The following is a 112,267-nucleotide window of genomic DNA, read 5'->3' as shown; positions in this document are numbered from 1 at the left end:
GCCGTCGGCGTGCACCGCGACACTGTGCTCCCAGTGCGCGGCGGCCGAGCCGTCCTCGGTGGCGACGGTCCAGCCGTCGTCCTTCACGTAGGTGTCCTGGTCCCCCAGCACCACCATGGGCTCGATCGCGACCACGAGCCCCGGACGCACCTCCGGGCCTTTGGCGCGCACCCGGTAGTTGAACACCGGAGGCTCCTCGTGCATGCGCCGGCCGATCCCGTGCCCGATGTAGTCGGTGAGGATGCCGTAGTCGCCCTGCGACATGATGTGGTCCTCGACCGCCTCGCCCACCTCGTTGAGATGACGGGCGCTCGCGAGCCGGGCGATGCCGTGCCAGAGCGACTGCTCCGTCACGTCGGAGAGCTTCTGCCGCTCGGCGACGCGCTCCGGGTGCGCCGGATCGGGCAGCACGAACGTGCGTGCCGCGTCGCCGTTCCAGCCCTCCTGGATGGCGCCGCTGTCGACCGAGAGGATGTCGCCCGGCTGCAGGATCCGCGAGCCGGGGATGCCGTGCACGACCTCGTCGTTGACCGACGCGCAGATCGTGTGGTGGTAGCCCGCCTCCAGCTTGAAGTTGGACTTCCCGCCCGAGGCCTCGATCGCGGCCTCGGCGATGGCGTCCAGCTCGAGGGTCGACACACCGGCCGCGACCGCCGCTGCGACGGCGTCCAGCGACGCGGCAGTCGCCCGTCCCGGCGCGACCATCAGTCGGAGCTGGGCGGGCGACTTGTAGAACGACCGTCGGAAAGCCATGGAGAGGTTCAGGCGACCGGCTCGCCGGCGCCCTCGCGCGGGTGGATGCCTCGCTCGGCGAGAGCCGTGCGGATGCGCGCCGCGACATCCTCCATGTCGCCCAGGCCGTCCACCTCGACCAGCAGACCGCGCTCGCGGTACACGTCGATCAGCGGGGACGTCTCGCGCAGGTAGACCTCCTGGCGGTGCCGGATGGCATCCTCGGAGTCGTCGGCACGACCCTGCTCCTGCGCGCGCTTGGTGAGGCGCGCGACGATCTCGTCCTGGTCGGCGACGAGCTGGATCACCGCGGCGAGCTCCTGGCCCTTGGAGGCCAGCAGGTCGTCGAGGTACTTCACCTGCTCGAGCGTCCGCGGATACCCGTCGAGGAGGAAGCCGTCCTTCGCGTCGTCCTCCGACAGCCGGTCGGTGACGAGCTCGTTGGTGAGGCTGTCCGGAACGTAGTCGCCCGCGTCGACGATCGCCTTGACCTGCTGGCCGAGCGGGGTCTCGTTCTTGATGTTGGCCCGGAAGATGTCGCCCGTGGAGATGTCGGGGATCCCGTACGCGGTGGTGATGCGGGAGGCCTGAGTGCCCTTTCCCGCTCCGGGAGGTCCGACGATCAGCATACGGGTCAACGCAGAAGCCCTTCGTAGTGCCGTTGCTGGAGCTGGGAGTCGATCTGCTTGACCGTCTCGAGTCCCACACCGACGATGATGAGGATGGACGTGCCGCCGAACATGAAGTTCTGGCTGGCGCCGAGCAATGCGAACGCTATCAGAGGGATCAGCGCGATGATTCCGAGGTAGATCGAGCCGGGCAGCGTCACGCGCGTCAGCACGTAGTCCAGGTACTCGGCCGTGGGGCGGCCCGCGCGGATGCCGGGGATGAAGCCCCCGTACTTCTTCATGTTGTCGGCGACCTCCTCCGGGTTGAAGGTGATCGCGACGTAGAAGTACGTGAAGCCGACGATCAGGAGGAAGTAGAGCAGCATGTAGAGCGGGTGGTCGCCCTTGGTCAGGTAGTTCGTGATCCACGTGACCCATGGCGCAGGGGCCTTGCCGGCGGCGGGCTGGTTGAACTGCGCGATCAGCGCGGGCAGGTACAGCAGCGACGACGCGAAGATGACCGGGACGACACCCGCCATGTTCACCTTGATCGGGATGTACGTGTTGTTGCCGCCGTAGGTGCGGCGGCCGACCATCCGCTTGGCGTACTGCACGGGGATGCGGCGCTGCGACTGCTCGACGAAGACGACCGCGGCGACGATCAGCAGACCGATGGCGATCACCACCAACATCACCTCGATGCTCTGCGACTGGCCGATGGCCCAGAGCGAGCTCGGGAACTGCGCGGCGATCGAGGTGAAGATCAGGAGGGACATGCCGTTGCCGATGCCGCGCTCGGTGACGAGCTCGCCCATCCACATGATGAGGCCGGTGCCGGCGGTCATCGTGATGACCATGAGCATGATGGCGTACCAGGAGTCGTCCGTGATCAGCTGCGTGCACTGCGAGACGGCGGTAGTGCCGAAGAGGGCGCCCGAACGGGCGACGGTGATGAGGGTCGTCGACTGGAGGACGCCCAGCGCGATCGTGAGATAGCGCGTGTACTGCGTGAGCTTGGCCTGGCCGGCCTGGCCCTCCTTGTAGAGGGTCTCGAAGCGCGGGATGACCACGCGCAGCAGCTGCACGATGATCGACGCGGTGATGTACGGCATGATGCCGAGCGCGAAGATCGAGAGTTTGAGGAGAGCGCCACCCGAGAAGAGGTTGACCAGGGAGTAGAGCCCCGAGGTGTCCTGGTTGGCGTTCAGACAGGTCTGGACGTTGGCGAAGTCGACGAACGGCGCAGGGATGAACGAGCCCAGCCGGAACAGAGCGATGATCCCCAGCGTGAAGAAGATCTTCCGGCGGAGGTCCGGGGTGCGGAAGATCCGCGCGACGGCGCTAAACAAAAGTGCGTCCTGCTTTCCTGTAAGAGTCCAGTCGGGTGACCGGGAGTCCCGGCCACCCGACTGCGCTGCTTTACGGGCGGCTACTTGACGGAGCCACCAGCGGCGACGATCTTCTGCTCGGCAGAGCCGGAGACCTTGTCGACCGCAACGTTCAGCTTAACCGCAATGTCCCCGTTACCGAGAACCTTGACCTTCTCGTTCTTGCGAACGGCGCCCTTGGCGACGAGGTCGGAGATGGTCACATCGCCGCCGGCCGGGTACAGCTCGGCCAGCTTCTCGAGGTTGACCACCTGGTACTCGACGCGGAACGGGTTCTTGAACCCGCGCAGCTTCGGCGAACGCATGTGGAACGGGAGCTGACCGCCCTGGAAGCCCGGGCGGACCTGGTAGCGGGCCTTGGTGCCCTTCGTGCCACGGCCCGCGGTCTTGCCCTTGGAACCCTCACCGCGTCCGACGCGGGTCTTGTCCTTCTTGGCGCCAGCGGCGGGACGGAGGTGGTGCACCTTGAGGACCTGCTCGCGGGGCTCCGCGACGTCCTTCTTGGCCGGGGCCTTCTTCGCCGGGGCGGAGACGGTCTCGTCCTTGGTGGAGGCGGCGGCCTTGTCGGCAGCGGCCTTCGCCGGAGCCTTCTTGGCCGGAGCCTTCTTCGCGGTGCTTGCCTTCTCAGCGGCGGGCTTGTCGGCCGCGGCCTTGGTGGTGGTGCTCTTCTTGGCGGCCGGCTTCTCGGCAGCGGCCTCAGTGGTCGGCTTGTCGTCAGCCATTAGTCGATCTCCTCAACCTTCACCAGGTGAGCGACGGTGTTGACGTACCCGCGGTTCTGCGGGGTGTCCTCGCGGACGGTGACGTCACCGATTCGCTTCAGTCCCAGACTGCGCAGCGTGTCGCGCTGGTACTGCTTCTCGCTCACTTTCGACTTGATCTGCGTGATCTTCAGGCGCGCGGCCATCAGGCACCTACCTTCTCTGCCTTCTTGGCGGCAGCAGCGGCCTCGGCCGCCTCGGCCTCGGCACGCAGCAGGCGCGCGGGCGCGACCTGGTCGTAGTCGAGACCACGGCGAGCTGCGACGGCACGGGGCTCCTCGAGCTGCTGCAGCGCCTCGACGGTCGCGTGCACGATGTTGATCGTGTTGGACGAGCCGAGCGACTTGCTCAGCACGTCGTGGATGCCGGCGCACTCCAGGACGGCGCGCACCGGGCCACCGGCGATAACACCGGTACCGGCGGCGGCCGGACGCAGGAGGACGACGCCGGCGGCGGCCTCACCCTGCACCGGGTGCGGGATGGTGTTGCCGACGCGCGGGACGCGGAAGAAGTTCTTCTTCGCCTCCTCGACGCCCTTCGAGATCGCCAGCGGCACCTCGCGGGCCTTGCCGTAGCCGACGCCCACCAGGCCGTTGCCGTCTCCGACGACCACGAGAGCGGTGAAGCTGAAGCGACGACCACCCTTCACGACCTTGGAGACGCGGTTGATGGTGACGACGCGCTCCAGGAACTGGCTCTTGTCGGCGTCCCGGCTGCCGCGATCGCGGTTGGGGTTGCGCTCCCGGCCACCGCGGCGCGGCTCGCGCTCGCGGTTGTTGTCGGTCGACGCAGCGGTCTCGACCGGCTGCGCGGTCTCCGTTACCTCAGCGGCCACGGTCTGCTCCTTGTTGTTCTCGTCGCTCACAGGTTCAGCCCACCTTCACGAGCGCCTTCGGCGACGGCCGCAACGCGACCGGCGTACTTGCTGCCGCCACGGTCGAAGACCACGGCCTCGACACCGGCGCTCTTCGCGCGCTCGGCGACGAGCTCGCCCACCTTGCGGGCCTTGGCGGTCTTGTCGCCGTCGAAGCCGCGCAGGTCGGACTCCATGGTCGACGCGGAGGCCAGCGTGTGGCCCTTGGCGTCGTCGACGATCTGCACGAAGACGTGACGGGCAGAGCGGGTGACGACCAGGCGAGGACGGACCTCGGTGCCCACGATCTTCTTGCGCAGGCGGGTGTGACGACGGTCGCGAGCGGCCGCCTTGCTCTTTCCTCTGGTACCCAGAGCCATGATTACTTACCAGCCTTTCCGGCCTTGCGACGAACGACCTCGCCGGCGTAACGCACACCCTTGCCCTTGTACGGCTCGGGCTTGCGGATCTTGCGGATGTTCGCGGCGACCTCGCCCACAGCCTGCTTGTCGATCCCGCTCACGGTGAGCTTGTTGTTGCCCTCGACCGTGAAGGTGATGCCGGCCGGCGGCTCGACGTTGACCGGGTGGGAGAAGCCGAGCGCGAACTCGACGCCCGCACCCTTCTGCGCCACGCGGTAACCGGTGCCGACGATCTCCAGGCCCTTCGAGTAGCCCTGGGTGACGCCGATGATGTTGTTGTTGATGAGCGTGCGGGTGAGGCCGTGGAGCGAACGCGAAGCGCGCTCGTCGTCCGGACGGGTGACCAGGACCTGGCCCTCCTCCAGCTTCGCCTCGATCGGGCTGGCGACGACGAGCGAGAGCTCGCCCTTCGGGCCCTTGACAGTGACGGTCTGGCCGTCGATCTTCACATCGACCCCAGCGGGGACGTCGATGGGCAGTCTTCCAATACGCGACATGGCAGGGTCACCACACGTAGGCGAGGACTTCCCCACCCACGCCCTTCTTCTCAGCCTGGCGGTCCGTGAGGAGCCCCGAGGAGGTGGACAGGATGGCGACACCGAGGCCGCCGAGGACCTTGGGGAGCTCCGTGGACTTCGCGTAGACGCGGAGGCCGGGCTTGGAGACGCGCTTGATGCCGGCGATGGAGCGCTCACGGTTCGGACCGAACTTGAGGTTGAGCGTCAGGGTCTGGCCGACACGGGCGTCGGAGACCTCCCAGCCGGAGATGTAGCCCTCGGTGGTGAGGATCTCGGCGATGTGGGCCTTGAGCTTGGAGTGCGGCATCGACACGGTGTCGTGGTGCGCCGAGTTCGCGTTGCGCAGTCTGGTCAGCATGTCTGCGACCGGATCTGTCATCGTCATTGCGGTTTTCCTTCGTTCACCAGGTTTCGTTCAGCCGTTACACGACTGACGACCTGTGGTGGAAGTGGGCCGGCCGGGTGGCCGGCCCACAAAGAGACAAGACTACTAGAGTCAGTTGCTCGTCTCGTTCGAACGGAACGGGAAGCCGAGCTGCTTGAGCAGCGCGCGGCCCTCGTCGTCGTTCTTCGCGGTGGTCACGACCGTGATGTCCATACCGCGGACGCGGTCGATCCGGTCCTGGTTGATCTCGTGGAACATCGACTGCTCCGTGAGACCGAACGTGTAGTTGCCGTTGCCGTCGAACTGCTTGTCGCTCAAGCCGCGGAAGTCCCGGATACGGGGCAGCGCGAGCGAGAGCAGGCGGTCGAGGAACTCCCACATGCGGTCGCCGCGCAGCGTGACGTGCGCGCCGATCGGCTGGCCCTCGCGCAGCTTGAACTGCGCGATGGACTTGCGGGCCTTGGTGACCTGCGGCTTCTGGCCGGTGATCAGGGTGAGGTCGTTGATCGCACCGTCGATCACCTTGCCGTCACGAGCCGCCTCGCCGACGCCCATGTTGACGACGATCTTCACGAGACCGGGCACCTGGTGCACGTTCGTGAACCCGAAGTCGCCCTTGAGCTGAGCGGAGATCTCGTTCTTGTACTTCTGCTTCAGGCGAGGCTGGATTTTGCCAGCACTCGTTGCAGTGTCCGTCATTACAGGTCCTTACCAGACTTCTTGGCGTAACGAACGCGGACCGTCTTGGTGACGCCGTCCTTCGTAACGGTCTCGGTGCGGAAGCCGACGCGGGTCGGCTTCTTGGTCTCGGGGTCGACGAGCGCCACGTTGGACACGTGGATCGGAGCCTCGTGGGTCTCGATGCCGCCGGTCTTCGTGCCACGCTGCGTCTGGCCGACGCGCACGTGCTTGGTCACGAAGTTGACGCCCTCGACGATCACGCGGTTCTTCTCCACGAGGACCTCGATGACACGACCCTGCTTGCCACGGTCGCCACCGCGGGCCTGCGAACGGCCCGAGATGACCTGGACCAGGTCGCCCTTCTTGATGTTCGCCATGGGTTACAGCACCTCCGGGGCCAGCGAGATGATCTTCATGAACTTCTTGTCGCGAAGCTCACGGCCGACCGGGCCGAAGATGCGGGTGCCACGGGGGTCACCGTCGTTCTTCAGGATCACGGCGGCGTTCTCGTCGAACTTGATGTAGGAGCCGTCCGGGCGGCGGGTGTTCTTCCGCACGCGCACGACGACGGCCTTGACGACATCGCCCTTCTTGACGTTGCCGCCGGGGATCGCGTCCTTGACCGTGGCGACGATGACGTCACCCAGGCCGGCGTAGCGACGGCTGGAGCCGCCGAGGACGCGAATGGCGAGAAGTTCCTTGGCGCCGGTGTTGTCGGCGACCTTGAGTCGGGATTCCTGCTGAATCACTTGGCCTTCTCCAGAATCTCAACCAGGCGCCACCGCTTGGAGGCGCTCAGCGGACGGGTCTCGTTGATGAGAACGAGGTCGCCGATGCCGGCGGTGTTGTTCTCGTCGTGCGCCTTCACCTTGGAGGTGCGGCGGATGACCTTGCCGTACAGCGGGTGCTTCACGCGGTCCTCGACCTCGACGACGATGGTCTTGTCCATCTTGTCGCTGACGACGTACCCGCGACGGGCCTTGCGGTAACCACGGACGATGGCCTCGTCGGCCGCCGACTCCGCGGCCGCAGCCTTGGTGGTCTCAGCCATTACTTGGCCTCCTCAGTCTCGGTCTCGGCGACCTCGGCGGCCTCTGCGGCCTCCTTCTTCGCCTTGCTCTTCTTCTCTGCCTTGGCAGGAGCGGCCTCGACCGGAGCCGGGGTCGCCCGGATCCCGAGCTCGCGCTCGCGGATCACGGTGTAGATACGAGCGATGTCGCGCTTGACCGCACGCAGGCGGCCGTGGCTCTCGAGCTGACCGGTGGCCGACTGGAAGCGCAGGTTGAACAGCTCTTCCTTGGCCTTCTTCAGCTCGTCGATCAGACGCTCGTCTTCAAAGGTGTCGAGCTCGCTGGGAGCGAGCTCCTTGGTGCCGATCGCCATTACGCGTCGCCCTCCTCGCGCTTGATGATGCGTGCCTTGAGGGGCAGCTTGTGGATTGCACGGGTCATGGCCTCACGAGCGAGTTCCTCGGAGACGCCGGAGACCTCGAAGAGGACCCGACCCGGCTTGACGTTCGCGACCCACCACTCGGGGGAACCCTTACCGGAACCCATTCGGGTCTCGGCCGGCTTCTTCGTGAGCGGACGGTCCGGGTAGATGTTGATCCACACCTTGCCGCCACGCTTGATGTGACGCGTCATGGCGATACGAGCGGACTCGATCTGACGGTTGGTCACGTAAGCGGGGGTCAGGGCCTGGATGCCGAACTCGCCGAAGGAGACCTTCGTGCCACCGGTCGCCTGGCCGCTACGGCCGGGGTGGTGCTGCTTGCGGTGCTTGACTCTGCGTGGGATCAACATGGTTATGCCTCAACTCCTGCTGCGGCCGGCGCGGACTCGGCGGCGGGAGCGTTGCCCCGGCCACCGCCGCGACGCGGACGGTCACGGTCGTTGCGCTCGCGCGACGGCTTCTGGTTGGCCTGCTCGCGGGCAAGCTCCTTGTTCGTGATGTCGCCCTTGTAGATCCACACCTTGACACCGATGCGACCGAAGGTGGTCTTGGCCTCGTAGAAGCCGTAGTCGATGTTGGCGCGGAGCGTGTGCAGCGGCACACGGCCCTCGCGGTAGAACTCCGAGCGGCTCATCTCGGCGCCGCCGAGGCGGCCCGACACCTGGATGCGGACACCCTTGGCGCCGGCGCGCTGAGCGCCCTGCAGGCCCTTGCGCATCGCGCGGCGGAAGGCCACGCGGGCGGCGAGCTGCTCGGCGATGCCCTGAGCGACGAGCTGGGCGTCGGCCTCGGGGTTCTTGACCTCGAGGATGTTCAGCTGGATCTGCTTGCCCGAGAGCTTCTCGAGGTCGGCGCGGATGCGCTCGGCCTCGGCGCCACGACGACCGATCACGATGCCCGGACGGGCGGTGTGGATGTCGACGCGGACGCGGTCGCGGGTGCGCTCGATCTCGATGCGGGACACGCCCGCGCGGTCGAGCGACGTCTTCAGCAGGGTGCGGATCTTGACGTCCTCAGCGAGGTAGTCGCTGTAACGCTGACCCTTCTTCGTGCTGTCGGAGAACCAGCGCGACACGTGGTCGGTCGTGATTCCCAGACGGAAGCCGTACGGGTTGACTTTCTGACCCATTAGTTGCTCGCCTTCTTCGTAGCCTTGGCGTCCTGGACCTCATCCGGCGTCGCGAGGACGATCGTGATGTGGCTGGTGCGCTTGTTGATGCGGAAGGCGCGGCCCTGTGCACGCGGCTGGAACCGCTTGAGGGTCGTGCCCTCGTCCACGAAGGCGCGGCTCACGTACAGGTCCTGCTCGTCCAGGTAGGTGTTGCTCTGGTCGGCCTTGACGCGCGCGTTGGCGATCGCCGAGGCGACGAGCTTGTAGACCGGCTCGCTCGCGCTCTGCGGGGCGAACTTCAGGATGGCCAGGGCCTCCTGGGCCTGCTTGCCGCGGATCAGGTTGACGACGCGGCGGGCCTTCATGGGGGTGACGCGGATGTGACGCACGCGTGCGATCGACTCCACCATTTCTCTCCTCCTTTTCACCACCGCGTTAGCGGCGGCGACCCTTCTTGTCGTCCTTCACGTGACCACGGAAGGTGCGGGTCGGCGCGAACTCGCCGAGCTTGTGACCGACCATGGTCTCGGTGACGAACACCGGGATGTGCTTGCGACCGTCGTGCACCGCGATGGTGTGACCCAGCATGGCCGGGACGATCATCGAGCGGCGCGACCAGGTCTTGATCACGTTCTTGCTGTTGGCCTCGTTCGCGGCGACCACCTTGCGAAACAGGTGCTCGTCGACGAAGGGGCCCTTCTTGAGACTGCGTGGCATCTTCTCGAACTCCTACTTACGCTTCTTGCCGGCGTTACGGCGGCGGACGATGAGCTTGTCGCTTTCCTTGTTGGGGTGGCGCGTACGGCCTTCCTTCTGACCCCACGGGCTGACCGGGTGGCGACCACCGGAGGTCTTGCCCTCACCACCACCGTGCGGGTGGTCGATCGGGTTCATTGCGACACCGCGGACGGTCGGGCGGACGCCCTTCCAGCGCATGCGGCCGGCCTTGCCCCAGTTGATGTTCGACTGCTCGGCGTTGCCGACCTCGCCGATCGTGGCGCGGCAGCGCGCGTCGACGTTGCGGACCTCGCCCGAGGGGAGGCGCAGCTGGGCGTAGGGGCCGTCCTTCGCGACGAGGCGAACCGAGGCTCCGGCGGAGCGGGCCATCTTGGCGCCGCCGCCCGGCTTCAGCTCGATCGCGTGCACGACGGTACCGGTCGGGATGTTGCGCAGCGGCAGGTTGTTGCCCGGCTTGATGTCCGAGCCTGCACCCGACTCGACCACGTCGCCCTGCTTCAGCCCGGCCGGAGCCAGGATGTAGCGCTTGGTGCCGTCCACGAAGTGGAGCAGCGCGATGCGCGCGGTGCGGTTGGGGTCGTACTCGATGTGCGCGACCTTGGCGTTGACGCCGTCCTTGTCGTTGCGACGGAAGTCGATCACGCGGTACTGGCGCTTGTGGCCACCACCGATGTGACGGGTCGTGATGCGGCCCTGGTTGTTGCGGCCACCGGTCTTCGACAGCGGACGGAGAAGGGACTTCTCCGGGGTCGAACGGGTGATCTCGGCGAAGTCGGCGACCGAGGAGCCGCGACGACCGGGGGTCGTGGGCTTGTAGTTACGAATAGCCATGTCTGTTTTCCTCTAGTCCTTCGCTCAGCCGACGGCCGTGAAGATGTCGATGGAACCGGACTTCAGCGTGACGATGGCGCGCTTGGTGTCCTTGCGCTTGCCGGTGCCGAAGCGGGTGCGGCGGGTCTTGCCCTGACGGTTCAGGGTGTTCACCGACGCGACCTCGACCTTGAAGATCGACTCGATGGCGAGCTTGATCTCGGTCTTGTTCGAACGCGTGTCGACGAGGAAGGTGTACTTGCCCTCGTCGATCAGGCCGTAGCTCTTCTCGGAGACGACCGGGGCGATGATGATGTCGCGCGGGTCCTTGTTGACGGCGGCCATTACGCGTTCACCTCTTCCTTCTTGGTCTTGGACGCGATGAACGACTCGAGAGCGGCCTGCGAGAAGACGATGTCGTCGCTCACCAGGACGTCGTAGGCGTTCAGCTGGTCGTAGGTCAGCACGTGCACGGACGGGACGTTGCGCACGCTCTTGAAAGCGAGCTCGTCGTCGCGCTCCAGCACCACGAGGACGTGGCGAGAGGTCGCGACGCCGCTGAGCAGGTCCACGACGGCCTTGGTCGAGGGGGCCTCGCCGGCCGTGAACGCCTGCACGGCGTGGATACGGCTGCCGCGGGCGCGGTCCGAGAGGGCGCCGAGCAGAGCAGCGGCGATCATCTTCTTCGGGGTGCGCTGCGAGTAGTCGCGCGGGGTCGGTCCGTGGACGATGCCACCGCCGGTCATCTGAGGAGCGCGGATCGAGCCCTGACGAGCGCGGCCGGTGCCCTTCTGCTTGAACGGCTTGCGGCCGGCGCCGGAGACCTCGCCACGACCCTTGGTCTTGTGCGTGCCCTGGCGCGCGGCGGCGAGCTGGGCGGTGACGACCTGGTGGATCAGCGGGATGTTGGTCTGAACGTCGAACAGGGAGTCCGGAAGCTCGACGGAGCCGGCCTTCTTGCCCTTGAGGTCGACGACGTCAATCGAGGTAGCCATTTACTTAGGCCCCCTTCACTGCGTTGCGGACGAAAACGATGCGGCCACGAGCGCCGGGGACGGCGCCCTTGACGAGCAGCAGGCCCTTCTCGGCGTCGACGGCCTGGACCTTGAGGTTCAGGACGGTCACGCGCTCGCCACCCATGCGACCGGCCATGCGCATGCCCTTGAAGACACGGCTCGGGGTCGAGGAGGCGCCGATGGAGCCCGGCTTGCGGTGGTTGCGGTGCGCACCGTGCGAAGCGGAGACGCCCTGGAAGTTGTGGCGCTTCATGACACCGGCGAAGCCCTTGCCCTTGGAGGTGCCCACGACGTCGACCAGCTGGCCGGCCTCGAAGGTGGCGTCCACGGTGAGCTCCTGGCCGGCCGAGTACTCGGCGGCGTCCGCGGTGCGGACCTCGGTGAGGTGACGACGCGGGGTGACGCCCGCCTTGTCGAAGTGGCCGGCGGCCGGCTTGTTGACCTTGCGCGGGTCGATCTGGCCGTACGCGATCTGGACGGCGTTGTAGCCGTCGACCTCGGGGGTGCGGACCTGGGTCACGATGTTCGGCGTGATCTCGATGACGGTCACCGGGATGAGCTTGTTGTTCTCGTCCCAGACCTGGGTCATACCGAGCTTCTTGCCGAGGAGGCCCTTGGAGGTCTTGGTGTCGATGTTGGACATAGCGGCACTCCCCCTTAGAGCTTGATCTCGATGTTGACGTCGGCGGGCAGGTCGAGACGCATGAGCGAGTCGACGGCCTTCGGCGTCGGGTCGATGATGTCGATCAGCCGCTTGTGCGTGCGCATCTCGAAGTGCTCGCGGCTGTCCTTGTACTTGTGGGGCGAACGGATGACGCACACCACGTTCTTCTCGGTGGGAAGCGGCACCGGGCCGACGACGGTCGCGCCGGCACGGGTCACCGTGTCGACGATCTTGCGCGCCGAGGTGTCGATGACCTCGTGGTCATACGACTTAAGCCGAATGCGGATCTTCTGTCCCGCCATGTCTGACTCTCTCTCTTGTTATGGCGTCGTACGAGACGGCTCTTTCGAACCGTTCTCGCATTGGACGCAGTGCGACGTACGCGTGGGAAACGCCACTATTCTTCTGTCAACTCACCGCACGCCTCGAGGCACAGAGAAATCCCTGCGTTTTCGAGGATGTCGATTGTGAGCATGTCCTGCTGCCTGCGGCCTAACCTCCGACCACGGGCCCGAAGGCGCCTGTGGCGGGCTATGCACTGCCTGGCAGTGATCCGTCCGGAGCGCACGTCAGCGCGCTCGTTCCGAAATGTTGAACCAGACAAGTTTGCCAGATGCGGAGCGATGCTGCAACCCGGGCGTGTCGCGGGCGGTTCAGCGGCGCCGTGCGGCGAGCAAATCCTCGACGCGACGGCCGAATCGGTCGTACTCGGAGGCCACGTACTCCTCGAGTGCGGCGGCCGTCTCCGCCGCGACTCCGGCCGGGCGTCCGGGCGTCTCGACGAGGGCCGCCGCCAGCGCGGCGACCAGCTCATCCTCGCCGTCGCCGTCCACCTGGACCAGCTGCTCGCCGCAGACCTCGGCGATCTCGGCGAGCGCCGGCGAAGACCGGGTGATGACCGTCCTGCCGCACGCGAGCCCCTGCCACACCTTGTTGGCGATGACGCTCCTGGCCTTGTCCGAGTCGCCGAAGATCCCCAGGACGACGTCGGCGTCGGCGATGAACCCGGCCAGCTCCTCTTCGGGAACCGGATCCACGAAGCGGCAGACGCGGTCGATGCCGAGTCGTGCCGCCTGGCGCTCGATGTCCGGGCGCGGGGCGCCGTGGCCGACGAGGGTCACGCCCAGGTCGACCTCCCGCGTCGCCCGCTCGATGGCGGCGAGCACGACCGGGAGACCGTGCAGGGGGATGTAGTTGCCGTAGTACAGCACCTCGACGCGGCCCGTCCACGGTCTGCGCGTTGCCGCCGGCCGCGCCCAGCCTGGCGCTCCGACCGGCAGGGAGAGCACCTCGGCTCCCGGGTGGGACGCCTCCAGCGCCTGCGCGCGCACCCTCGTGTCGATGAGCACGAGATCGGCCAGACGGCACGCGATCCGGTCGACGGTCGCGTACCAGCGGGCGCGGAACGTGCCGGGGCGGGCCTTCTTCCAGTCCTCGACCATCGTCTCGTACTGCCCGACGAAGCCGTCCACCACGAGCACGCCGCGGTTGAGGCGGGCGACCGCCCAGAGCACGACGGCGTACGGCAGAGAGAACTCGGCGAGGATGTAGAGCTGTTTTCCTCCCAGCCCGACGAGCAGGGAGCCGATGTCGTGCGGGATGCGCCGCAGCCGGGAGCCCTCCCAGCGCCGGTTCACGGCGATGTCCGCGCCGAACCGGTCGCGGAGGTACGCCCGGATCCGGGCATTGCGCGGGTACGACGTGTCCCACACCCTGCCGTAGCCGACCTTCACGCGCCCGGCCCCGATCGCCGCACCGCGTTGCGGAGTCCCCGCAGCACGGTCACCCCGAAGTAAGCCCAGGCTCCGAGGCCCGGCCTCCCGTGGCGGACTCCCGCGCCCAGGCAGGCCAGGAGCCCGCGCAGGCTCGCCGCCCGTCCGGCCCGGTCGGCCGGATAGATCAGGAAGAAGTCGCCGCGGATGCGCGCGGGATGCTCGCGCAGGTGACGCTCCCCCCACTGCAGGCTCGAACGCCAGTCGGGCGCCGTGGTCATCGAGTCGGCGTGGCTCACCGGACGCACGACGAGCGGCTCGGGCAGGCACATCATCCGGGTGCCCTGGGCGCGTTCCAGCCGGATCAGCCACTCCCAATCCTGGTGGAGCCGCACCGACGTGTCCCACGGCTCGCGCAGAGCGAGAGTCTTCGGGAACAGCATGGTGGACGACGCGAACTGCGGGGAGACGGAGTAGAGCCCGGGGCGCGCGAGGAGGTAGCGGGAGATGCTGGCCACCTCGGCCACGGGTTCGGTGGGCACGACCCGCGTGGTCCGCGCCACCGTGTCGAACTCCGCGATGGAGCAGGTGAGCACCCAGTTGTCCCCCGTGACACCGCGCGCCCCGATCGCGGCGAGCTGGTCGGCCAGCTTGGGGGGCGTCCAGGTGTCGTCGTCGTCCAGCAGCGCGATCAGGTCGTGCCGCGCCGCACGGATGCCCGCCATCCGCGCGCCGTTCCCCCGGTCGGCCGGGTCCGAGTGCACGACGCGGACGCGCGGATCGACGAACACCGGCGACGGACCGGTGCCGTTCATCGCGACCACGACCTCGACCTCGACGTCCCGCTGTGCGAGCGCGGACGCGACGGCGTCGTGGAGGGCGGCGCGCGTGTTCATGGTCGGGATGACGACCGAGACCGCACGAGCGAAGGATGTCATCGGCGGAGCCTCCGGAGGAGGTCGTGGAGCCACAGCGCGGGCTTCAGGGCCACCGGGTAGAGGCGGCCGGTCAGCAGGATGATCCGGCCGTGCACGGCCGCCTGGGCGTTGAAGGCGGCGCAGGCCGAGAGGTCGAGCCCGCGCAGCTCCGCCGACGCGAGACGGACCCCCTCGGCGACGTCCGCGGCCGTCGCCCGCCGGCGCACGGGTACGAAGGCGACGGCGAGGGCGTAGAACCAGAGCCGGAAGTATGCGATGAGGTCGCCGTCGAGCCCGGCCCGCCCTGCGGCCTCGACCGCCGCGTCCCTGGCGGCGGCGTAGCGGTGGAAGTCCGGTCGCCGGCCGCGGCTGACGGAGTCCGGCCGCTCGAGATAGGTGTAGACGGACGCCGGCGACAGCGCGATGCGGGCGCTGCGCTCGATCGCGCCGACGACCCCGACGAAGTCCTCCTGCGGATAGTCGTGGCCGAACGGCTCGCCGCCGAGGACGGAGCGGTGGAACAGCTTGCTCCAGAGGAAGCCCTGCACGTCGCCCCGCAGAACGCTCGCGAGCGCCTCCTGACGTCCCAGGACCCGGGTCTCGTCCACGCCGTCCGCCCAGCGCTCGGCGCCGTCGGCGGAGCGGAAGCGGGCGCGCGCGAGCACGAGGTGCGGCTCGCCGTGCCGGATGGCGCGGGCGAACACGGCGAGGGCGTCCGGCGCCGGTTCGTCGTCGTCGTCGACGAACCAGACGTACTCGCTCCGCACGTGGCCCACGGCGATGTTGCGGGCGCGCGCCGGTCCGTGGTTCTCCGCGAGGGCGATCACGGTGCTGCGCGGGTTCCGCGCGCTCCACGAACGAAGCCGGTCGGCGGTGCCGTCGGTGGACGCGTCGTCGACCAGGATCAGCTGCTCTGCCTCCGCGAAACGTTCCAGTTGGCTCAAAGTGTGGTCGACGAGGTCGCCGGGGTTGCGGAAGCACACGACGATGCAGATCGGGTAGGCGGGAGGGCTCGACATGGTATGCCGCACATACTACAGCAGGTGAAATATGCATTCCTGGGAGCGTGCTCTGACGGATGCTCCCGATGCCCTCCACCGCGCGGCGGCGCGGGCGGCTTGTCCACAGATTCCGGCGATCCCGCCGCGGCGCGGATCCCCCTCGGCAGGCTGGCGGACATGACCGCACTCCAGGAATCCCCCGCGTCGGCCCGGCTTCACCGACTCCACCTCCGAACCGTCGAGCCGGGCCGCCAGGCGACGCTTCAGCAGATCGGGCGGTCCCGCTCGCGGCGGGAGCAGCTTGAACGGCTGCAGCTCTTCGCCACGACCCGGGCGCGACCTCCGGTGTTCGCGTACTGGTCGGCGGCCCTGCTCCACGGGCTTCCGCTCCTCAACGCTCCCCCGGCGACGATCCATGTCATCGCGTCGGGATCGGTGGAGGGCGCCGCTCGCGGGGTCGTCTCCCATCGGCGGCCGGATGCTCGGGCGCCGGTGCGCAGGCACGGGCTCCGAGTGACGCCGGTCGCCGCGACGGTGGCTGCGCTTGCGGGGCGGACGTCGTTCGTGGAGGGTGTGGTGCTCGCAGACCATGCCCTGAACACGGACGCGTTCGGCGATCGCGCGCCGCTGGCCACTCGGGGCGAGCTCGTGGAGGCGGCTGAGCTGCTTCCCGATCCGGAGGAACGGCGACGCTCGCTCGCGGTCGCACGGTTCGCGGATGGCAGGGCCGAGTCCCCGCTCGAGTCGGTGAGTCGCGCGACGATGGCGCTCGCGGGGGCACCGCCGCCGGAGCTGCAGGTCCGCGTGCAGGACGTCTTCGGAGCCTTCGCGCGTCTCGACTTCTGCTGGCCGGAGCTCGGACTCGCGGGCGAAGCGGACGGGGCCGAGAAGCTGCAGCATCCGGCGTTCCGGCGCTTCGCGGACGTACGGCAGGCTCTTGCAGCGCGGGCGGAGCGGGACGGCCGGATCGAGCGGGCCGGCCTTCGGGTCATCCGCTGGCGCTGGGCCACCGGAAGGCGGGTCGATCTGATGCGGGAGTTCCTACGGAGTGAGCGGGTACCGCTCGAACCCCGGAGGCGACTCGCCGAACTCGGTCTCGAGTCCGGGCCATGACGCGGAAAGCGGGATCGGCGTCGCCGATCCCGCTCCGAACGGCGCCTCGCGCCGCCGCTCTCGTGGTTCCAAGACCGCCTAGGCGGTGTCCGAACTCTTCGTCCGTTCTCCGGTCAGCGGCTTGGTCTGGTTTGCGAGGTCCATGCTCACCATAGGCGTCTCCCTTCGTCGACGGACCCGTTCGGTTGAAACGGTGCGTCAATTCTGCGCCCGACCCGGCGTCAGGTAAACCCCTGGTGAAGAACCGGGGTCGTCGTCGCGGTGACGCGCCCCGGACGACGCCGGTGACGAACCCCGGAAACGCCGAAGAGGGCCGGGCCCGAAGGCCCGACCCTCTTCCAAGGAAGTCGCGGGGACTTACTTGTTGATCTTGGTCACCGTACCGGCGCCCACGGTGCGGCCACCCTCACGGATGGCGAAGCCGAGGCCCTCCTCCATGGCGATCGGCTGGATGAGCTCGACCGACATGTCCGTGGTGTCGCCGGGCATGACCATCTCGGTGCCCTCGGGCAGCGAGATGACGCCGGTGACGTCGGTGGTACGGAAGTAGAACTGCGGACGGTAGTTCGTGTAGAAGGGGTTGTGACGGCCACCCTCCTCCTTCGAGAGGATGTAGGCAGTGCCCTCGAAGTTGGTGTGCGGCGTGACCGAACCCGGCTTCACGACGACCTGGCCGCGCTCCACGTCCTCGCGCTTGGTGCCGCGGAGGAGCAGACCACAGTTCTCGCCGGCCCAGGCCTCGTCGAGCTGCTTGTGGAACATCTCGATACCCGTGACCGTGGTCTTCTGCGTCGGGCGGATGCCGACGATCTCGACCTCGGAGTTGATGGCGAGGGTGCCGCGCTCGGCGCGACCGGTGACGACGGTGCCACGACCGGTGATCGTGAAGACGTCCTCGATCGGCATCAGGAACGGCTTGTCCTTGTCGCGCACCGGGTCCGGGATGGACTCGTCGACGGCGTCCATGAGGTCGAGGACCGACTGGACCCACTTCTCGTCGCCCTCGAGAGCCTTGAGGCCCGAGACGCGCACGACCGGAGCGTTGTCGCCGTCGAAGTCCTGGCTGGAGAGCAGCTCGCGGACCTCGAGCTCGACGAGCTCCAGGATCTCCTCGTCGTCGACCATGTCGGACTTGTTCAGCGCGACGAGCAGGTAGGGAACGCCGACCTGCTTGGCCAGCAGCACGTGCTCGCGGGTCTGAGCCATCGGGCCGTCGGTGGCGGCGACCACGAGGATCGCGCCGTCCATCTGAGCCGCACCGGTGATCATGTTCTTGATGTAGTCGGCGTGACCCGGGGCGTCGACGTGCGCGTAGTGGCGCTTCGGGGTCTCGTACTCGACGTGCGAGATGTTGATCGTGATACCACGCTGACGCTCTTCCGGAGCCGAGTCGATCGACGCGAAGTCGCGCTGCACGTTGGTCGCCGACGGGTACTTGTCAGCAAGCACCTTGGAGATCGCCGCGGTGAGCGTCGTCTTGCCGTGGTCGACGTGACCGATGGTTCCGATGTTCACGTGCGGCTTAGTCCGCTCGAACTTGGCCTTAGCCACTGTGGTCCTCCTCAGGACTCTCGTGCAGACACCCCGGTCGACGGATTTCGACCGGAGGGCCTACGGGATTGGTTTCTTATGTTACGGGATGTTGCCTGGGAGCAGTGACCGGGGTCACTCGCCCTTGCTCTTCTGGACGATCTCGTCGGCGACAGCCTTCGGGACCTCCGCGTAGCTGTCGAACTGCATCGAGTACACCGCGCGGCCCGAGGTCTTGGACCGCAGGTCGCCGATGTAGCCGAACATCTCGGACAGCGGGACGTTGGCGCGCACGACCTTGACGCCGCTCGCGTCCTCCATGGACTGGATCTGTCCACGGCGGGAGTTGAGGTCGCCGATGACGTCGCCCATGTACTCCTCCGGCGTACGCACCTCGACCGCCATGAGCGGCTCGAGGAGCACCGGGTTCGCCTTGCGCGCAGCCTCCTTGTAGGCCATCGAGCCGGCGATCTTGAACGCCATCTCCGAGGAGTCGACGTCGTGCGAGGCACCGTCGACGAGCGTCGCCTTGACACCCACCGTCGGGAAGCCGGCGAGAACGCCGACCTGCATCGCGTCCTGGATGCCCGCGTCGACCGAGGGGATGTACTCGCGCGGGACGCGACCGCCGGTGACGGCGTTCACGAACTCGTACGAGGTCTCCGGGGTCACCTCGAGCGGCTCCAGGGTGATCTGCACCTTAGCGAACTGACCGGAACCACCGGTCTGCTTCTTGTGGGTGTAGTCGTACTTCTCGACCGCGCGGCGCAGGGTCTCGCGGTAGGCCACCTGGGGCTTGCCGACGTTCGCCTCGACGTTGAACTCGCGCTTCATGCGGTCGACGAGGATGTCGAGGTGCAGCTCGCCCATGCCCTTGATGACCGTCTGACCGGTCTCCTGGTTCTGCTCGGTGCGGAACGTCGGGTCTTCTTCGGCGAGCTTCTGGATGGCCGTGCCGAGCTTCTCCTGGTCGGCCTTGGTCTTCGGCTCGATGGCGACCTCGATGACGGGCTCCGGGAAGGTCATCGACTCGAGGACCACCTGGTTGTCCGGGTCGCTCAGGGTGTCACCGGTGGTGGTGTCCTTGAGGCCGATCACCGCGTAGATGTTGCCGGCGGTGACGTAGTCGACCGGGTTCTCCTTGTTGGCGTGCATCTGGAAGATCTTGCCGATGCGCTCCTTCTTGCCCTTGGTCGAGTTCACGACCGCGGCGCCGGAGTCGACACGGCCCGAGTACACGCGCACGTAGGTCAGACGACCGAAGAACGGGTGGACGGCGACCTTGAACGCGAGGGCCGAGAACGGCTCGGTGGAGTCGGCGTGGCGCAGGATGACCTGCTCCTCGTCGCGCGGGTTGTGCGCCTCGATGGCCGGCACGTCGAGCGGCGACGGCAGGTAGTCGATCACGGCGTCGAGCATCGGCTGGACACCGCGGTTCTTGAACGCCGAACCGCAGAGGACCGGGTAGATCTCGTTGTTCACGGTGAGCTTGCGGATGGCCGCCTTGATCTCCGGGATGGTGATCTCTTCGCCGCCGAAGAACTTCTCGAGCAGCGCGTCGTCGGTCTCGGCGACGGTCTCGAGGAGACGGTTGCGGTACTCCTCGGCCTTCTCCTGAAGGTCGGCGGGGATCTCCTGGACCTCGTACTTGGCGCCCATGGTGACATCACCCTTGGCGTCGCCCGGCCAGACCAGCGCGCGCATCTCGACCAGGTCGACGACGCCGACGAAGTCGGACTCGGAGCCGATCGGGAGCTGCATCACCAGCGGCTTGGCGCCGAGGCGGGAGACGATGGTGTCGACGGTGAAGTAGAAGTCGGCGCCCAGCTTGTCCATCTTGTTGACGAAGCAGATGCGCGGGACGACGTACTTGTCGGCCTGACGCCACACGGTCTCCGACTGGGGCTCGACGCCCTCCTTCGCGTCGAAGACGGCGACCGCACCGTCGAGCACGCGGAGCGAGCGCTCCACCTCGACCGTGAAGTCGACGTGACCCGGGGTGTCGATGATGTTGATCTGGTTCTTGTTCCAGAAGCAGGTGACCGCGGCGGACGTGATGGTGATGCCGCGCTCCTTCTCCTGCTCCATCCAGTCGGTGGTCGACGCGCCGTCGTGCGTCTCACCGATCTTGTGGTTGACGCCCGTGTAGAACAGGATGCGCTCGGTCGTGGTGGTCTTGCCGGCATCGATGTGGGCCATGATGCCGATGTTGCGGACCTTCTTCAGGTCGGTGAGCACGTCCTGTGCCACAGGGTTCCTCCGAAAGAGTAGAGAGTGGAAGGGGTGCCGCCCGGGCGCGGCACTCCTAGGAGTACAACGCCCGGACGACGAAATTCATTACCAGCGGTAGTGCGCGAAGGCCTTGTTCGACTCGGCCATCTTGTGCGTGTCCTCGCGGCGCTTGACAGCGGCGCCGAGGCCGTTGGAGGCGTCGAGGATCTCGTTGGTGAGACGCTCGGTCATCGTCTTCTCGCGACGGCCCTTGGCGTAGCTGGTGAGCCAGCGCAGCGCCAGGGTGTTGGCGCGGTGCGGCTTGACCTCGACCGGCACCTGGTAGGTCGAGCCGCCGACGCGGCGGCTGCGGACCTCGAGGGTCGGGCGGATGTTGTCGAGCGCCTTCTTCAGCGTGGCGACCGCGTCCTGGCCGGACTTGGTCGAGACGCCCTCGAGCGCGTCGTAGACGATGCGCTCGGCGAGGCCCTTCTTGCCGTCGAGGAGGATCTTGTTGACGAGCTGGCTGACGACCGGCGAGCCGTACACCGGGTCGGCGACGACGGGGCGCTTCGGAGCGGGACCCTTGCGAGGCATTACTTCTTCTCCATCTTCGCGCCGTAGCGGCTGCGAGCCTGCTTGCGGTTCTTGACGGCCTGGGTGTCCAGGGCGCCGCGGACGATCTTGTAACGAACGCCGGGCAGGTCCTTCACACGGCCGCCGCGGACGAGCACCATCGAGTGCTCCTGCAGGTTGTGGCCCTCACCGGGGATGTACGCGGTGACCTCGGTCCCGTTCGAGAGCTTGACACGCGCGACCTTGCGGAGCGCCGAGTTCGGCTTCTTGGGGGTGGTGGTGTAGACACGGGTGCACACGCCGCGCTGCTGGGGGTTGGACTTCAGAGCGGGAGCCTTGGTCTTGGTGACCTTCGGCGTCCGGCCCTTCCGAACCAACTGCTGAATGGTTGGCACTGAACTTCTCCTTATATGGACTGCACGGTGACAGTTGTTGCTTTTTCCCCGCACCCCGAGCGACCCGCTTCGCGGGCGATCAGGAGTTGGGGAGTATCGGACCGATGGCCGATATGCCGTGGGGGCGGTGATTCCGTGCGGTCTCTCCGCCCATCGGATGAGTACGTGCCGGCCCGCTCGGTGTCGGCTCTCGCGAGCACACAACAAGCGCGCGACAGAGCGCACACCCGATAAATACTATCGTCCGCGCGGTGGGCGGTCAAATGAGCGAGGGCGTGCTAGCGGGCTGTCCGCGCACAGCGAAAGGGCGGCGTCCCGAAGCCGGGACGCCGCCCTGAGGCGTTGCGCGGAGGCGCGCTGCGACGGCTCAGCCGCCGATGCCCTTGGCCAGCTCGCTGTCGACGTTCTGGAGGGCGTCGGCGGCCTTGGTCAGGAACTGCGACATCCCGTCGAGGCCGTTGACGGCGTCCGTGGTGCCCTTGGTGAACTGCTCGTACGACGTGTGGAACGCGCCGGACGCCTGGTCGGTGACGAAGCCGCCGTTGACGAGCCCGTTCACGAGGTTCTGGAGCTCGTGCAGCTTCGCGGTGATGTCGTCCTTGCCCGCGGTGAGACGGTTGGCGGCATCGGTCATCTCGCCGTACGTGACGTTCATGTTGGCCATGAGTGTGTTGTCCCCTTCGGTGTGGTCTGGAGGCCGGGCGCTCGGGCCGGCCGGCTGACTCCCACCTAACCAGCGGCCCGGCGGGGAGGGAATGGGGAGGACTCCCCATCGGGCCGCCTCGCCCGGGCGGACGGCGCGGTCTAGCCTGGGTCGCATGCCCTCCTACAGCCCGATGAAGCCCAACTCGGCCTCACCCGCTGCCCGTGCCGCGGGCCGCTCGCGCTCCGATCGCGCAGCCACGCCGCCGTCCGGGGCGGAGCGGGCCTGGCGCCCGCTCGGCTACCTGCTGGTCGCCGTGGTGTGGACGGTGCTCGCCGCCGTCGTCCTCGCCCTCCCCGCCGCGCTGACCGTCGGGCTGGCGACCTCCAACCCGGACTTCACGACGCGGGGCTTCTTCGCCGGATCGGACGTCGCCGTGCTCGTCCTCTTCCTGGCGTTCGCGGTGATCGTGCTGGTGCCGCTGCTCGGCTACGCGTTCGTCGCGCTGGCGCTCGGCACCGTGCCGCTCGCGGTGCTGTCGTGGACGTACGTCGTCCGCAGCCTGTCGCCCGGCTACGCGGGCGAGCGGCTGTCGAGCACGGGCTGGTCGCGGAACGCGATCGGCCCGGTCACCGTTGCGCCGACGGCGATGTCGCTGCTTCCGGTCCGCGTGACGCCGTGGGCGGAGTTCTGGGTGCGGCTGATGTTCCTCGGCTGGAAGCCGAGCCGCGCCGTGCTGCTGGCCGGCCTCCCCTACGGGCTCGCGTCGTTCCTGCTGGCCGGCTGGCTGCTCTGGCCGGTCGGGCCGGTCGCCGCCGTCGTCTGGACCGTCGTGACCGCCGCACTGGTGGCCGCCGCAGTGGTGCTGGTCGTGCGCGCCTACCGGGCCGCCGCGGGCGCGCGGGCCGCTACGGGCGCGGCAGCGCCGCGCGGAAGGTGATGGAGTCCACGATCGCGTCGAAGAGCTCCAGGTAGAGCTCGGCGTCGGTCGCCATCGGCGCGTTCACGCGCAGGTGGATCAGCCGCTCCCCGTCGGGAGCCGCGAACCGGTAGTCGGCCACGAGCTCCGGAGCGGACTCCTCCTCGTACGTCGTCTGCCGCACGATCGAGCGGCGCCGGACGGGACCGAACGAGAAGGTCAGCGGATCGGCGTCCGGGAACGCCCGCTCCAGCCGCTCCGCGAGGTCGTCCTCCGCGCCGCCGGGCAGCTCCTCCCGCGCCATCACGATGGAGGCCGGGAACGGGACGCCGGGCAGGATCTCCATAGACATCGCCAGCGCGAAGGCGTCGGTGTCGTCGGCGAGCGCGACCAGCTTCTCCAGCTCGGTCTTGGCCGTGCGGCGCACGCGGGCCAGCCGGTCGGCGCGCCCGACGCGCTCGGCCACCAGGCGGTTGATCCGCCGGGAGGCCGCGGCCTCGTCGTGCAACGGGATCATCGCCCACGTGCCGGGGAACACGATGGTCAGCTCGTCCGCGATGGTGACCGCCCGCACGTCGCTCATGCGGCCTCCCCCAGCGTCACGCGCACCGAGTCCACGATCGCCTGGGTGTCGGCGACCATGTCGTCGAACCCGCCGATGAAGCCGGAGCGGAAGATCGTGTGGAAGGCCTGCGCCGAGCCGACCGGGAAGATCGCGAACACGACGCGCTGCTCGAGCAGGGCGTCGTCGGCGTCCGCGCTGTCGGCGAGCGCCGTGAGGTGCGTGAAGCCGACGAGCTCGCCCAGCGGATGCGCGCTGCGCCAGGAACGGTAGCCGATCACCTCGTAGCCCGGCTCGCGGCGGCCGGACTCGGCGTCGGTCGCTGCGAGGTAGCTCTCCGGGCTGTCGTCCACCTCCAGCTGCAGCAGCTCATAGGTCTGGTAGGCGTTGATCACGCCCGCCGACGGCACAGGGACGAAGACCCGTGCGCGGGTGGCGCCGGTCGGGTCCTCTGCGTGCAGCACCTGCTGCAGCGCCCGCAGCTGCGGGACGATGGGCGCCGCGTCGAGCGCGGCGGCCTGGCGCTCCGGCCAGTCGTCGGAGCCGGTCTCGCCCAGCAGCTCGACGTCGTACCAGCCCTCCGGCGCGTCGAACTCGATGCCGACGATGTCGCGTGGTCCGAGCAGGGACACGGTGCTCAGCCTCCCCAGACGTTGTTGCTCTTGTAGGTGGGCGCGTACTTGTCCGCGTTGTCGAGCGCGAACTTGGTGAGGTCGAGGCTCGGCAGCTTCGGGAGGTCGCTGTGGCTCGGGCCTCCCGAGACCTTGTTCACGAGGCCGTCGACCTTTCCAGGAGCGTTCACCAGGTCGACCCCCTTGTTGAACAGCACGCTGCCCTGATGGTACGCGGCGACCGCGGTCAGCGGGTTGAACTCCTTCGCCCGCAGGTCGTGGGAGACGGCCTTGGTGATGTTCTGGTCGATGCCGGCGAGGGTGCGCAGCGCCTTCATCTTGTCGGCGCCGTCCGTGAACAGCGCCTTGTACGCTGCCCGCTGGCCCGCCGCGGACTCCCCGGCTGCCTGCCAGATCTTGATCGGGTTGACGTCGTTCAGCGGCTTGTCGAACAGCTTCGTCGTCGCGGACTTCATCAGGCGTTTGCCGATCTGCATCTTCAGCATCGCGTTGGGCGAGGTGCGGACGCCGCCGACCAGCTTCGGCAGGCGGGCCAGGCCCTTGATGCGGGCGGCCTTGCCGAGGAACGCGAAGATCCGGCCGCCGAACAGGCTGAGCGCGACGCCGACCGCGGCGCCGACGATGTCGAGGAAGCTGCCCTCGCCGTTCGCGAACTTCACGATCGAGTCGATCAGTTTGATCACCGACGCGACGAGCGCGATCACCACCAGCACCTGGCCGAGGATGGGCACCCAGGAGAGGAAGATCGCCAGCACTCCCGCGATGTCGCCGATCGTGCTGATCACGTCCATGACCTTGTCCCAGAACCCCGGGTTGACCAGCCCGTTGTTGTGGTGGTCGACCACGTCCACGATCGCGTCGATGGCCTTCTGCGCCGCCGCGTCCTTCTTGTCGCGGGCGTCGTACCAGGCCTGGTGCGCGGCCTGGAGGGCGGCGTTCGCGCTGCGGGAGGCGTCGGCGGCGTCGGTCGCGGCCTTGTTCGCCGTGGAGGCGTCCTCCGGCTTCGCGTTCTGCGCGTCGCTGTGGGCCGTCGCCGCCGTCTTCGCGGCGGCGTCGGCGTCGCCCTGCTTCTGGCCGATCAGCGCGATCGCCTTGTCGGCGTCGTCCTTGGCCTCCCGCAGCGTGGAGGCGTAGGTCAGCAGGGCGGTGGCGGTCGTGGAGTAGCGGTCCTTCGCCTTGGTGATGTCGTCGGCGGTGTCCTTCGACATCTCCTGCAGCTTGGACACGGCCTGCGATTTGTAACCGTCCAGGTCGTGGATCTTGTTCAGTTCCTTGGAGGCCCGCTGGATGGCCTCCCCGATCGCCTGGTAGTGCTTGGCCTTGGTCTCGAGCAGGTCGGGGTCGCCCGCCAGCGGCTGGAACTCGCGGTCGCTCATGCGCCCTCCCCTACTTCTTCTTCTCGTCGAGCGCCTTCGCCAGGTCGCCGTCGACCTTGGTGAAGTTGTCCGCGACCGCTGCGATGACCTTCTGCACGTTGGAGACGTTGTCCGTCATGCTCTTGCGCTTCTCGTTCCACTTGTGGGCGAAGTCGCGCACGTGGCCTTCGAGGGCGTCGTGGCCGGTGGCCGCGGCGACCGAGTCGCTGAATTCGTCGGCGTCGTGGAACTCGCGCACCACGGCGTCGAGGTCGTCGCGCAGCTGGATCAGCTCATCCAGCTTGAGTACGAGGTCGGACACGTCTCCCCCTTCACGGGCCTGCAGTCGTCTCGGGCATCCTGGCGTTGAGCACGCTACCGCGGGGCCACGCGCATCTCGATGGGGAGCGGTCCCCATCGGCCGCGCTCGCGCGCGTGGGTAGGGTGCGTATCGTGCGCCTCAAACTCACTCTCGCCCGGTCCGCCGGCAGCACGGACGACATCGTGGTCACCGCCGACGCCGCCGCCAGCATCTCGGAGGTCGCTGCGACCATCGCCCGGATCGACCCGAAGCGCACCGGGCCGGCGGGCGAGGGCGGCGCGCTCACGCTGCGCGCGCAGCTCCCCGGGCAGGCCGAGCCGCTCATCCTGCCGCCGGACGCGCCGGTCGGCGAGGCGTGGATCGGCAGCGGCGCGACGGTCGCGCTCGCGGACGCGGGCCTCCACTACGCCCCGCCGCAGCTGGGCGAGGCCCCGGTGGTCGCCACGCTCCGGGTCGTGAGCGGCCCGGAGGCCGGGACGGAGTTCGCGCTGCGCGCCGGCTCCACCGTGCTCGGCCGCGACGAGGACTGCGACATCGTGCTCCAGGACCCGTTGGTGTCGAAACGCCACGTCCGCTTCGAGGCCGGCGACGGCGTGGAGGTCGTGGACCTCGGCTCGGCCAACGGCGTGGTCGTCGACGGCGGCGTGGTGACGCGCTTCACGGTGCGGCGCACGGAGACGATGCTGATCGGGGACACCGAGGTCGCGCTGACCGTCGCCGCCGGGTCGGAGACGCTGCCCGCGGCGACGCCGACCGCCGGGCCGGTGTTCTTCAACCGCTCCCCGCGCGTCGAGCGGCGCTACGCGGGCCAGGTGTTCGCCGCGCCCGAGGTGCCGGGCGAGAAGGACGACCCGCCCTTCCCGCTGCTGGCCATGATCACGCCCTTGCTGCTCGGCGGCGCGATGTTCGCCCTGACCCGGCAGCCGACGACCCTGCTGTTCGTGCTGCTCTCCCCCGTGATGCTCGCCGGCAACTTCTTCGCGAACCGCACGCGCGGCAAGCGCAAGCTGGCGAAGCAGATCGTCGTCTTCGAGCAGCGCCTGGACGCCCTGAGCGCCCGGCTGGACGAGGAGCGCCGCGCCGAGACCGAGCTGCGCCGCGCAGAGACGCCGACGACGGCCGACGCGCTGGCCCAGGCGGTGCGCCGCGAGCCGCTGCTCTGGACGCGGCGGCCCGAGCACTGGTCGTTCCTCAACCTCCAGCTCGGCCGCGGGTCGATGACCTCCCGCAACAGCGTGCAGGCGACAGAGCGCGGCGAGCTGATCCCGGAGTTCCAGGAGCGGCTCGACGCGGTCATCCGATCGCACGAGCGGGTGGAGGACGTGCCCGTCCTGGACAACCTGTACGAGTCGGGCGCGCTCGGGATCGCCGGGCCGGAGCAGCTCGCCGCCGGCTCGGTCAACTCGGTCCTCGTGCAGCTCACCGCCCTCCACTCGCCTGCCGAGCTGGTCGTGGCCGCGCTGGTGTCGCCGCGCTGGTCGAAGGAGCTGGGCTGGCTCAAGTGGATGCCGCACACGTCGTCTCCGCACAGCCCGATCACCGGCGGTCACCTGGCCGACAGCGCGTCGAGTGCGGCGTCGGTGCTCAGCGCACTGGAGGGCCTGGTGGAGGAGCGGCTCGCGGCGAGCAGGAAGGGTGCGCAGCGCCGCGGCGCGATGGAGCAGGACCGCGCGGCGCAGGAGCGCGGCTCGGAGGTCGGCGGCGGCCGCACCGGCGAGGGCACGCAGTCGCCGGTGCCGGCCGTGGTCGTCGTGATCTCCGACGACGTCGCCCTCGACCGCCCGAGGCTCGTGCAGTTCGCCGAAGCGGCGGCCGACGCCGGGGTGTTCCCGGTCTGGATCGCGGACGATCTCGCCGCGCTGCCGGCCGTCTGCCGCACGTACCTCGCGCACACCGACCAGCCGCACCGCGCGACCGCTGGGTTCGTCCGCACCGGCGAGACCGTGGACGATGTGGTCACCGAGCCCGTCTCCGCCGCCACCGCGCTCGACTTCGCCCGCCGGATGGCTCCGGTGATCGACTCCGGCGCGCTCGTCGCCGACGCGAGCGACCTTCCGCGAGCGGTGTCGCTGGTGACGCTGCTCGGCCACGACCTCGCGGAGTCGTCGTCCGCCGTGATCGACCGCTGGCGGCAGAACGCCTCGATCCACGACCGCGCAGCCGGAGCCCGCCCGGCCAAGCGGCGGCCGGGGACCCTGCGCGCCACGGTCGGCTCCTCCGGCGTCGACCCGATGCACCTCGACCTGCGCACGCAGGGGCCGCACGCGCTCGTCGGCGGCACGACGGGAGCGGGGAAGAGCGAGTTCCTGCAGGCGTGGGTGCTCGGGATGGCGGCCGAGTACAGCCCGGACCGGGTCACCTTCCTCTTCGTCGACTACAAGGGCGGGTCGGCCTTCGCGGACTGCGTCAGCCTCCCGCACTGCGTCGGCCTCGTCACCGACCTCTCTCCGCACCTCGTCCGGCGTGCGCTGACCAGCCTCCGCGCCGAGCTGCACCATCGCGAGCACCTGCTCAACCGCAAGAAGGCGAAGGACCTGCTGGAGCTGGAGAAGCGCGGCGACCCGGAGAGCCCGCCCGCGCTCGTGCTGGTCATCGACGAGTTCGCCGCGCTCGTCGGCGAGGTGCCGGAGTTCGTGGACGGCGTCGTGGACATCGCCCAGCGCGGCCGCTCGCTCGGTATCCACCTGATCATGGCGACGCAGCGGCCGGCCGGCGTCATCAAGGACAACCTGCGCGCCAACACCAACCTGCGGATCGCGCTGCGGATGGCCGACGAGTCGGACAGCCAGGACGTCGTCGGTGTCGCGGACGCGGCCCATTTCGACCCGGGACTCCCCGGGCGCGGGCTGGCGAAGACGGGTCCCGGCCGGCTCGTGACCTTCCAGTCGGCGTACGGCGGCGGCTGGACCACGCGCGAGCCCGAGCGCGCGGGCATCGAGGTGGCCGAGCTGCGCTTCGGCGGCGAGGTGCGCTGGGAGGAGGAGCGGCCGGCTGAGCAGCCGGAGCGCGACCTCGGGCCCACCGACCAGCAGCGGCTCGTCTCGGCGATCGTCCGCGCGCAGGCGGCAGCGCACATCCCGGCGCCGCGCCGGCCCTGGCTGGACGAGCTGGCGGCCGGGTACGACCTGGGCCTGCTGCGGCAGCGGACCGATGCGGAGCTCCTGCTCGGCGTCTCCGACATCCCCGACCGGCAGGAGCAGCGGCCGGTGTACTTCCGGCCCGACATCGACGGCAACCTCGCGATCTACGGCACGGGAGGTTCGGGCAAGTCGACGGTGCTGCGCACGCTCGCGTCGGCGGCGGCGATCACCCCGCGCGGTGGGCCGGTGCACGTCTACGGCCTCGACTTCGGCGCGGGCAGCCTCCGGATGCTGGAGAAGCTGCCGCACGTCGGCTCCATCATCCCGGGCGACGACGCCGAGCGGATCGTCCGGCTGTTCCGCACGCTGAAACAGGTGCTGGAGGAGCGCGGGCCGCGGTACGCCGAGGCGAACGCGTCCAGCATCACCGAGTACCGGTCGCTGACCGGCCGGCACGACGAGCCGCGCATCCTGCTGCTGGTCGACGGCTTCCCGAGCTTCCGCGAGGACTTCGAGATCCCGGCCGGGCGGTCGCAGTGGTACGACGTCTTCCGCGACATCCTCGCCGACGGTCGCCGGCTCGGGATGCACGTCGCGCTCACCGGCGACCGGGCCGGCGCGGTGCCCACCGCGATCGGCTCGCTCGTGCAGCGCCGCGTCGTGCTGCGGCTGGCGGAGGACGGCTACGGGATGCTCGACGTGCCGAGCGACATCCTCTCGCCGGCGTCGCCTCCCGGCCGCGCGATCGTCGACGGCTACGAGACGCAGATCGCCGTGCTCGGCGGGTCGCGCGCGGTCGCGGACCAATCGGAGGCCGTGCGGAGGCTCGCGGAGGCGATGCAGCGGGCGGGCGTCCTCCCCGCGCCGGCGATCGGCTCGCTGCCCAAGGAGGTCGCGCTCGCGACGCTGCCCGCCATGCATGCCGAGACGCCGGTGCTCGGCGTGAGCGACATCGACCTCGGGCCGTACGGCTTCGAGCCGAGCGGGACCATGCTGGTCGCCGGGCCGCCCGCGAGCGGACGCAGCACCGCGCTCGCGTCGCTCGCGGCCTCCCTCGCCCGCTTCGACCCGGAGACGCGGCTCTACTACCTCGGGTCGGCACGCTCGCCGCTGGCGTCGTCGGGGCTCTGGACCGACACCGCGCTCACCCCGGCCGCCGCCGCCGAGCTGGCCAAGGACCTGGCGGTGGCCGTGGCGGACCCGGACACCGAGGGCCGGATCGCTGTCTTCGTGGAGAGCATCGGCGACTTCCTGCAGACGCCAGCGGACTCCGCCATCGTCGAGCTGGTCCGCGCCGCCCGGCGCAGCGACCACCTGCTCGTCGCGGAGGCGGAGACGAGTGCGTGGGGCTCGTCGTGGCCGCTCCTCGGCGAGGTGAAGAACGGGCGCCGCGGGCTGCTGCTCCAGCCGGACTCGATCGAGGGCGACCTGCTGCTGAAGACGCCGCTGCCCCGGCTGAACCGGTCGGAGTTCCCTCCGGGGCGGGGGATGTACATCAGCAAGGGGGCGTTCACGCGGGTGCAGATACCGGTGTGAGCGGTGGCGTCGGCGTCTGAGTCGGCTGCCGGTGAAGTCCGGGGTGATCGCGTCCGGCGTCCCGCGCGTCGTGCGCCGCCGCGCACATCCACGCTCGACTGACATCCGCTATATATATGCCACGCTGTCGTGGTGCAGACCTTCGAACGCGCCGTCATCGGCGGCCTCCAGCTCGACCGCGCCGACCTCGACGAGTCCAGCCGGCACGTCATCGACCTCGCCCGCGCGGACGGCGGGATCGTCGTCACCTCCAACGTGTCCATCTCCCGCCACCTGCGCACCGTCGGCCTCCCCGAGCTCGAGCGGGAGACCTCGTTCTGGACCGTGGACGGCGTCCCGCTCACCTGGCTGCTGCGGATCGCCGGCAAGGGGCGCTTCCCCCGTGTCACCGGCACCGACCTGATGAACGCCGTCATCGGGCACCCCGCGGCGAACGGCCTGCGCGTGGGAATCGTGGGCGCGGCGGCGGCGGAGGCGCAGGCCTTCTACCGCGCGCGCGGCCACCAGCACGTGCACGGCGCGGACCTTCCGTTCGCCGAGCCGGACAGCTCCGCCCTGATCGACGCCGCGAGCGCGTTCATCGAGCGGGTCCGGCCGGATGTCCTGTTCGTCTGCCTGGGCTTCCCGAAGCAGGAGCGCCTGATCCTCGAACTGCGCCGGCGGCACTCCGGCGGCATCGTCTACATCGGGGCCGGGGCCGCCGCCCAGATGAACACGGGACACTTCCCGCGCGCGCCGCACCTCCTGCGGCGGCTCGGGCTGGAGTGGGTGTGGCGGATGGGGCAGGACCCGTCGCGGCTCGTCAAGCGCTATCTGCTCCAGGACCTGCCGTGGCTCGTCGGGATGCTGCCGGTCGCCCTGGCCGAGCGGCTGCGGAGCCGCCGCCGCCAGGCCGTCGCGGAACCTCGTCCGCTCAGCACAGCCTCGCGTGATCGCTCCGCGCCGGAGCGCGCGGACCGGGCGGCTTAGCCGTCGACTGACCGCCTCAGGCGCCCGCCTGCGCCCCGGGTCCGCTGTCGGAGATCAGCGGCGTGAAAAGCGCCCCGCTGCCGTCGAACGTCAGCATGCCGTGGAAGTCGAAGCTCCACGGGTCGGTGTAGCCCACGCCGGTGGCGCCGTCGGACTTGCGGGTCAGCGTGGCCTCCGCCGAGATGCTGCCGGTCGTGCTGTCGACCGTCCAGCCGCCCGTCGTCCACACCGGGTCGATCGTCACGTCCGGCCGGGTGTGGAGCTGCCAGCGCACGTTGCCGATCTCGTCGGCGGCGCTGTCCGAGTAGGTGCCGAACGGGCAGTTGGCCGGCACCGCGTCACGGGAGGCGACGCACCCGTCCAGCCAGGCGTTGATCGCGGTGCGCGCCGCCGCCTGACCGCCGTCCGAGAGCCGCGCGGTGAACACGGTGGGCGAGACGGCGCTCCCGGGCGGCGTGGTGGTGATGGCGCTCATCGGAACGTCGAAGTTCGCGCTCTTCGAGACGAGCGCCACCGGATACGTGCCGGGGAGGGCGCGGAGCGTGACGTCGAGGGCGAGCGGCATGTTCTGCGGCTTCACGCCGGCGACGGTGTACTGGATGCCCGCCGGACCCACCACAATGAGGTCGACCGTGTCGGGCTCGATGCGGCCGAGCCGCCAGAACGGGAGCCCGGGGAGTCCGCCCGCCTTCTCCACGGCGAACGAGCGCTCATACGTGCGATCACCCTGCGTGATGTGGGCCAGCACGGTAGTGGTGGCGCCGCGGGTGACGGGCGAGTCCACCGTGAAGGAGCTGACCCGGTCCGTGATCTTCGCGTACGCCGCGTCGTTGAGCAGCAGGTCGCCGCTGTTCGCGCGGATGCCGGCCAGCTTCATGGCCGCCTCCGCGCGGCCGTGCTGGAGCTCGCCGAGGTACTGCGCGACCAGCGTGCGCGGGAGGTTCTGCAGCGCGGCGACCGCGGAGACCGAGACGGTGACGCCGGCCGCGGTGACGAGAAGAGTGATGAGCGCGATGAGCGCAATGATCCAGCGGCCCGCGTGCGAGCGCCGAGCGGAGGCGGGAGCCGGTGCGGTAGCGGAGAGGGCGACTTCGTCCGAGAGGGCAGGAGCGGGTGCGTCGGACATCGGATCCTCTCAGTCGAGTCTCCGCAGTGTATCGGCGCGGGGTGGACCGTCGCGTCCACCCGTTCGGGTCACCCGGCGCTAGTCGTCGCCGGTGTTATTCGTCGTCCGTACTATTCGTCATCAGGCTGCTCCCACGGCCAGCGCGGCCTCCCACGCTGCTTGAAGCGCCCGACGAGCACGAGCTGGTAGAGCAGCATGATCAGGAATCCCGCGACGCCGACGGCGATGGCATAGAGGCTCGCGAGCTGCCCGGCTGCGAACAGCGCGAAGTGGAGGACGTCCCCGGTCGCGAGCGAGCCTGCTACTCCCCCGGCCAGGCAGTATGCGAGGTAGCACGCGACGCCGGCCCCGAGCGCGCCCAGGGGCGCGACGCGCTGCTGGTCGCCGGGCACGCGGGTACCGGTGAGGATCAGCAGGACGAGGAGCACCGCGACGGCGACGCCGGTCATGACCGGGCCGACCAGCGGCCCGGCGGACGGATCCGGGATCACCTCGGTGTTCGTCGCCAGCGAGATCAGGCCGAACGCGGCGACGAGGACGGCCAGGTAGAGGCCGGCGGCGAAGCAGGCGACGACGATGGCGTAGGAACGCTCCTCACGCATGGGAGCCCCCTCGAGCGGATCTAGTGAATCGAGCGGATCTAGTGAATCGAGCGGATCTAGTGAATCGAGCGGATCTAGTGAATCGAGCGGATCTAGTGAATCGAGCGGATCTAGTGAATCGCGCGGATCGGTGCGGTCAGTACCCCTGAGCGTACGCGTTGGCGGCCTGGTTCTGGGCGTCGGCGAGCTGCTGCTCGTAGTCGGCCTGCGCCTCCGCGTTGCGCGCCTTCAGCTTGCGTCCGCGGGCGGCCAGCCAGGCCCCCGTCCACACCGACATCTCGCGTGCGATCACGCCGGCGAGGACAGCGAACGGGTTGACCCAGACGCGGCTGAGGATGAGCGCCTGCTCCTCGGCGTTGCGCGACAGGTAGTGCGCGTCCGAGAGCTCGGCGCCGATGTAGACGAGGTAGACGAAGACCGCGACGAACAGGCCTCCGAGGATGTACGCCCACCAGCGCGCCCGGTTGATGATCTGGATGAGGATGACCATCCCGACGAAGAACGCCACGATCGGCGCCCAGCCGGAGAGCTGAGTGGTGAAGTACTGGGCGAGCACCGGCAGGAACTCGCTGCTCGGCGTCAGCATGGCGCCGACGACGACCACGGCGACGGCCCAGAGCACGGCGAACGCGACGGTGCCGACGAGGGCGATGAGGATGCCGAGGCCGCGGTTGCTCTTGCGCTTGGGCGGCTCGGGACGCTGCAGGAAGATCGGCGCCACCGGCTGCGGGATGTAAGGCGGCGGGGTCTGCGCCGGAGCGGCCGCCGCGGTGGCCTCGCCCTGCGGGGCGACGGGCGCCTGCTGGGTCTGCTGCTGCGCGGTCGCCTGCTGGGCGGCCTCCCCCGCGATGATGACGGGCGCGGCGGACTGCGCCGGAGAGGCGGTGTCAACGGTCGCGTCGCCCGCGGCGGTGGCGCCGGGCTCGTCGTGCTCGCCGGTGGAGCGCGCGACGGCGGCCGCGACGTCGTCCGGGGAGGAGGTCACCGGCTCCGGCTCGATCGCCGCAGCCGGCGGGGTCGTCGAGGTGGCGTTCGCGGGCACCTCGGCCGCGTCCGCGTCGGCGGGACGGTTGAGGTGGCCGCGGGCGGAGACGGGCGCGGACGGCGGTGTGCTCATGTCGGGATCGGTGTCGTGGGGCTCGCCGGCCGACGATGCCGCGGGCTCGGTTGAGGCCTGCGGCGCCGCGGCCTCGGGCGCTGTGGGCTCCGCAGCTGCGGGCTCTGCGACCGCGGGCTCTGCGGCGGGCTCCGGCTGCGCCGCAGGCTCGGCCGCCGCCGACGCGGCGGGCGCCGTCGCCGGCTCAGCGGCCGGCGCGACGGACTCCGCGTCGTCCCGCTTCCCGGCGGGTTCCGGTGTCGTGTCGCTCATGCTGGCACTCCTCGCTGCGCCCCCCGTGGGCACCTCTCGCTGTGCTGCCCACTGTAGCAACGGGGCGCCGCGGGTCGAGGGAGGGCGGGCCGGAACGACCGGTCCGGACGGCGGCGCCTACTTCGACGGGGTGGCCGCCGGCGCGGCCGCGGGTGTCGCGGCCAGGACGTACACGTAGCCGGAGATCGCATAGGTGTCGGCCACCGCGCCTTTCGCCGCACCGCCGCCGTCGCCCCCGCTCGCGCCGCCCGAGATGCCGTTGATGACGAACAGCCGGGGGCCGTTCTGGAGGGCGTGGATGAACGAGATCGTCGCCGCGAGCGGTCCGGCCACGCCGACCTTCACCGGGACGGCGAGGAAGTTCGCCGCGGTGATCGCGGAGTCGGTGTGCGGCACGGGAGCCTGAGCGCCGGCGCCGGCCGCGGGGGCGGGCGCCGCGGTGGCCGACGGGGTGGGGGTCGGGGTCGGCGACGGGGTGGCGGTGGAGGACGGGGATGACGACGAACTGCTCGGGGCCGGCGCCGTCGCGCCCTGTGGCGCGTAGGCGACCGCGTCACTCGGCGTCACGTTCTGGACGGTGAGGCCCTGCGCCGCGGCCGCCTCGCGGACGGTGTCGATGAACTGGCCGAGGTTCTCCTGCGCCGGAATCGACTGACGCAGCGTCGCGACCTCGTCGTTCAGCGCGCCGATGTTCTTGTTCTGCTCGGCGAGGCTGTTCAGGAGCGCTTGGTTGGCCTGGTTCGAGGCCGCCGCCTGCTCGCGTGCCTGTTCGGCCGCGGCAGCGGTCTCCAGCGAGGGCCGGACGCCGAGCAGAAAGCCTCCCGCCAGGACCGCCGCCATCGCGACGCCCAGCAGGATCATGAAGAGCCGGTTCTTGTCCATCATTTGCCTCCCGTCTTCGGCAGGTACTTGTTGTCCCAGGCCGTGGACCCGTAGTGGATGGTCGCGATCGCCTGGTACCCCGTCGACTGCACGGTGATCGCTCCCGCACTCGAGTCCACGACGTTCGGCAGACTCCCGAGAGTCGACAGCCACTGCGTCACCGTGGTCAGGTCAGGAGCGCTGATCGTGACCGTCGCGGTCGCCACCCGTGTCGGGGAGCCGGGCACGAGCGACTGCTGGTAGGGGACGAGGGGCGAGGCCGCGTCGATCGACACGTTCGTGATGGCCGCACCGGCGGGCAGCGACTTCAGCAGGGAGTCGCCGAGCGCGGACCAGTCGATGTCGGTGGCGCCGCCGACCGATTGGGCCGCCTTCACCAGGGCCGCCTCGGACTGGGCCGTGCGGAGAGGTCCGTACTGCGCCTGCTGCCTGATCAGCGCGTCGCTGCGGTTCTGCTCCGCGGTGGCGGCGACTCCCGCCGTCAACGCGTACGCCGCGGCTCCGAGCACCGCCGCGACCACCACCGCGACCGTGACGACGAGCCCCACGACCATTCGGCGGACGATCTTCTCGTGCTTGCGCGCGGTCCGGATCTCGGCGGGGAGCAGGTCGACTCTGGGTTCGGCGCCCACCCGGATGTCGGTCGCCGGCAGGCTCTGGCGCGGCGCCTTCTCCGGCTTCGCGGTCTTCTTCCCGGTCTCCGCGTCCGCTGTGCGCCCCTTCGCGCGGGTCGCCGCGATCGCTTCCGTCGCTGCGCTCATGCTGCAACACTCCCCATCGCCAGTCCGAGCGCGACCGTGATCTCGCGCTGATCGATTCGAAGGTTCTCCGCCCGCAACCCGCGCGCGATCGCGATCGTGCTGAACGGGTCGCCGTCCTCGACCGGGAGGCGGGTGAACTCTGCGAGCGCCGACCCGAAGCCCGGCAGCTGGGCCGCCCCGCCGGCGAGCACGATGCGCTGCACGGGCGTCGCCTCCCGGGTGTTCGAGAAGTAAGCGATCGTGTTGCGGAGGCTCCCGAGAAGCTCGTTGACGACCTCGTAGATCACCGTCGCCTGGGAGTGCTCCTCGGCCGTGGACACGTTCGGCGCCAGCCCCAGCGCGCGCTTGACCGCCTCCGCCTGCGGAGGCGCCAGCGAGAGCCGGTTCGACAGCGCGGTGGTCAGGTCGTCTCCCCCGGTCGGAATGATCCGCACGAACTCAGGCACCCCGTTGGTCGCCACGATCACGGTCGTCGTGCTCGCCCCGACGTCGATCAGTGCGACGGTGCCCGGGACGCGCGGCCGGGTGACCAGGGCGCGCTGCAGCGCGAACGGGACGAGGTCGACCTCGACGGGCGTGAGGCCGGCGGCCTGCACCGCCTTCACGTTCGCCAGGATCGCGTCCTTCACCGCCGCGATCAGCAGCCCGTTCACGGTGGGGCCGTGCTCCCCCATCCCCTCGCTCGTCGGGTAGAAGTCGAGGATGGTCTCGGACACCGGAAGCGGCAGCATCTCCTGGACGAGGAACGGCAGCGATTCGCGGATGCGCGGCAGCGGCGCCCGCGGCACCGTCAGGTCGCGGGCGAACACGCGCTGGTTGCCCATCCCGAGCACCACGCGCTTGGTCTTGAACCCGCTGGTCGTCCACAGGCGCTTCAGGAGAGCCGCGACCGTGTCCGCCTCGATCACCTCTCCGCGCTTGACCGCACCGGCCGGCACGTCGATCCGGCCGTACCTGACCAGCGTCGGCTTGGGCTTCTCGGCGTCGGCCAGCTCGACGGCGCGGATACTCGCGCTGCCGATGTCGATGCCCACCACGGTGTTCGCCATGTCATTTCCTTCTCTCGCGGCCGATCAGGCCAGGCCGACCAATCGGAGGTACGCGTCCCAGATCGCGGGGCCGGCCACGAGACCGAGCCACGCGCCGGCGAGCATCGAGGGGCCGAACGGGAGGCCGTCACGCCGGGTCACCCGGCGGGCGGCGAGCAGGGCGACTGCCACGATCCCGCCGATCACGAAGCCGCCGAAGACGCCGACGGCGAGCGCGCTCCACCCGACCCAGCCGAGGTACAGCCCCAGCAGGCCGGCGAGCTTGATGTCGCCGAATCCCATCGCGCCCGGCTTGGTCAGGCCGAGCAGCAGATAGAGCACGAAGGCGGAGACGCCTCCGATCAGCGCGCGCAGCAGGGCCCAGCCGTCGCCCTCCAGCACCCCCACCAGGAGTAGGAGGCCGCCGCCGACGGCGTACGCCGGGAGCACGATCTTGTCCGGCAGGCGGTGCGTGTCCAGGTCGATCAGCGCGAGCGCGACGGAGACAGCCATCAGGTACAGGTAGGCGACGAGTTCGACCGCCGCCGCGGCGATCCTCGTTCCCGAGCCGCTCGCGGCGGCGTCCAGGAGCGACGGCAAGCGCCACAGCGTCACTGCGGCGAATCCGAGCGCCGTGCCCAGCTCGACTGCCGGGTAACGGACCGAGATGGCCGCTCCGCAGTCGCGGCAGCGTCCGCGCAGGACGAGCCAGGAGATGACCGGGATGTTGTCGACGGCGCGGATCCGGGCGCCGCAGGACGGGCATGCGCTCGGCGGCGCGACGATCGAGCGGCCGGCCGGGACCCGGAAGACGACGACGTTGAGGAACGAGCCGATCATCGACCCGAACACCCCTGCCAGCACTGCGATCACGGTCATCCTCCCGTGTAGTTCCGGGTGGAGACGACGGAGCGCGTCGTCGTCGTCGAGCCGCTGCCCCCCGTGGCTCCCGTCGAGAGGTCGACGCCGGGGAGTCCGATGGCGACGTAGCCGATGGAGGCGCCGCCGTTGATCGTGGCGGAGCCCGCGAACACCTGGCCCCGGAAGTTCACACCGGTGCTGATGTTGATGTCGCAGGGCGAGTACATCATCACCGAGTCCCAGATCGTCCCCGCGGCGTTCTTGAAGACCGGCGCCCCCGAGACCGAGAAACTCTCCCCCGACGCGCAGGTCGGCGTCCCGTTCGCCGTGGCGTCGGGGTTGATGAGCCACACCCGCGCCGGCGCGGACGGCACGATGCCGCCGCTGTTGCCGATGGTGATGGTGTTGGCGAAGATCGCGATGTCGTTGGAGATGGCGAGCTGGTCGCTGCCGGTGAGGGTCAGGCCGTTCGTGCACCGACGGGCGTCGATCAGCCCCTTGCCGCCGGCGATGGTGGTCACGGCGGCGCGGAGCGTGGTGATCGAGCAGGTCCCGGCGGGGAGCACCACCGGGGTGAAGCCGGTCCACGCCGTCGCGTCGTAGTTGTAGTCCACCCAGTTCGGCACGCTGGGTGTCGACGGCTGCGCGTATGGCGACGCCCCAGGTCCGGCTGCGATCTGCGTGTACGACCCGAGCGTGCTCGGCCGGTTGGTGTACAGGATGGACTTGCCGGTCGCGTTCCCGATCACCTTCGAACCCCAGTCGAAGGTGATGGTGCCGTAGTTCCAGACGTTGCCGCCGATCACGCCTCCGGAGTTGAAGGTCGTGGTCGTGGACGTGAGGTTGCCGTTGATGTTGCTCGAACCGCCGGAGAGGCTGGTCGTGGAGGCCGACCACGCGCTGCCCCTGATGGTGCCGCTCGGGATCGATATCGAGTTTGCGACCGCGTTCCCGCCGATCGAGACGCCACCGTTGACGGTCAGCGCGCCGCTGGTCCAGACGTTGCCCGTCACGCTGCACGAGCCGGACATGGTCAGGTTGCCGTTCTTGACCACGAGGTCGGAGGCGCCGGAGGACGCGCCGTTGCAGTTGACATCGCCGGTGCTGATCATCACCTTGGGGCTCGACCCGTCCACGGAGACGAGCGTGCCCGACCCGCCGAAGTTGCTGGACGAGTAGGCGTAGACAGCCGGGCCGGTGGCCGCGATCTGGGTCGGCTGGGTCGAGGGACCGAGGATGCTCTCCAGCGTCTTCGAGTCGTTCCCGCGCTGGCCCGAGACACCGCCGTTGGCCGCGGTGCCGTTGGAAACGATGCGGACGTTGGTGTTGCCGGCTGCCGGGCAGCCCTGCACCCAGCCGCCGCCGCCTGGCACATACACGACCGCGCGGTAGACCGGAATCTGACCGGCCACGCTCTGGTAGACGCCGCCCACGCCGGAGCAGGTGCCGTTCTCGAGGCCGACGGTCGCCGCCGCGATGCCGGCCTCCGCGGAGCCCTGTGCCTGGATGCCCGCGCGGGTCGCGGTGCTGAAGCCGATCGCGTATACGACCGAGCTGCTCATCAGGGCGACCATCAGGATCGAGACGGCCATCAGCGCCACCACGGCCCCGATGGCGAACCCGCTGTCGCTGGTCGACGTCGTCTCGCGAATCCTCGCGCGCAGTCGGATCAGTAGCATGTCCCGCTCGCCCCCACTCCGGTCTGTTGAAGGATCGATGTCTGCATGGTCACGGACTGTCCCGCGTTGACGTTGGATACGAAGGACACCTGGAGGTTCGGGCCGGCGACCTGGAAGACCGGCGTGGTCCCGATCGCGGCGATCCCGGTCGAGAGCTGCGTCCAGGTCGCGAGCTGCGCCGCGGTGGGGAGCAGGATCTTCGTCCCGTCCGCCGTGGTGGTGGTGCGGATCGTGCTGGTCGACGCCTGGTAGTACCAGGCGCGGCACGACCACGTGAGCGTCGTCGCCGTCCCGGCCGTGCGGGCCACGAGCATCAGGTCGGAGCCGCTGGTCTGGACGGTGAACTCGGACGCGTTCTCGATCCCCTGGGTGAGGGTGCGCATGATGAGTTGCGCGCCGTTCGAGGCGCTCGACCGTGTGGTGACGGTCGTCTGTGACTTCGAGGCCGACGAGAAGAGCGCCACGGAGATCCCGATGATGAGGACGGAGAGCGCCATCGCGACGGTGAGCTCCACGAGGGTCAGCCCCTCGTCGCGTCGGAGGGACGCCGGCACGCGTCTCATGACGCGCTCCGGACGATCACGAGCGTGGCGCCGGTCGCGACGGCCTGGAGGCTGTTGGTGCTCATCACCGTCACGCTCACCGAGACGGTGGCGGGATAGGTCGAGGGGCACGCCGACACGGTCCTCGTCGTGGAGAAGGTGACGCCGCGGGTGTCCGTGACGGTCGCGACGACCGCCGATCCGTAGGACTGCAGCGCGGCGCAGGTGGTGCCGATCGTGCGTGCGTCGACGAGGTTCTTGTTCACGATCTGCGTGGCCGTCGCGACATTGACGTTGCGGACGGAAGCTTTGAGGATGCCGACCAGGGACGGGAGGATGGCGAGCGCGAGGATCGCGAGCAGCAGCATCGCGATGAGGACCTCGATGAGGGTGAATCCCTCCTCGGTCGATCGCTCTTCCGTGCGGATCATGTCTCACTCCCAGGTGCTAGGTCGGGTGGGGAGTCGTGCCGGCGTTCGGGCGCCGGTGGAGCGGCTGTGTGGCCGTGACGCGCCGTCGGAGCGTCACGGCCACACAAGGGCCGAGGAGTTGTTACCAGGTGGTCGTGTCGGTGGGGCACGCGCCGTTGGCGACGCCCTTGCTGCTCGACACATGGAAGGTGTTGCTCGTGTCCGGGCTGGTCGCCTGGATGCAGAACGTGGTCCAGCTCGAGGTCCCCGCGAAGGCCGGGGCGCTTCCGGAGCCGACGCTGTAGTCGACCGTGGCGGTCGCACCGAGCGCGCCGAGGGTGGTCGCGCTGGTGCCGGAGCCGATCGTGGTGCCCGGGGTGAGGGTGGTCGGCAGGGAGGCGCTGGCGTCCCGCGTGTACGCGGCGACCACGGCGGTCTTGACGTTGGTCAGGTCGGACTTGACCGAGCTCTCCTTGGCGCCGTTCTGGACGCCGATGTAGATCGGGATCGCGATCGCGGCGAGGACGCCGATGATGATCACGACGACGAGGAGCTCGATGAGGGTGAAGCCCTTCTCGGACTGCTCGGTGAGGTTGTTGCGGCGAGCGTTCAGCTTGCCCATGAGGCGGAAGTACATTGCAGTGTCCATTCGGTCGGGCGGTCGGGAGGTCGATCTGAATGGAGCCGTTTGGTCCATCCGGTTGCCGATGCTATTTGCCAGGGAATTCTCGGCAGAATCCCGCGATCGGGGGGTTTAAGGCGGAATTCCGGCCCCAGTGCGGGGGCCGTACCCGTCAATGAATGAGAGATGTGATCTGGAAGATGGGCAGGTAGAGCGCCACGATCATGCCTCCCACGACCACGCCGAGGAACGCGATCAGCAGCGGCTCGATGAGCGACGTCAGCGCTTCCGTGGTGGCCTCCACGTCGTCGTCGTAGAAGGTCGCGACCTTCTCGAGCATGACCTCCATCGAGCCGGCGTCCTCGCCCACAGCGATCATCTGCGTGACCATCTGCGGGAAGAACGGCTCGGCCAGCAGCGGCTTGGCTATCGACTCACCGCGGCGGACGGACTCCGCCACCCGGCCGAGGGAGTCCTCCAGCACCCAGTTGCCGGAGGTCTCCCCCACGATCCTGAGCGCCTGCAGGATCGGCACACCGGCGCCGATCATGCTGGAGAAGTTGCGGGCGAACCGCGCGATCGCGATCTTCTTGAAGAGCGACCCGAACACCGGCAGCCGGAGCTTCAACCGGTCGACCCGCTTCCTGACCTGCTCGGTGTTCTTGTTGTTGCGCCACCAGAGCCAGAACAGGATGCCGGCGACGAGCAGGATCGGCCCCACCCACACCATCGACTGCGAGATGACCACGAGGATCTGCGTCGGCAGCGGGAGCTGCCCGCCGAGGCCCTCGAACATCTTCTTGAAGATCGGGACGATGAACACCAGCATGACGACGACCGCGACGAGCGACATGACGAGCACGACCACCGGGTAGGTCATCGCCGACTTGATCGTGGAGCGGAGCTTGACCTCCTTCTCGAAGTTCGTCGCCACCGACTCGAGCGCGTGGTCGAGGAAGCCGCCGGCCTCGCCCGCCCGGATCATGTTGATCATGAGCGGCGGGAAGTCCTCGGAGTGCGCCGCCATCGCCGTCGACAGCGCTGTGCCCTCCTCGACGTCCTCGCGGACCTTGTTCATGATCTCCGGCAGCCGTTTGCCCTCCGCCTGGTCGGCGAGGATCGTGAGCGTCCGCAGGATCGAGATCCCCGAGCCGATCATCGTGGCCATCTGACGGCTGAGGATCGCGAGCTCCTTGAGCTTCACCCGGTGCTGGAAGCCGGGGATGGTGATCTCCCGCTGGAGCCCCGTCCCCGTGCCCGCCTCGTTGATGGCGACGGGCGAGAGACCCATCGACTGCAGGCGGGACACCACGGCCCCCTCGCTCGGGGCGTCGAGCTTGCCCTTGACGAGCTTCCCGGCCGAGTTGCGGCCGGTGTACGCGTAGGCGGTCGCGCCGGCCATCAGCGCACCGTCCCGGAGTACGAGTCGCCGAAGTCGATGTCGGAGGCGGCGATCGCGCGAGCGGAGGCCTCCGTGGGCGACTCGACGCGCTGGACGAGCCTCCCGAAGCCGGACGGGTCGTGCGCCTTCTCCATGCCCGTGCGGTGCGAGATCACGCCGCGGTTGACCAGGTCGGCGAGCTGCTGGTCCATCGTGTGCATGCCGAGGTCGCGGCCGGCCTGCATCATCGAGGCGATCTGGTAGGTCTTCCCCTCGCGGATGAGGTTCGCGATCGCGGGGGTCATCTTCAGCACCTCCGTCGCGACGGCACGGCCCTTGCCGTTGGACCGCTTGACGAGGGTCTGGCAGACCACGCCCTGCAGCGTCGCGGCGAGCTGTGCGCGCACCTGGTCCTGCTGGTGGGGCGGGAACACGTCGATGACGCGGTCGATCGTCTGCGGGGCGTCCTGGGTGTGCAGCGTCGCGAAGACGAGGTGGCCGGTCTCGGCAGCCGTCAGGGCCACCGAGATGGTCTCCAGGTCGCGGAGCTCACCGATCAGGATCACGTCGGGGTCCTGGCGGAGGACATGCTTCAGGGCGTTGCCGAAGCTGTGGGTGTCGTGGCCGACCTCCCGCTGGTTGACGATCGAGTTCTTGTGCGAGTGCATGAACTCGATGGGGTCCTCGACCGTCACGATGTGGTCGGTGCGGGTGGCGTTCACCAGGTCGATCAGCGCGGCGAGCGTGGTCGACTTGCCGGAGCCGGTCGGGCCGGTGACGAGGACCAGCCCGCGCGGGAGGCCCGCGAAGTCGCCGACCTGCGTCGGGATCCCGAGTTCGGCGAGCTGCTTGATCTCGGTGGGGATGAGACGGAAGGCGGCGCCGTACGCTCCACGTTGCTGGTAGAGGTTCACACGGAAGCGGGCGTTCGCCGAGATGGTGAACGCGAAGTCCAGCTCCAGCTCGCGCCGGAAGGCCTCGGCCTGGCGCTCGGTCAGGAGGCTGAAGAGCGCCCGCTCGACCCGGGGGCGGTCCCAGGCCGCGCCCTCGCCGACCGGCCGCAGGCCGCCGTCGACACGGATCATCGGCGATGCGCCGACGGTGACATGGAGGTCGGAGCCGCGCTGCTCGATGATCTGGCGCAGCGCGGCGACCAGGTCGGGGTCGGCCTTCGCGAGCGCCTCGCGCTCGGCGTCCGTGAGCGTCTCGACGAATTCGGAGACCGGCGGCTCCTGCACGGGCGTAGCCGGAGCGGCGACGGTCGCGGGGATCGGCACGGTCGGGATCGCCGTGGCAGGTGCCGACGGCGGCGGATATGCCGCGGTCGGGTACGCCGCGGTCGGAACGGTCGAAGCGGGCGGCGGGTACGCCGCGGTCGCCGTCGGCGGAGGGAACGACGCGGCCGGCGGATACGACGGCGGCGCGTACGGCTCGGCCGGCGTCGCGGGCGGCGGGAACACCGGCACCGCGGGCCGCAGCACGTCCGACTCCGGCAGCCCGGTCGGCTCCGCGGGCCGCGGCGGAGTGGGGAACCACTCGCGCGGCGCCCCGTGGTCCGACGCCACCGGGATCTCGTAGATCGGCTTGTCCACTCCCTGCTCCCATTCGTTCATGCGACCACCCGCAGAATCTCCTCGATCGAGGTCACCCCGAGCTTGACCTTCTCCCAGCCGTCCTCGCGCAGCGTCAGCATCCCCTGCTCCCGCGCGACCCGCTCGATCTCGGCGCTGGACGCCCGGCCGACGGCGAGACGCTCGATCTCCTCCGTCACCGTCATCACCTCGTGCAGCGCGAGACGCCCGCGGAAGCCCGTGTTGGAGCAGAAGGTGCAGCCGACCGGCTGGAAGACGGTCGGGAACTCGTCGACGCCGTCCGGCTGCACGTTGAGGCGACGGAGGTCCTCCTCCGACAGCTCCTTGCGGGCCTTGCAGCGCTCGCAGAGCCGGCGCGCCAGACGTTGCGCGACGACGCAGTCCAGCGCGGACCCGACGAGGAACGGCTCGATGTCCATCTCCACCAGTCGGGTGACGGCGCTGGGGGCATCGTTCGTGTGCAGGGTGGAGAGCACCAGGTGGCCGGTCAGCGCCGCCTCGATGGCGATCTGGGCGGTCTCGTGGTCGCGGATCTCACCGAGCAGGACCACGTCGGGGTCGCTGCGGAGGATGCTGCGCAGGGCGCTCGCGAAGGTCAGGCCGGCCTTCGGGTTCACCTGCACCTGGTTGATCCCCGGCATCCGGTACTCCACCGGGTCCTCGACGGTGATGACGTTGATCTCCGGCCGGGAGACTTCGTTGAGCGTGGTGTAGAGCGTGGTCGACTTGCCCGAGCCGGTCGGCCCGGTCACCAGGATCATGCCGTACGGCTTGGAGTACGCGGTCTCGAACGCTCTGGCGTTGCGCTCCAGGAGGTTGAGGTCGCGCAGCGTCATGCTCGTGTTGCTGTTGTCCAGGATCCGCATGACGACCTTCTCGCCCCACACGGTCGGGAGGGTCGCGACGCGCAGGTCGATCTGCCGCCCGCCGTGGACGACGGACATGCGGCCGTCCTGCGGCTTCCGTCGTTCGGCGATGTCGATGTCGCTCATGATCTTGAGCCGGCTGGTGACGCCGTTCTGGATGCTCTTGGGCGCGCTCTGCATCTCGTGCAGCACGCCGTCGATCCGGTACCGGACGCGGAGCTCGTTCTCGCCCGGCTCGATGTGGATGTCGGAGGCGTGGTCCTGGATGGCCTGGCTGACCAGCAGGTTGACGAAGCGCACGATCGGGGCGTCGTCCTCGCTGGCGTCCGAGAGCGCGAGCGTGGCCTGCTGCTCGGCGGCGTTCTCCTCCTCCAGGGTGTTCGAGAGGTCGCTGAGCTCGTCGTCGGCGCGCAGGTAGCGGTCGATCGCGCCGGCGAGGTCGGTCGCCTCGGCGACGAACAGCCGGACGGGCGCGTGCGCGGCGGCGCGGACGTCGTCGATGGCGATCACGTCGCCGGGGTCGCTGGTCGCGACGATCAGCGTGTCCCCGTCCCAGCCGATCGGCAGGACCATGTGCCGGCGGCAGATCGCCGCGGCGACGACGGTGATGGCGGAGCGGTCGACCGGGTAGTCGACGAGCTCGACGTACGGGACGCCGGCCATCGCGGCACGTGCCTGCGCGAGCTGGACGGCGTTGATGGCGCCGCGCGCGAGCAGTTCGCGCGCGATCGCCTCATCGGCGGCGGGGTCGCTGGAGACACGGTCCAGGTACTCGATCGGTAGCAGGCCGTGCAAGATGAGGATCTCGGTCATGGACGCCACGGGGACCTCCTTCGGATAGGGGTCCTGCCGGCCTCGGGTAGACGGCAGAGCGTCACCGTCCCCCGGGCGAGCCTCCGGGCTGGGCGAAGCCTTGTCACCCTAACTTCCGCTGAGTCACCCTCAACAGTCCCGCTTGCGGGTGCCCCGTCAACGGGGGTCAGCGCCTCTGGCGCGCCGAACTCACCGCCGCCGCAGGTCGCCGCGCCGGCTCGCGAGGTACACGAGGACGCCGGCCAGCACGGCGCAGCCCATCGTCGTGATCCAGAACGGGAGGGTGCCTGCGGCGTTCCCGGAGACGGCCTGGACGATGCCGACGACGAAGCTCACCGCGGCGACGACGAGCGCCACGGCGGCGAAGCCGACCATCGAGCGGCCGACCGTGTCGGTGTATTCGAGAAGCTGTCTCCACACGGTTCTATTGTCTCGTACGCGGGTGGGCGAGAACGACGAAGGCCCCCGGCACAAGCCGGGGGCCTTCGTGGTACGGGTTACCTACACGCTCAGTTGTAGGTCCCCGGGGTGTAGTCGTCCGAGCTGAAGCTGTCGAAGTCGACGAAGCTCAGGTCGTTCTCGCTGAACGCGGAGTCGTCGGCGAAGATGCGGTTGGGGTACCGCTCCGCCTTGGCCTCCTCCGTCGCCTCCACCGAGACGTTCCGGTAGCGGGACAGGCCCGTGCCGGCCGGGATGAGCTTACCGATGATGACGTTCTCCTTGAGACCGATCAGCGGGTCGGACTTGCCCTCCATGGCCGCCTGCGTCAGGACGCGGGTGGTCTCCTGGAAGGACGCGGCCGACAGCCACGACTCGGTCGCCAGCGAGGCCTTGGTGATACCCATGACCTCCTGACGGGCGGACGCCGTCTTCTTGCCCTCGGTCAGCGCAGCGCGGTTGATCTCGTTGTACCGCGAACGGTCGACGAGCTCACCCGGCAGCAGGTCGGTGTCGCCGTGGTCGACGACGGTGACCTTGCGGAGCATCTGACGGACGATGACCTCGATGTGCTTGTCGTGGATCGGCACGCCCTGCGAGCGGTAGACGCCCTGGACGCCGCCCACCAGGTGCTTCTGCACCTCGCGGACGCCCTTGACCCGGAGGACCTCCTTCGGGTCGACGGTGCCGACGATCAGCTGCTGGCCGAGCTCGACGTGCTGGCCGTCCTCCACCAGGAGGGTCGAACGCTTCAGCACCGGGTAGACGTGCGGCTCGTCGCCGTTGTCCGGGGTCAGGATGACCTTGCGGGACTTGTCCGTCTCCTCGATGACGATGCGGCCTGCGGCCTCGGCGATCGGGGACGCACCCTTGGGGGTACGGGCCTCGAACAGCTCCTGCACGCGCGGCAGACCCTGGGTGATGTCGTCCGCGGAGGCCGAACCACCGGTGTGGAAGGTACGCATCGTCAGCTGCGTTCCGGGCTCACCGATCGACTGGGCGGCGATGATGCCGACCGCCTCGCCGATGTCCACCAGCTTGCCGGTCGCGAGCGAACGGCCGTAGCAGGCGGCGCAGACGCCGACCGCGGACTCGCAGGTGAGCACCGAGCGGACCTTGATGTCCTGGACACCGGCGGCCACCAGCTTGTCGATGAGCACGTCGCCCACGTCCTCGCCGGCCTTCGCCACGACGTCGCCGTTCGAGCCCACGGCGTCGGCCGCGAGCGTGCGGGCGAACACCGAGTTCTCGACGTTCGGGTCGCGCGTGAGCACGCCCTCGGCGTCGACGGTCGCGATCGGGAGGTCGAGGCCCTTGGTCGTGCCGCAGTCGTCCTCGCGGATGATGACATCCTGCGAGACGTCCACCAGACGACGGGTCAGGTAGCCCGAGTCCGCCGTACGGAGGGCCGTGTCGGCCAGACCCTTACGGGCACCGTGCGTCGCGATGAAGTACTCCGCCACCGACAGACCCTCGCGGTACGAGGAGATGATCGGACGGGGGATGATCTCACCCTTCGGGTTGTTCACCAGACCACGCATACCGGCGATGTTGCGGACCTGCAGCCAGTTACCACGGGCGCCGGACGTGACCATCCGGTTGATGGTGTTGTCGACCGGGAAGTTGGCGCGCATGGCCTCGGCCACCTCGTTGGTCGCCTCGGTCCAGATCTTCACCAGCTCCTGGCGACGCTCGAGGTCGGTCGTGAGACCCTTCTCGAACTCCGCCGTGATCTTCGCGGCCTTCTTCTCGTAGCCGGCCACGATCTGCGCCTTGTTCGGCGGGGTCAGGATGTCGCTCAGCGACACCGTGACGCCCGAGCGGGTGCCCCAGTAGAAGCCGGCGTCCTTGATCCGGTCGAGCGCCGCGGCGACCTCCACCTTCGGGTACCGCTCGGCCAGGGCGTTGACGATCGACGAGATCTGGCCCTTGTCGGCGACCTCCTCCACGTACGGGTAGTCCGCCGGCAGCGCCTCGTTGAAGAGGGCGCGGCCGAGGGTGGTCTCCACGATCGCGGTGATCGGCTGGGCGCCGGTGTCGGCCGCGTCGGACGGCACGTAGTCGTCCAGGCGGATCTTCACCTTGGCGTTGAGGTGCAGCGTGCCCTGGTCCTTCGCGAGGATCGCCTCGGAGACCGAGGAGAACGCGCGACCCTCGCCCACAGCGCCCTCGCGGACGGTGGTGAGGTGGTGCAGACCGATGATCATGTCCTGCGAGGGCAGGGTGACCGGGCGGCCGTCGGACGGCTTCAGGATGTTGTTCGAGGCGAGCATCAGGATGCGGGCCTCGGCCTGGGCCTCCACCGACAGGGGCAGGTGCACGGCCATCTGGTCGCCGTCGAAGTCCGCGTTGAAGGCGGCGCACACCAGCGGGTGGAGCTGGATGGCCTTGCCCTCGACGAGCTGCGGCTCGAAGGCCTGGATGCCGAGACGGTGCAGGGTGGGAGCGCGGTTCAGGAGGACGGGGCGCTCGCGGATGATCTCCTCGAGGACGTCCCAGACCTGCGGGCGCGAACGCTCCACCATGCGCTTGGCGGCCTTGATGTTCTGAGCGTGGCTCAGGTCGATCAGGCGCTTGATCACGAACGGCTTGAACAGCTCCAGCGCCATCTGCTTGGGCAGACCGCACTGGTGCAGCTTGAGCTGCGGACCCACGATGATGACCGAACGGCCCGAGTAGTCCACGCGCTTGCCGAGCAGGTTCTGGCGGAACCGGCCCTGCTTGCCCTTCAGCATGTCGCTGAGGGACTTGAGCGCGCGGTTGCCGGTGCCCGTGACCGGGCGGCCGCGGCGGCCGTTGTCGAACAGCGCGTCGACGGCCTCCTGGAGCATGCGCTTCTCGTTGTTCACGATGATCTCGGGGGCGCCGAGGTCGAGCAGGCGGCGGAGACGGTTGTTGCGGTTGATCACACGGCGGTACAGGTCGTTCAGGTCGGAGGTCGCGAAGCGGCCGCCGTCGAGCTGGACCATCGGGCGCAGCTCCGGCGGGATGACCGGGACGACGTCCAGGACCATCGCGGCCGGCGAGTTGCCGGTCGCCAGGAACGACGACACCACGCGCAGGCGCTTGATGGCGCGGATCTTCTTCTGGCCCTTGCCGTTGGCGATCTGCTCGCGGAGCAGCTCGGCCTCTGCGCTCAGGTCGAACGCCTGCAGGCGGCGCTTGATCGCCTCGGCGCCCATGAACGCCTCGAAGTACAGGCCGTAGCGGTCCACGAGCTCGTTGAAGTCCGCGTCCTCCGGCTTGAGGTCGCCGACCTTGAGGGTGCGGAACGACTCCCACACGCGCTCGAGGCGGGCGATGTCCTCGTCGTAGGACTTGCGGATCTGGCCCATCTCCTTCTCGGAGGTGTCCTTGACGCGACGCTTCTGGTCGGCCTTGGCACCTTCCTCCTCGAGGGCGGCGAGATCGGTCTCCAGGCGCTGCAGACGGTCGGCGACGCGGGCGTCGCGCTGGTCGGACAGCGTCTTGATCTCCAGGCGCAGCTCGTTCTCGAGGCCGGGGAGATCGGCGTGACGGCCGTCCTCGTCCACCTCGATCACCATGTAGGCGGCGAAATAGATGACCTTCTCGAGGTCCTTCGGCGCCATGTCGAGCAGGTAGCCGAGGCGGCTGGGCACACCCTTGAAGTACCAGATGTGCGTGACAGGCGCGGCGAGCTCGATGTGGCCCATGCGCTCGCGGCGGACGGAGGACTTGGTAACCTCCACGCCGCAGCGCTCGCACACGATGCCCTTGAACCGGACGCGCTTGTACTTGCCGCACGAGCACTCCCAGTCGCGGGACGGGCCGAAGATCTGCTCTCCGAACAGGCCGTCCTTCTCGGGCTTCAGCGTGCGGTAGTTGATCGTCTCGGGCTTCTTGACCTCGCCGTAGCTCCAGCGACGGATGTCGTCAGCAGTGGCCAGGCCGATACGCAGCTCATCGAAAGTTGTTGCGTCGAGCAATGTTTCACTCTCTCCTATTGAAGATTCGTCAGGTGGGTCTGGCTACCGGGTCAGATTTCGTCGATCGACGACGACTCGAACCGGGAGGAGATGTTGATGCCGAGCTCCTCCGCAGCGCGGAAGGCCTCGTCGTCGGCGTCGCGCAGGCTGACCGCCTGCCCGTCGGCCGAGAGGACCTCCACGTTCAGGCAGAGCGACTGCATCTCCTTGATGAGGACCTTGAAGGACTCCGGGATGCCCGGCTCCTGGATGTTCTCACCCTTGACGATGGCCTCGTAGACCTTGACGCGGCCGAGGATGTCATCCGACTTGATGGTCAGGAGCTCCTGGAGCGCGTACGCGGCTCCATAGGCCTCGAGGGCCCACACCTCCATCTCACCGAAGCGCTGGCCACCGAACTGCGCCTTACCACCGAGCGGCTGCTGGGTGATCATCGAGTACGGGCCGGTCGAACGAGCGTGGATCTTGTCGTCGACCAGGTGGTGCAGCTTCAGGATGTACATGTAGCCGACCGACACCGGGTCCGGGTAGGGCTCGCCGGAGCGGCCGTCGAACAGCTGCGTCTTGCCGGAGGACCCGATCAGGCGGTCGCCGTCGCGCGTCGGGAGGGTGGCGTCGAGCAGGCCGGCGATCTCCTCCTCCTTCGCACCGTCGAACACCGGGGTCGCGACCTTGGTGTTGGGGGCGGCGCTGAACGCGGCCTCGGGGAGGTCGGCGGCCCACTTGGGCTTGCCCTTGATCTCCCAGCCGTTCTTGGCGATCCAGCCGAGGTGGATCTCCAGGACCTGACCGAAGTTCATTCGTCCGGGGACACCCAGCGGGTTCAGGATGACATCGACCGGCGTTCCGTCCGCGAGGAACGGCATGTCCTCGACCGGAAGGATCTTGGAGATGACGCCCTTGTTGCCGTGACGGCCGGCGAGCTTGTCGCCCGCGGTGATCTTGCGCTTCTGGGCGATGTAGACCACCACGCGCTGGTTCACGCCGGAGCCGAGCTCGTCGTCGCCGTCCTGCGCGTCGAAGACCTTGACACCGATGATGGTGCCCTCCTCGCCGTGCGGGACTTTGAGGGAGGTGTCGCGCACCTCGCGGCTCTTCTCGTTGAAGATCGCGCGGAGCAGGCGCTCCTCGGCCGACAGCTCGGTCTCGCCCTTCGGGGTGACCTTGCCGACCAGGATGTCGCCAGGGCGCACCTCGGCGCCGATGCGGATGATGCCGCGCTCGTCGAGGTCGGCCAGGAGGTCCGGGCTGACGTTCGGGAGGTCGCGGGTGATCTCCTCCTTGCCGAGCTTGGTGTCGCGGGCGTCGACCTCGTACTCCTCGATGTGGATCGAGGAGAGGGTGTCGTCCTTCACCAGGTTCTGGCTGAGGATGATCGCGTCCTCGAAGTTGTGGCCCTCCCACGGCATGAACGCCACGAGCAGGTTCTTGCCGAGCGCGAGCTCGCCGTTCTCGGTCGCGGGGCCGTCGGCGACGACCTCCCCGGCCTCGATGCGGTCGCCCTCGTCCACGACCACGCGGTGGTTGTACGACGTGCCCTGGTTGGAGCGGTCGAACTTGCGCAGGTAGTAGGACTTGATCGTGCCGTCGTCGGCCTGGACGGTCACGGCGTCGGCCGAGACCTCGGTGACCACACCGGACTTGTCGGCGGTGACCACGTCACCGGCGTCGATGGCCGCGTAGCCCTCCATACCGGTTCCGACCACCGGGCTCTCCGAGCGGAGCAGCGGCACCGCCTGGCGCTGCATGTTCGCACCCATGAGGGCTCGGTTGGCGTCGTCGTGCTCGAGGAACGGGATGAGCGAGGTGCCCACCGAGACCATCTGGCGCGGGGAGACGTCCATGTAGCCGATCTCGTCGGCGGGGATCAGGTCGACCTCGCCGCCCTTCTGACGGGCGAGGACGCGCTCCTCGGTGAAGTGGCCGCTCGGGTCGAGCGGGGCGTTGGCCTGCGCGACGACGAAGTCGTCCTCCTCGGAGGCGGTCAGGTAGTCGATCTGGTCGGTGACCCGGCCCTCGACGACCTTGCGGTACGGCGTCTCGATGAAGCCGAAGGAGTTGATCCGCGCGAACGACGCGAGCGAGCCGATCAGACCGATGTTCGGGCCTTCCGGCGTCTCGATCGGGCACATGCGGCCGTAGTGCGAGGGGTGCACGTCACGGACCTCGACGCCCGCGCGCTCACGGCTCAGACCACCCGGGCCCAGCGCCGACAGACGGCGCTTGTGGGTCAGACCCGCGAGCGGGTTGTTCTGGTCCATGAACTGCGAGAGCTGCGAGGTGCCGAAGAACTCCTTGATCGCGGCGACGACGGGTCGCACGTTGATCAGGGTCTGCGGGGTGATCGCCTCGATGTCCTGCGTGGTCATGCGCTCGCGGACGACGCGCTCCATGCGGGAGAGACCGGTGCGGACCTGGTTCTGGATGAGCTCGCCGACAGCGCGGATGCGACGGTTGCCGAAGTGGTCGATGTCGTCGGTGTCGAGACGGATCTGGGTCTCGGTGCCGTTGCGGAGACCCTTGAACGTGGTCTGGCCGTCGTGCAGGGAGACCAGGTACTTGATCGTCGCGATGATGTCCTGGACGGTCAGCACCGAGTCCGTCAGCGGGGCCTCGAGGCCGAGCTTGCGGTTGATCTTGTAACGGCCGACCTTGGCGAGGTCGTAGCGCTTCGGGTTGAAGTAGAAGTTGTCCAGCAGCGCACGCGCGGCCTCGGCGGCGACCTGCTCGCCCGGACGCAGCTTGCGGTAGATGTCCTTCAGCGCCTCCTCCTTGGTGAGGATGGCGTCCTTCTCGAGGGTCAGCTCGATCGACTGGAAGCCGGCGAACTCGGCGAGGATCTCCTCGCTGGTGAGCCCGAGGGCCTTCAGGAACACGGTGACCGACTGCTTGCGCTTGCGGTCGATGCGGACACCGACCTGGTCGCGCTTGTCGATCTCGAACTCGAGCCACGCACCGCGGCTCGGGATGATGCGCGCCGAGTAGATGTCCTTGTCGGAGGTCTTGTCGGCGGCGGCCTCGAAGTAGACGCCCGGCGAGCGGACGAGCTGGGAGACGACGACACGCTCGGTGCCGTTGATGATGAAGGTGCCCTTCTCGGTCATGAGCGGGAAGTCGCCCATGAAGACCGTCTGGGTCTTGATCTCACCGGTGAGGTGGTTCATGAACTCGGCCTCGACGTAGAGCGGGGCCGCGTAGGTCTTGCCCTTCTCCTTGCACTCGTCGATCGAGTACTTCTTCTCCTCGAGGAACGGGTTGGTGAAGGAGAGCTGCATGGTCTCGCCGAGGTCCTCGATGGGAGAGATCTCCTCGAAGATCTCCTCGAGGCCCGTGTTGGCGGGCAGATCCTGACGACCCTGAGCCTCGGCTTCGGCGACGCGTGCCTTCCACGCGTCGTTTCCGACCAGCCAGTCGAAACTCTCCGTCTGCAGTGCGAGCAGATCGGGGACGGTGAGGGTGTCCGTGATCTTGGCGAACGAAAGACGAGATGCGGCTCGTCCGTTCTTGGGTGTCTTGTCGGTGTTGGTTGCGTTGCGCGCAGCAGCCAAGGAAATAACCTCCGTGGGCCCCGTCGGGCCAGTTACTGTCGGTCGAGATGTGGTGTTGTGAGGGACGAGGACTCCCAGACACGTCTCGCGGCGCCGTATCTGACCCGGTGAACCGGGCCCAGACGCGCGCGGGGGAAGTCAGAGCCGACCGCAATATGAAGGCAAGAGTGTGCGTGGGAGCGCAAAGAACCACTATATGTCAAACTGACGCGCCGTGTCCAGTCTTTTCTTGACCGGAGGCGCAGTCTCGGTGTATAACCGCGCGGACGCCTGGATATTCCCGGGATTCCAGGCTTGTTTCCCGCCTATTTCAGGCGAGGCGGCAGCGAGTCCACCGTCGCGATGACGGCCTCCTCGCGGGACCGCGGGCGCCAGCCGAGCAGCGTGCGCGCCTTCGCGGACGAGCCGTTGCGGTAGACGCCGATGTCGGGCAGCGAGCCGCGCACTCGGCGGCTGAACGGGGCTGCGGCCTTCAGCACCCAGGACGGCATCACGGCGGTGCGCACCCGATCGCCCGCCGGGGAGCCGAGGTGGCCGCGGATGATGAGGGCCAGCTCGGGCGCGCCGAGGGCGTCGCCGGCGGTGGCGAGGAAGCGCTCGCCCGCGGCCTCCGGCCTGGTCATCGCGAGCAGGTGCAGGCTCGCCACGTCGCGCACGTCCACGACGCCGAAGTAGACGTCGGGCAGGCGCGGGAGGCGGCCCTCCTTCACGAGCTTCACCAGCTCGACGGAGCTGGAATAGTCCGGCCCGAGGACCGGGCCGAGGATGCCGACCGGGTTGACCGTGGCGAGCTCGAGGGCGCCGCCCTCCTTCGCGATGAAGTCCCAGGCGGCGTGCTCGGCGAGCGTCTTGGAGCGGACGTAGGCGCTGATCGGGCGGCCGCTGTCCAGCTCGGTCCAGTCCGCCTCGGTGAACGGCTCCCGGGTCGGGGCGTGGCCGTAGCCGATCGCGGCGAACGACGAGGTGAGCACCACCCGCTCCACGCCGGCGTCGCGGGCCGCGCGCAGCACGCGCAGGGCGCCCTCCCTGGCCGGCCGGACCAGCTCGTCGGGGTCCTTCGGCTCGGTCATCGGGAACGGCGAGGCGACGTGGAGCACATAGCGGCAGCCGTCGACGGCCTCGGCCCAGCCGGCGTCGTCGAGGAGGTCGGCGACGGCGAACTCCAGCCGGTCGCCCGCGTCTGGGATGCCGCCCGCTGCGAGCTGCGACCGCACGTCGGCGGCACGCTGTGGCGAACGGATAGTGGTCCGGACGTCGTAGCCCGCCTCCAGCAACGCGAGCACACAGTGCGCCCCCACGAATCCGGAGCCGCCCGTGACGAGTACGCGATCGCTCATGCGCCCCATCCTCCCCCTACCTGCGGACGAGTGCGATGGCCTGGGCTCGGGAGGCGACCCCGAGCTTGGCGAAGATCGCGTTGATGTGGGTCTTGACCGTGGAGCCGCCGACGAAGAGGGCCGAGGCGATCTCGCCGTTGCTGAGGCCGTCGGAGACGAGGTCGAGCACCTCCGCCTCCCGACGGGTGAGGGTGGGGAACCGCTCCACCAGAGCTCCTGCGGGGTCGGCGGCCTTGGCGGGCGCGGCGGAGGTGAGCGAGCCGATGATGCGGGCGCCGACCTCCGGGGCGAACGTCGCCTGGCCTCGCGCGACGGCGCGGACAGCGGAGGCCAGCTCGGCGCGGCCGGCGTCCTTCGTGAGGTAGCCGCGGGCGCCGGCGCGCAGCGCGGTGAGGATCGAGTCGTCGTCGGCGAAGGTCGTCAGCACGAGCACGGCGGAACCCGGCGCCTCGCGCGCGATCCGCTCGGTGGCGCCGACGCCGTCGAGCACGGGCATGCGGAGGTCCATCAGGATCACGTCGGGACGTTCGGAGACGGCGAGCGCCACGGCTTCTGCGCCGTCCGCGGCCGAGCCCACGACCTCCACGTCGGGCAGCAGGCCGAGGACCGTGACCAGGCCGTCGCGGATGATCGCCTGGTCGTCCGCGACGACGACGCGGATGCGGTCGTCGTCCGGCGCCGTCGGGTCGCTCATGCCAGCCTCGCCTCCGCGGTCACGGTGAACCGGCCGCCGTCCACGGTCGCGGCGACGGAGCCGCCCAGCGGGAGGGCGGAGAACCGCTCGCGCATCCCCTCCAGCCCATGCCCGCCTCCCGAGGTCGCGAGCTCGTCAGCGCGGGTCGACCGCGCGGCGGGCGTCAGCGGGGAGGACACGGTGAGCAGCACCCGTTCATCCTGCCAGTCGAGCACGGCGTCGACGGGAGCGCCCGGCGCGTGCTTGCGCGCGTTGCTCAGCGACTCCTGGAGGGCGCGCTGCAGTGCCGTCGCCTGGGCGGAGCCGAGCGGGCGCGGGGCGCCGGACTCACGCAGCGTCGCGACACCGCCGAGCGTGCGGTGCGCGGCCACGAGGTCGTCGAGCGTCGCCCGGAAGTCGGCAGCCGTCACCGTCGCCGCGGCCCGGTCCGGGTCGCGCAGGGCGGCGACCGCGCGTCGCGCCTCCGCGAGTCCGTCCGCCGCGAGCCCGCGCGCCGCCACCACGCGCTCCCGGGCTGAGGCGGCGTCCCCGGCCTCCAGCAGCGCGTCCACCGCGTCGAGCTGGATGACGAGGCCGCCGAGGCTGTGGGCGAGCACGTCGTGGAGGTCGCGGGCGATCGCCACCCGCGCCGCCTCCTCGCGCATGGCGAGCTCCCGCTCCCGCAGCAGCGCGCCCTGTTGCTCGGTGAGCCGGAACTGCCGACGGCTGAGGCCCGCGAACGCGGCCAGCACGATCCCGGCCATCTCGCCGAGCACCGCCGCCACCGGGGAGCCGAAGGGGAGGGCGCCGACCGCGACCAGCGCGGCCGACAGCGCGGCGACGGCTCCGCCGAGCGCCAGCGGCCACCTCGGGTCGCCGACGATCACGAGCACCGCCACGGCCGCCGGCACGATCGCGATCCCGTCGGTCGCCGGCGCGACGAACGCGCCGGTCACCGCCGAGAGCAGGCACAGCACGAGCGCCGTGCGCCGCCAGCCGGCGAAGGTGAAGACGGCCCGCACGAGCCAGGTCGCCACCGCGAACAGCGCGACGGCGAGCACCCACTCCGGGCGATCCGCGGAGTGGGCGCGCACCAGCGACCAGCCGACCGCTCCCGCACCGAGGATGTTCAGTACGAGCGCCAGCAGGCCCGGTCTGCTCCAGAAGTCCACGAGACCATCATGCGGCGAGCGCGGCGTGCCGATCGAGACGCGCCGCGAAGACGGCGGTCCGGGCGGCGCGGTTGGCGGCGAAGACCAGGAAGATGACGCCGGTCGCGGTCCCCAGGTGCGAGCCCGCCATCGAGGCCAGCACGTCCACCCCGACGCGGACGGCGATCACGAGCGCCCACAGCACGATCCCGAGCACGCCGGTGCGCGACTCGTAGGTCGCGATGTAGCGGGCGTCCTTCCCGACCTGGATGGGCGACTCCAGCGGGCGGAAGTGCGCGATCCCGCCCATCCACGCGCCGACCGCGAGGGACAGCACGAGCTCGCCGGCCACCACGGCCAGGTCGAGCGGGGTGAGCGACGACGGCTTCACCTGCTGGACGATCAGCACCAGGCCGACGACCGACATGATCGCCGGGAAGCGCCACATCTTCGCGATGGACACCGGGCGCCACATCATCTGCCGGTAGCCCACCCAGCCGATCAGCACCAGGATGAGGATCGCGTTGGTCAGCGTCTGCACGTTCATGGGTCCGAGTCCTTCCGGCCGGGTCGTCCGGCACTCCTCAAGAATCGCGTCAGCGCCGCGGCGCAGGGACCGCCCGGCGGCGGAGACCGGGTGGAGAGGCGGGTGGAGATCGGGTGGAGGCCGCGGACTACGCTGGACGCCGTGCCACAGAACCCGCCGCTCCCGTCGGTCGTCCTTTCCGAGAGCGGCTACCTCGCCACCATCGAGCCGGACCGGTTCGTGCCGGGCGCCTACCAGCTCGTGGTGGACGGGACGCCGCAGTCGCACGTCGACCTGGACGACCCCAGCCGGCTGTTCTTCGAGTACATCCAGCGGATGGGCAACGTCATCGACCTGATCGGCGAGCCGGGGCAGCCGATCACGGCCGTGCACCTCGGCGCCGGAGCGCTGACCCTGCCCCGCTACGTCGCGCACACCCGGCCGGGGTCACGGCAGCAGGTGGTGGAGCTGGAGAGCAGGCTCGTGGACCTGGTGCGCGAGAACCTGCCGCTCCCCCGCTACGCGCAGATCCGCATCCGGCACGGCGACGCCCGCGAGGTCGTCGGCAAGCTGCCGGCCGGGCTGCGCGGGGAGGTCGACCTGCTGGTCATCGACATCTTCAGCGGGTCGCGGACCCCGGCGCATGTGACGAGCGTGGAGTTCTACCGCTCGGCGGTGTCGCTGCTCAAGCCGGACGGCATCGTGCTCGTGAACGTCGCCGACGGGCCGCCGCTGACGTTCGCGCGCAGCCAGGTGTCGACGCTCGGCGCGGTGGTGGAGAACGTCGCGGCGCTGGCGGAGACGCAGGTGCTGAAGGGACGCCGGTTCGGCAACGTGGTGCTGGTCGGGTCGAACTCGCCGCTGCCGCTGGAGTGGCTGCCGCGGCTGCTCGCGAGCGGTCCGCACCCCGCGAAGGCCGTCGCCGGCGAGGAGCTGCGCCAGTTCGCCGCGAACGCCCCCATCGTGACGGACACGACGAGCGTGCCGTCTCCCCCACCCGCGCGCAGCATCTTCCAGAGCGGCACCCGCCGGGAGTGACCTCGCGCCGCCACCGTCGTCAGGCGTGGCGGAAGTGGACGGGCTGGCCGGGGCGGAGCTGCGCGAAGGCGTCGAGAGAGCGGGCGGATACAACGGCGATGACGGGGTAGCCCCCGGTCACCGGGTGGTCGGCCAGCAGCACGGTCGGTCGGCCGTCCGGCGAGACCTGCACGGCACCCGCGACCATCGGCTCGCTCGGGAGCTCGTCGTGCACGGCGCGCTCGAGCAGCAGCGGCGGGGCCGGCTCCACGCCGCGCGCGTGCGCAGGGACGCGGGGAGGGTCGAGCCGGACGCCGACCCGGTCGCCGTCGGCGCTCGCCCGCCATTCGACGGTGAAGAAGGCGTCCAGGGCGGCCGGCGTGAACCAGTCGGCGCGCGGGCCGCGGTGGGCCCGGACCTCCACCGGGCCGGCGCCGAGGTCGGCGACGGGGACGAAGTCCACCGCGGGGACCGGGTCGGCGGGCTCGGCGCCGAACGGGAGGAGATCGCCTTCCGCGAGCGGAGCGGGCCCGAGCCCCGAGAGCGTGTCGCGCGAGCGGGAGCCGAGTACGGCCTCCACCGCGACGCCGCCCCGCACGGCGAGGTAGCTGCGGACGCCCGCGACCGGCGGCGCGATCCGGAGCTCGGCGCCCTCCGTGGCGTGCACCGCGGTGTCCGGGTCGACCGGGTGGCCGTCGAGCGTGACGCGGGCCGCGGCTCCCGTCACGGCGAACCACGCGGCCGACTCGAAGCGTGCGGCGAAGCCGCCGAGCAGCAGCTCCAGCCCCGCCGCGCCGCCGGGGTTGCCGACGAGGCGGTTGGCGAGGCCGAGCGCACCGCGGTCGAGCGCGCCGGACGGGCTCACGCCGACCGCGGCGAGGCCGGGGCGGCCGAGGTCCTCGACCAGCGCCAGGGGGCCGGGCCGGAGGATGCGGAGGCCGGTCACGCCGTCACCGCCGTGAACCGCACCACGACCCCCGGCCGCAGGAGCGCGGGCGGGTCGGCCGCGGCGTCCCAGAGCGTCGCGTCGGTGCGGCCGATCAGCTGCCAGCCTCCCGGGCTCGACCGCGGGTAGACCCCGCTGAACGCGCCGGCGAGGCCGACCGACCCGGCGGGCACGGAGGTGCGCGGGGTCGCCCGGCGCGGGACCACGAGGCCGTCGTGATCGGTCACGAGGTAGGCGAACCCCGGGGCGAAACCGCCGAACGCGACGCGCCACCGGGAGGCCGTGTGCCGCTCCACGACCTCGGCGGGCGCGATGCCGAGCAGCGCCGCCACCTCGGCCAGGTCGTCGCCGTCGTAGCGGACGGGGATGTCCACCACCTCCTCGTCGGCGGCTTCGGCCGGCTCCGGCGCTGTGCGCTCGATCCAGCCGCGGGCGGACGCCGGGCTCAGCACGTGCGGGTCGAGCAGGACCGCGATGGTGCGGGCCGCCGGGACGAGGTCCACGACGCCGGGCGGCCGGGTGCGCTGGAGGGCGGGCAGCATCCCGAGCACCGCGTCCAGAGAGCCGAACTCCACGAGCAGGGCGCTGTCGCCGTAGGGAATCACCCGGGTGGTCACACGAACGGCCTCACCGCGATGCCGGCCTCCTCCAAACCCCGGCGCACGGCCTCCGCCATGCGCACAGCGCCCGGGGTGTCGCCGTGCACGCAGAGGGAGTCTGCGGCGATGGCGACCTCGGCGCCGTCGGCGGCCTCCACCACGCCGTCGCGCGCCATCCGCACCGCCCGGGCTGCGATGGCGGCCACGTCGGACAGCACGGCGCCTGGCTCCGTCCGCGGGACGAGCGTGCCGTCGGCGCGGTAGCCGCGGTCCACGAACGCCTCGCGCACGAACCGCAGCCCGCGCGCGCAGGACGCCCGCTCGACGGCCGAGCCCGGGAGGCCGAGCACCGGCAGCGACGGATCGAACGCGACGACCGCCTCCACCACCGCGGCGGCCTGCGCCTCGTCGTGGACGATCCGGTTGTAGAGGGCGCCGTGCGGCTTGACATAGCGCACCGCGGTCCGGGCCACCCGCGCCATCCCGGCGAGCGCCGCCAGCTGGTAGAGCACTTCGTCGCGCAGCTCGGCGGCAGGGACGTCCATGCTGCGGCGGCCGAAACCGGCCAGGTCGCGATAGGAGACGTGCGCGCCGACAGCGACGCCGTTCTCCGCGGCGAGCCGGCAGGTGGCGAGCATCGTGGAGGGGTCGCCGCCGTGGAAGCCGCACGCGACGTTCGCGCTGGTCACCAGCCGGAGCATCGCGTCGTCGTCGCCCATGCTCCAGGCGCCGAAGGACTCGCCGAGGTCGCTGTTGAGGTCGACGGTGAGGCTGCTGGGCTCCATCCGCCTATTCTGCGATACCGGCTGCGGCGCCCGCACGCCTCCCCGCCGCGCGCGCCCGATGCGCCCGGACCTTCGCCCGGTTGCCGCAGCGCTGCATCGAGCACCAGCGCCGGTTGCCGCTGCGCGAGGTGTCGAGGTAGACCAGCCCGCAGTCGTCGGCCGAGCACTCCCGGATGCGGCCGTCGGCGTCCGGGCCGAACAGTCGCACGGCGTCTCGGGCGACCGTACCGAGCGCCTGGTGCGGGCGGGCGAGGGTGCGGCCGGCCTGGCGGCCTCCACCGGCCAGCACCGGCGGGATGTCGGGGGTCGCGGCGAACAGGTTCACCACGTCCACGTCCGCCGGGCCGAGGATCTCGGCGCGGGACGCCTGGCGGGCGAGCCGTCCGATCGCCGCGCGCAGCATCTCGGCGTCGCGGAACTCGCGGTCGCCGGTGGTCGCGGCCACCTCGGGGAACCGGGATTGCAGCCAGGCGCCGAGCTGCTCGGCGTCGTCCACCGAGCGCCACTGCGCGTCATCGCTGCCGCCGCCGGCGCCGCCGAGCACGTTTGCTCCGCCGGTGTACGCGAAGTCCAGCGCGAGCGCGCCGGAGTCGAACCACCAGCGCAGGCCGTCCGCGTCGTCCATCCACTGCCCCGTCTCGCGGGGCAGGAGGGCGTCGGTAGGCACCGAACCAACTTAGTGGGTTATCGGGCCCGGTCCGAATCGCGTGGAGGGGCGGAGCGGATGGGATACTGGGCGGATGACCGCGACCCGTCCCGATCCCCGTGCCGTGCTCGATGGCGCGACGGTCCGCCTCCGCGCGCTCACCCTCGACGACCTCCCCGACCTGCACGACGCCATCGGGCATCCCGCGGTGTTCGCCGGCGGCTGGGGCGGCGGGCTCGCCGCGTACCGCGACACGTACGAGGAGTGGCGGGAGTTCATCCTCGGCTACCTCGCCTGGGACACCGCGAACGTCACGGCCGTCTGCCTGCGCGACGGCGACCGGATCGTCGGGACGACGACGCTCGGCGACTTCGACCTGGCGAACGGCTCGGCGCACATCGGCTGGACCGCCTACGCGCCGGAGGTCTGGGGCACGCGCGTCAACGCCGAGACCAAGCGCCTCCTGCTCGGCACGGCCTTCGAGCACGGGTTCGAGCGCGTGAAGCTGCAGGCGGACGTGCTCAACGAGCGCTCGCGGGCCGCGATCCTGCGGCTCGGCGCGACGTTCGAGGGCGTGCTGCGGCACACCCAGCCGCGGGCCGACGGCACCTGGCGCGACACCGCCGTGTACTCGGTGCTGCGCGAGGAGTGGCCGGCCGTTCGCGACGGGCTCGACGCGCGTCTCGCGGTCGAAGCGGTCTGAAAAACGCCGCGGGCGTCAGTCCGCGTCGAGGGCTTCCGTCGCGGCCGCTGCGGCCATCCGCCGCTGCGCCGCCGAAACCTCCCGGTGCACCCAGGAGATGAGGTTCGCCGAGTCGAACCGCCGGCTGCACGCCCCGCAGGCGAGCGCGCGGGCCGGCTTGCGGTAGCGGTAGTGGGTGTGCCCCTGCGGGCAGGTGCCCACCCACGGCGCCAGGTCGTCCGCGATCGCCCCACCGTGCAGCCGCTTGCCCTCGTAGCCGAGGTCGAGCGCGATCGCCCGCCAGCGCGGGCCGTGCCCGGCGCGGGAGCCCGCCAGCGCGTGCGCGACCTCGTGCAGCAGGATCTGGTGGATGTCGTCGTCCTCGTAGCGGGCGGCCAGGTACCGGGAGACCGTGATGCGCTTGGCGGTGTAGTTGCACAGCCCCGCCCGGGTCTTCGCGTTGTCGAAGTCGAAGCTCCACACGTTCGGGTCGAGATGCAGGGTGATCAGGGCCTCCGCCCAGCGGCGCACACGCTCCAGCTCTGCCATCAGCGTGGGCTCCCTGGTCGGCTCATGCCAGGAATCCTACGCCGGAGATCCGACGCCGTCTCCGCCGTCCGTCTCCCCCGCGCCGGAGCCCGCTGCGGCGCGCTGCGCCTCCAGGAACCGCTGCACCACGGCCACCGCCGTGAGCGCGCCCTCGATCTCCGCCGGGGAGGCGCCGAGCTTCTCGCGCAGGAACACGGCGGCCGTCATGTCGGAGAGCGCGGCCTCGTACTCCTGCATGTCGAAATGCACCTTGCCGCGGTTCTGCACCGCGAACGCCTCCAGGGCGGTCCACTCGCGCCCGCGTGCCTCGTCGACGCAGCCGGTGAGCTCCACGATCGCCTCATCGAACTTGCCCTGGTACTGCAGCACCTGGCCGCGGCGGATGCGCGCGCCGAGCAGCTGCTCCCGGTCTCCGGTGAAGCGCGCCTGCCGCACCGCCTCGTTCGCGACGGTGTAGGCCTCGTCGAGCCGGCCGAGCAGCCGCAGCAGCACGGTCTTCTCGTTGAGCGCGCTCAAGCTGCGCAGGCTGCCGAGCTCTTCCAGCCGCTCGTCGGCGGCGCGGAGGTCGACACGCTCGCGCAGCGTGGACGGATCGTATCCGAGGATGATGCTCAGGGTCGGCTCCCAGGTCGTGCGGTTCACGTCAAGCGTAGTCGGCAAACCTGCGCTGTCCCGGTTGCCGCGTGTTCTGCGCGGGGATGAGCGGCACCTGGACCAGTTCGTCGTCGCCCGCGCGCGGCGATCCGCGGCCGTCCGTGTTGTTCGTGAGCAGCCACAGCGAGTCGCCGCGGCCGACCACGTCGCGCAGCCTCCCGAGGTCGCCGTCGAGGAAGGCGCGCACTGTGACGGGCGCGTGCCCGGCCGTCGACCACGCCGTCCACAGCCGCTCGCCGCGCAGCGCTGCGACGAACACCGTGTCGCCCACGACGGCGAGGCCGCTGGGGCTCGCCTGGCCGGGCGGCCACTCGGCGACCGGGTCGACGTACTTCGGGTCGTGCGCGACGCCTTCGTGGACCGGCCAGCCGTAGTTCCCGCCCGCCACGATGATGTTGAGCTCGTCCCAGGTGTTCAGGCCGAGCTCGCTCGCCCACATCGTGCCGTGGGCGTCCCAGCCGATTCCCTGCACGTTGCGGTGGCCGTAGGACCAGACCGGCGAGCCGGGGAACGGATTGTCGTGCGGCACCTGCCCTTCGGGGGTGATCCGGAGGATCTTCCCGCCGAGCGAGGAGAGGTCCTGTGCGTTCGCGGGGTTCGCGGCGTCGCCGGTGGTGACGTAGAGCATGCCGTCCGGGCCGAAGGCGAGCCGACCGCCGTCGTGGTTGGCGGCACGCGGGATGCCGGTGAGGACCGGCTCCGGCGCGCCGAGCGCGTACGACCCGGGAACACCGCTGAGCGGCAGCCGGACGACGCGGTTGTCGGAGCGGGTGGTCTCGTAGGCGTAGAGGTACGGCGGGGTCGAGCCGGGCGGGACGGCGAGCCCGAGCAGGCCACCCTCCCCCAGGTGCACGCTCCCCGGCACGGCGCCGACGTCGCGGAGGCCGCCGGACGGCAGGCGCTCGACGACCTTCCCGGAGTCGCGCTCGCTGATCAGCGCCGAACCGCTGGGCAGCGGGACGACCGACCAGGGCGCGTCCAGGCCCTTCTCCAGCACGGTCGTCGTCGTGCCCGGCTGCCACGGGATCGCGGCGAACGGAGGCGCGCCGCTGTAGGTGGGCCGCGGCGCGGAGGAGGCCGTGCGGGTGGCCGTCGGCGCGGGCTGCGGCCCGGCGCAGGCGGCCAGCGCCATCGCAGCGGCGAGCGCGGTCGCGGCCAGGACGGACCGGGAGCGACGCATCGTGCCTCCCCTCACGCCGCCCATGCTAGCCCGCGGTCTCCCCCGCCGGCCGGTCCGGGACCGCCGCCTCCGACCGAGCGGAGGCGGAGGTCCCGACCGTCAGGGTCAGGCCCGGCGGCGGCGCCGGCCGACCAGTGCGGCCCCGGCCAGGACGAGCAGGCCGGCCCAGAACGCGACGAGCAGGTAGTCGCCTGCGCTGCCGGTCTTCGCCAGGTCCCCCGCGGGCGCGGCCGGCGCAGGCGGGTCGACGTAGATCGTCGCGCAGGCCGACGCCGGGTCCGACGTGCACGGTCCGTCGACCGCCGGCGGCTGCCACGGCCCCACCGGCGGGGTGGTCACCGTGACGCCGTTGACCGGGTAGCCCGAGGCTGCGTAGGTCACGACCACGTGGAGGTCGAGGCTGGCGCCCTTCGCCAGGCTCGCGACGTTCCAGGTGACCTTCCCGCCGCTGAGCGTCCCGCCCTGGTCGGCGGAGACGAACGTCGCGCCGGCGGGGAGGGTGTCGACCACGTCGAACCCCGTCGCGTCGAGCGCGCCGATGTTGGTGACGGTGACCGTGTACGTGACGGGCTGGTCCAGTCCGACGACGGCGTCCGACGCGCGCTTGGCGAGCTCCAGGCGGCCGTACTCGAACGTGTTGGTGATCGTCGTGACCTGGCCGGACGGCACAGTGCCCTGGGTCGCCCCGGCCGCGATGTGCACGCTGCCGTTCGCGATCGCGCGGGACGCCTCCCCGTAGCCGCCGGCCGCGCCCGACTCGGCCACCGTGCAGTCGGCGCCGATCGGGAGGCCGTCGAGCCGCGCGGTGAAGCCTGCGCTCCGCTCCAGCAGGGTGTGCGCCGCGGCGCCCAGGTCGACCGGGACTCCGGCGACCGTGCAGGCGATGTCCGCGCCGAACTCGTCGGGTGCGGCGGAGGCGGCGGCGCCGGTCACGACCTTGTCGACCTGGAGCGGCCCTGTCGCGATGGTGACGCCGGCCTTCACCGGAGCCCGGCGCACACTGCCGCCGCCGACGAGGGCCGCGGTCGCGCCGAACTGGTTCCACGCGACGGCCGGGGAGGCACCGGCGGCAGGCAGTGAGACCGGGGCCCCGTCCGGCGCCGTGGCGGTCGCGGGACGGTCCACGGTGCGATAGAGCACCGTCGCGCCCTCACCGCCACGGAGGGCGCCGGCCGTGGTCGCGCCGAAGTCGAGCGTCACGCGGATGCCGGTGACGTCGGCCCAGTCGCCGGTGAACGCCCCGGACGCCGTCCAGGACGACGGGTGCGATCCACAGGTCGGGTCGGTCGGCCAGGCCGTGGCGGTCCCGGACAGACAGACGCCCGGCTCGGTGGTGACCTCCCAGCTCACGGCCGTGCCCGCCGGGACGTCCTGCACGGTCACGCCGGAGGCGCCGTCGAAGACGGGCCGGAAGGTCGAGCCGCGCGCGCCGCCCGTGGCGAGCATCCGGTCGCCGACGGTCGGCAGCGGGTCGACGAACACGAGGGAGGTGTAGTCGACGGTCCCGGTGTTGAGGGCGTTGAGCCGCCACTGGTCGGTCCCGCCGACGACCGTGTTCGCGACGCACGGCGAGGCGTAGTAGCCGTTCGCGTCGGTCGCGCAGGTCGCGGCCGGCGAGGTCAGGTTGACGGCGCCGGAGACGGTGCGCCCGACGACGTCGCCCTGCACGCCCTTGGTCGTGTACAGGGACGGACCGGTGACCGGCTGCACGTAGTTGGTCGTGCCGCACTGGGTGGCCGGGAGACCGCTCAGCACGCCCTGCCCGTTGCCCGAGCCGTTGGTGCAGGCCGTGAGGCTCTGGACGGTCGAGACGACGAACCGGTTGGTCGCGCGGTCGCCGGCGGCGAGGCCCGGCTTCAGGATGAGGCCGAGGACGACCGTGAAGCGCTCGCCCGGCGACATCCGGGCGCCTCCGGCCGGCCAGGTCAGTCCGAACCGTCCGCTCGCGGCGTCGTACGCCACGGTCGGCGTGGTCGACAGCGTCCCACCGGCGCTCGTCGAGAACGTCGGCGCCTCGCCGTCCCAGGCCAGGGAGGCGGGGAGGGTGTCGGTCAGCCCGGTGAGGTCGAGGTAGCCGGTCCCGGTGGCGGCGAAGGTCAGCGTCCAGGGCACGGTGTCGCCGACCGACACGGTGTGCACGTTGTTGAGCGGCGTCTTCGAGACGTCGAGTGAGGCCGTGCCCGGGGCGAGCGTCATGCTCGCCGCGGCGCCCGCCGACGCGTCGGCGTAGACCGGCGGCGCGTCCGTGCGGTGGCTGAGCGTCTGAACGGTGTCGGTGACCGTGCCGGGGAACGGGATGGCCGAGCCGTCCCGGGCGACCCCGAGCAGCGCGACGTGCAGCACCACGGTCGCGGTGAAGCCGGCCGGCACCGCCGAACGGCTGAGCAGGGCGCCGTCGGCGCGGAGGAAGGTGAACCGGAGGCCGGTCACCTGCCCGACCGCCGCGGTCGGCAGGCTCGCGGTCGCGGCCGGCGTGCCGATGATCCAGGTGCTGCCGCCCCCGGTCTGCGCGTCGACGCGGACCTGGTCGGCGCCCGCCGGGAGCGTCACGTCGCCCGCGCTCAGCCCGGTCAGCGCGAAGCGGTTCCAGAACGCCGGGTCGTCGTCCGTGATGACCACCTGGTGCGTCGCCGCCGTCGCCGCTCCCGGGGTCGCGGTCAGCGTGACGGTGACGGGGGCGTTGCGGTCGCGCTCCAGGAGCGTGCTCGGCGAGATCGACTTGCCCGCGGTGACGCCGAGGGCGCCGGTGGTCAGGCTCAGCGACGCGTCCGAGGACGCATACGGCTGCGAGCCCTGGCCGCTCGGGAACAGCACCGGGTCGTAGCCCTGGGCGAAGGCGTGGTTGTCGATGCGGAACGCGGTGACCGCCGCCCCGGTGCTGCGCGCGACCGCGCGGACGCGCGTGTCGAGCGACATGACCAGCGACTGACCGGAGGCGATGGTGCCTCCCGTGGTCTGCGGCGACGTGCCCTGGTAGACGACGCTGACGCCGACGACGTCCGCGAGGTCGCTCGCGGCGAGCCCTGCCGCTGTCCGCAGCGAGACGACCGAGGTCGTGGTCGTGCCGTCCGCGGCGCGGTGCCAGAGCGTCACGAGCGAGGCGTCCGAGTCCACCTGAGCCGCCGGGACCGTGAACGAGATGCGCGTCAGGTCGAGCCGCTCGAACGCGTTGGCGTCGCTGTAGGTCGCGCCGGCGAACGGGTCGGCTCCCCAGGCCGACGGCCCGGACAGGCACGCGGTCTCGGCGCCCGCGTCGCACGGCGACGGGTCGGTCACCCGCACGTACGAAGCCCGGGAGGTCGCGGTGTTCTGTGCCGTGAGCGTGAAGGTGTTCGTCGGGTAGTCGGCCGGGTCGACGTCGCCGAGGTGCGGCACCACGACGGTCGAGCGCGAGCTGGTCTTGGTCAGGCTCACCGCGGGCGGCTGGTCGATCAGCGCGACGGTGTCGTGGCCGGTGACCGGCGGCACCGGCGTCCCGCCCTGCACGCCGTCGGCCTGCGCGACGTTGTCGATCGAGGCGGCCGTGCCCTCCGTCACCCACGGGTGCGCCGGGTCGGCGGGAACGCGCTGCACGTTGCGGAGCTGCCAGATCAGGCCGATCGGGCGGGACTGGCCGAACGCGACGGTCGCGACGCCGGAACCGGCCGGAGGCGCCGTCGGATCGGTGGCGTCGGCACGCGCGGCGTCGTCGGGCACGATGGTGATCCGCACGCCGGTGGTGTCGGCGGTCTCCGCCGCGGTGAGGGTGTAGCCGACGAAGCCCGAGCTGTTCTTCCAGCCTCCCGACGGCGCAGCGACGGTCACCCAGGCGCCGCCGCGGAACAGCTGGACGGAGCCGACCGTGTCCCACTGGAACGCGGGATCGGCCGTGAAGGAGATGGGGGCGACGCGCAGCAGGTCGAACGACTGGAAGACGGTCGACTCGGGATGCGCGGGGTCGCCGGCCGGGTCGGTCAGAGTCACCGAGCCGTAGCCGGTGCCGGTGACGCCCCAGCTCAGGACCGTGCCGGCCTGGTCGCCGGACTGCGACGGCAGATCGGTCACGTCTCCGGTGAGGTCGGTCTTCGTCCACTTCTTGGCGATCCCGAGCGAGCCGGCGCCGCCGGTGCTCGACTGGATCTTGGCGTTCGCGTCGGCCGTCACCTGCGCGCCGGTGACGACGGCGCCGTCGACCGAGCCCTGCGTGTCCGCGACCGCGTGGTTCGTGTATGTGGAGGCCGCGCCTCCGGCGACCGCGGTGGCGCCGCTGCCGTCGCGGAGGGTCGCGCGGGCCTGGCCCGTGATCGACGGGCGCACCGTGGTGCCCTGGGCGAAGCCGTCCGGGTCCGCGAAGGTGAAGCGCAGGCCGGTCACGCCGGCTGGGAGGCTGGCCGCGCGGTAGATCTGCGCCGCGGCGGTCGCATCGACCGTGGCAAGGCTCGTCCAGGTGCTGCCGTCGGTCGTGTACTCGACCTGCAGGGTCGAGCCTTTCAGCACCTGGGTCGGCGCGATGGCGATCGGGTCGAACCCGTTGAAGAAGTCGTTCGCGACGCCCGGGCGGTAGACGTCCTCGATCACGATGCTGGTCGGCCGCACGTAGGCGGAGTCGCTGGACGTCGTCGCAGGCAGCTGCGCGGTCACGGTCGACCCGGGCGAGACCGGCGCGGACGGCGTGATCGTCTTGTTCAGGGTCAGCTCGATGTCCGGGTAGAACACGGAGAGCGGCGCGGTGGCCTGCTTACTCGCCGTGCCGGCGGCGTTGACGCCGGTGACCGTGAGCGTGTTGGTGGTGTCCACGTGCGCGCCGACGGCGGCGAAGTCCGAGGTCGGCGCGATCAGGAACTGCGCCGTCGCGACGGTTCCCGCGGCGATCGCCCCGGTGAAGGCGACCTCCAGCCCGGTCAGGTGCGCGCCGGCCGGGGCGGTCGGCGTCGCCGGGGTGGCGCCGTCTGCGAACGCAGCCGCCTGCGTGGAGCCGTCCGAGAAGTGCCAGACCACCTGCGCTCCGGTCGCGCCGGCCGGGTACGAGATCCCGGCCGCGAAGCCGCCGAACCGGAGGGTGTCGGTGAAGTAGCCGAGGTCGGAGAGGGTGAGCGAGTCGAGCGGGCCGTTGGAAGCGTTCTTGCCCGAGACGGTCGCCGTGGCGGTGGTGCCGGCCGGGATGCGCGCGGGTGCGATCTGCTTGCCCGGCGTGACGGCGACGGTGAGGCCGCCGACCGCGAACGGGGCGGTGGCGGTCTTGGTCACGGGCGTCTGGTTCTGCACGTCGACGGTGGCGGCGACCTTGTTGGTCACGCTCGCGCCGGTGACGAGGGCGGCGCCGGTCTGACGGTTGGTGGCACGCTGAGCGACGAGCACGCCGACCGAGCCGGCGGAGCCTCCCGCAGTCAGGGCGGTCCCGTCCGGGCCGGCGAAGGTGAAGCGGAGGCCGCCGACATCGGAGTTCTGCACGCCGGCGGGGAGCGCGATCGCCGCAGGGACGGCCGGAGGGCCGGTCTGCCAGGCCCAAGCGCCGGTGGACTGGTCCTCGACGTACGCGTCGACCTGCACCGTCGTCGCGCCCTGCGGCAGCACCACGCCGCCGAAGCCGGCGAAGTCGACCAGCGCGAACGGGTTGGCCGCGTCGAGCGCGGTCGCCGCGTCGGCGGCGGTGGCCGGATCCTGCAGGGTCAGGGTGGCGGCGGGGACGTTGGACGCGTTCTGCGCCGTGAGGGAGACGGTCGACTGAGCGCCGGGAAGGTACTGCTGGCCGGCGGGGGTCCAGGTCTTGCCGACCGCGACATCCACCGAGGTGGGCACATTCACCGTCACGTCGGCGCTGCTCGTGACGGGGGTGGCCGAGCCGGCGAACGTGCCGACCGCCGTATTCGTGACGGCGTGGTTCACCGCGGGAGACTGCGGCGTGAGGCCCTGCGGGACCTTGAGCGTGACCGTGACCAGGTAGGTTCCGCCCGCCGGGATGCCGACGCCGCCGGTGACCGGCTCGGAGAACACGACGGTGAGCGTGCAGGACGCGGTCACGGTGTCTGTGCAGCCGGTGAGGGTCTTGGTCGCGGGCTTCGAGCTCGGCTGGACGCTGGTGTCCAGGATGCCGAACCCGGCGAACTCGGCCGGGAGCGTGTCCACAAGCTTCGCGTCCACGCAGTCGTTGTCGTCGCAGCCGACCTGGATGGAGTACGTGAACTCGGCGCCGGGCGTGACGGTGAGTGCCTTGAGACCGTCGCCGACGGTCTTGTCGACCGTGAGAGCCGCGGTGTCCGCGAGCGCGGGCGAGGCGACGAGTCCACCGCCCACGAGGGCGAGGACCGTGGCCGCCGCCACCGCCCCGAGGAGCCTCAGCCGCGGTGCGACGGCGGAGGCTCCCCGACGGTTCGCGCGATGCGCGGGCGGCCTGCTGCGGCCATCGGTGGAGCTGCGGAACGTGGTGCGGGCATGCTGAAGGACACGACGAAGCAAGGCGCTCGGTTTCGGGTACGCGAGAGCTCGGGTTCGCACGCCGAAGGACGGGCTCTGGCAGCCCTCGCGCGCCTCCCGGTTCGGGTCCCGGAAGGTTCTCTCGCACTACCTTTCTATCGATTCCGACCGCTCGGTAGGAAGCTACTTTGTACCCCGTTTTCGAGGGACAGTCCCCCAAAAAGCGGACACTGCTGGAGGGGGTTGAGCCAGAGACGGCGAAGGGCGGTCCGGATCGGACCGCCCTTCACGAGTCATCGCGTGTGTCAGTCGACGACGCGGACGTCCTTCCAGAACGCCACGTAGTTGCTGTAGTCCTTGCCGACCCGGTCGAACGAGCTCGGGTACGGCGTGGGATAGCTCCACGCGCGGTCCTGGAGCACGGCGTCGCCGTCCGTGACGGAGAAGTACTGGCACTCGCCCTTCCACGGACAGGTGTAGGGGGTCGCCGACTCCACCAGGTAGTCGGCGTTGACGCTCTGCGGTGGGAAGTACCAGTTGCCCTCGATGCGGATGAGGTCCTCGGTCGGGGCCTCGGCGATGACGGTGTCGTTCAGCACTGCTTTCATGAATGCAAACCTCCTGATCGCAGTGAACACCCGGTTCCGCGGGATCATTCCGGCGGCCCGGAGTTCATACCCACCGCTCAGGCGGCTCGCAGCACCCGCACCTCGGTGACCGTGCCGAGCCTGCCGGAGGCGGCGAGCGCAGCGGGGTCGGCGCCGGCGGCGATGCGCTCCTGCCCGGAGACCGACGCCGTGAGCAGGTGCGCGACCGCGCCGCGCAGCCCGGTGAATGCGGCACAGGCGGCCGCGGCCTCCGGCGAGCTGTAGTCGATCCCGAGAGCGGCGAGCGCGTCCACCACCGCGCCGGCGGCGAGCAGGTCCTCCACCGCGAAGCGTGTGCCTCCGGAGGCCGCGGAGCCTCCTGCGGCGATGAGTGCGACCATCGCGCGACGGCCGAGGCGGACCTGCTCGTCGAGGACCCACTGCGCGACCGCCGGGGCGTCGGCGAGGCCGGCGGCGACCACGGCGCCTGTTCCGGGGAGCGCGGCGGCCTCCACAGTCGGCGCGTCCTCCAGCACGTCCACCCAGACGACCACGTCGGCGTCGGCCGCGACGGCGACCGCACCGTCCTCGGCCCAGTCGAAGCGCACCTGGTACTTGGCCTGGCGGTGCGCGGCGGGGACGGTCGAGGGGTCGGTCTGCGAACTCACCGCCTCAGCGTAGCCCGGCGCTGAACGCGATCGTCGTGTGTTGCCCCGGGTGACGGGAGCCGTCTCCTCGGCGGGCGGTGGAGGGCCGCTGCTCCCCCGGGGTGTGCCGCAGCTGGCTCCGGATGAGGTCGAAGTCGTGCCGGCTCAGCTCGATCAGGCCGGCGCGGAGCTGGTAGCCCCAGTCGCGCTTGTCGCGGGTGAAGTCGAGCGACGGCAGCAGCGGCCGGATGGGCGTCGGGACCGCGTCGTGGTCCCAGTCGACGCGGCGTCGCCACGGGAGGAAGTCGCCGCCCGCGCCGTGCATCTGCTGCCCCTGCGTGGCCTGGAACACCTCCGCGTCGGCCAGCCTCCCGACCGCCGTGAATTGCTTCAGCGGCTCGCCGTCGAAGGACTCCCTCGGCGAGTAGAAGACGAACCCGTCGGACGGCCCCATCCGCTCGAGGGGCGCGCGGGCGCCGTGGTTGACCTGCGCGAACCCGCCGGCCACGCCGCGCAGCACGTGATCGTGGTGCACCACGCCCAGCCAGTAGCGGATCGCCATGCTCCCGTTCTAGCGCACACGTCCGACATCGCGGGCGGCGACGGGCGGCGCTGTCGAATCCCGGGGCGCCTGCTCGACGTCTTGACGAGGGCCGACGCCCCGGCGGCTCGACGGAAGGACCACGGATGCGCTACCTCCTCATGCTCACCACGGACGGCCCGGCGCCCGCCGACGCGCTCCAGCGCTACACGGTCGAGCTGATCCGGGCCGGGGTGCTGCTCGCGGGCGAGCTCCTCGCGTCGGACGACGGCGCGCACATCCAGCTCGCGGTCGACGGCCCGCGCACGAACGCCGACCTGCTCCCGGTCTCCCCGGTCCGGCCCGCCGCGCTGTGGATCGTGCAGGCCTCCGATCGCGCGGAAGCCGTCGAATGGGCGAGACGGGTGCCCCTCGGTCGTGGCAGAGTCGAGGTGCGCCGCATCCTCACGGGCGCGCAGACGTGAACGCGGGAGGAGCGGTCGTGGTGGAACGGGAGGGCGCTGCCACCGATCGCGCGACGCTCGACGCCGTCGACGCGGTGTGGCGCATCGAGTCCGGCAAGCTCGTCGCCGGGCTCGCCCGCTGGACGGGCGACGTCGGGCTGGCCGAGGAGCTCGCCCAGGACGCGCTGGTCGCCGCGCTCGAGCAGTGGCCGGACGCCGGCATCCCGCGCAATCCGGGGGCGTGGCTGACCACCGTCGCCAAGCGCCGCGCGATCGACGGCTGGCGCCGCCGCGAGCGGCTCGACGAGCGCTACGCGGCCCTCGCCCGCGACCTGGAGCAGCAGGAGTCCGACGACCCGGCCGCCGTCGTGGAGGAGGAGATCCAGGACGACCTGCTCCGCCTCGTGTTCGTCGCCTGCCACCCCGTGCTCGCCTCGTCGGCGCGGGTCGCGCTGACGCTCAAGCTCCTCGGCGGCCTCACCACCGAGGAGATCGCGCGCGCCTTCCTGGTGCCTGTCCCGACCATCGCGCAGCGCATCGTCCGGGCGAAGCGGACCCTGAGCGCCGCGCACGTGCCGTTCGAGGTGCCCGACCGCGCCGAGTATCCCGAGCGGCTGGCGTCGGTGCTGGAGGTCGTCTACCTGATCTTCAACGAGGGCTACTCGGCCACGGCGGGCGATGACTGGATGCGGCCCGACCTCTGCCAGGAGGCCCTCCGGCTCGGCCGCGTGCTCGCCGAGCTCACCCCGCGCGAGCCGGAGGTGCACGGCCTGGTCGCGCTGATGGAGTTCCAGGCCTCCCGCCTCCCGGCCCGAGCGACCGCCGACGGCGAGCCGATCCTGCTGCAGGACCAGGACCGCACCCGCTGGGACCGCATCCTCATCGGCCGCGGCGTCGCCGCCCTCGCCCGGGCCGACCGGCTGGTGGGCTCGCGCGGCCGCGGCCCCTACGCACTGCAGGCCGCGATCGCCGCCTGCCACGCGACCGCCCCCGCGCCGGAGGACACCGACTGGGAGGAGATCGTCGCGCTGTACGGCGCGCTCGCCGCCCTCCGTCCGTCCGCCGTCGTGGAGCTCAACCGCGCGGTCGCCCTGTCGATGGCCTACGGCCCGGCGGCCGGCCTGGATGTCGTCGACCGGCTCGCGCTCTCGGGAGAGCTGGAGTCGTACCACCTGCTGCCCTCGGTGCGCGCCGACCTCCTGCTGAAGCTCGGGCGGAGCGCGGAGGCCGAGGAGGAGTTCCGTCGGGCGGCGGCCATGACCGGGAACGAGCGGGAGCGGGCGCTGCTGCTGGCGCGCGCGCAGGAGGCGGCGACGGCGTAGCGGGCCGGGAGTGCGCCGAGAAAGCCTGCCCCCTGCGGGGCGGATGCGTGACACTGGGGGACGTGAGAGTTCTCCTGAAGCTCATCCTGGACTGCGACCCGGACGCCGCCTGGCGCGCCCTCCACAGCCCCACCGCGTTCCGGGAGGTGGCCATGCCGTGGGTGGACTTCCGGTCGGACGAGCCCGCGGGCTTCCCGACCGTGTGGGACGGGGCGGAGCACCGCGTGAGCGTGCGCGCGCTCGGAGCCTTCACCGTCGGCACGCAGGCGATCCGGCTCGACACGCTGCGCTCGACCGACCCGCGCGAGCGCGCGACGCGCATCCTCCGGGACAGCGGCGGCGGCGTCGGGGGCGTGCTCTCGGCCATGCCGCACCTCGACCACCGGATGGCCATCGCACCGGACCCCGCGGGCCCCGGACCCGACGGCCGGCTCCGCACCCTGTACCGCGACCGGCTCGTGGTGAAGGCCGGCGTCGTGACGCCGCTCGCCTGGTACGGATTGTGGGCGTTCTGGCAGTGGCGCGGGCTGCGCCTGCGGCGCCTCGCCCCCACGTGGGCATACGATCCACCCACGCCCGAACCGGAACCCGGCGAGGACGACATCCCATCGACGGAGGCCGCAGCATGAGCACCATCACCCCAGAGCCGTCCCCCGAGGTCGCCCCCGGGCGCAGCCGCGCGGCCACCGCCGTGCAGACCGCGGACTGGCGCCGCAGCGTGTTCGCGCTGTACTCCTCGGTGCGCCGGATCGCCGCCTCCGACCCGGCCGCCGCGCACGCGCACTGGATCTCCTGCCGCAACGACCTCTTCTCCTCGCACCCGGCCTCCCCGCTCCTGGACGAGGACCGCGACCGCTTCACCGGCCTCCCGGTGTCGCCGTACGACCCGGACTGGCGTTTCGAGCTGCCGATCCACCCGGCGGAGGAGGCCGTGCGGATGGACGTGGAGACCGGCACCGACGGCGTCGTCCCGTTCGAGCTGCTCGGCACGGTGCGCGTCCCGCTGGCGGGTTCGCTCGACGTCTGGCGCCTGACCTCCTACGGCGGCGGCCTGTTCGTCCCGGTGAAGGACGCACTCGCCGGCCGCCGCGGCGGCACCTACGGCGGCGGCCGCTACCTGATCGACACGATCAAGGGCTCCGACCTCGGGATGACGGCCGACGACGACGAGACGACGATCGTCCTCGACTTCAACTTCGCCTACAACCCGTCCTGCGCCTACGACCCGGCCTGGGCCTGCCCGCTCGCGCAGGCGGGCAACACGCTGGGCGTGGAGGTGCCGGTCGGGGAGCGGTACGGCGGGGAGTGAGGGTGTCGGTCAGTCTGCCTCGACCTGCCGGCTCGCGCGAACCCGTGTGATCAGATCGGCAAGAGGCTTGGAGGCGACGGCAGGCTCGTCCAGCGCGCGCTCGACCTGAAGCACCTGGGCCGGCGTGAGCTTGATCAGGGCGTCCTGGAGCAGGATGTCGCGAGCGTTCTGCAGCGCCGGCCCGAGGATGAACGAGGTCAGATCCTGCTGCGCCAGCTCAGCCGCCGCGCGGAGCGTGTCGCGGGCATCGGCGCTCAACCGGAGGTTGAGCCGTTCGGTCTTGGCGGGAGCGATCGTGGTCATGCATAGAGTGTACACACACCGTACGTACTCAGTGCACCAAGTTGGTCGATACCTCAGGTCGACGCATCAAAAGTCGCCCTGAGGACCTTCATCGGCATGAACATCCGAAGGTGCCGGTCCTCCAACGATCGAAAACCCATCTTCCGGTAGAAGGCGCACAACTCGGTCGTCAGCGCGTCGACGAGGATGACTTCGACACCGACCTTGTCGGTCGGCGGAACCAGTCGTTCACGGCTTGCTCACCACAGTCGAACGCCGAGCGGTCGAAGCTCGCGGCGAATGGGACCAATCGAATCGGAGCGTTCGCTTGGTCAGCGTCCACCGACCGTCCCGCGTGCCCGCTTGCCCCCATTCCCCGAGCATACAGACAGTGCTCGAAGAACATCCAGAAATGAATGTATTACAGAGCGCTCAAACCTCCACCAGCGTCAGCCGCTGCGTCGGCCGCGTCATCGCCACGTACAGCGACGCCGCCCCGCGCACCGACTCCGCGGCGAGCGCCGCCGGGTCGGCCAGGACCACCGCGTCGAACTCCAGGCCCTTCGCCTCGTAACCGGTGAGCACCGAGATCGGCCGCGTGAGTCCCGCGGCTCCCCGCGCCGCGAGGTCGCCGAACCGGGCGCGGACCTCCGCCGCCACGGACTCCACCTCGGCCGCCGTGGCGATGACGGCGAGCGTGCCTTCGGCGTCCACGGAGCGGTCGTGCGCGACAGCCTCCGCGACGGCGCCTGCCAGCCCTGCGGCGTCCGCCGTCACCCGGCGGATCGGCCAGTCGCCCTCGCGCACCGCCCGCGTCGGCGTGATCGGCAGGCCGGCCTCCGCCGCGATGCGCTCCGCCTCGTGGGTGATCTGCGCAGGCGTGCGGTAATTGACCGTCAGCTCCTCCAGGCGCCAGGCGTCCTTGAACGCCGGCTGCAGCGCCTCGTCCCAACTCGTCGCGCCCGCGGCCGACGCGACCTGGGCGATGTCGCCGACGATTGTGAACGACTTCATCGGGCAGCGGCGCACCAGCACGCGCCACTGCATCGCGGACAGCTCCTGCGCCTCGTCCACCACGACGTGCCCGTAGGTCCAGGACCGGTCGGCCAGCGCGCGCTCGGCCGTCGTGCCGCGGTCCTCCTGCTCGGCGAAACCGTCGGCGAGCTGCTCGGCGCTCACCAGGCCCTGCACGCCCATGTTGCGGATCGCCGCGCGCGCGTTCTCGAGGTCGCGCTTGCGCTGCCGGTCGCGCTCACGCGCAGCCGGGTCGGCGCGGCCGGGGAAGTCGCCCAGCAGCTCGGCGGCCTCGTCCAGGAGGGGCACATCGGAGACCGTGAACGCAGCGTCCCTGTCGCGCAGCAGCGCCTCCCGCTGCGCCGGCGTCCACCGCGGCGTCAGCTCGGCGAGCCACGACGGCCGGGCGTACAGGTCCTGCAGCAGCTTCTGCGGGGTGAGCGGCAGCCACGCCGTGTTGAGCAGCACGCGGACGTCGTACGACGTGCGCAGGTCCTCCCGCAGCACGCGGAGGTCGGCCTCGTCGATCGTGGAGCCGCCGGCCCGGAGCTGGGCGGCCAGCTGGTCGGTGAGCTCGCCGAGCGCCTGCTTCACGAACGTGACGCGGGCGACGTTGTGCGGCTTGCCGCTGCGCTGCGCCTTCGCGAGCGCGCGCTGGACCAGCTCGGGCTGGACGACGAGGCGCTCGTTGTCCACGACGATGGTCTGCGGCTCGGCCGGCGCCTTCTGCCGGGACTTGACCGCGCGGGAGAGCAGCCGCGCCATCTGGATGGAGCCCTTCAGACGCGCGGCCTCCGGCTCGTCCTCTAGGGTGGCCTCCACGCCGGGGAACAGCTCGCCCAGCGTCTGCATGACGACACCGGTCTCGCCGAGCGACGGGAGGACCGCCTCGATGTAGCGCAGGAAGGCGGGCGACGGGCCGACGACGAGCACACCGGAGGCGCTCAGCCGCTGCCGGTTCGCGTACAGGAGGTAGGCGGCGCGGTGCAGCGCCACGGCCGTCTTGCCGGTGCCCGGACCGCCCTGCACGACGAGGGCGCCGCGGATGTCGGAGCGGATGATGCGGTCCTGCTCGGCCTGGATGGTGGCGACGATGTCGTGCATGCGGCCGGTGCGCTGCGCGGTGAGGGCGGCAAGGAGGGCGCCCTCGCCCTGGACCTTCTCGCCGGAACCGTCGCCGTCGAGCAGCGCTTCGTCGAACACCTCGTCGTCGATCCGGACCACCTGGCGGCCGTTCATCGTGAGGTGGCGGCGGGCGCGGACGCCCATCCGCTCGCTCGCGGTCGCCTGGTAGAAGGCGCTGGCCTGCTGGGCGCGCCAGTCCACCAGCAGCGAGCGCTGGTCGTCGTCGCGCAGCCCCACGCGGCCGATGTAGCGGTGGTCGGTGCCGTCGACCGGGTCCTCCAGCAGCAGCCTCCCGAACACGAGCCGGGCGTCCACGTCGCGCAGTTGCACGAGCTGGTCCTCGTACAGGCGGGCGAACGCGTCCCGCTCGCTGCGCGCCTGATGGTTGCTCCCGACGCTCTCGCGACGCACCCGCGTCAGCCGCTCCTCCGTCTCCGCCCGGAGCGTGTCGAGACGCTCGTACAGGCCGGACACGACGGTGCGCTCACGATCGAGCTCGGATTCCTGCACGCGCGAACCACCTTCCGGGATTACGGGCCGACAGTCTACGACCTCCGGCTATGAATGCGCTCCCAGCAATCGTGCGGCGCGCACCCGGTAGACTCGACGGACCAGCACGACTGGCCTGCCGGCATCGCCGGCGTGCGCGAGCGCCGGGCGGGGCCCCCCCCGCCGCGCACCATCCCTCTTCTTTCCGGCGAAGACGTCGCCCTTCCGCGACGCCGCCGGACCCGCCCTCTGGGGCGAATCTGCCAGAAAGGCACCAGTGACCAACCAGACTTTCGCCGACTTCGGCGTGCCCGCTCCCCTCGTCGCCGTCCTCGCGGCCGACGGCAAGTCGGAGCCGTTCCCCATCCAGGCCGACACCCTGCCCGACACGCTCGCCGGCCGGGATGTGCTCGGCCGCGGCAAGACAGGCTCGGGCAAGACGATCGCGTTCTCGCTGCCGATGGCGGCGCGCCTCGCCGCGTCCGCCTCCTCGGCCGGAGGTCGCCCCGCCCGCGGATACCGCCGGCCCCGCGGCCTCGTGCTCGCGCCGACCCGCGAGCTCGCCACTCAGATCGACGCCACCCTGAAGCCGCTCGCGGCCGCGCTGGGCCTGACCACGACCACGATCTTCGGCGGCGTCGCGCAGAGCCGTCAGGTGACCGCGCTGCAGGCCGGCGTCGACATCGTCGTGGCCTGCCCCGGGCGCCTCGAGGACCTCATGAAGCAGGGCATCGTCCACCTGGACAAGGTGGAGATCACGGTGCTCGACGAGGCCGACCACATGGCCGACCTCGGCTTCCTGCCGACGGTCACGCGCATCCTCAACGCGACGCCGTCGCGCGGCCAGCGACTGCTGTTCTCGGCGACGCTGGACAACGGCGTCGACAAGCTCGTCGCGAAGTTCCTGACGAACGAGGTGCTGCACTCGGTGGACGACGCCACCAGCCACGTGGAGGCGATGACCCACCACGTCTTCGAGGTGGCCGACCAGGACGCCAAGAAGGACCTCATCAACGCGCTCGCCTCGGGCCGCGGCCGCCGCATCCTCTTCATGCGCACCAAGCACCAGGCCAAGCGCCTCGCCAAGCAGCTCACCTCGGCGGGCATCCCCGCCGTCGACCTGCACGGCAACCTCAGCCAGGGCGCCCGCGATCGCAACCTCGCGGCGTTCGGCAGCGGAGACGTGCGCGTGCTCGTGGCGACGGACGTCGCCGCCCGCGGCGTCCACGTGGACGACGTGGAACTCGTCGTGCACGTCGACCCGCCCGCGGAGCACAAGGCCTACCTGCACCGCTCGGGCCGCACCGCGCGAGCCGGGAGCGCCGGCGACGTGGCGACCGTGATGCTGCCGGAGCAGGCGGGCGACGTGAAGTCGCTGCTGCGCGCGGCCGCGATCACGGCGAAGCCGCAGCGTGTGACGGCGGAGTCGGCTGCGGTGACCGCGCTGGTGGGCGAGCGCGCGGAGCGCGTCGCGCCGGCGCCGGTCGCGAAGGGCGGCAACGGCAGCGGCGGTCGCGGTGCTTCGAACGGCGGCGGTCGCGACTCGGTCGGCTCGGGCGCCGGCAACGGCGGCCGGAGGCGGCGTCGCGGGGGCGGCGGGGCGAACGGGTCGGCCGAAGCGGGCCAGACCGGCGCAGGCCGCGAGGCCGGAGGCCGGAACGGTGGTGGCCGGAACGCGGGAGGCCGCGGCGGCAATGGCGGCAATGCGAGCGACCAGGGCGCTGCGGGCCGCAACGGCGGTGGTCAGAACGGCGGAGGCCGCAACGGCGGAGGCCAGAACGGCGGCGGCCGCAACGGCGGCGGCCGCGATAGCGCGCGCACCGCGGGCGACAACTCCTCGCGCGGGAACGGCCGCGGCCGCCGCGCAGCCAGCGGAGACACCGCGACGCACACGTCCGGATCGGGCCACAAGGGCGGATCGACCCACGGCTCGAACGCTCCTCGCCAGGGCATGCGGGTCGGCGACCTGGTGAACGCGGGCACCACCCGCGGCCGCGGCTCCCGCCGCGCCCGCGGCTGACCCACAGCAGCACGCAACGGAGGAGATCCGGCCGACAACCGGCCGGATCTCCTCCGTTCACTGCTTTTCGGGCCCTTTTCCCAGCAGAAGTCCTCCGTTGTGCGCGTGTCACCAATTCCGGAGACTCGGTATGACACGCCGTGGGGGTGTCCGTAACTCCGGAGAATCGGGGGCGGGAGGGTGCGAACTCCGGTTGAACGGGATGCCCGGGCTGGGACGGCCAGGGCTCCCAAGGACCGGGGGTCTGAGGTAGGGGCCGCGCTAGCGGGCGGCGGGGGTGGCCAGGGTGGCGATGCCTGCCTCGATGCCGTCGATGAGGAGGCGGAAGCTGCGGTCGAGGTCGTCGGGCAGGCCGAAACCGCCGCCGAGTTCGAGGGTGATGAAGCCGTGGAGGGCGCTGCGAAGCATCCGGATGGCGTCGACCGTCGCCTCCTCGGGCAGGCCGAAGCCGCGGAGGGCCGCGGCTAGGACGGCGATGGTCTCGCCGGCGCGGGCCGCGAGCTCGGCGTCGTCCTCCGACGCGAGGTCGGGTGCGACCTGGGTGGCGGCGTAGCGACCGGGATGGCGGTGCGCGTACGCCCGGACGGCGTCCGCTGCCGAGTGGAGCGCCTCCGGCCCCGAGCGGCCGATGGTCGCCTCGGCGAGCACGCCCGTGAGCTCGGTGACGCACGCGGTCGCGACCACGCGGCGCAAGTCGTCGAGCGAGGAGACGTGCTTGTAGAGGCTCGGCACCGCGACGCCGGCGCGGGAGGCGACGGCCGCGAGGGTCAGCCGGTCCAGGCCGTTCACGCCGCCCGCGTCCACGAGGTCCAGGGCCACCGCGGCGACGGCTGCGCGAGTGAGCCCGGCCCTAGGCACGAGCACCGTCCCGCGCCACGAAGCCGCCCGACGCGACGCCGACCGCCGACGCGAGGTCTGCGCTCCCACTCGGACCCACAGCGCCGGGGCGCGCGGCGCCGGAGCGCACATCACCCGCCGCAGAGCCCCGCCTCACAGCGATCCCGCGACGCGCGACGGCCCCCGCCGCACCCGCGGCTCCCGCCCTACGCACGCGCCTCACCCCATCCGCTCTCCCGCCGCTCCGCCAGGAATCGCAGCGTCGCCGGCACGATCACGTCGGGCCGCTGGGCCTGCGGGTAGTGGCCCGACTCGGGCACGCGGACGACCTCCGCGCCGAGGGACTCGATCCAGTCGGCCTCGGCGGCCGGGTCGCGGTAGTCGGGGTCGAGCGCGCCGACGAAGGCGAGGATCGGGGCCTTCACCTCGGGGAGGCGGGGCTCCACCACCGAGTGGGCGAGCTGGAGGGTGAGGTGGCGGAAGGAGCGCAGCCGGCCGGGCTCGCTCATGTTGCGCTTGAGGTCGGCGGTGTGCTCCTTGAGCCACGGCGCCGTGCGGCCCTTGTTGATCGAGCGGTAGTAGCCCGCCCAGAATGCCGGGCCCCACGGGCCGGTGAACAGCACGCGGTACATGCCGTGGATGGACGCCACGGTGAGACGGCTCATCGCGGGGTCGCGCAGCAGCGGGCCGTAGAGCACCAGCCCGGCGATCGCGTCGGGGCGCTCGGCGGCGGCCCACGCGGCTGCTGCGGCGCCCATCGAGTTGCCGAGGACGACCGCGTTGCCGCCGAGCTCGTCGATCAGGGAGATCAGGTCGCGGGCGGTGGCGATGTCGCCGAACTCGCGGAAGGTCGTGTCCGACTCGCCGTGCGCCCGCAGGTCGGTGACGGCGACGCGGTAGCCGGCCTCCAGCAGCGGGCCGGTCAGCTCGCGGTAGGTGGAGCGGAGGTCGCCCATCCCGGGGACGGCGACGACGAGCGGGCCGGAGCCCTCGACGGTGTAGCTGATGCGTCCCTCGGGGCGCTGCAGGAAACGGACCTGCGAAGCGATGGAAGTGTTCATAGCCGTAAAGCTAATACCGTTAGCCAAATAATGCAAGCAAAACGTGGAAGAAGATCAGACGATCTTCCCGACCGACGCCATCGCGGCCTTCACCAGCGCCCCGCGGCCTCCCTCCAGCTCTTCGCAGACGGTGTGCGACACCGCCTCCTCCGGCGTCATCCAAGTGATCTCGAGCGCGTCCTGCCGCGGCTCGCAGGTGCCGGTGACCGGCACGACGTACGCCAGCGAGACCGCGTGCTGCCGCTCGTCCGTGAACGCGGACACCCCCGGCAGCGGGAAGTACTCCGCGACCTGGAACGGCACCGGGCTCGCGGGCAGCAGCGGGAACGCCATCGGCCCGAGGTCCTTCTCCAGGTGCCGGAACAGCGCCTCGCGCAGCGTCTCGCCGTACATGACCCGGCCGGAGACCAGCGTGCGGGTGATCTCGCCGACCGCGTTGGCCCGCAGCAGCACACCGACCTCGGTGACCTGGCCGAGCCCGTCCACGCGCACCGGCACCGCCTCCACGTACAGCAGCGGCAGCCGCCGGCGGATCTGCTCCAGCTCGATGTCGCTCAGCCAGGCGGGACCGGGCTGGACGCCGTCGCCGTCGAGCGGGTCGGGGGTCGGGTCCGGGTCGGGGGTGCGCACGCTCATGCACTGATCCTACGGATGCGGCATCCCGGCGCCACCAGCACAGACCGATCTGTGGACTGCGCCGCGATCTGGGGGGATGTGGAGGACAAGATGTCGTGCGCAGAATGGATCATGCCCTTCCCCGCCCCCGAGCTCCACCTCGACCACGAGGCCGTGCTCTGGTCCGCCGGCGAGGCCGACCGCGTCGGCCGGCCCCGGCTGGTCCTCCTGCACGGCTACGCGTCCGACGAGGCGGACCTGTTCGGGATCTCGGCGTACCTGCCCCTGGAGCCGGTGATCGCCTCGCTGCGGGCGCCCATCCCGGAGGGCCCGGGCTTCGCATGGTTCTCGCGCTTCACCAACATCTCGGTCGACCCGCTCGCGGCCAACGCGGACGCGGCCGCCCGCGCCGTGCTCGACTGGCTCGACGAGCAGCCCGAGGTGCCGACCGGCCTGCTCGGCTTCTCGCAGGGCGGCGCGCTCGCCATCCAGCTCATGCGCCTGGCGCCCGAGCGCTTCGACTTCGCCGTGGCGCTGTCCGCATTCGTCGTGCAGGGCACGGAGGACGGCGATGCCGTGCTCGCCGAGCGCCGGCCGCCGGTGTTCTGGGGCCGCGGCACGCACGACGACACCATCCCCGCCGCCGGCGTCGCGCGCGCAGCCGAGTGGCTGGCCGCACACACGAACCTCGACGCGCGGATCTACGAGGGCCTCGGCCACGGGATCTCGCCGCTCGAGCTCGGCGACATCTCCTCGTTCATCCGGGCGCACCTCCCGCGCTGACGGCCTGACGCGGTCCGGAGGCCGCCCCCTCGCACGCCCTCCCCTTGGCGGTGTCGGTGGCCGGGAGCAGGATGGATGCGATGAGCGACGTGCTCGACCGGTTCTCCCCCGCGACCCGTGAATGGTTCCGCGGGGCCTTCGCCGCGCCCACCGACGCGCAGACCGGAGCGTGGGAGGCCATCTCGCGCGGGCGGCACGCGCTCGTCATCGCGCCGACCGGCTCGGGCAAGACGCTGGCGTCCTTCCTCTGGGCGATCGACCGCCTGGCGAGCGAGGAGCGGCCGCCCGACGCCCGGCCCGGCACGCGCGTCCTCTACATCTCGCCGCTCAAGGCGCTCGGCGTCGACGTGGAGCGCAACCTCCGCGCGCCGCTGGTCGGCGTCACGCAGACGGCGCGCCGGCTCGGGGCCGAGCCGCCGCACGTCAGCGTCGGCGTGCGCTCCGGCGACACCTCGTCGGCCGACCGTCGGGCGCTGGTGTCGTCGCCGCCCGACATCCTGATCACCACGCCCGAGTCGCTCTTCCTCATGCTCACCTCGCAGGCGCGGGAGACGCTCGCCGCCGTCGAGACCGTGATCGTGGACGAGGTGCACGCCGTCGCGGCCACCAAGCGCGGCGCCCACCTCGCGCTCTCGCTCGAACGTCTCGACGCTCTGCTGGAGAAGCCCGCGCAGCGCATCGGCCTGTCGGCGACGGTCCGTCCGCCGGAGGAGGTCGCCCGGTTCCTGGGCGGCGGCTCGCCGGTGGAGATCGTGGCGCCGGTCGCGGGCAAGCGATTCGACCTCCGGGTCGTCGTGCCGGTCGAGGACATGAGCGAGCTCGGCACCTCGACCTACGCGAGCGACAACGACGACGGCTCCGCGCCGCAGGCCGGCTCGATCTGGCCGCACGTGGAGGAGGCGATCGTCGACCGCGTGCTGGAGCACCGCTCCTCGATCGTGTTCGCGAACTCGCGGCGGCTGGCCGAGCGCCTGACGGCGCGGCTCAACGAGCTGTACGAGGAGCGGCTGCTGGGCGGCGAGGCGGGCGACGGCGCGGCCGCGTCCGCGACGTCCCGTCCGCCCGCCGAGCTGATGGGCGGCTCCGGCCAGACCAAGGGCTCGGCCGCCGTCGCCGACCCCGAATCGCTCGTGCTCGCCCGCGCGCACCACGGCTCGGTGAGCAAGGAGCAGCGCGCCCTCATCGAGGACGACCTGAAGTCCGGGAGGCTGCGCTGCGTCGTCGCGACCTCCAGCCTCGAGCTCGGCATCGACATGGGCGCCGTGGACCTCGTGGTGCAGGTGGAGGCGCCGCCCTCGGTCGCCAGCGGGCTGCAGCGCGTCGGCCGCGCCGGCCACCAGGTGGGCGAGGTGTCGCGCGGGGTCGTGTTCCCCAAGCACCGCGCCGACCTCATCCACTCGGCGGTCGCCACCGAGCGGATGGTGGGCGGCCTGATCGAGACGATGCGGATCCCGACCAACCCTCTCGACATCCTCGCCCAGCAGACCGTGGCTGCGACCGCGCTGGAGCCGCTCGACGCCGACGACTGGTTCGACACCGTCCGCCGCAGCGCGCCCTTCGCGACCCTGCCGCGCAGCGCCTACGACGCGACCCTCGACCTGCTCGCCGGCCGCTACCCGTCCGACGAGTTCGCCGAGCTGCGCCCGCGCATCGTCTGGGACCGCGACGCCGGCACGCTGACGGGCCGCCCGGGAGCCCAGCGCCTCGCCGTGACCAGCGGCGGCACCATCCCCGACCGCGGGATGTTCGCCGTCTACATGGTCGGCGAGCGGGCCAGCCGGGTGGGCGAGCTGGACGAGGAGATGGTCTACGAGTCGCGCGTCGGCGACGTGTTCGCGCTCGGCTCGACGAGCTGGCGCATCCAGGAGATCACGCACGACCGGGTCCTGGTCTCGCCGGCGTTCGGCGAGCCGGGGCGGCTGCCGTTCTGGAAGGGCGACGGCATCGGCCGGCCGGCGGAGCTGGGCGCGGCGGTCGGCGCGTTCGTGCGCGAGCTGAGCGCGGCCTCCCCCGCCGACGCCGAGCTGCGCTGCGTGGAGGCCGGGCTCGACGCGTTCGCGACGGCCAACCTGCTGGCGTTCCTGCGCGAGCAGAAGGAGGCCACCGGCCACGTGCCGACCGACCGGACGCTCGTGGTCGAGCGGTTCCGCGACGAGCTGGGCGACTGGCGCGTGGTGCTGCATTCCCCGTACGGCATGCAGGTGCACTCGCCGTGGGCGCTGGCCGTGCAGGCCCGGGTGCGCGAGCGGTACGGCATCGACGCGGGCGCGATGGCGGCGGACGACGGCATCATCGTGCGTATTCCCGACACGGAATCCACTCCGCCCGGCGGCGAGTTGTTCGTGTTCGAGCCGGCCGAGCTGGACGAGCTGGTGACCCTGGAGGTCGGCGGCTCCGCGCTGTTCGCCTCCCGCTTCCGCGAGTGCGCGGCCCGCGCTCTGCTGCTGCCGAAGTACAACCCCGGCAAGCGGTCGCCACTCTGGCAGCAGCGGCAGAAGGCGTCGCAGCTGCTGGACGTCGCGCGCAAGTACCCGAGCTTCCCGATCATCCTGGAGACGGTGCGCGAGTGCCTGCAGGACGTCTACGACCTCCCGGCGCTGGACGAGGTGGCGCAGAGCATCGCGCAGCGCCGCATCACGCTGGTGGAGGCCGCGACCGAAACGGCCTCGCCGTTCGCCCGCTCGCTGCTCTTCGGCTACGTCGCCGCGTTCATGTACGAGGGCGACAGCCCGCTGGCGGAGCGACGCGCGGCGGCGCTGTCGCTGGACGCTGGGCTGCTCGCTGAGCTGCTGGGGCGCGCGGAGCTGCGCGAACTGCTCGACCCCTCGGTGATCGAGCGCGTGGAGCTGCAACTGCAACGGCTGGACCCGGACCGGCGCGTGCGCGGCGAGGAGGGCGTGGCCGACCTGCTGCGGCTGCTCGGGCCGTTGACGGTGGCGCAGGTCGCGGAGCGGTTGCAGGGTGGGGCCGACGCGGCTGCGACGGCGGAGGAGTCGACCGCCGACGAGTCCGACGGCGAGGAGCCCGTCGCCGCTCCCCACGCCACCATCGCCACCGCCCGAGCCCACCTCGCCTCCCTCGTCGACGTGAAGCGCGCCCTCGCGGTCACCATCGCCGGCGAGGAGCGCTTCGCAGCGATCGAAGACGCGAGCCGGCTGCGCGACGCGCTCGGCGTGCCGCTGCCGATCGGCGTCCCCGTCGCGTTCATCGAGCCTGTGGACGACCCGCTCGGCGATCTGGTCAGCCGCTTCGCCCGCACCCACGGCCCGTTCGAGGTCGCCGAGGTCGCCTCCCGGTTCGGCCTCGGCCCCGCGATCGTGCACGACGCGCTGCGCCGGCTCTCCCGCGACGGCCGAGTGGTCGAGGGCGAGTTCCGGCCGCACGCGACCGGCTCCGAGTGGTGCGACGCCGAGGTCCTGCGGCGGCTGCGGCGGATGTCGCTCGCCGCACTCCGGCAGGAAGTGGAGCCGGTCGAGACCGCGACGTTCGCACGGTTCCTCGGCGACTGGCAGCACGTCGGCTCCACGCTGCGCGGTGTGGACGCCGTCGCGTCGGTCATCGAACAGCTCGCCGGGGCGCGCATCCCGGCCTCCGCGTGGGAGTCGCTGGTGCTGCCGAGCCGCGTCGCGGACTACAGCCCGGCCATGCTGGACGAGCTGACCGCCACCGGCGAGGTGATCTGGGCGGGCGACGGCTCGCTGCCGGGCAACGACGGCTGGATCAGCCTCAACCTGGCCGACTCCGCCGCGCTGACGCTCGCGCCGCCGACCGACCACGATCCGGACGAGCTCCAGCGCGGCGTGCTGGCGGCGCTCGCGCGCGGCGGCGGCTACTTCTTCCGGCAGCTCTCCGACACCCTCGGCGCCGAGCGCGGCGAAGCGATCGAGGACGCCGTGCTGGTCACGGCCCTGTGGGACCTGGTCTGGGCGGGCCTGGTCACCAACGACACGCTCGCTCCGCTCCGCACGCTGACCGGTGGCGGCGGCGGCGCGCACAAGCGGCCCAGGCAGCCCACCCGCTCGCGGATGTACCGCGGCCGGGTCGGCGCCCCGCGCACGTCCGCGATGGTCACCCGGATGGGCCCGCCGACCGTCGCCGGGCGGTGGTCGCTGCTCCCGGAGCGCGACCTGGACTCCACGATCCGCGCGCACGCCCAGGCCGAGACGCTGCTCGACCGCTACGGCGTCGTCACGCGCGGCTCGGTCATGAACGAGGGGACGCCGGGAGGCTTCGCGCTCGCGTACAAGGTGCTCAGCGGCTTCGAGGACAGCGGGCGCGCGCGCCGCGGCTATTTCGTGGAGACCCTCGGCGCCGCCCAGTTCGCGAGCGGACCGACGGTCGACCGGCTGCGCACCTTCGCGCGCGACCATACCCAGCCGCGGCCGTTCGACGCGCTCGCGCTGGCGGCGACCGACCCGGCGAACGCGTACGGCGCGGCGCTGCCGTGGCCCGCCGTCCCGGCCACGACGGCAGGGGTGGAGGGCGGTACCGGCCACCGCCCGGGCCGCAAGGCGGGAGCGCTGGTCGCCCTGGTCGACGGCGAGTTGACCATCTACGTGGAGCGCGGCGGCAAGAGCCTGCTGTGCTTCGCGGACCAGGAGGACGAGGCCGCGGGCCCTGCGCTGGTGGCGGCCTCCCGCGCGCTGGCCGGGCTGGTGACCTCACGTCGCGTCGACAAGCTCGCGATCGAGACGGTCAACGGCGCGAACGTGCTCGGCAGCCCGCTGGGCGCCGCGCTCGCGGAGGCGGGGTTCCTGCCGACGCCGCGTGGCCTGCGGCTGCGAGGGTGACGGATGCCGGTGACGACCGATGCCTGAGGGCGACACCGTCTACCAGACCGCCGCGCGCCTGCGCCGCGCACTGCAAGGACGGCTGCTGACCGAGACCGACTTCCGCGTCCCGGCGTTCGCCACCGTCGACCTCAGCGGGAGGCACGTGGACGAGGTGGTCAGCCGCGGCAAGCACCTGCTGATCCGGGTCGGCGACCAGACCATCCACAGCCACCTCAAGATGGAGGGCTCGTGGGAGGTGTACCCGCCGGGCGGCCGCTGGCGGCATCCCGGGTTCCAGGCGCGCGCCGTGCTGCAGACCGCCGAGACGCAGGCGGTCGGCTTCCAGCTCGGGGTCCTGGAGATCGTGCCGCGGGCGCGCGAGGAGGAGGTCGTCGGCCACCTCGGACCCGATCTGCTCGGACCGGACTGGGACGCCGAGGAGGCCGTCCGCCGGCTCGCCGAGCATCCGGACACCCCGATCGCCGTCGCGCTGCTCGACCAGCGAAACCTCGCGGGCATCGGCAACGTCTACGCCAACGAGCTGTGCTTCGTGCGCGGGATGCTGCCGACGCGCCCGGCGCGGGAGGCCGACCTCCCGGCCGCCGTCGACCTCGCGCGCCGCATGCTGGTCGCCAACCGCGACCGGCCCATCCGGGTGACCACCGGCGACACCCGCCGCGGCCGCAACACCTGGGTGTACGGCCGCGACGGGCGTCCCTGCCTGCGCTGCGGGACGCTCATCCAGCGCTCGGCGCTCGGGCGCACCGAGCTGGAGGAGAGGGTCAGCTACTTCTGCACGGTCTGCCAGACCTGAGCCGGCCTGAGCAACGGGAGACGACGGTCAGGCCGCCTCGTCCTCCTCGGACGCCGCGGCGTCGGCGCCGCGCACGGTGGCGAGGGCGGCCGACCACGACTCGAGCTGGTCGAAGAGCGGGGTGAGCCCGGCCTCGGCGCCGGCGGTCGGCTTGAGCGCCCAGTTCTCGAAGTCGTGCTGGAGGCTGAGACCGACGAAGGCGCTGACGGTCGCGACCTGGAGCTGGGAGAGCACCAGGCGCAGGTGCTCGACCGCGCGGGCGCCGCCGAAGACGCCGTAGCTGACGAAACCGGCCGCCTTGTTGTACCACTCGGCCCCGACGAAGTCGATCGCGTTCTTGAGCGCGCCGGACGTGCTGTGGTTGTACTCGGGGGTGACGAACAGGTAGCCGTCGAACTCGGCGATCTTCGCCGCCCAGGCCTTGGTGTGGTCGTTGGCGTACTGGCCCATCGCGGCGGGCATCGGCTCGTCGAGGTGCGGGAGGTCCCACTCGGCGAGGTCGACGAGCTCATACTCGACGCCGTCGCGCTTCGCGGCGTGCTCGTGCACCCAGCGGGCGACGGACTCCCCGTTGCGGCAGGGGCGGGTGCTCCCGATGATGATGGCGATCCTGGTCATGTCAGCCTTCCTGATTAGATGACGTGTCACCATTCGCGAACCTCCCGGCTCTCGCGGCTATTCCCGGCACCGCCCCTGCCCGGCCTTCCAGGCCTCCCACTAGGCTCGACGCATGTCAGACCGGCGCGCTCCCGACGACGCTCATCTGCCCGCCGACGCCACGGAGGAGGAGCGCCGGGAGGCCGGCGACCGTCTCCGCGAACGCATCTACGTGACGTTCACGGCGCTCGCGATCCTGATGGCGCTGAACGCCCACGGCGAGCACCTCGACTCCCCGACGGTGCTCTGGACGCTGATCATCTCGGTGGTCGGCGTGCTGCTCGCGGGTCTCGCCTCCGACCTGGTCTCGCACATGATCGTGCACAACACGCTGCCGAGCGCGCGCGAGTTCCGGCACATGCTGGCCGTGGCCTCCCGGGCGCTCACTGTCATCGTCGTGCCGGTGCTGGTGCTGGCGGCGGCGATGCTCGGCTGGATGCAGGCGCGGACGGCGGTCGTGATCGCCATCACCGCCCTCATCGCGTCGCTCGCGGTGATCGCGCGCATCGCGGTGTCGCGCACCGGGCTCGCCTCCTGGAAGCAGCTGATCGTGCTGGTCGGGATCGTGGCGCTCGGCGTGCTGGTGGTGTTCCTGGAGCAGCTGGCGCACTGAGCTCCGGCGAGCGCGCCGCGCTGTCGCCGGCGCGTGCGAGGATGCAGTATGGCGATCGCGCGCACCCGACCCGATCCGCGCAAGCTGAGCGCTGGCGAGGAGGAGCTGTTCCACGCGTTCTACCTGATGAGGCGCGGATTCGATCGGACACTGGACGCCCAGCTGCAGCGGGACGACGGCATCTCCATCTCCGAGCTCGAAGTGCTCATGGCGCTCGTGCGCTCGCCCGGGCGGCGGCTGCGCGTGCGCGATCTGGTCGAGCTGACCGGCTGGGAGAAGAGCCGGGTCTCGCACCAGGTCACCCGCATGGAGGGGCGCGGGCTGGTGGAGCGCGAGGACTGCGCGGAGGATCGGCGTGCGAGCTGGGTCCGGCTCAGCCGGGACGGGCGCCGCGTCGTCGTGCGGGCGCTGCCCAAGCACACCGCGACGATCCGCCGCATCCTCTTCGACGCGCTCAGCCCGGAGCAGCAGGACGAGCTGCTGGCCATCTCCACCCGGATGACCGACGCGATGGTGGACGCGCCGTGCGACGCGCCCTGCGACACGGTCACCGATACGGCCGGCGACGCGTTCGCCGGGCCGTCGGCCGACCCGGATGCGTGAGGGTTCTCGCAGCCGGGCGCGCACCTTCGCCGTGAGCATGCTGAGAACCACTCGCTGATCTGCTGGTCATTCCGCGGGAACACCGCGGGAAACCAGGCTGTTCGCAGGCCGCACCCCCTAGCGTTCTGGTGTGCGACGCCCGAACTATCCCTCAGGTGACTCCGGCGCCGGCCGTGACGACCGTCCCGAGCCGCCGACCGAGGTCTTCGGACGCGTGCCCGCAGCCGACCCGCGCCGGCCGGTGCGGGCGACGCGGCCGGCGTCCGGCGTGCCCTCCGGGCGCGGCGGCGGGGGCCGGGCGGCCGGCGCCGCAGGTGCGGGCGCCGCGGCCGGTGCGGGAGCGGCGGGCGCGGGAGCGGCAGGCGCGCCCTTCGACCTCTTCGGACTCTCCGGCTCGCCGGACCCGGCCCGTGCGGACGCCGGCTACGGCGACGGCGGCTACGGCAGCGGAGGCGACGGCGGCAACGGCGCAGGCGGCTCCGGCAGCGGCGGGAAGCCCCCGAAGAAGCACCGCCGCGCCAAGCGCATCATCGCCTGGACCGCGGCCGGGCTGGCCGTCCTCCTCGTCGTGCTCGGCGGCTACGCCGCCTACAGCTACTTCCGCTTCGTCGGCGGCGTCAGCCACGTCAACGTGATCAGCAAATCCGGCAACGATGTGGACGGCGCGGACCAGAACATCCTGCTCGTCGGCGACGACCACCGTCCCGACAACGCCACCCAGGCCGAGCTGAACCAGCTCAGCACCACCCAGGACGGCGGCGGGACCAACACGGACACGATGATGATCCTGCACATCCCGGCCAACGGGAAGTCGGCGACCCTCGTCTCCCTCCCCCGCGACTCCTGGGTCGACGTGCCAGGTCACGGGATGAACAAGCTGAACGCGGCGTTCTCGCTCGGCGGCGGCGCGAGCGACCCGACCAGCGGCGCCAAACTGCTCATCCAGACGGTGCAGAACCTCACCGGCCTGTCGATCGACCACTACGTGCGCGTCTCGCTGCTCGGCTTCTACACGATCGCGAAAGCGCTCGGGCCGGTGCAGGTGTGCCTCAACAACGCCGTCAACGACCCGTACTCCGGCGCGAACTTCCCGGCGGGCGTCTCGACGCTGGACGCTCAGCAGGCGCTGTCGTTCGTGCGCCAGCGGCACGGCCTCCCGCGCGGCGACCTCGACCGCGTGGTGCGCCAGCAGTACTTCCTCTCGGTGGAGGCGCACAAGTTCCTGTCCGCGGGGACACTACTGAACCCGGGCAAGCTCACGAGCGCGCTCGACGCCATCAGCGGGTCGCTGGAGACAGATCCAGGGCTGAACTTCCTCCAGCTCGCTGCGCAGCTGCAGGGCCTCACCGGCGGCAAGATCCAGTCGGCGACCATCCCGATCTCCGGCACGCCGACGATCACCGTCGACGGCTCCGACCTGTCGATCGTGCAGGTCGACACGGCCGCGATGCCGGCCTTTGTCAAGAGCCTGACGGGGACGCCGTCCGCCTACGACAGCGCCACTGCTGCGAAGCCCGCCGACACGAAGGTCACGGTGCTCAACGGCGGCAGCATGAACGGCGCGGCCGGCACGGCGACGCAGACGTTCAGCGCGGCGGGCTTCAAGACCGGCACGGCCGGCGACGCGAGCTCGCAGCAGACGACGACCATCCAGTACCCGTCGGGGCAGGAGTCGCAGGCCAAGGCGGTCGCGGCGCTGCTGCCTGGCGCCGCGGTGCAGGAGACCGGCAGCGTGAAGGGCGTCACCGTCGTCCTCGGCGAGGACGGACTGATGCCGACCGCGCCCGGTGCGGCCTCCAGCGGCTCCGCGGCCCCCGCGCCCGCGGCGCCGGCACCCGCCCCTACGCACTCGGGCCCGACCACGAACTACTCCAGCACCGTCTGCATCAACTGACGGCGGCGGCCTCCTTCGACCAAAGCGCCACTCGAACAGCTCCTCAGTCGAACAGCCGCCGGAACACGTTCGTGTCGGCCAGGTCGATGAGCTCGTCACCGCGGCCCGACATGATCGTGCGCAGCGCGTAGAGGGTGAAGCCCTTGACCTGCTCGGCCGTGATCGCCGGCGGGATGCTGAGTTCCTGGCGCGCGGTCACGACGTCCACCAGCGCGGGGCCGTCATGGGCGAACGCGGTGCGCAGCGCGCTCTCCAGCTCGTCCGGCTTCTCGACCCGCTGGCCGTGGATGCCGATGGCCTGGGCGACGCGCGAGAAGTCGGGGTTCTCCAGGCCCGTCCCGAAGTTGACGAAGCCCGCGGCCTTCATCTCGACCTCCACGAAGTTCAGCGAGGAGTTGTTGAAGACGACGATCTTGACCGGCAGCTTCATCTGCACCAGCGTCAGCAGCTCGCCCATCAGCATCGCCAGGCCGCCGTCGCCGGCGAGCGCGACCACCTGCCGGCCGGGGAACGCCGCCTGCGCGCCGATCGACTGCGACAGCGCGTTCGCCATGCTGCCGTGGTTGAACGAGCCGATCAGCCGCCGCGAGCCGTTCATCCGCAGGTAGCGCGCCGCCCAGACCACGGGCGAACCGACGTCCGGGATGAAGACGGCGTCCTCGCTGGAGAGCTCGCTGATCAGCCGGGCGACGTACTGCGGGTGGATCGGCGTGCGGTTGCGGTCGTTGACGGCGAGCTCGTCGAGGCTCTTGCGCGCCTTCAGATAGTGCGAGCGGGACGCGTCGAGGTGCTTGGTGTCCTTCCGGTCCGCGAGCAGCGGGAGCAAGGCCTCCACCGTGTCCTTGACGCTGCCGACCAGGCCGAGGTCGATCGGGGTTCGGCGGCCGAGGTTCTCGCCGCGGAGGTCGACCTGGATGATCTTCGCCTTGGACGGATAGAACTGCTGGTACGGGAAGTCGGTGCCGAGCATCAGCAGCGCGTCGCAGGCCTCCATCGCGCGGTAGCCGGAGGAGAACCCGAGCAGGCCGGTCATGCCGACGTCGTAGGGGTTGTCGTACTCCACGAACTCCTTGCCGCGCATGGCGTGCACGACCGGAGCGCGCAGCGCCCCGGCGATGTCGATGAGCTGAGGGTGCGCGCCCTCGACGCCGGCGCCGGCCAGGATGGTGACCTTCTTGGCGGCGTTCAGGATGTCGGCCGCGGCCTTCAGCTCGCCGTCGGCCGGCCGCGTCACGCGCGGCGAGTAGACGATCGGCGCCGACGGCTTGCGGCCGACGCTGTCCGCGAGGAAGATCTCGCCCGGGATGACGAGGACCGCGACTCCGCGGCGCTCGATCGCCGTCCGCATCGCGATCTCCAGCACCCGCGGCAGCTGCTCGGGCATGCTGACGAGCTCGGTGTAGACCGCGGCCTCCCGGAACAGGTCTTGCGGGTGGGTCTCCTGGAAGTAGGTGCTGCCGATCTCGGGCCCGGGGATCTGCGCGGCGATCGCGAGCACAGGGACCCGGCTGCGGTTCGCGTCGAAGAGACCGTTGATGAGGTGGAGGTTGCCCGGGCCGCAGCTGCCGGCGCACACGGCCAGCTCGCCGGTGAGCGCGGCCTCCGCCGCCGCAGCGAACGCCGCGGCCTCCTCGTGCCTGACGTGCTCCCAGGTCACATCGCCCGCGCGGCGCAGCGCGTCGGTGAAGCCGTTGAGCGAGTCGCCGGGGATGCCGTAGACGCGCTTCACTCCCGCGTCCCGGATGATCTCGACGATGGTGTCGGCGACGGTGGTCATGCGACGTCCTCCTCGGTCGGTGCGGCTCGACGGGTGATCCGGCGGCGGATACGCTCACGCTACTCCGGCGGCGGTCGCCGCGTCTGGTCCCGTCCTGGTCGCGTGCTGTCCCGTCTCGGCCCGGATTCATGCATCAATCGCATAGGTCGGCGGCACTACTGTGTTCAGGTCATGGTCACGCAGACTCGCGCTCTCGCCACCCGCGACGCCATCCTCCGGGGTGCGGCCGAAGTGTTCGGCGCGCGCGGGTACGGGCTGGCGTCCATCTCGGACATCGCGAAGGCCGCGGGGCTCACCAAGGGCGCGCTCTACTTCCACTTCGCGTCGAAGGATGAGCTGGCGCTCGCGGTGGTCGCCGAGCAGCACCGCCGCACGATGGAGGCCTCCGCCGCGATCCTGGCGGAGGGCCGGCCCGCGCTGGAGTCGCTGGTGCTGCTCTGCCGAAGCCTCGGCCGGCAGCTGCTGGAGGACCCGGTCGTGCAGGCCGGCATCCGGCTCACCACAGACGTCGGCACGGCCGATCAGGCGATCGTCGAACCCTACGAGGACTGGTTCCGCGCGATCGAGGACCTGATCCGGAGGGCGATCGAGGAGGGCGACGTGTCCGAGCGGGTCGACCCGGCGATGTTCGCGCACCTGCTGTCGCCGGCGTTCACGGGCGTGCAGCTGGTCTCGGCGACGCTGACCGGGCGCGCCGACCTGCTGCAGCGGCTCCGGGAGCTGTGGATCGTGCTGCTGCCGGGGATCGTCGCCGAGGGACGGCTGGACGCGCTCCGGGGGCTGCCGGACCTCGTCGTGGAGTGATCCGGCGGTCCGCCCAGGGAACCGCCCGACCGACATCCCCCCAGTGGTCGCCGTTGCGACGTGCACGTCGGTCGGGCGTTCGCCCCCGCACGGCCATATTACATGCATAACCGGTCGATCGGTTTGTTTCGACGCCTCGTGGCACCGGGGTCCGCACGGGCGTGTCGGTTAGACTCGCCCGATGGGGGATCCGCGCGAGCGGTTCGAGAACAGCACCACTGGGGAGGTCGCCGATGTCGGCACGGACGAAGCAGAAGAAGCGCGCGACGATGCGCCTCGTCTACATCGACTTCTGGTCCGCGCTGAAGATGTCGTTCCTCGTCAGTCTCGTCCTGGCAGTCGTGACCGTCGTGCTCACGCTGCTCGGCTGGTCGGTGCTCGACAAGGTCGGCCTCGTCGGATCGATGACCACTTTCCTGGAGAGCATCGCGGGCGCGCAGGGCGCCTCCCTCGTCGCCGGCCTGACGTTCGGAAACGTGATGATGTTCACGCTCGTGGTGTCACTGCTGGAGGTCATCGTCGTGTCGGCGCTCGGCGCGATCTTCGCGGCGCTGTTCAACCTGGCGACCAATGTGGTCGGCGGGTGGAAGGTCACATTCGGGAGCGACTGACTCCCTCTGCGCTCTCGTCGTCGACCGCGAGCCGCTGAAGGCCGCCGACGAGGAGGTTCACTCCGAAGGCGAAAGCCGCGGCCGAGTCGCCCTGGTCGAACGGGTCGGCGGCCTCCCCGGTCGCCAGCACGCCGATGCTGTCGAACTGCATTCGCTGCTGCTCGTGCGAGACGTGGCCGAGGACGAAGTGCAGCAGTGCGGTCGCCGCGCGACCGGCGGTCTCGGCGTCGAAGCCTCCCGAGCGGACGGCCGCCGCCAGGCGCTGCTGCGCGGGAGCGGCGCCGAGGCCCAGGGCGGCGGTGCTGGCGACGACCTCCGCGCCGTCGCGGTAGGCGAGCAGGGCGTCGCGGAGCGCGGCGGACTCGGCGCGCACGCGGTCGGGCCACGGCGCGTCCGGTGCGGTGACAGCGGCGCGGCCGATGATGCGGTCGGCGAGCTCCGCGAGGAGGGTCTGCTTGTTGGGGAAGTGCCAGTACAGGGCGCTGGGCTGCACGTCCAGGGCGGCGGCGAGGCGGCGCATGGTGAGGTCGGGAAGGCCGTAGTCGTCCAGGATGCGCAGCGCGGTCTCCGCCACGTCGTCGCGGCCGTGTCTGCGTGCGCTTTCGTTTCCCGTCACGGTTTCACTATAGTGAACGCTGTTCAGGTGAACAGTGTTCAGGTGAAGGAAACCCGATGACCGACTCCCCCCGCACCAGCCCGGCCCCTGCCGCGACCGACGAGAGCGCGGCCTCACGGCCGGCAACCGCCGCCCGCACGACCGCCGTCCGCGCATCCCGTCGCGGTATCGACGCCACCGATCTCGCCCGCGTCGCCGTGATGGCCGCGATCGTCGCCGTCCTCGGCCTCCCTGGCGGCTTCACCGTGTTCGGCGCGGTCCCGATCACGGCGCAGACGCTCGGCGTCATGCTCGCGGGCGCGCTGCTCGGCCCGTGGCTCGGCGCGCTGTCGATGGCGGTCCTGCTCGCCCTCGTCGCCGCCGGACTCCCCCTCCTCGCGGGCGGACGCGGCGGCATCGGCGTCTTCGTCGGTCCGTCGGCGGGCTACCTGATCGGCTGGATCGTGGGCGCCGCTGTGATCGGGCTGATCGTCCACGCGGGCAACCGCAAGCCCGTCGTCTGGCGCACGCTCGTCGGGGTCATCGTCGGCGGCATCGGCGTGGTCTACGCGTTCGGCATCCCGGTGCAGAGCCTCGTGACCCGGTTGCCGCTCGGCGAGACCGCGCTCACCAGCCTGGTTTTCGTGCCGGGCGACCTCGTCAAGGCCGTGCTCGCGACCGCCATCGTTGCGACGCTGGTGAAGGCGTACCCGAGGGCGTTCCGGCGCACCTGGGCGACTCCCCGCCGGGACGGCGCTCCCGCCGCATGACCGCGATCGTCCCGCTTCGCGAAGACGACCCCGCCCTCCTCGACCGCCTCCGCGAGGCGCGGGCCGCCGGCGGCGTGCCGCTCGTGCTGGACGGCCGGCGACCGGCCGCGCACCTGGCCGCGGCCGTGGACGCGGCGTCGCGCGCCGACCTGGAGGGCTCGGACGCCTCCGGCCGGATCGGCTGGGCGACGTTGACCTCCGGCAGCAGCGGGCCGCCGCGGATCGTGCTGCGCAGTGCGGACTCGTGGTCGTCGTCGTTCGCCGCGGTGGCGGAGTTGCTGAACGCGGGCGGCGGCGGGCGGGCGGTGGCCCTTCCGGCGCCGGCGTCGTCGTCGCTGACGCTGTTCTCGCTCGCGCACGCGCTGGACGGCGGACCGCGTGCTGTGCAAGCCGGCGCGGGGGCAGACTGCTTCCACGGCACCCCCGAAGGGCTGCGGCGGCTGCTGGAGTCGGGCGCCGCGTCCGGCATCCGCTCCGCCCTGGTCGGCGGGTCGCACCTCGACCCGGCGCTGCGGGCGAGGGCCGAGGCCGAGGGGATGCGGGTGACCTCCTACTACGGAGCGGCCGAGCTGTCTTTCGTGGCGGTCGACCACGGCGACGGGCTCGTCCCGTTTCCGGGCGTCGAGCTGCGCGTGCGCGACGGCGAGCTGTGGGTGCGTTCGCCCTTCGTGGCGCGCGGCTACGCCGGCGCGGCCGGACCGCTGCGCCGTGACGGCGCCTGGGCGACGGTCGGCGACCGCGCCGAGCGTGCGCCAGGGGCGGACGGCGGCGAGAGCGTCCGCCTGCTCGGTCGCGCGGACGGCGCCATCCTGAGCGCGTCCGCCACGATCGTGCCAGACGAGGTGGAGGCCGCCCTCCGCTCGGTCCCCGGCGTGCGCGACGCCGTGGTGTTCGGCCTCCCGACCGGCCGCGTCGGAGCGCTCGTCGCCGCGCTCGTGGAGCCGGACGGCCGCCTCCCGACGTTGGCCTCCCTGCGGGCCGCTGCCGCGGAACGCCTCGCGCCGGCCCACCGTCCGCGCCGCTGGTACGCGGCCGAGCTGCCGCGCACCGCCGCGGGCAAGCCGGCGCGCGCCGAGGCCGTGCGGCGGGTGCTGGAGGGGGAGGTGAGCCCGCTTGAGCGCTGAGCAGATCGCCGTCATGACTCCCGCGTGCCGGGCGTCCGCCGCCGTCGCGCACGGCCACGCCTCACCGAGGGAGACGACCGCATGAGCATGCACGAGACCCCCGTCGTCATCGCCGCCCGCCGCACCCCGATCGGCACCCGCGGCCGCGCGCTCGCGCACCTGCGCGTGGAGCAGCTGGCCGCGCCCGTCCTCCTGGCCGCCCTCGACGATGCCGCTATCGCGACGGGTGCGCCGGTCGAGGTCGCGGACGTCGTCCTCGGGAACTGCATGGGTCCCGGCGGCAACCCGGGGCGCGTCGCCGCCCTCGCCGCCGGGCTCGACCCGGTGATCCCGGGCGGCACGGTCGACCGGCAGTGCGGGAGCGGGCTCGCCGCGATCCTCGACGCGGCCGCAGCGATCCGGGCGGGCGACTCCGCGACCCGGCTCGCCGGGGGCGTGGAGAGCGCCTCCACCGCGCCCGTCCGGTCGATCGACGGAGTCGCCTACGAACGGGCGCCGTTCGCGCCGGAGGGCTTCCCGGATCCGGACATGGTCCAGGCGGCGGAGGACCTGGCGGCGCACGACGGCATCCCGCGGTCGCGGCTCGACGCCCACGCCGCGCGCAGCCACGAGCGGGCGCGCGCCGCGCTGGCGGCCGGACGGTTCGCGGACGAGCTGGTTCCGCTGGCGGGGCTCGGGCACGACGACGCGATCGGCGGGGCCCAGCGTGTGCTGACCCGGTTGCCCGCGCTCTTCCCCGGCGGCGCGCTCACGGCCGGGACGTCGACCCGGATCGGCGACGGCGCCGCGGCGGTGGTCGTGGCGCAGGCCGGCGTCGCGCCAGGGCTCGCGCTGCGGGCGGGAGCGATCGTCGGCTGCGACCCGGCGCTCCCCGGGATCGGCGCGGCGCCCGCGATCCTGTCCGCGCTCGAGCGCGCAGGGGCCACCGAGCGGGAGATCGCGGCGTTCGAACTCGTGGAGGCCTTCGCGTCGCAGAGCATCGCGGTCCTGGATCGTATCGGCGTGCCAGAGGACGACCCGCGGGTGTGCGCCGACGGCGGCGCGCTGGCGCTCGGGCACCCGTGGGGCGCGACCGGAGCGGTCGCGGTGGTGCGGCTGTTCAGCCGGCTCGTGCGCGGCGACGCTCCGGCGGGGACGCTCGGGGTCGCGGCCGCGTCGGTCGGCGGCGGCCTGGGCGTGGCCGCGGTGTTCGAGGTCGTGCGATGAGCGGCGTCGGCGGAGGTCCCACGATGACCGCCCTCCACCTCGACGGTGTCGCCGTCCGGCTCGGCGAGGTCGACGCCCTTCACGATGCGACTCTCGACCTCGACGCGCGCACCGTCGCGGTGATCGGGGAGAACGGGTCGGGGAAGTCCACCTTCGCGCGCCTCCTCGGCGGGCTGGTTCCGGCCGCCCGCGGGGAGCTGCGCGTCCTCGGGCTCGATCCCGTTCGGCAGGCCGCCGAGCTGCGGCGGCGGATCGCGGTCGTGTTCAGCAACCCGGACGCGCAGATCATCATGCCGACCGTCGCCGAGGACGTCGCGTTCTCGCTGCGGGCCGACCGGCTGGGGCGGGAGGCCACGGCGGCGCGGGTCGCGGAGGCCCTCGACCGGTTCGGGCTCACCGAGCTCGCCGACCGGCCGTCCCACGACCTGTCCGGCGGTCAGAAGCAGCTGCTCGCGCTGTGCGGCGCCTTCGTCCGCCGGCCGGAGCTCGTGATCGCGGACGAGCCGACCGCCTACCTCGACGCCCGCAACGCCCGGCGCGTGGCCGACCATCTGCTGGAGGACGCCGGGCACCGGCTCGTCCTGGTCACCCACGACCTCGCGCTGGCCGCGCGGTGCGACACCGCCGTCCTGTTCGCGGGCGGGACCGTGGCCGCGGTCGGCGAGCCCGCCGATGTGGTGTCGGCGTACGAGCGCCTGCTCGCCGAGGGGAGCCTCCCGTGCTGACGCTCTACCGGCCGGGGACGGGGCCGCTGCACCGGATGCCGGCCGGGCCCAAGCTGCTGCTCGTGGTCGTGGCGGTGCTGGCCGTGTCGCTGCTGCCCTCCACCTGGATCGCCGCCGCTGTCGCCGCGACCCTGCCGGTGCTCGCGTACGCTCTCGCCGGCCTCGGCGACGGGATGCTCGGGATGCGCGAGCTCGGGCGTCAGGTGTACGCCGTACGCTGGGTGATCGTGATCACCCTCGCCGGCCAGCTGCTCTTCCTCGGTCCGGAGGCCGCCGTCGCGAACACCGCGCGTGTGACGTCCGCGGTCGTGCTCGCGGCGCTGCTCGTCCTGACCACAAGGGTGGCCGACCTCCTGGACGCCATCGAGCGCGGCCTGCGACCGCTCGCGGCGCTGCGGATCGACCCGGCGCGCGCGGCGCTGCTGCTGACCGTGACGCTCAGCACACTGCCGGTGCTGGCTCGGCTGGCGCGCGACGTCCGCGACGCCCAGCGCGCCCGCGGCGCCCGGGCCGGAGTGCGCGCGTTCGCGGTGCCGTTCCTGGTGGTGGCGTTCAAGCACGCGGACGAACTGGGCGACGCGCTGACCGCGCGGGGTGTGCGGTGAGCGGCGGGAGCGGCGGCGCGCCGCGCGTGCTCGGCCCCACCGTCGACGACCAGACGCGCTGCGTCCACTACCGCACAGCGCTCGACGTGATCGCGATCCGGTTCGCCTGCTGCGGCGAGTTCTACCCGTGCCACGCCTGCCACGCGGAGACCGCCGGCCATCCGGCACGGCAGTGGCCCGTCGCCGACCGCGGCGAGCGCGCGGTCCTGTGCGGCGTGTGCCGGTCGACGCTGTCCATCGCCGACTACCTGGAGGCCGACTCCTGCCCCGACTGCGGCGCGGCGTTCAACCCGGGGTGCAAGCTGCACACCGAGCTGTACTTCCAGGTCTGAAGGGCCGCGGCCGGTCAGGAGCCGTCTGCCAGCGCGTACTCCGAGCCGGAGCGGGTGCGCTCCAGAAGCGCCTCGTCCACCAGGAAGCGGCGCAGCGCGGCCGGGTCGCGCGTGAACCGTGTCAACCGCTCCGTCACCTCGCGTTCGCTCACGACCTCCCCGGCGCTCAGGCTGTGCGCGGCGACCCAGCGCAGCAGTTCCACCCGGTCGGCCCGACCCGAGGGGTAGCGGTCGATCCTGCCCTCGGCGTCGAGGAAGCGCTGCGGGCCGGTGGGCCGGCTGCGGGAGGCGGAGGCCAGGGCGGCGCGGATGGTGTCCTCGGCGACGACGGGCGCGACCTCCCCGTCGGCGACGAGTCCCGCGTCGGTCAGGGCGGCGAGTGCACGGGCGTCGCGCGGGCCGTCCAGCGGGAGGCCGAGCGTCACGCGGGCGAAGGCAGCACGGGTGTCGGCGTTGGCGAGGGCGGCGAGCATGCGGCGCCAGTCGGGGGCGGGGGGACGTCGGGCATCGTGCGCGGATCGCGTACTGGCATGAGATCACGGTAACGCCGGCACTGGCGACACGACCACATCATGGTGGGTCGACCCGGTTATCCACAACTTCACGCCGGGCCCTCGGAAGCGCTCGATCACCGCCCAGAATGATAAATGCCCCGGCGCGGCGACACTCGCGTGTCTCGTCCGGGGCTTACATCCGACAGCCTACCTGAAAGCTCCACATAATGGCAGGACCTCACGATGCCGACTGGCGCGGCGGTGTTTCCTCGCTGCTCGGCGGCGCCCGATTCCAGACGTATCTGGCGGCCACGACCGAGCCCGACGAAGCAATCCGGCTCTACTCGTGGAACATCGAAGTCTCGGCAAGCTTGTGGGGTGGCTTCCACCTCGCTGAAGTCTGCCTGAGGAACGCCGTGAACGACAGATTGGCGGACCACTTCGGCTCGCAAGCCTGGTGGGACATCACGCACCTCACCGACTCCGACCTCGCCATCGTTCGCTCAGCTCGTCGGCACCTCTCACTGTCGCGGTCAGGTCAGTTCACTCCAGGCCATGTCGTGGCGGAACTCGGGTTCGGCTTCTGGATCGGGCTGCTCGGAAATCGCTACCACGCGCGGCTCTGGGAAGCAGCGACGCTCGACAGCGCCTTCCCGCATTACACCGGCCGGCGGCGAGACCTGCACACCGCATTGGAGCGTCTGCGCAAATTGCGAAACCGTGTCGCTCATCACGAGCCGATCTTCAACCGAGACCTCGCCTACGATCACGCATTGCTTCTGTCGATCCTCGGTTACCTGAGTTCAGACGTCGCGCACTGGTACCGGACACACTCACGTTTCGGCAGCATCATCCTTCGGAGGGACGCCGTCGTCGCTGGACTGAACGCTCCCACGTTCTGACGGCTACGGGACCACGACCACCTTGCCGCGCGCCCGCCCGGCGCCGATGTGGTCGATGGCCTCCGCGGTCCGCTCCAGCGGATAGACGGTGTCGATGACCGGGCGGAAGGCGCCCTCCGCGGAGAGGCGGGCCAGCTCGACCAGGTCCTCCTGGCGTTCGCGGGCCATCAGCCCGGACAGGCTCTGACGCGCCGTGAGGTTCGCCAGGCCCGCGCCCGCGATCCGCTCCATTCCGCCGAGGATGCCGCCGCCATTCTCGCCGCCGACCAGCACGAGCGCGCCCTCCGGAGCGAGACTTCCGCGCAGCGCACGCAGCGGGCGGTTGCCCGCCGTGTCGATGATCGCGTCCCAGACCCGGCCGAGGGCCAGCGCGTCGGTCGTCGTGTAGTCGATGGCGTCCGCGGCGCCCAGCTCGAGCACCAGCGCCGTCTTCGGCCCGGTGCACACGCCCGTCACCTCGGCGCCGCGCGCCACGGCGAGCTGAACCGCGAAATGCCCGACGCCGCCGGCCGCGCCCAGCACGAGCACGCGGTCCCCGGCCTCGACCTGCGCGGCCGTGACCGCCTGCAGCGCCGTCACCGCGGAGATCGGGATCGCCGCCGCCTCCGGGAAGCTCAGGCCCGCCGGGATCGGAGCCACCGCCGCGCGCGGGGCGATCACCCTCTCGGCGAGCGCGCCGGCCGCAGAGCCGAACACGGCGTCGCCGACGCGGAGGTCGGCGACCTCGGAGCCGACGGCCTCCACGACGCCGGCGAACGCCGCGCCGCGCACGCGTGCCGACGGGCCGCGCATCCCGAACCCCATCAGCCGCATCAGGTACGGGCGGCCGGTGGTGAGGTGCCAGGTGCCCGCGTCGATCCCGGCGGCTTCGACGCGCACGAGGACGTCGCCGGCGCCGGGCGACGGGACGGGGACGCGCTCGATGCGCAGGGAGGCGGTGGTGCCGTAGGCGTCCTGGACGACGGCGCGCATGGTGGCGCTCATGATTCCCCTCAGTCCTCGGGGTACTGGAACACGTCGTCGAGCGGGACCCCGAACACCCGCGCGAGCTGGAAGGCCATCTCCAGGGACGGCGAGTACCGGCCCTGCTCGATGGCGATGATGGTCTGGCGGGTGACGCCGACCCGGTCCGCGAGGTCGGCCTGCGTCATCTCCCCCGCGCCGAAGCGCAGGGCGCGGATGCTGTTGGTCACGCGGGTGGGCTTCACCATGCCGGCAGCCCCTTGCGGTAGGCGACCAGGGTGGCGATCGAGCCGACGACCGCGGACAGCACGAAGGCCGCGTAGACCGCGTTCGCGATCCAGAACCACGGCGCCTGGAACAGCGCCAGGATGAGCGCGGCCAGAGCGCCGATGACGACGAACGCCTGGCCGACCCGCTCGCCGAAGACCTTGATCTCGCGGTCGCGCTGGTCGCGCTTGTCGGCCTCCCGCGGGTTGGCGACCGAGATGCCGATGCGGGCCAGGATGTTGGCCGCGATCGAGCCGCCGACCGTCCACAGCAGCAGCGGGACGTATGCGCCGGAGCCGTACGCCGTGAGCAGGATCAGGTAGGTCGCGTAGCCGAGGACGGCGACGACCAGGTACGCCCACGCGTTCTTCTCATCGAAGGACACCTCGCACCTCCATGTCAAAGATTGTGTACATGGCGAGTGTAAAGCGGCGCAGACACCGTGTCAATAATTTCTAACACCCGATTCGTGACGAATGTCGCGAAAGAGCCGGGGAATCGCGCGATTCGTCACGAATGTGCGGGCGGGAGACGACGAACCGCCGGGCGCGGCAGGCGCGCCCGGCGGTCGTCACTCAGCGGTTACTGCTGCGTCCACCCCCAGAGCCAGCCCGCGAGCCAGTTCCAGACGAGCGTCCACACCCAGTGGCCGACCGCGTTGCCGTTGGAGACCTTGAGGTCGTCCCAGCCGATCACCGTGTTCGTGCTGTCCTGCACGGACAGCTTGTGGTCGCCCTTGGCGAGCGGCTTCGGGAGGGTGAGGTGCAGCACGCCGTCGGCGGGCACCTGCATCCAGCCGCCGCCCACGCTCACGGGCTGCGAGTACACCCACACCGAGACCCACTGGCCCGCGCGCGCCTTGCCGACCGTGATGTCGATCGGGTCGCCCGCGTGGTACGCCTTGTCCTTGAACGAGATCTTGCCGTTCAGGGCCTTCGTGAGGGCGGACTCGGCGGCCGCCTTCGGGTCGGCCGAGGGCTTGCCGTTCGTCGGGGCATCCTCCACCGTGAGCGGGATGCGCACAGTGGTGCCGGACTCCTTGGCGGTCAGCACCAGGGTGCTCGCGCCCGCGGCGGAGGCCGGGACCGTGAAGGTCACGGTCGCGTTGCCCGAGGCGTCCACCGGAACGGAGCCGATGACGGCCGAGCCGCCCCAGCTCAGCTCCAGCGCGGTGTTCGCCGGGCTGCCCAGGCTGGTCAGGTTCAGCTTCTGCACTCCGAAGCTCACCTGCTGGCCGCGCGTCAGCGTCGCCGTCGGGACGTCCGTGACGGACACGCCGCGGCGGGCGAAGCTCGGCGACAGCGGGCTGTGCGCGGAGATGTAGCCGATCCAGGCGTCCCGGTCGATCAGACCCGAGTCGCGCGTGTCGGTTCCGGCCGCGAACGCCCGGAAGTTGTCGCCGCCCTGCGCGAGGAACGAGAACGTGCCGATCCGGTACGACTTCGCCGGGTCGATGGCGGTGCCGTTCACGAGGATGCTCGTGATGCGGTCGCCCTCGGGCCGGGTGGCGTCGTAGGTGTAGCTGACGTTCTTCGACAGTCCCAGGTTGAGGAACGGCCGGCTCGGCACGGTGCCGTCGGCGTTCCGCTGCCACTGCTGCTCGAGCGCCTGCTTGAACTGCGCCCCGGTGAGGGACGTCGTCCACAGGTTGTTCACGAACGGCAGCACGGCGTTCGCCTGCGCGTAGGTGACCGATCCGTCCGTGCCGTACAGCAGCTCGGCGCGGAGGCCGCCCGGGTTCACCACGCCGATCTCGGCGCCGCCGGACTGGGCCGGCGACAGGGTCGACAGCAGCGAGTCGGCCACCAGGTTGCCCAGGGTGGACTCGCTCATCCGGTCGTCACGGGCGCCGTTGATGTACGCCGTGGTGATGTCGGAGGTGACCGAGCCGACCTTCTGGTTGCCGATGACCGCCGCGTCGGCGAGCGCCTTGTCGACGATCGTCTTCACGGCCGCGACCCGCGGGTAGGCGGAGACCAGGCCCGCGTCGGCGTCCGTGGTGCGGGCGACGTTGCGCGAGGTGTAGGAGGTCACCGCGTGGGTGTCGGGGTCGACCGTGAGTTTCACCTGGCCGATGTTCTCGCCGTAGCTGCCGGTCTGCAGGATCGGACGGGTCGCACCCGCGACACCCGGGACGGGGCCGTCCCAGCTGTACTCCTTGTGCGTGTGACCGGTGAAGATCGCGGAGACCTTCGCGCTCGTCTTGGTGACGATGTCGGCGAACGCGCCGCCGGCCGCGACCTCCTGGTCGAGCGTCGCACCGTCGGGCGTGCCGAAGCCGGCGCCCTCGTGGTACTCGGCCACGATCACGTCGGCCTCGCCGTTGGCCTGGTCGCCGTCGGTGAGCTGCGCCGCGACGCGGTTGACCGCCTCCACCGGGTCGCCGAAGTCGAGCGACGAGATGCCGCCGGGCGAGACGAGGGTCGGGGTCTCCTGCGTGACGGCGCCGATGACGGCCACCTTCAGCCCGTTCACCGTGAAGGTCGCGTACTCCGGCAGCGCCGGGGTCTTGGTGCCCTTCTGGTAGACGTTCGCCCCGAGGTAGCTGAACTTCGCCGCGTCCTTCACCCGGCCGGTGAGGTCCGCGAAGCCCTTGTCGAACTCGTGGTTGCCCACAGCGCTCGTCTTGAGGTCGAGGGCGTTCAGCACGTCCAGGGTCGGGACGTCGCCGGCCGAGGCCGAGGCGAATAGGGAGGCGCCGATGTTGTCTCCGTCGGAGAGGAAGAGCGTGTTGCCCTCCCCGCCGTCGGCGCGCAGCTTCTCGACGGTCCCCGCGAACTTCACGGTGTTGCTGTCGATCCGACCGTGGAAGTCGTTGATGTTCAGCAGGTTGAGCGTCACCGGGGCGGCCTTGAGGCCCAGGCCCACGACGATGGGGTCGTGGTCGCTGGAGCGGTACGCGTCCGCCGCGTAGAAGTTGGTGACGTTGTAGTTGTAGCGGCTGTACTCCAGGGCCACCGACTCCACGGAGTTGATGTTCCAGACGTCTGCGCCGGTGATGGCCGCGTTGGCCGACGGCGACGCGAGCACGTGGTCCAGCGAGCCGACCGTACCGCCGAAGGAGTAGGTCGCCTTGGTGGTGCGGGTGCTGACCTGGTCGATGTAGCCGGCGTCGGTCAGGACCTTGATCGGGTCCTCGTTGAGGTAGGCGTTGAAGTCGCCGATCAGCAGCACCTTGTCGGAGCCGAGCGTCTTCTTGCGCTCGTCCGCGAAGGCGACGAGGGCGTTGGCCTGCTTGACGCGGGAGGCGTTGGACGCGCCCTGCCCGTCGCCCTGGTCGGCGTCGGCGCCCGTTCCCGAACCCTTCGACTTGAAGTGGTTCACGATGGCGATGAACGCCGACGAGTCCTGCGCGCCGACCTTCTTGAACGCCTGGGCGAGCGGCTGGCGGGCGTTCGAGAACGCCGCGTCGTCGAGGATCTTCGACGCGCCGACCGGAGCAGCCACGGCCTTCTTGTAGATGAACGCGGTGCGGATGACGTCCTCGGAGGCCGGGACTGTCGACGGGGAGGGCACGAACGCCCAGACGTCGCCGCCGGCCGCGGCGTTGAGCGCGGAGACCAGGGTCTTCAGCGCGTCGTCGCGGTCGAGGCCGAAGCGCTTCGAGTTCTCGATCTCCTCGAGGGAGACGACGTCGGCGGTGAGGGCGTTGATCGCGGCGACGATCTTGTCCTGCTGGCGCTTGAGGTTGGTCGCGTCGGCGGCGCCGCGGGCGTCGCAGCCGGAGTTGACGGTGATCTTGTTGCCGTCGCGGTCGGTGTAGAACGTGCACCCGGTGAGCTGGTCGCCGGTGGTCGGGAAGTAGTTCAGCACGTTGAACGTCGCGAGACGGAGGTCGCCGCCCACGTTGGCCGGGGCCGCGGTGCGGGTGTTGCCGAAGCTGACGGGCTGGACGTCGGCCGCGTTCGCCGGGGTGAGCTCGGCGGTGGGCTGGAACTTCCAGGCGTCGTTGCGGTAGTCGAGGATGACCGGCTTGGTGAACGTGACAGGCGCGCCGACGCGGACCGGGCTGGTCAGCGAGAGGTACGGCAGCGGCTTGGACTTGTTCGCCGAGCTGAGGAAGTTGGTCGAAGCCCCGTCGTCGAGGGTGACGGCGCGGGCCGCGTTGTCGGCGACGGCCGCGGCGTAGGCCGGGGTGCCGGGACGGGCGGTCTCGGTCGCCTGGACGAGCGGCTTGTCGCCGGCCGCGAGGCCGATCTCGCCGTACTGGTTCGCCGAGTAGACGTCGGTGACGGTGAACGCGCCCTGAGGAGCGATCAGCATCCCCTCGAGGCTCTCGCGCTGCGCGGCGGTGGCCGGGAGGCCGACGGTCGCCGGGGTGGGCGCGGTGACGGTGCTCTTGTCGAGCTTGTCGACCTTGGTCGCGGTGAGCTCGGTGAGGCCGTTGTACTCGCTGACGGCGCCGGTCACCTGCACGTAGTCGCCTGCGGCGACGCTGGAGGCGGCGGCGGAGCCGAAGACGAAGATCGCGTCGGACGCGGTGTGGGTCGCGAGGTCGATCGCGCCGCCCGTGCCCGGGGTCTGCAGGTAGAAGCCGTTGAAGCCTCCGGTCGGGTAGGCCGCGGTGACGACGCCGACGGTGCTGACCGTCTGGCCGGCCTTCGGGCTGGTGTCACCGGTGCCCTGGATGTCGGAGATGGCGATCGTGCCGGGCGGACCCGGGTCGGTCCCCGTTCCGGGATCGGTGCCTCCGCCGTCGCCTGGGTTGCCGGGGTCGGTGGCCGACGCGGTGTTCTGCGGCGTGATCGTCGCGCTCAGCGAGATGTCCGCCGCGTTGTCGTCGGTGTCCTTGAACGCGGTTCGGTTGAGAGACTTCACATCCGTGTTGCCGCTCGGGGCCGTCGCCGCCTTCGAACCCTCGAAGGTGTTGGACGTGCCGTAGCCGACGAGGTCGGCGACGTTCGCGTTGCCGGTGACCGAGCCGGCCGGCAGGGTCAGAGCGGTGGCCGACTTGGCCAGGATGAGCGTGCCGGCGGTGCCGGACGGGTTCAGTCCGTTGCTCGCGGCGTCGGGAGTCGGGAGGGCGGCGCCGTTGGTGCCGTTGGAGGCGCCGGCGACCAGGTAGTAGCCCTTGGCGGCGATGGTGCCGCTCAGCGCGACGACGCCGTTCGCCGCGCCGGTGCTGGTCGCGGAGCGGTACTGAACGCTCCAGCCGGTCAGCGCGACGGGCTGGTCGCCCGGGTTGTAGAGCTCGACGAACTTGTTGGCGTAGGCGGCGCCGGCGCTGCCGCCGGACAGGTACGCCTCGTTGATGACGACACCGGTGCCGTCCGTGCTGGCGAACGCCGGTGTCGCGGCGAGGGAGCCGGCGGCGAGGCCTGCTCCGACGGCCACGGCAGTGGCGGCGCGCCACAAAGTGCGCAGTCTGGTTGACATTTCTCTCCTCGATCGGAAGGGGGGAACTCGTGCGAGCCCGCGGTCACCTTAGGGATTGCGGAGAACCGCGCACTGTCTTGTGAGTGAACGTACATAAAACTCGAACAGGGGTAGACCGCTCATTTGAGCACTCCCCCGTTCGCGGGGGTCGCGCGTCGGCCCGGCGGCCTCCCGGCGAGCGTCCCGCGGGTGGGCCATGATGGTGTGCATGCGGATCGACGAGATCGCCCACTTCCGGGCGCTGGCGGCGGAGGGCCATCTGGCGCTCGCGGCCGAGACGCTCGGGATCTCGCAATCGACGCTCTCGCGCTCCCTCGCCCGGCTGGAGGCGGAGGCCGGCGTCGAGCTGTTCGACCGCCGCCGCGGGCACCTGGAGCTCAACCAGTACGGCGAGATCCTGCTGGCCCACGCCTCCCGTGCCGAGGCCGAGCTGGACACCGCGCGCGCCCGCATCGACGCCCTCCGCGACCCCGCGGCGGGGATCGTCTCGCTCGCGTACGTCTCGTCGTTCGGCAGCTGGCTGCTGCCGCGGGTGGTCAGCGAGTACCGCAGCCTGTTCCCGGACATCCGGTTCGCCCTGCGCGGCGGGACGGCCGACACCGTGCTGGACGCCCTGCGGGAGGGATCGGCCGACCTGGCGTTCCTCAGCCCCGACCCGCGCGACCCCGACATCGAGTGGGTGCCGCTGACCGCGGAGCGCCTCGTGCTCGGCGTCCCGGAGGGGCATCCGCTCGCCTCGCGCGCCGAGGCCTCCTTCGCGGATCTGAGCACGGCGGAGCTGGTGGCGCTGCGCCCGGGCTCCGGCCTGCGGACGATCGCGGACGCGTACTTCGCGGCCCACGGCGAGGTGCTGTCCCCGGTGATCGAGGTGACCGAGCTGTCGACGCTGCGCGCGCTGGTGCGGGACGGCGTCGGCGTAGCCCTCATCCCGGACACGCCCGCGGAGCCCGGGATCGTGGCGGTGCCGCTGGCCGACGAGGCCCAGCGCGTGATCGGCCTCGCCCGCAACCGGACCCGCTCGCAGCCGGCGGCGGCGGAGCAGTTCGCGCGGTTCGTGCGCGAGGAGCTGGCGGCGGGCTGAGCCCCAGTCGCCGAGGGGCACGTAAACGCCCCTTCCCGCGCGCTTTAGGGGCGTTTACGTGCCCTTCGGCGCTTGTGAGGATGTGACAGGGCTGTTATAACAGTGCTGTGACGAATTCATCCAGCACCGATCCGACCCGCGAGACCGGACGTTGGGACGCGTTGTTCGCCCTCCTCCGCCGCCTCGACGCCGACATCGAGGCCTTCTACGAGCGGCGGGGCGTTCCGGGGATGCGGTCGCGGTTCGCGTCGCCGATGATCCGGCTCGCCCACGAGGGTCCGCTCACGATCCGGGCGCTCGCGGCCTCCCTCGGCCGCACGCACTCGGCGGTCAGCCAGACGGTGGCGGCCATGCGGGAGGCCGGCTTCGTGGAGACCGTCCCCGGCCCGGACGCCCGCACCCGGCTGGTCGACCTGACGGCGCGCGGGCGCGAGCTGGTCCCGCTGGTGGAGGCCGAGTGGCGCGCCACCGAGGCGGCGGTCGCCGAGCTCGACGAGGAGGGCGGCGTCCCGCTCTCGCGCATCGTCGCCGCGCTGACCTCGACGGTGGCGGCCCGGCCGATGAGCGAGCGTCTCGACGCGCACCTGGTCGAGCCGGGATGAGCGCCGCGCGCCACTTCACCGACCTCCGGCCGCTGCGGTCGAGCGGGCCGTTCCGCGCGCTCTGGCTGGGCACCTCCCTCGCCGGCGTCGGCGGTCAGATCGCGAACGTCGCCGCGCTCGCCCAGGTCTGGGAGCTGACCAGGAGTCCGATCTGGACCGGCGCACTCGGGCTCGCGAGCGGGGTCGCGATGCTCGTCTTCGGGCCGGTGGGCGGCCACCTCGCCGACCGTTACGACCGCCGGACCATCGTGCGGCTCAGCACCGCGGCGCAGGCGCTCGCGGCGCTGGCGCTCAGCGCGCAGGCGGCGGCCGGGTCGCGCGCGGTGCTCCTGCTGCTCGTGCTCGTCGCGGCGCAGTCCGCCGCCGGAGCGGTCGGCGCCCCGGCCCG

General features: G+C 71.1%; 109 protein-coding genes (2 of these 109 only partly in view). 29 read left to right on the top strand and 80 right to left on the bottom strand.

Annotated elements, in window-relative coordinates:
- From map to F1C12_RS19550, 26 genes are all read right to left on the bottom strand, one after another.
- On the bottom strand, nt 1-753 hold the 5' portion of the coding sequence (gene map, locus F1C12_RS19675; protein WP_185276510.1) for a type I methionyl aminopeptidase. 78 nt of this gene lie to the left of the window's left edge; the window shows 753 of its 831 coding nt (coding positions 1-753); the start codon lies at nt 751-753; its stop codon lies beyond the left edge, outside the window.
- A gap of 8 nt (nt 754-761) precedes the next feature.
- A complete protein-coding gene (locus F1C12_RS19670) occupies nt 762-1,370 on the bottom strand; it encodes an adenylate kinase (protein ID WP_185276509.1) in 609 nt (202 codons plus the stop codon).
- Nucleotides 1,367-2,689: a preprotein translocase subunit SecY gene (gene secY, locus F1C12_RS19665; protein ID WP_179605010.1), complete on the bottom strand. Its 1,323-nt coding sequence runs from the start codon at nt 2,687-2,689 to the stop codon at nt 1,367-1,369. The genes F1C12_RS19670 and secY overlap by 4 nt, the downstream gene beginning before the upstream one ends.
- A gap of 80 nt (nt 2,690-2,769) precedes the next feature.
- Nucleotides 2,770-3,450: a 50S ribosomal protein L15 gene (rplO, locus tag F1C12_RS19660; RefSeq protein WP_185276508.1), complete on the bottom strand. Its 681-nt coding sequence runs from the start codon at nt 3,448-3,450 to the stop codon at nt 2,770-2,772.
- Nucleotides 3,450-3,635 (bottom strand): 50S ribosomal protein L30, encoded by a 186-nt coding sequence (rpmD, locus tag F1C12_RS19655; RefSeq protein WP_185276507.1) that lies wholly within the window; start codon nt 3,633-3,635, stop codon nt 3,450-3,452. Before rpmD ends, rplO begins: the two co-directional genes overlap by 1 nt.
- Nucleotides 3,635-4,354 (bottom strand): 30S ribosomal protein S5, encoded by a 720-nt coding sequence (gene rpsE / locus F1C12_RS19650; RefSeq protein WP_179605009.1) that lies wholly within the window; start codon nt 4,352-4,354, stop codon nt 3,635-3,637. Before rpsE ends, rpmD begins: the two co-directional genes overlap by 1 nt.
- A complete protein-coding gene (gene rplR / locus F1C12_RS19645) occupies nt 4,351-4,722 on the bottom strand; it encodes a 50S ribosomal protein L18 (protein ID WP_185276506.1) in 372 nt (123 codons plus the stop codon). Before rplR ends, rpsE begins: the two co-directional genes overlap by 4 nt.
- A 2-nt stretch (nt 4,723-4,724) precedes the next feature.
- Nucleotides 4,725-5,261: a 50S ribosomal protein L6 gene (rplF, locus tag F1C12_RS19640; protein WP_185276505.1), complete on the bottom strand. Its 537-nt coding sequence runs from the start codon at nt 5,259-5,261 to the stop codon at nt 4,725-4,727.
- Between the two features lie 7 nt (nt 5,262-5,268).
- Nucleotides 5,269-5,667 carry a 30S ribosomal protein S8 gene (gene rpsH / locus F1C12_RS19635; RefSeq protein WP_185276504.1) on the bottom strand — a complete coding sequence of 133 codons (399 nt, stop codon included), beginning with the start codon at nt 5,665-5,667 and terminating at the stop codon, nt 5,269-5,271.
- Nucleotides 5,668-5,778: 111 nt separating this feature from the next.
- Nucleotides 5,779-6,366, bottom strand: a complete 588-nt coding sequence (rplE, locus tag F1C12_RS19630) for a 50S ribosomal protein L5 (RefSeq protein ID WP_185276503.1) — start codon at nt 6,364-6,366, stop codon at nt 5,779-5,781.
- Nucleotides 6,366-6,725, bottom strand: a complete 360-nt coding sequence (gene rplX, locus F1C12_RS19625) for a 50S ribosomal protein L24 (protein ID WP_158865608.1) — start codon at nt 6,723-6,725, stop codon at nt 6,366-6,368. Before rplX ends, rplE begins: the two co-directional genes overlap by 1 nt.
- A gap of 3 nt (nt 6,726-6,728) precedes the next feature.
- Nucleotides 6,729-7,097: a 50S ribosomal protein L14 gene (gene rplN, locus F1C12_RS19620; protein ID WP_018191958.1), complete on the bottom strand. Its 369-nt coding sequence runs from the start codon at nt 7,095-7,097 to the stop codon at nt 6,729-6,731.
- Nucleotides 7,094-7,399 (bottom strand): 30S ribosomal protein S17, encoded by a 306-nt coding sequence (rpsQ, locus tag F1C12_RS19615; RefSeq protein WP_179605004.1) that lies wholly within the window; start codon nt 7,397-7,399, stop codon nt 7,094-7,096. The genes rplN and rpsQ overlap by 4 nt, the downstream gene beginning before the upstream one ends.
- Nucleotides 7,399-7,731: a 50S ribosomal protein L29 gene (rpmC, locus tag F1C12_RS22860; RefSeq protein WP_185276502.1), complete on the bottom strand. Its 333-nt coding sequence runs from the start codon at nt 7,729-7,731 to the stop codon at nt 7,399-7,401. Before rpmC ends, rpsQ begins: the two co-directional genes overlap by 1 nt.
- A complete protein-coding gene (rplP, locus tag F1C12_RS19605) occupies nt 7,731-8,150 on the bottom strand; it encodes a 50S ribosomal protein L16 (protein WP_055894786.1) in 420 nt (139 codons plus the stop codon). Before rplP ends, rpmC begins: the two co-directional genes overlap by 1 nt.
- 2 nt (nt 8,151-8,152) lie before the next feature.
- Nucleotides 8,153-8,929: a 30S ribosomal protein S3 gene (gene rpsC / locus F1C12_RS19600; protein ID WP_179605002.1), complete on the bottom strand. Its 777-nt coding sequence runs from the start codon at nt 8,927-8,929 to the stop codon at nt 8,153-8,155.
- Complete coding sequence (gene rplV, locus F1C12_RS19595) at nt 8,929-9,321, bottom strand: 50S ribosomal protein L22 (protein WP_179605001.1); 393 nt, start codon at nt 9,319-9,321, stop codon at nt 8,929-8,931. The genes rpsC and rplV overlap by 1 nt, the downstream gene beginning before the upstream one ends.
- Before the next feature lie 25 nt (nt 9,322-9,346).
- Nucleotides 9,347-9,628: a 30S ribosomal protein S19 gene (gene rpsS, locus F1C12_RS19590; protein ID WP_018191964.1), complete on the bottom strand. Its 282-nt coding sequence runs from the start codon at nt 9,626-9,628 to the stop codon at nt 9,347-9,349.
- 12 nt (nt 9,629-9,640) lie between these two features.
- A complete protein-coding gene (gene rplB, locus F1C12_RS19585; protein WP_185276501.1) occupies nt 9,641-10,480 on the bottom strand; it encodes a 50S ribosomal protein L2 in 840 nt (279 codons plus the stop codon).
- A 24-nt stretch (nt 10,481-10,504) separates the two neighbouring features.
- Nucleotides 10,505-10,804 (bottom strand): 50S ribosomal protein L23, encoded by a 300-nt coding sequence (gene rplW / locus F1C12_RS19580; RefSeq protein ID WP_185276500.1) that lies wholly within the window; start codon nt 10,802-10,804, stop codon nt 10,505-10,507.
- A complete protein-coding gene (rplD, locus tag F1C12_RS19575) occupies nt 10,804-11,454 on the bottom strand; it encodes a 50S ribosomal protein L4 (protein WP_185276499.1) in 651 nt (216 codons plus the stop codon). The genes rplW and rplD overlap by 1 nt, the downstream gene beginning before the upstream one ends.
- Before the next feature lie 4 nt (nt 11,455-11,458).
- Entirely contained in the window at nt 11,459-12,118 is a 660-nt protein-coding gene (rplC, locus tag F1C12_RS19570; RefSeq protein WP_185276498.1) for a 50S ribosomal protein L3, read from the bottom strand.
- A gap of 14 nt (nt 12,119-12,132) precedes the next feature.
- Nucleotides 12,133-12,441 (bottom strand): 30S ribosomal protein S10, encoded by a 309-nt coding sequence (rpsJ, locus tag F1C12_RS19565; protein ID WP_005050520.1) that lies wholly within the window; start codon nt 12,439-12,441, stop codon nt 12,133-12,135.
- A 351-nt stretch (nt 12,442-12,792) separates the two neighbouring features.
- Nucleotides 12,793-13,872, bottom strand: a complete 1,080-nt coding sequence (locus F1C12_RS19560) for a glycosyltransferase (protein WP_185276497.1) — start codon at nt 13,870-13,872, stop codon at nt 12,793-12,795.
- A complete protein-coding gene (locus F1C12_RS19555; protein WP_185276496.1) occupies nt 13,869-14,789 on the bottom strand; it encodes a glycosyltransferase family 2 protein in 921 nt (306 codons plus the stop codon). The genes F1C12_RS19560 and F1C12_RS19555 overlap by 4 nt, the downstream gene beginning before the upstream one ends.
- Entirely contained in the window at nt 14,786-15,787 is a 1,002-nt protein-coding gene (locus tag F1C12_RS19550) for a glycosyltransferase family 2 protein (protein ID WP_185276495.1), read from the bottom strand. Before F1C12_RS19550 ends, F1C12_RS19555 begins: the two co-directional genes overlap by 4 nt.
- 159 nt (nt 15,788-15,946) lie before the next feature.
- Here F1C12_RS19550 and F1C12_RS19545 point away from each other — a divergent pair, with 159 nt between their 5' ends.
- Entirely contained in the window at nt 15,947-16,882 is a 936-nt protein-coding gene (locus F1C12_RS19545; RefSeq protein WP_185276494.1) for a hypothetical protein, read from the top strand.
- A gap of 357 nt (nt 16,883-17,239) precedes the next feature.
- Here the strand turns inward: F1C12_RS19545 and tuf are convergent, their stop codons facing one another.
- The 5 genes from tuf to F1C12_RS19520 all read right to left on the bottom strand — a co-directional run bounded on the left by tuf (nt 17,240) and on the right by F1C12_RS19520 (nt 22,258).
- The gene (gene tuf / locus F1C12_RS19540) at nt 17,240-18,433 is read right to left on the bottom strand and encodes an elongation factor Tu (protein ID WP_055913937.1); all 1,194 of its coding nucleotides are present in this window, start codon (nt 18,431-18,433) and stop codon (nt 17,240-17,242) included.
- Between the two features lie 114 nt (nt 18,434-18,547).
- Nucleotides 18,548-20,662: an elongation factor G gene (gene fusA, locus F1C12_RS19535; protein WP_185276493.1), complete on the bottom strand. Its 2,115-nt coding sequence runs from the start codon at nt 20,660-20,662 to the stop codon at nt 18,548-18,550.
- A gap of 87 nt (nt 20,663-20,749) precedes the next feature.
- Nucleotides 20,750-21,220, bottom strand: a complete 471-nt coding sequence (gene rpsG / locus F1C12_RS19530; protein WP_179604991.1) for a 30S ribosomal protein S7 — start codon at nt 21,218-21,220, stop codon at nt 20,750-20,752.
- Nucleotides 21,220-21,594, bottom strand: a complete 375-nt coding sequence (gene rpsL / locus F1C12_RS19525) for a 30S ribosomal protein S12 (RefSeq protein WP_055913929.1) — start codon at nt 21,592-21,594, stop codon at nt 21,220-21,222. Before rpsL ends, rpsG begins: the two co-directional genes overlap by 1 nt.
- A gap of 367 nt (nt 21,595-21,961) precedes the next feature.
- Nucleotides 21,962-22,258 carry a WXG100 family type VII secretion target gene (locus F1C12_RS19520; protein ID WP_175337701.1) on the bottom strand — a complete coding sequence of 99 codons (297 nt, stop codon included), beginning with the start codon at nt 22,256-22,258 and terminating at the stop codon, nt 21,962-21,964.
- 154 nt (nt 22,259-22,412) lie between these two features.
- On the opposite strand from F1C12_RS19520, the gene F1C12_RS19515 reads away from it, so the two are divergent.
- Entirely contained in the window at nt 22,413-23,177 is a 765-nt protein-coding gene (locus F1C12_RS19515; RefSeq protein ID WP_185276492.1) for a hypothetical protein, read from the top strand.
- Here the strand turns inward: F1C12_RS19515 and F1C12_RS19510 are convergent.
- Genes F1C12_RS19510 through F1C12_RS19495 form a run of 4 tightly spaced genes read right to left on the bottom strand, consistent with a single transcriptional unit; the run spans nt 23,146 to nt 26,027 of the window.
- Complete coding sequence (locus F1C12_RS19510; protein WP_185276491.1) at nt 23,146-23,739, bottom strand: hypothetical protein; 594 nt, start codon at nt 23,737-23,739, stop codon at nt 23,146-23,148. The two genes, F1C12_RS19515 and F1C12_RS19510, sit on opposite strands and share 32 nt — an antisense overlap.
- On the bottom strand, nt 23,736-24,350 hold the full coding sequence (locus F1C12_RS19505) for a hypothetical protein (RefSeq protein ID WP_258046026.1): 615 nt from the start codon (nt 24,348-24,350) through the stop codon (nt 23,736-23,738). The genes F1C12_RS19510 and F1C12_RS19505 overlap by 4 nt, the downstream gene beginning before the upstream one ends.
- Before the next feature lie 5 nt (nt 24,351-24,355).
- The gene (locus F1C12_RS19500; RefSeq protein ID WP_185276490.1) at nt 24,356-25,726 is read right to left on the bottom strand and encodes a putative T7SS-secreted protein; all 1,371 of its coding nucleotides are present in this window, start codon (nt 25,724-25,726) and stop codon (nt 24,356-24,358) included.
- A gap of 10 nt (nt 25,727-25,736) precedes the next feature.
- On the bottom strand, nt 25,737-26,027 hold the full coding sequence (locus F1C12_RS19495) for a hypothetical protein (protein ID WP_185276489.1): 291 nt from the start codon (nt 26,025-26,027) through the stop codon (nt 25,737-25,739).
- Nucleotides 26,028-26,158: 131 nt separating this feature from the next.
- On the opposite strand from F1C12_RS19495, the gene F1C12_RS19490 reads away from it, so the two are divergent.
- The gene (locus tag F1C12_RS19490; RefSeq protein ID WP_185276488.1) at nt 26,159-30,643 is read left to right on the top strand and encodes an FtsK/SpoIIIE domain-containing protein; all 4,485 of its coding nucleotides are present in this window, start codon (nt 26,159-26,161) and stop codon (nt 30,641-30,643) included.
- Nucleotides 30,644-30,775: 132 nt separating this feature from the next.
- A complete protein-coding gene (locus F1C12_RS19485; protein WP_185276487.1) occupies nt 30,776-31,612 on the top strand; it encodes a WecB/TagA/CpsF family glycosyltransferase in 837 nt (278 codons plus the stop codon).
- Between the two features lie 16 nt (nt 31,613-31,628).
- On the opposite strand, the gene F1C12_RS19480 is transcribed toward F1C12_RS19485, so the two are convergent.
- From F1C12_RS19480 to F1C12_RS19380, 21 genes are all read right to left on the bottom strand, one after another.
- Nucleotides 31,629-32,738 carry a hypothetical protein gene (locus F1C12_RS19480; protein WP_185276486.1) on the bottom strand — a complete coding sequence of 370 codons (1,110 nt, stop codon included), beginning with the start codon at nt 32,736-32,738 and terminating at the stop codon, nt 31,629-31,631.
- Between the two features lie 110 nt (nt 32,739-32,848).
- Nucleotides 32,849-33,340, bottom strand: coding sequence for a DUF6121 family protein (locus F1C12_RS19475; protein WP_185276485.1), 492 nt, complete (start codon nt 33,338-33,340; stop codon nt 32,849-32,851).
- A 136-nt stretch (nt 33,341-33,476) separates the two neighbouring features.
- Nucleotides 33,477-34,709 (bottom strand): hypothetical protein, encoded by a 1,233-nt coding sequence (locus F1C12_RS19470; protein ID WP_185276484.1) that lies wholly within the window; start codon nt 34,707-34,709, stop codon nt 33,477-33,479.
- Between the two features lie 117 nt (nt 34,710-34,826).
- Nucleotides 34,827-35,594: a hypothetical protein gene (locus F1C12_RS19465; protein ID WP_185276483.1), complete on the bottom strand. Its 768-nt coding sequence runs from the start codon at nt 35,592-35,594 to the stop codon at nt 34,827-34,829.
- Nucleotides 35,591-36,352: a hypothetical protein gene (locus F1C12_RS19460; protein ID WP_185276482.1), complete on the bottom strand. Its 762-nt coding sequence runs from the start codon at nt 36,350-36,352 to the stop codon at nt 35,591-35,593. Before F1C12_RS19460 ends, F1C12_RS19465 begins: the two co-directional genes overlap by 4 nt.
- Nucleotides 36,349-37,401, bottom strand: a complete 1,053-nt coding sequence (gene pilM / locus F1C12_RS19455) for a type IV pilus assembly protein PilM (protein ID WP_185276481.1) — start codon at nt 37,399-37,401, stop codon at nt 36,349-36,351. The genes F1C12_RS19460 and pilM overlap by 4 nt, the downstream gene beginning before the upstream one ends.
- Before the next feature lie 24 nt (nt 37,402-37,425).
- On the bottom strand, nt 37,426-38,259 hold the full coding sequence (locus F1C12_RS19450; protein WP_185276480.1) for a prepilin peptidase: 834 nt from the start codon (nt 38,257-38,259) through the stop codon (nt 37,426-37,428).
- Nucleotides 38,256-39,920 (bottom strand): hypothetical protein, encoded by a 1,665-nt coding sequence (locus F1C12_RS19445; protein ID WP_185276479.1) that lies wholly within the window; start codon nt 39,918-39,920, stop codon nt 38,256-38,258. Before F1C12_RS19445 ends, F1C12_RS19450 begins: the two co-directional genes overlap by 4 nt.
- A complete protein-coding gene (locus F1C12_RS19440) occupies nt 39,911-40,483 on the bottom strand; it encodes a PilW family protein (RefSeq protein WP_185276478.1) in 573 nt (190 codons plus the stop codon). The genes F1C12_RS19445 and F1C12_RS19440 overlap by 10 nt, the downstream gene beginning before the upstream one ends.
- Entirely contained in the window at nt 40,480-40,893 is a 414-nt protein-coding gene (locus F1C12_RS19435; protein ID WP_185276477.1) for a prepilin-type N-terminal cleavage/methylation domain-containing protein, read from the bottom strand. Before F1C12_RS19435 ends, F1C12_RS19440 begins: the two co-directional genes overlap by 4 nt.
- 121 nt (nt 40,894-41,014) lie before the next feature.
- Nucleotides 41,015-41,509, bottom strand: a complete 495-nt coding sequence (locus F1C12_RS22855; RefSeq protein WP_185276476.1) for a type IV pilin protein — start codon at nt 41,507-41,509, stop codon at nt 41,015-41,017.
- 157 nt (nt 41,510-41,666) lie between these two features.
- Complete coding sequence (locus tag F1C12_RS19425) at nt 41,667-42,896, bottom strand: type II secretion system F family protein (protein WP_185276475.1); 1,230 nt, start codon at nt 42,894-42,896, stop codon at nt 41,667-41,669.
- The gene (locus F1C12_RS19420; RefSeq protein ID WP_308457992.1) at nt 42,896-44,488 is read right to left on the bottom strand and encodes a type IV pilus twitching motility protein PilT; all 1,593 of its coding nucleotides are present in this window, start codon (nt 44,486-44,488) and stop codon (nt 42,896-42,898) included. The genes F1C12_RS19425 and F1C12_RS19420 overlap by 1 nt, the downstream gene beginning before the upstream one ends.
- Complete coding sequence (locus F1C12_RS19415) at nt 44,485-46,155, bottom strand: GspE/PulE family protein (RefSeq protein WP_219732658.1); 1,671 nt, start codon at nt 46,153-46,155, stop codon at nt 44,485-44,487. Before F1C12_RS19415 ends, F1C12_RS19420 begins: the two co-directional genes overlap by 4 nt.
- Before the next feature lie 180 nt (nt 46,156-46,335).
- A complete protein-coding gene (locus F1C12_RS19410) occupies nt 46,336-46,566 on the bottom strand; it encodes a hypothetical protein (RefSeq protein WP_185276474.1) in 231 nt (76 codons plus the stop codon).
- A gap of 89 nt (nt 46,567-46,655) precedes the next feature.
- On the bottom strand, nt 46,656-50,531 hold the full coding sequence (gene rpoC / locus F1C12_RS19405) for a DNA-directed RNA polymerase subunit beta' (RefSeq protein ID WP_185276473.1): 3,876 nt from the start codon (nt 50,529-50,531) through the stop codon (nt 46,656-46,658).
- A 50-nt stretch (nt 50,532-50,581) separates the two neighbouring features.
- Nucleotides 50,582-54,079 carry a DNA-directed RNA polymerase subunit beta gene (rpoB, locus tag F1C12_RS19400; protein WP_185276472.1) on the bottom strand — a complete coding sequence of 1,166 codons (3,498 nt, stop codon included), beginning with the start codon at nt 54,077-54,079 and terminating at the stop codon, nt 50,582-50,584.
- A gap of 305 nt (nt 54,080-54,384) precedes the next feature.
- On the bottom strand, nt 54,385-55,416 hold the full coding sequence (locus tag F1C12_RS19395; protein ID WP_185276471.1) for an SDR family oxidoreductase: 1,032 nt from the start codon (nt 55,414-55,416) through the stop codon (nt 54,385-54,387).
- A 16-nt stretch (nt 55,417-55,432) separates the two neighbouring features.
- The gene (locus tag F1C12_RS19390; RefSeq protein WP_185276470.1) at nt 55,433-56,110 is read right to left on the bottom strand and encodes a response regulator transcription factor; all 678 of its coding nucleotides are present in this window, start codon (nt 56,108-56,110) and stop codon (nt 55,433-55,435) included.
- A complete protein-coding gene (locus F1C12_RS19385) occupies nt 56,107-57,261 on the bottom strand; it encodes a sensor histidine kinase (RefSeq protein ID WP_185276469.1) in 1,155 nt (384 codons plus the stop codon). The genes F1C12_RS19390 and F1C12_RS19385 overlap by 4 nt, the downstream gene beginning before the upstream one ends.
- Nucleotides 57,262-57,268: 7 nt before the next feature.
- Complete coding sequence (locus F1C12_RS19380) at nt 57,269-57,787, bottom strand: hypothetical protein (RefSeq protein WP_185276468.1); 519 nt, start codon at nt 57,785-57,787, stop codon at nt 57,269-57,271.
- Between the two features lie 141 nt (nt 57,788-57,928).
- Between F1C12_RS19380 and F1C12_RS19375 the strand changes: the two genes are divergently transcribed.
- Nucleotides 57,929-58,804 (top strand): spermidine synthase, encoded by an 876-nt coding sequence (locus F1C12_RS19375; RefSeq protein ID WP_185276467.1) that lies wholly within the window; start codon nt 57,929-57,931, stop codon nt 58,802-58,804.
- Between the two features lie 19 nt (nt 58,805-58,823).
- Here F1C12_RS19375 and F1C12_RS19370 read toward each other — a convergent pair whose 3' ends face one another.
- The 4 genes from F1C12_RS19370 to F1C12_RS19355 are packed head-to-tail and all read right to left on the bottom strand — an operon-like array spanning nt 58,824 to nt 61,780.
- Nucleotides 58,824-59,729 (bottom strand): 5-oxoprolinase subunit C family protein, encoded by a 906-nt coding sequence (locus tag F1C12_RS19370; RefSeq protein WP_185276466.1) that lies wholly within the window; start codon nt 59,727-59,729, stop codon nt 58,824-58,826.
- Nucleotides 59,726-60,346 (bottom strand): 5-oxoprolinase subunit PxpB, encoded by a 621-nt coding sequence (gene pxpB, locus F1C12_RS19365; RefSeq protein WP_219732656.1) that lies wholly within the window; start codon nt 60,344-60,346, stop codon nt 59,726-59,728. The genes F1C12_RS19370 and pxpB overlap by 4 nt, the downstream gene beginning before the upstream one ends.
- Nucleotides 60,343-61,113 (bottom strand): LamB/YcsF family protein, encoded by a 771-nt coding sequence (locus tag F1C12_RS19360; RefSeq protein WP_185276465.1) that lies wholly within the window; start codon nt 61,111-61,113, stop codon nt 60,343-60,345. The genes pxpB and F1C12_RS19360 overlap by 4 nt, the downstream gene beginning before the upstream one ends.
- Before the next feature lie 4 nt (nt 61,114-61,117).
- On the bottom strand, nt 61,118-61,780 hold the full coding sequence (locus F1C12_RS19355; protein ID WP_258046025.1) for a CGNR zinc finger domain-containing protein: 663 nt from the start codon (nt 61,778-61,780) through the stop codon (nt 61,118-61,120).
- A gap of 73 nt (nt 61,781-61,853) precedes the next feature.
- Between F1C12_RS19355 and F1C12_RS19350 the strand changes: the two genes are divergently transcribed.
- Nucleotides 61,854-62,462 (top strand): GNAT family N-acetyltransferase, encoded by a 609-nt coding sequence (locus F1C12_RS19350; protein ID WP_185276464.1) that lies wholly within the window; start codon nt 61,854-61,856, stop codon nt 62,460-62,462.
- A gap of 15 nt (nt 62,463-62,477) precedes the next feature.
- Here the strand turns inward: F1C12_RS19350 and F1C12_RS19345 are convergent, their stop codons facing one another.
- The 7 genes from F1C12_RS19345 to F1C12_RS19315 form a co-directional block, all read right to left on the bottom strand.
- A complete protein-coding gene (locus F1C12_RS19345) occupies nt 62,478-62,990 on the bottom strand; it encodes a SprT-like domain-containing protein (protein ID WP_185276463.1) in 513 nt (170 codons plus the stop codon).
- Nucleotides 62,991-63,026: 36 nt separating this feature from the next.
- Nucleotides 63,027-63,632 (bottom strand): tetratricopeptide repeat protein, encoded by a 606-nt coding sequence (locus F1C12_RS19340; RefSeq protein WP_258046024.1) that lies wholly within the window; start codon nt 63,630-63,632, stop codon nt 63,027-63,029.
- Nucleotide 63,633: 1 nt separating this feature from the next.
- A complete protein-coding gene (locus F1C12_RS19335; protein WP_374939536.1) occupies nt 63,634-64,848 on the bottom strand; it encodes a PQQ-dependent sugar dehydrogenase in 1,215 nt (404 codons plus the stop codon).
- A gap of 81 nt (nt 64,849-64,929) precedes the next feature.
- On the bottom strand, nt 64,930-71,124 hold the full coding sequence (locus F1C12_RS19330; protein WP_185276462.1) for a DUF5979 domain-containing protein: 6,195 nt from the start codon (nt 71,122-71,124) through the stop codon (nt 64,930-64,932).
- 398 nt (nt 71,125-71,522) lie between these two features.
- Nucleotides 71,523-71,825, bottom strand: coding sequence for a DUF427 domain-containing protein (locus tag F1C12_RS19325; protein WP_185276461.1), 303 nt, complete (start codon nt 71,823-71,825; stop codon nt 71,523-71,525).
- 77 nt (nt 71,826-71,902) lie between these two features.
- On the bottom strand, nt 71,903-72,472 hold the full coding sequence (locus F1C12_RS19320) for a hypothetical protein (protein WP_185276460.1): 570 nt from the start codon (nt 72,470-72,472) through the stop codon (nt 71,903-71,905).
- A gap of 4 nt (nt 72,473-72,476) precedes the next feature.
- Nucleotides 72,477-73,013 carry an EVE domain-containing protein gene (locus tag F1C12_RS19315; protein ID WP_258046023.1) on the bottom strand — a complete coding sequence of 179 codons (537 nt, stop codon included), beginning with the start codon at nt 73,011-73,013 and terminating at the stop codon, nt 72,477-72,479.
- Between the two features lie 125 nt (nt 73,014-73,138).
- Between F1C12_RS19315 and F1C12_RS19310 the strand changes: the two genes are divergently transcribed.
- The 4 genes from F1C12_RS19310 (at nt 73,139) to F1C12_RS19295 (ending at nt 76,066) form a co-directional block, all read left to right on the top strand.
- Nucleotides 73,139-73,456: a YciI family protein gene (locus F1C12_RS19310; RefSeq protein WP_185276459.1), complete on the top strand. Its 318-nt coding sequence runs from the start codon at nt 73,139-73,141 to the stop codon at nt 73,454-73,456.
- A gap of 17 nt (nt 73,457-73,473) precedes the next feature.
- On the top strand, nt 73,474-74,757 hold the full coding sequence (locus tag F1C12_RS19305; RefSeq protein WP_258046022.1) for an RNA polymerase sigma factor: 1,284 nt from the start codon (nt 73,474-73,476) through the stop codon (nt 74,755-74,757).
- 62 nt (nt 74,758-74,819) lie between these two features.
- Nucleotides 74,820-75,386 carry a hypothetical protein gene (locus F1C12_RS19300; RefSeq protein ID WP_185276457.1) on the top strand — a complete coding sequence of 189 codons (567 nt, stop codon included), beginning with the start codon at nt 74,820-74,822 and terminating at the stop codon, nt 75,384-75,386.
- The gene (locus F1C12_RS19295) at nt 75,383-76,066 is read left to right on the top strand and encodes a DUF1684 domain-containing protein (protein WP_185276456.1); all 684 of its coding nucleotides are present in this window, start codon (nt 75,383-75,385) and stop codon (nt 76,064-76,066) included. The genes F1C12_RS19300 and F1C12_RS19295 overlap by 4 nt, the downstream gene beginning before the upstream one ends.
- Before the next feature lie 9 nt (nt 76,067-76,075).
- Here F1C12_RS19295 and F1C12_RS19290 read toward each other — a convergent pair whose 3' ends face one another.
- Nucleotides 76,076-76,369, bottom strand: a complete 294-nt coding sequence (locus tag F1C12_RS19290; RefSeq protein WP_185276455.1) for a type II toxin-antitoxin system TacA family antitoxin — start codon at nt 76,367-76,369, stop codon at nt 76,076-76,078.
- Between the two features lie 411 nt (nt 76,370-76,780).
- Nucleotides 76,781-78,997, bottom strand: a complete 2,217-nt coding sequence (locus tag F1C12_RS19285) for a HelD family protein (RefSeq protein WP_185276454.1) — start codon at nt 78,995-78,997, stop codon at nt 76,781-76,783.
- A 256-nt stretch (nt 78,998-79,253) separates the two neighbouring features.
- Here F1C12_RS19285 and F1C12_RS19280 point away from each other — a divergent pair, with 256 nt between their 5' ends.
- Nucleotides 79,254-80,996 (top strand): DEAD/DEAH box helicase, encoded by a 1,743-nt coding sequence (locus F1C12_RS19280; protein WP_185276453.1) that lies wholly within the window; start codon nt 79,254-79,256, stop codon nt 80,994-80,996.
- Between the two features lie 261 nt (nt 80,997-81,257).
- Here the strand turns inward: F1C12_RS19280 and F1C12_RS19275 are convergent, their stop codons facing one another.
- The 3 genes from F1C12_RS19275 to F1C12_RS19265 all read right to left on the bottom strand — a co-directional run bounded on the left by F1C12_RS19275 (nt 81,258) and on the right by F1C12_RS19265 (nt 83,530).
- Nucleotides 81,258-81,860 (bottom strand): TetR/AcrR family transcriptional regulator, encoded by a 603-nt coding sequence (locus F1C12_RS19275; RefSeq protein WP_308457991.1) that lies wholly within the window; start codon nt 81,858-81,860, stop codon nt 81,258-81,260.
- Nucleotides 81,861-82,039: 179 nt separating this feature from the next.
- On the bottom strand, nt 82,040-82,894 hold the full coding sequence (locus tag F1C12_RS19270) for an alpha/beta fold hydrolase (RefSeq protein ID WP_185276452.1): 855 nt from the start codon (nt 82,892-82,894) through the stop codon (nt 82,040-82,042).
- 54 nt (nt 82,895-82,948) lie between these two features.
- Entirely contained in the window at nt 82,949-83,530 is a 582-nt protein-coding gene (locus F1C12_RS19265) for an NUDIX hydrolase family protein (RefSeq protein ID WP_185276451.1), read from the bottom strand.
- A gap of 111 nt (nt 83,531-83,641) precedes the next feature.
- Between F1C12_RS19265 and F1C12_RS19260 the strand changes: the two genes are divergently transcribed.
- The 3 genes from F1C12_RS19260 (at nt 83,642) to F1C12_RS19250 (ending at nt 89,878) form a co-directional block, all read left to right on the top strand.
- Complete coding sequence (locus F1C12_RS19260; protein ID WP_185276450.1) at nt 83,642-84,292, top strand: alpha/beta hydrolase; 651 nt, start codon at nt 83,642-83,644, stop codon at nt 84,290-84,292.
- An 80-nt stretch (nt 84,293-84,372) separates the two neighbouring features.
- A complete protein-coding gene (locus F1C12_RS19255) occupies nt 84,373-89,082 on the top strand; it encodes an Lhr family ATP-dependent helicase (RefSeq protein WP_185276449.1) in 4,710 nt (1,569 codons plus the stop codon).
- A gap of 19 nt (nt 89,083-89,101) precedes the next feature.
- Complete coding sequence (locus tag F1C12_RS19250) at nt 89,102-89,878, top strand: Fpg/Nei family DNA glycosylase (protein WP_185276448.1); 777 nt, start codon at nt 89,102-89,104, stop codon at nt 89,876-89,878.
- A 27-nt stretch (nt 89,879-89,905) separates the two neighbouring features.
- Here the strand turns inward: F1C12_RS19250 and F1C12_RS19245 are convergent, their stop codons facing one another.
- Entirely contained in the window at nt 89,906-90,496 is a 591-nt protein-coding gene (locus F1C12_RS19245; RefSeq protein ID WP_185276447.1) for an NADPH-dependent FMN reductase, read from the bottom strand.
- Nucleotides 90,497-90,608: 112 nt separating this feature from the next.
- On the opposite strand from F1C12_RS19245, the gene F1C12_RS19240 reads away from it, so the two are divergent.
- The 3 genes from F1C12_RS19240 (at nt 90,609) to F1C12_RS19230 (ending at nt 93,645) form a co-directional block, all read left to right on the top strand.
- Nucleotides 90,609-91,148 carry a hypothetical protein gene (locus F1C12_RS19240; RefSeq protein ID WP_185276446.1) on the top strand — a complete coding sequence of 180 codons (540 nt, stop codon included), beginning with the start codon at nt 90,609-90,611 and terminating at the stop codon, nt 91,146-91,148.
- A gap of 48 nt (nt 91,149-91,196) precedes the next feature.
- Nucleotides 91,197-91,751 carry a MarR family winged helix-turn-helix transcriptional regulator gene (locus F1C12_RS19235; protein WP_185276445.1) on the top strand — a complete coding sequence of 185 codons (555 nt, stop codon included), beginning with the start codon at nt 91,197-91,199 and terminating at the stop codon, nt 91,749-91,751.
- 130 nt (nt 91,752-91,881) lie between these two features.
- Nucleotides 91,882-93,645 carry an LCP family protein gene (locus F1C12_RS19230; RefSeq protein WP_185276444.1) on the top strand — a complete coding sequence of 588 codons (1,764 nt, stop codon included), beginning with the start codon at nt 91,882-91,884 and terminating at the stop codon, nt 93,643-93,645.
- 43 nt (nt 93,646-93,688) lie between these two features.
- Here the strand turns inward: F1C12_RS19230 and poxB are convergent, their stop codons facing one another.
- The gene (gene poxB / locus F1C12_RS19225) at nt 93,689-95,422 is read right to left on the bottom strand and encodes a ubiquinone-dependent pyruvate dehydrogenase (protein ID WP_185276443.1); all 1,734 of its coding nucleotides are present in this window, start codon (nt 95,420-95,422) and stop codon (nt 93,689-93,691) included.
- Nucleotides 95,423-95,593: 171 nt separating this feature from the next.
- Between poxB and F1C12_RS19220 the strand changes: the two genes are divergently transcribed.
- Both F1C12_RS19220 and F1C12_RS19215 read left to right on the top strand, forming a co-directional pair.
- A complete protein-coding gene (locus F1C12_RS19220; RefSeq protein ID WP_185276442.1) occupies nt 95,594-96,226 on the top strand; it encodes a ScbR family autoregulator-binding transcription factor in 633 nt (210 codons plus the stop codon).
- Between the two features lie 233 nt (nt 96,227-96,459).
- Entirely contained in the window at nt 96,460-96,837 is a 378-nt protein-coding gene (locus tag F1C12_RS19215) for a DUF3566 domain-containing protein (RefSeq protein ID WP_185276441.1), read from the top strand.
- Here the strand turns inward: F1C12_RS19215 and F1C12_RS19210 are convergent.
- The gene (locus F1C12_RS19210; RefSeq protein ID WP_258046021.1) at nt 96,818-97,453 is read right to left on the bottom strand and encodes a TetR/AcrR family transcriptional regulator C-terminal domain-containing protein; all 636 of its coding nucleotides are present in this window, start codon (nt 97,451-97,453) and stop codon (nt 96,818-96,820) included. The two genes, F1C12_RS19215 and F1C12_RS19210, sit on opposite strands and share 20 nt — an antisense overlap.
- A 200-nt stretch (nt 97,454-97,653) precedes the next feature.
- Between F1C12_RS19210 and F1C12_RS19205 the strand changes: the two genes are divergently transcribed.
- The 6 genes from F1C12_RS19205 (at nt 97,654) to F1C12_RS19180 (ending at nt 102,194) form a co-directional block, all read left to right on the top strand.
- Nucleotides 97,654-98,202 carry a biotin transporter BioY gene (locus F1C12_RS19205; RefSeq protein ID WP_258046269.1) on the top strand — a complete coding sequence of 183 codons (549 nt, stop codon included), beginning with the start codon at nt 97,654-97,656 and terminating at the stop codon, nt 98,200-98,202.
- The gene (locus F1C12_RS19200; protein WP_185276438.1) at nt 98,199-99,326 is read left to right on the top strand and encodes an AMP-binding enzyme; all 1,128 of its coding nucleotides are present in this window, start codon (nt 98,199-98,201) and stop codon (nt 99,324-99,326) included. The genes F1C12_RS19205 and F1C12_RS19200 overlap by 4 nt, the downstream gene beginning before the upstream one ends.
- Nucleotides 99,327-99,407: 81 nt before the next feature.
- A complete protein-coding gene (locus tag F1C12_RS19195) occupies nt 99,408-100,532 on the top strand; it encodes an acetyl-CoA C-acyltransferase (protein ID WP_185276437.1) in 1,125 nt (374 codons plus the stop codon).
- Nucleotides 100,533-100,555: 23 nt separating this feature from the next.
- Entirely contained in the window at nt 100,556-101,257 is a 702-nt protein-coding gene (locus F1C12_RS19190; protein WP_185276436.1) for an energy-coupling factor ABC transporter ATP-binding protein, read from the top strand.
- Nucleotides 101,251-101,862 (top strand): energy-coupling factor transporter transmembrane component T family protein, encoded by a 612-nt coding sequence (locus F1C12_RS19185; RefSeq protein ID WP_185276435.1) that lies wholly within the window; start codon nt 101,251-101,253, stop codon nt 101,860-101,862. Before F1C12_RS19190 ends, F1C12_RS19185 begins: the two co-directional genes overlap by 7 nt.
- Nucleotides 101,859-102,194, top strand: a complete 336-nt coding sequence (locus F1C12_RS19180) for a CHY zinc finger protein (RefSeq protein ID WP_258046020.1) — start codon at nt 101,859-101,861, stop codon at nt 102,192-102,194. The genes F1C12_RS19185 and F1C12_RS19180 overlap by 4 nt, the downstream gene beginning before the upstream one ends.
- Nucleotides 102,195-102,208: 14 nt before the next feature.
- Here the strand turns inward: F1C12_RS19180 and F1C12_RS19175 are convergent, their stop codons facing one another.
- Nucleotides 102,209-102,667: a DUF2087 domain-containing protein gene (locus F1C12_RS19175; RefSeq protein ID WP_185276434.1), complete on the bottom strand. Its 459-nt coding sequence runs from the start codon at nt 102,665-102,667 to the stop codon at nt 102,209-102,211.
- Between the two features lie 248 nt (nt 102,668-102,915).
- Here F1C12_RS19175 and F1C12_RS19170 point away from each other — a divergent pair, with 248 nt between their 5' ends.
- The gene (locus F1C12_RS19170; protein ID WP_185276433.1) at nt 102,916-103,590 is read left to right on the top strand and encodes an Abi family protein; all 675 of its coding nucleotides are present in this window, start codon (nt 102,916-102,918) and stop codon (nt 103,588-103,590) included.
- Nucleotides 103,591-103,593: 3 nt separating this feature from the next.
- On the opposite strand, the gene F1C12_RS19165 is transcribed toward F1C12_RS19170, so the two are convergent.
- The 4 genes from F1C12_RS19165 to F1C12_RS19150 form a co-directional block, all read right to left on the bottom strand.
- A complete protein-coding gene (locus F1C12_RS19165; protein WP_258046019.1) occupies nt 103,594-104,574 on the bottom strand; it encodes an NAD(P)-dependent alcohol dehydrogenase in 981 nt (326 codons plus the stop codon).
- 8 nt (nt 104,575-104,582) lie between these two features.
- Nucleotides 104,583-104,801: a helix-turn-helix transcriptional regulator gene (locus F1C12_RS19160; protein ID WP_185276432.1), complete on the bottom strand. Its 219-nt coding sequence runs from the start codon at nt 104,799-104,801 to the stop codon at nt 104,583-104,585.
- Nucleotides 104,795-105,205 carry a hypothetical protein gene (locus F1C12_RS19155; protein ID WP_185276431.1) on the bottom strand — a complete coding sequence of 137 codons (411 nt, stop codon included), beginning with the start codon at nt 105,203-105,205 and terminating at the stop codon, nt 104,795-104,797. The genes F1C12_RS19160 and F1C12_RS19155 overlap by 7 nt, the downstream gene beginning before the upstream one ends.
- A gap of 197 nt (nt 105,206-105,402) precedes the next feature.
- Complete coding sequence (locus F1C12_RS19150; protein ID WP_185276430.1) at nt 105,403-110,196, bottom strand: ExeM/NucH family extracellular endonuclease; 4,794 nt, start codon at nt 110,194-110,196, stop codon at nt 105,403-105,405.
- Between the two features lie 208 nt (nt 110,197-110,404).
- Between F1C12_RS19150 and F1C12_RS19145 the strand changes: the two genes are divergently transcribed.
- The 3 genes from F1C12_RS19145 to F1C12_RS19135 form a co-directional block, all read left to right on the top strand.
- Complete coding sequence (locus F1C12_RS19145) at nt 110,405-111,277, top strand: LysR family transcriptional regulator (protein ID WP_185276429.1); 873 nt, start codon at nt 110,405-110,407, stop codon at nt 111,275-111,277.
- A 107-nt stretch (nt 111,278-111,384) separates the two neighbouring features.
- Nucleotides 111,385-111,879 carry a MarR family winged helix-turn-helix transcriptional regulator gene (locus F1C12_RS19140; protein WP_219732655.1) on the top strand — a complete coding sequence of 165 codons (495 nt, stop codon included), beginning with the start codon at nt 111,385-111,387 and terminating at the stop codon, nt 111,877-111,879.
- Nucleotides 111,876-112,267, top strand: the 5' portion of a protein-coding gene (locus F1C12_RS19135) for an MFS transporter (protein ID WP_185276428.1). It continues 937 nt past the right edge of the window; the window shows 392 of its 1,329 coding nt (coding positions 1-392); its start codon is at nt 111,876-111,878; its stop codon lies beyond the right edge, outside the window. Before F1C12_RS19140 ends, F1C12_RS19135 begins: the two co-directional genes overlap by 4 nt.

It is taken from the genome of Leifsonia shinshuensis, assembly GCF_014217625.1.
GTDB lineage: Bacteria > Actinomycetota > Actinomycetes > Actinomycetales > Microbacteriaceae > Leifsonia > Leifsonia shinshuensis_A.
The sequence above is the reverse complement of the archived record's forward strand: the minus strand, read 5'-3'. Positions and strand labels throughout refer to the sequence as shown.

Bases quoted from the DNA above. Each gene is read 5' to 3' on its own strand.
- rplO (WP_185276508.1), bottom strand. From the start codon at position 3,450: ATGGCTGACGACAAGCCGACCACTGAGGCCGCTGCCGAGAAGCCGGCC.
- rpmD (WP_185276507.1), bottom strand. From the start codon at position 3,635: ATGGCCGCGCGCCTGAAGATCACGCAGATCAAGTCGAAAGTGAGCGAG.
- rplR (WP_185276506.1), bottom strand. From the start codon at position 4,722: ATGGCTCTGGGTACCAGAGGAAAGAGCAAGGCGGCCGCTCGCGACCGT.
- rplF (WP_185276505.1), bottom strand. From the start codon at position 5,261: ATGTCGCGTATTGGAAGACTGCCCATCGACGTCCCCGCTGGGGTCGAT.
- rpsH (WP_185276504.1), bottom strand. From the start codon at position 5,667: ATGACGATGACAGATCCGGTCGCAGACATGCTGACCAGACTGCGCAAC.
- rplE (WP_185276503.1), bottom strand. From the start codon at position 6,366: ATGACGGACACTGCAACGAGTGCTGGCAAAATCCAGCCTCGCCTGAAG.
- rplX (WP_158865608.1), bottom strand. From the start codon at position 6,725: ATGGCGAACATCAAGAAGGGCGACCTGGTCCAGGTCATCTCGGGCCGT.
- rpsQ (WP_179605004.1), bottom strand. From the start codon at position 7,399: ATGGCTGAGACCACCAAGGCTGCGGCCGCGGAGTCGGCGGCCGACGAG.
- rpmC (WP_185276502.1), bottom strand. From the start codon at position 7,731: ATGGCGATCGGCACCAAGGAGCTCGCTCCCAGCGAGCTCGACACCTTT.
- rplP (WP_055894786.1), bottom strand. From the start codon at position 8,150: ATGTTGATCCCACGCAGAGTCAAGCACCGCAAGCAGCACCACCCCGGC.
- rpsC (WP_179605002.1), bottom strand. From the start codon at position 8,929: ATGGGTCAGAAAGTCAACCCGTACGGCTTCCGTCTGGGAATCACGACC.
- rplV (WP_179605001.1), bottom strand. From the start codon at position 9,321: ATGGTGGAGTCGATCGCACGCGTGCGTCACATCCGCGTCACCCCCATG.
- rpsS (WP_018191964.1), bottom strand. From the start codon at position 9,628: ATGCCACGCAGTCTCAAGAAGGGCCCCTTCGTCGACGAGCACCTGTTT.
- rplB (WP_185276501.1), bottom strand. From the start codon at position 10,480: ATGGCTATTCGTAACTACAAGCCCACGACCCCCGGTCGTCGCGGCTCC.
- rplW (WP_185276500.1), bottom strand. From the start codon at position 10,804: ATGGCCGCCGTCAACAAGGACCCGCGCGACATCATCATCGCCCCGGTC.
- rplD (WP_185276499.1), bottom strand. From the start codon at position 11,454: ATGGCTACCTCGATTGACGTCGTCGACCTCAAGGGCAAGAAGGCCGGC.
- rplC (WP_185276498.1), bottom strand. From the start codon at position 12,118: ATGTCCAACATCGACACCAAGACCTCCAAGGGCCTCCTCGGCAAGAAG.
- rpsJ (WP_005050520.1), bottom strand. From the start codon at position 12,441: ATGGCGGGACAGAAGATCCGCATTCGGCTTAAGTCGTATGACCACGAG.
- F1C12_RS19555 (WP_185276496.1), bottom strand. From the start codon at position 14,789: ATGACATCCTTCGCTCGTGCGGTCTCGGTCGTCATCCCGACCATGAAC.
- F1C12_RS19550 (WP_185276495.1), bottom strand. From the start codon at position 15,787: ATGTCGAGCCCTCCCGCCTACCCGATCTGCATCGTCGTGTGCTTCCGC.
- F1C12_RS19545 (WP_185276494.1), top strand. From the start codon at position 15,947: ATGACCGCACTCCAGGAATCCCCCGCGTCGGCCCGGCTTCACCGACTC.
- rpsG (WP_179604991.1), bottom strand. From the start codon at position 21,220: ATGCCTCGCAAGGGTCCCGCTCCGAAGCGCCCCGTCGTCGCCGACCCG.
- F1C12_RS19520 (WP_175337701.1), bottom strand. From the start codon at position 22,258: ATGGCCAACATGAACGTCACGTACGGCGAGATGACCGATGCCGCCAAC.
- F1C12_RS19515 (WP_185276492.1), top strand. From the start codon at position 22,413: ATGCCCTCCTACAGCCCGATGAAGCCCAACTCGGCCTCACCCGCTGCC.
- F1C12_RS19510 (WP_185276491.1), bottom strand. From the start codon at position 23,739: ATGAGCGACGTGCGGGCGGTCACCATCGCGGACGAGCTGACCATCGTG.
- F1C12_RS19500 (WP_185276490.1), bottom strand. From the start codon at position 25,726: ATGAGCGACCGCGAGTTCCAGCCGCTGGCGGGCGACCCCGACCTGCTC.
- F1C12_RS19480 (WP_185276486.1), bottom strand. From the start codon at position 32,738: ATGTCCGACGCACCCGCTCCTGCCCTCTCGGACGAAGTCGCCCTCTCC.
- F1C12_RS19475 (WP_185276485.1), bottom strand. From the start codon at position 33,340: ATGCGTGAGGAGCGTTCCTACGCCATCGTCGTCGCCTGCTTCGCCGCC.
- F1C12_RS19470 (WP_185276484.1), bottom strand. From the start codon at position 34,709: ATGAGCGACACGACACCGGAACCCGCCGGGAAGCGGGACGACGCGGAG.
- F1C12_RS19465 (WP_185276483.1), bottom strand. From the start codon at position 35,594: ATGATGGACAAGAACCGGCTCTTCATGATCCTGCTGGGCGTCGCGATG.
- F1C12_RS19460 (WP_185276482.1), bottom strand. From the start codon at position 36,352: ATGAGCGCAGCGACGGAAGCGATCGCGGCGACCCGCGCGAAGGGGCGC.
- pilM (WP_185276481.1), bottom strand. From the start codon at position 37,401: ATGGCGAACACCGTGGTGGGCATCGACATCGGCAGCGCGAGTATCCGC.
- F1C12_RS19450 (WP_185276480.1), bottom strand. From the start codon at position 38,259: ATGACCGTGATCGCAGTGCTGGCAGGGGTGTTCGGGTCGATGATCGGC.
- F1C12_RS19445 (WP_185276479.1), bottom strand. From the start codon at position 39,920: ATGCTACTGATCCGACTGCGCGCGAGGATTCGCGAGACGACGTCGACC.
- F1C12_RS19440 (WP_185276478.1), bottom strand. From the start codon at position 40,483: ATGAGACGCGTGCCGGCGTCCCTCCGACGCGACGAGGGGCTGACCCTC.
- F1C12_RS19435 (WP_185276477.1), bottom strand. From the start codon at position 40,893: ATGATCCGCACGGAAGAGCGATCGACCGAGGAGGGATTCACCCTCATC.
- F1C12_RS22855 (WP_185276476.1), bottom strand. From the start codon at position 41,509: ATGTACTTCCGCCTCATGGGCAAGCTGAACGCTCGCCGCAACAACCTC.
- F1C12_RS19425 (WP_185276475.1), bottom strand. From the start codon at position 42,896: ATGGCCGGCGCGACCGCCTACGCGTACACCGGCCGCAACTCGGCCGGG.
- F1C12_RS19420 (WP_308457992.1), bottom strand. From the start codon at position 44,488: ATGAACGAATGGGAGCAGGGAGTGGACAAGCCGATCTACGAGATCCCG.
- F1C12_RS19395 (WP_185276471.1), bottom strand. From the start codon at position 55,416: ATGAGCGATCGCGTACTCGTCACGGGCGGCTCCGGATTCGTGGGGGCG.
- F1C12_RS19390 (WP_185276470.1), bottom strand. From the start codon at position 56,110: ATGAGCGACCCGACGGCGCCGGACGACGACCGCATCCGCGTCGTCGTC.
- F1C12_RS19380 (WP_185276468.1), bottom strand. From the start codon at position 57,787: ATGAACGTGCAGACGCTGACCAACGCGATCCTCATCCTGGTGCTGATC.
- F1C12_RS19360 (WP_185276465.1), bottom strand. From the start codon at position 61,113: ATGGAGCCCAGCAGCCTCACCGTCGACCTCAACAGCGACCTCGGCGAG.
- F1C12_RS19350 (WP_185276464.1), top strand. From the start codon at position 61,854: ATGACCGCGACCCGTCCCGATCCCCGTGCCGTGCTCGATGGCGCGACG.
- F1C12_RS19345 (WP_185276463.1), bottom strand. From the start codon at position 62,990: ATGGCAGAGCTGGAGCGTGTGCGCCGCTGGGCGGAGGCCCTGATCACC.
- F1C12_RS19335 (WP_374939536.1), bottom strand. From the start codon at position 64,848: ATGGGCGGCGTGAGGGGAGGCACGATGCGTCGCTCCCGGTCCGTCCTG.
- F1C12_RS19325 (WP_185276461.1), bottom strand. From the start codon at position 71,825: ATGAAAGCAGTGCTGAACGACACCGTCATCGCCGAGGCCCCGACCGAG.
- F1C12_RS19315 (WP_258046023.1), bottom strand. From the start codon at position 73,013: ATGGCGATCCGCTACTGGCTGGGCGTGGTGCACCACGATCACGTGCTG.
- F1C12_RS19310 (WP_185276459.1), top strand. From the start codon at position 73,139: ATGCGCTACCTCCTCATGCTCACCACGGACGGCCCGGCGCCCGCCGAC.
- F1C12_RS19295 (WP_185276456.1), top strand. From the start codon at position 75,383: ATGAGCACCATCACCCCAGAGCCGTCCCCCGAGGTCGCCCCCGGGCGC.
- F1C12_RS19290 (WP_185276455.1), bottom strand. From the start codon at position 76,369: ATGACCACGATCGCTCCCGCCAAGACCGAACGGCTCAACCTCCGGTTG.
- F1C12_RS19270 (WP_185276452.1), bottom strand. From the start codon at position 82,894: ATGAACACTTCCATCGCTTCGCAGGTCCGTTTCCTGCAGCGCCCCGAG.
- F1C12_RS19265 (WP_185276451.1), bottom strand. From the start codon at position 83,530: ATGAGCGTGCGCACCCCCGACCCGGACCCGACCCCCGACCCGCTCGAC.
- F1C12_RS19260 (WP_185276450.1), top strand. From the start codon at position 83,642: ATGCCCTTCCCCGCCCCCGAGCTCCACCTCGACCACGAGGCCGTGCTC.
- F1C12_RS19255 (WP_185276449.1), top strand. From the start codon at position 84,373: ATGAGCGACGTGCTCGACCGGTTCTCCCCCGCGACCCGTGAATGGTTC.
- F1C12_RS19250 (WP_185276448.1), top strand. From the start codon at position 89,102: ATGCCTGAGGGCGACACCGTCTACCAGACCGCCGCGCGCCTGCGCCGC.
- F1C12_RS19245 (WP_185276447.1), bottom strand. From the start codon at position 90,496: ATGACCAGGATCGCCATCATCATCGGGAGCACCCGCCCCTGCCGCAAC.
- F1C12_RS19240 (WP_185276446.1), top strand. From the start codon at position 90,609: ATGTCAGACCGGCGCGCTCCCGACGACGCTCATCTGCCCGCCGACGCC.
- F1C12_RS19235 (WP_185276445.1), top strand. From the start codon at position 91,197: ATGGCGATCGCGCGCACCCGACCCGATCCGCGCAAGCTGAGCGCTGGC.
- poxB (WP_185276443.1), bottom strand. From the start codon at position 95,422: ATGACCACCGTCGCCGACACCATCGTCGAGATCATCCGGGACGCGGGA.
- F1C12_RS19220 (WP_185276442.1), top strand. From the start codon at position 95,594: ATGGTCACGCAGACTCGCGCTCTCGCCACCCGCGACGCCATCCTCCGG.
- F1C12_RS19215 (WP_185276441.1), top strand. From the start codon at position 96,460: ATGTCGGCACGGACGAAGCAGAAGAAGCGCGCGACGATGCGCCTCGTC.
- F1C12_RS19205 (WP_258046269.1), top strand. From the start codon at position 97,654: ATGGCCGCGATCGTCGCCGTCCTCGGCCTCCCTGGCGGCTTCACCGTG.
- F1C12_RS19200 (WP_185276438.1), top strand. From the start codon at position 98,199: ATGACCGCGATCGTCCCGCTTCGCGAAGACGACCCCGCCCTCCTCGAC.
- F1C12_RS19195 (WP_185276437.1), top strand. From the start codon at position 99,408: ATGAGCATGCACGAGACCCCCGTCGTCATCGCCGCCCGCCGCACCCCG.
- F1C12_RS19190 (WP_185276436.1), top strand. From the start codon at position 100,556: ATGACCGCCCTCCACCTCGACGGTGTCGCCGTCCGGCTCGGCGAGGTC.
- F1C12_RS19175 (WP_185276434.1), bottom strand. From the start codon at position 102,667: ATGCTCGCCGCCCTCGCCAACGCCGACACCCGTGCTGCCTTCGCCCGC.
- F1C12_RS19170 (WP_185276433.1), top strand. From the start codon at position 102,916: ATGGCAGGACCTCACGATGCCGACTGGCGCGGCGGTGTTTCCTCGCTG.
- F1C12_RS19165 (WP_258046019.1), bottom strand. From the start codon at position 104,574: ATGAGCGCCACCATGCGCGCCGTCGTCCAGGACGCCTACGGCACCACC.
- F1C12_RS19160 (WP_185276432.1), bottom strand. From the start codon at position 104,801: ATGGTGAAGCCCACCCGCGTGACCAACAGCATCCGCGCCCTGCGCTTC.
- F1C12_RS19150 (WP_185276430.1), bottom strand. From the start codon at position 110,196: ATGTCAACCAGACTGCGCACTTTGTGGCGCGCCGCCACTGCCGTGGCC.
- F1C12_RS19145 (WP_185276429.1), top strand. From the start codon at position 110,405: ATGCGGATCGACGAGATCGCCCACTTCCGGGCGCTGGCGGCGGAGGGC.